The sequence below is a fragment of the Rhodovastum atsumiense genome (assembly GCF_937425535.1).
GTDB lineage: Bacteria > Pseudomonadota > Alphaproteobacteria > Acetobacterales > Acetobacteraceae > Rhodovastum > Rhodovastum atsumiense.
This window is the reverse complement of the sequence record NZ_OW485601.1, coordinates 1,508,686-1,621,245: the sequence shown is the minus strand read 5'-3', so window position 1 is coordinate 1,621,245 and position 112,560 is coordinate 1,508,686. Positions and strand designations below refer to the sequence as shown.

General features: G+C 70.7%; 105 protein-coding genes, 1 tRNA gene and 2 pseudogenes (2 of these 108 cut by a window edge). 57 read left to right on the top strand and 51 right to left on the bottom strand.

What is annotated here, in order from left to right; genetic code table 11:
* Nucleotides 1-144: the 3' portion of a hypothetical protein gene (locus NBY65_RS07215; RefSeq protein ID WP_150039914.1), read on the top strand. Its footprint begins 162 nt before the window's first position; only the last 144 of its 306 coding nucleotides appear in the window; its start codon lies beyond the left edge, outside the window; it ends in the stop codon at nt 142-144.
* A 37-nt stretch (nt 145-181) separates the two neighbouring features.
* Here NBY65_RS07215 and NBY65_RS07210 read toward each other — a convergent pair whose 3' ends face one another.
* The 6 genes from NBY65_RS07210 to NBY65_RS07185 all read right to left on the bottom strand — a co-directional run bounded on the left by NBY65_RS07210 (nt 182) and on the right by NBY65_RS07185 (nt 7,806).
* Nucleotides 182-562, bottom strand: coding sequence for a DUF2934 domain-containing protein (locus NBY65_RS07210; protein WP_162530460.1), 381 nt, complete (start codon nt 560-562; stop codon nt 182-184).
* 95 nt (nt 563-657) lie between these two features.
* Nucleotides 658-1,470: a phosphodiesterase gene (locus tag NBY65_RS07205; protein WP_150039916.1), complete on the bottom strand. Its 813-nt coding sequence runs from the start codon at nt 1,468-1,470 to the stop codon at nt 658-660.
* A 5-nt stretch (nt 1,471-1,475) separates the two neighbouring features.
* Nucleotides 1,476-2,729: a PQQ-dependent sugar dehydrogenase gene (locus tag NBY65_RS07200; protein WP_162530461.1), complete on the bottom strand. Its 1,254-nt coding sequence runs from the start codon at nt 2,727-2,729 to the stop codon at nt 1,476-1,478.
* A gap of 23 nt (nt 2,730-2,752) precedes the next feature.
* Complete coding sequence (locus NBY65_RS07195) at nt 2,753-6,544, bottom strand: chromosome segregation SMC family protein (protein ID WP_239002715.1); 3,792 nt, start codon at nt 6,542-6,544, stop codon at nt 2,753-2,755.
* 34 nt (nt 6,545-6,578) lie between these two features.
* On the bottom strand, nt 6,579-7,220 hold the full coding sequence (locus tag NBY65_RS07190; RefSeq protein ID WP_162530462.1) for a thioredoxin domain-containing protein: 642 nt from the start codon (nt 7,218-7,220) through the stop codon (nt 6,579-6,581).
* A gap of 79 nt (nt 7,221-7,299) precedes the next feature.
* A complete protein-coding gene (locus NBY65_RS07185; RefSeq protein ID WP_150039920.1) occupies nt 7,300-7,806 on the bottom strand; it encodes a DUF721 domain-containing protein in 507 nt (168 codons plus the stop codon).
* Here NBY65_RS07185 and NBY65_RS07180 point away from each other — a divergent pair.
* The 8 genes from NBY65_RS07180 to NBY65_RS07145 all read left to right on the top strand — a co-directional run bounded on the left by NBY65_RS07180 (nt 7,795) and on the right by NBY65_RS07145 (nt 15,060).
* The gene (locus tag NBY65_RS07180; RefSeq protein WP_408894921.1) at nt 7,795-8,862 is read left to right on the top strand and encodes an A/G-specific adenine glycosylase; all 1,068 of its coding nucleotides are present in this window, start codon (nt 7,795-7,797) and stop codon (nt 8,860-8,862) included. The two genes, NBY65_RS07185 and NBY65_RS07180, sit on opposite strands and share 12 nt — an antisense overlap.
* Nucleotides 8,863-9,171: 309 nt before the next feature.
* Nucleotides 9,172-10,221: a YeiH family protein gene (locus NBY65_RS07175; RefSeq protein ID WP_150039922.1), complete on the top strand. Its 1,050-nt coding sequence runs from the start codon at nt 9,172-9,174 to the stop codon at nt 10,219-10,221.
* A 7-nt stretch (nt 10,222-10,228) separates the two neighbouring features.
* Nucleotides 10,229-11,113, top strand: a complete 885-nt coding sequence (locus NBY65_RS07170; protein ID WP_150039923.1) for a LysR family transcriptional regulator — start codon at nt 10,229-10,231, stop codon at nt 11,111-11,113.
* Between the two features lie 130 nt (nt 11,114-11,243).
* Complete coding sequence (locus tag NBY65_RS07165) at nt 11,244-12,353, top strand: S-(hydroxymethyl)glutathione dehydrogenase/class III alcohol dehydrogenase (protein ID WP_150039924.1); 1,110 nt, start codon at nt 11,244-11,246, stop codon at nt 12,351-12,353.
* The gene (locus tag NBY65_RS07160; RefSeq protein WP_150039925.1) at nt 12,353-12,784 is read left to right on the top strand and encodes a GFA family protein; all 432 of its coding nucleotides are present in this window, start codon (nt 12,353-12,355) and stop codon (nt 12,782-12,784) included. The genes NBY65_RS07165 and NBY65_RS07160 overlap by 1 nt, the downstream gene beginning before the upstream one ends.
* Nucleotides 12,785-12,876: 92 nt before the next feature.
* A complete protein-coding gene (locus NBY65_RS07155; protein ID WP_150039926.1) occupies nt 12,877-13,083 on the top strand; it encodes a TOBE domain-containing protein in 207 nt (68 codons plus the stop codon).
* Between the two features lie 214 nt (nt 13,084-13,297).
* On the top strand, nt 13,298-14,269 hold the full coding sequence (gene glk / locus NBY65_RS07150; RefSeq protein ID WP_150039927.1) for a glucokinase: 972 nt from the start codon (nt 13,298-13,300) through the stop codon (nt 14,267-14,269).
* Nucleotides 14,270-14,451: 182 nt separating this feature from the next.
* Nucleotides 14,452-15,060: a DUF4142 domain-containing protein gene (locus NBY65_RS07145; protein WP_162530463.1), complete on the top strand. Its 609-nt coding sequence runs from the start codon at nt 14,452-14,454 to the stop codon at nt 15,058-15,060.
* A gap of 44 nt (nt 15,061-15,104) precedes the next feature.
* On the opposite strand, the gene NBY65_RS07140 is transcribed toward NBY65_RS07145, so the two are convergent.
* The 3 genes from NBY65_RS07140 to NBY65_RS07130 form a co-directional block, all read right to left on the bottom strand.
* Nucleotides 15,105-16,124 carry a site-specific DNA-methyltransferase gene (locus tag NBY65_RS07140; RefSeq protein WP_150040038.1) on the bottom strand — a complete coding sequence of 340 codons (1,020 nt, stop codon included), beginning with the start codon at nt 16,122-16,124 and terminating at the stop codon, nt 15,105-15,107.
* A 166-nt stretch (nt 16,125-16,290) separates the two neighbouring features.
* Nucleotides 16,291-16,932, bottom strand: a complete 642-nt coding sequence (locus NBY65_RS07135) for a ribonuclease HII (RefSeq protein ID WP_150039929.1) — start codon at nt 16,930-16,932, stop codon at nt 16,291-16,293.
* A gap of 32 nt (nt 16,933-16,964) precedes the next feature.
* Entirely contained in the window at nt 16,965-17,987 is a 1,023-nt protein-coding gene (locus NBY65_RS07130) for a Hint domain-containing protein (RefSeq protein ID WP_162530464.1), read from the bottom strand.
* Nucleotides 17,988-18,412: 425 nt separating this feature from the next.
* Between NBY65_RS07130 and NBY65_RS07125 the strand changes: the two genes are divergently transcribed.
* Nucleotides 18,413-19,945, top strand: a complete 1,533-nt coding sequence (locus NBY65_RS07125; RefSeq protein WP_239002716.1) for an acyl--CoA ligase — start codon at nt 18,413-18,415, stop codon at nt 19,943-19,945.
* Complete coding sequence (locus NBY65_RS07120; protein WP_150039931.1) at nt 19,942-20,922, top strand: 2-dehydropantoate 2-reductase; 981 nt, start codon at nt 19,942-19,944, stop codon at nt 20,920-20,922. Before NBY65_RS07125 ends, NBY65_RS07120 begins: the two co-directional genes overlap by 4 nt.
* Here NBY65_RS07120 and NBY65_RS07115 read toward each other — a convergent pair.
* The 3 genes from NBY65_RS07115 to NBY65_RS34055 all read right to left on the bottom strand — a co-directional run bounded on the left by NBY65_RS07115 (nt 20,910) and on the right by NBY65_RS34055 (nt 24,042).
* The gene (locus tag NBY65_RS07115) at nt 20,910-22,574 is read right to left on the bottom strand and encodes an isovaleryl-CoA dehydrogenase (protein ID WP_150039932.1); all 1,665 of its coding nucleotides are present in this window, start codon (nt 22,572-22,574) and stop codon (nt 20,910-20,912) included. The two genes, NBY65_RS07120 and NBY65_RS07115, sit on opposite strands and share 13 nt — an antisense overlap.
* A 104-nt stretch (nt 22,575-22,678) precedes the next feature.
* Nucleotides 22,679-23,599 carry a PA0069 family radical SAM protein gene (locus tag NBY65_RS07110; RefSeq protein ID WP_408904186.1) on the bottom strand — a complete coding sequence of 307 codons (921 nt, stop codon included), beginning with the start codon at nt 23,597-23,599 and terminating at the stop codon, nt 22,679-22,681.
* Complete coding sequence (locus NBY65_RS34055) at nt 23,554-24,042, bottom strand: hypothetical protein (RefSeq protein ID WP_408894928.1); 489 nt, start codon at nt 24,040-24,042, stop codon at nt 23,554-23,556. Before NBY65_RS34055 ends, NBY65_RS07110 begins: the two co-directional genes overlap by 46 nt.
* 200 nt (nt 24,043-24,242) lie before the next feature.
* Here NBY65_RS34055 and NBY65_RS07105 point away from each other — a divergent pair, with 200 nt between their 5' ends.
* From NBY65_RS07105 to NBY65_RS07090, 4 genes are read left to right on the top strand one after another with little or no spacing between them, the layout of a single operon-like run.
* Nucleotides 24,243-25,565, top strand: coding sequence for a chloride channel protein (locus NBY65_RS07105; protein WP_150039933.1), 1,323 nt, complete (start codon nt 24,243-24,245; stop codon nt 25,563-25,565).
* A 32-nt stretch (nt 25,566-25,597) separates the two neighbouring features.
* Entirely contained in the window at nt 25,598-26,848 is a 1,251-nt protein-coding gene (locus NBY65_RS07100; RefSeq protein WP_150039934.1) for a GTPase family protein, read from the top strand.
* Nucleotides 26,835-28,373 (top strand): GTPase family protein, encoded by a 1,539-nt coding sequence (locus NBY65_RS07095; RefSeq protein ID WP_162530465.1) that lies wholly within the window; start codon nt 26,835-26,837, stop codon nt 28,371-28,373. The genes NBY65_RS07100 and NBY65_RS07095 overlap by 14 nt, the downstream gene beginning before the upstream one ends.
* 57 nt (nt 28,374-28,430) lie before the next feature.
* The gene (locus NBY65_RS07090; RefSeq protein ID WP_150039936.1) at nt 28,431-29,150 is read left to right on the top strand and encodes a DJ-1/PfpI family protein; all 720 of its coding nucleotides are present in this window, start codon (nt 28,431-28,433) and stop codon (nt 29,148-29,150) included.
* A gap of 22 nt (nt 29,151-29,172) precedes the next feature.
* Here NBY65_RS07090 and NBY65_RS07085 read toward each other — a convergent pair whose 3' ends face one another.
* Together NBY65_RS07085 and NBY65_RS07080 are read right to left on the bottom strand one after the other, a co-directional pair.
* On the bottom strand, nt 29,173-30,978 hold the full coding sequence (locus NBY65_RS07085) for a lytic transglycosylase domain-containing protein (protein ID WP_162530466.1): 1,806 nt from the start codon (nt 30,976-30,978) through the stop codon (nt 29,173-29,175).
* Nucleotides 30,979-31,187: 209 nt separating this feature from the next.
* Nucleotides 31,188-32,042 carry a uracil-DNA glycosylase gene (locus NBY65_RS07080; RefSeq protein ID WP_150039938.1) on the bottom strand — a complete coding sequence of 285 codons (855 nt, stop codon included), beginning with the start codon at nt 32,040-32,042 and terminating at the stop codon, nt 31,188-31,190.
* 101 nt (nt 32,043-32,143) lie between these two features.
* On the opposite strand from NBY65_RS07080, the gene NBY65_RS07075 reads away from it, so the two are divergent.
* The 6 genes from NBY65_RS07075 (at nt 32,144) to NBY65_RS07050 (ending at nt 38,937) form a co-directional block, all read left to right on the top strand.
* Nucleotides 32,144-33,775 (top strand): electron transfer flavoprotein-ubiquinone oxidoreductase, encoded by a 1,632-nt coding sequence (locus tag NBY65_RS07075; RefSeq protein WP_150039939.1) that lies wholly within the window; start codon nt 32,144-32,146, stop codon nt 33,773-33,775.
* A gap of 176 nt (nt 33,776-33,951) precedes the next feature.
* Nucleotides 33,952-35,694, top strand: a complete 1,743-nt coding sequence (locus tag NBY65_RS07070; RefSeq protein WP_150039940.1) for a tetratricopeptide repeat protein — start codon at nt 33,952-33,954, stop codon at nt 35,692-35,694.
* 7 nt (nt 35,695-35,701) lie between these two features.
* On the top strand, nt 35,702-36,547 hold the full coding sequence (locus tag NBY65_RS07065; protein WP_150039941.1) for a 4-(cytidine 5'-diphospho)-2-C-methyl-D-erythritol kinase: 846 nt from the start codon (nt 35,702-35,704) through the stop codon (nt 36,545-36,547).
* Nucleotides 36,548-36,581: 34 nt separating this feature from the next.
* Nucleotides 36,582-36,656, top strand: a tRNA-Gln gene (locus NBY65_RS07060).
* Between the two features lie 64 nt (nt 36,657-36,720).
* Nucleotides 36,721-37,800, top strand: coding sequence for an NAD(P)H-dependent flavin oxidoreductase (locus NBY65_RS07055; protein ID WP_150039942.1), 1,080 nt, complete (start codon nt 36,721-36,723; stop codon nt 37,798-37,800).
* Nucleotides 37,801-38,025: 225 nt separating this feature from the next.
* Entirely contained in the window at nt 38,026-38,937 is a 912-nt protein-coding gene (locus NBY65_RS07050; protein WP_150039943.1) for a PGAP1-like alpha/beta domain-containing protein, read from the top strand.
* 75 nt (nt 38,938-39,012) lie between these two features.
* Here NBY65_RS07050 and NBY65_RS07045 read toward each other — a convergent pair whose 3' ends face one another.
* Nucleotides 39,013-40,008 carry an MBL fold metallo-hydrolase gene (locus NBY65_RS07045; protein WP_150039944.1) on the bottom strand — a complete coding sequence of 332 codons (996 nt, stop codon included), beginning with the start codon at nt 40,006-40,008 and terminating at the stop codon, nt 39,013-39,015.
* 189 nt (nt 40,009-40,197) lie between these two features.
* On the opposite strand from NBY65_RS07045, the gene NBY65_RS07040 reads away from it, so the two are divergent.
* The 7 genes from NBY65_RS07040 to NBY65_RS07010 all read left to right on the top strand — a co-directional run bounded on the left by NBY65_RS07040 (nt 40,198) and on the right by NBY65_RS07010 (nt 48,443).
* Nucleotides 40,198-41,220 carry a 2-hydroxyacid dehydrogenase gene (locus NBY65_RS07040; protein ID WP_150039945.1) on the top strand — a complete coding sequence of 341 codons (1,023 nt, stop codon included), beginning with the start codon at nt 40,198-40,200 and terminating at the stop codon, nt 41,218-41,220.
* 293 nt (nt 41,221-41,513) lie between these two features.
* Nucleotides 41,514-42,929 (top strand): MBOAT family O-acyltransferase, encoded by a 1,416-nt coding sequence (locus NBY65_RS07035; RefSeq protein WP_150039946.1) that lies wholly within the window; start codon nt 41,514-41,516, stop codon nt 42,927-42,929.
* Between the two features lie 3 nt (nt 42,930-42,932).
* On the top strand, nt 42,933-44,222 hold the full coding sequence (locus NBY65_RS07030; RefSeq protein ID WP_150039947.1) for an alginate O-acetyltransferase AlgX-related protein: 1,290 nt from the start codon (nt 42,933-42,935) through the stop codon (nt 44,220-44,222).
* Between the two features lie 95 nt (nt 44,223-44,317).
* Nucleotides 44,318-45,190, top strand: coding sequence for a DMT family transporter (locus NBY65_RS07025; RefSeq protein WP_162530467.1), 873 nt, complete (start codon nt 44,318-44,320; stop codon nt 45,188-45,190).
* The gene (gene chrA / locus NBY65_RS07020; RefSeq protein WP_150039949.1) at nt 45,183-46,376 is read left to right on the top strand and encodes a chromate efflux transporter; all 1,194 of its coding nucleotides are present in this window, start codon (nt 45,183-45,185) and stop codon (nt 46,374-46,376) included. The genes NBY65_RS07025 and chrA overlap by 8 nt, the downstream gene beginning before the upstream one ends.
* Before the next feature lie 127 nt (nt 46,377-46,503).
* Nucleotides 46,504-47,661: an amidohydrolase gene (locus NBY65_RS07015; protein ID WP_150039950.1), complete on the top strand. Its 1,158-nt coding sequence runs from the start codon at nt 46,504-46,506 to the stop codon at nt 47,659-47,661.
* Nucleotides 47,658-48,443 carry a S49 family peptidase gene (locus NBY65_RS07010; protein WP_239002717.1) on the top strand — a complete coding sequence of 262 codons (786 nt, stop codon included), beginning with the start codon at nt 47,658-47,660 and terminating at the stop codon, nt 48,441-48,443. The genes NBY65_RS07015 and NBY65_RS07010 overlap by 4 nt, the downstream gene beginning before the upstream one ends.
* A gap of 128 nt (nt 48,444-48,571) precedes the next feature.
* On the opposite strand, the gene NBY65_RS07005 is transcribed toward NBY65_RS07010, so the two are convergent.
* The 6 genes from NBY65_RS07005 to NBY65_RS06980 form a co-directional block, all read right to left on the bottom strand.
* Complete coding sequence (locus NBY65_RS07005) at nt 48,572-49,198, bottom strand: ankyrin repeat domain-containing protein (RefSeq protein WP_150039951.1); 627 nt, start codon at nt 49,196-49,198, stop codon at nt 48,572-48,574.
* A gap of 14 nt (nt 49,199-49,212) precedes the next feature.
* Nucleotides 49,213-49,662, bottom strand: coding sequence for a TspO/MBR family protein (locus NBY65_RS07000; protein ID WP_275266271.1), 450 nt, complete (start codon nt 49,660-49,662; stop codon nt 49,213-49,215).
* 103 nt (nt 49,663-49,765) lie between these two features.
* Entirely contained in the window at nt 49,766-51,850 is a 2,085-nt protein-coding gene (locus NBY65_RS06995) for a hypothetical protein (protein ID WP_150040041.1), read from the bottom strand.
* A 33-nt stretch (nt 51,851-51,883) separates the two neighbouring features.
* Complete coding sequence (locus tag NBY65_RS06990) at nt 51,884-54,565, bottom strand: DUF4159 domain-containing protein (protein ID WP_150039953.1); 2,682 nt, start codon at nt 54,563-54,565, stop codon at nt 51,884-51,886.
* Nucleotides 54,562-55,488, bottom strand: coding sequence for a DUF58 domain-containing protein (locus tag NBY65_RS06985; protein ID WP_150039954.1), 927 nt, complete (start codon nt 55,486-55,488; stop codon nt 54,562-54,564). Before NBY65_RS06985 ends, NBY65_RS06990 begins: the two co-directional genes overlap by 4 nt.
* On the bottom strand, nt 55,485-56,504 hold the full coding sequence (locus tag NBY65_RS06980; RefSeq protein WP_150039955.1) for an AAA family ATPase: 1,020 nt from the start codon (nt 56,502-56,504) through the stop codon (nt 55,485-55,487). The genes NBY65_RS06985 and NBY65_RS06980 overlap by 4 nt, the downstream gene beginning before the upstream one ends.
* 250 nt (nt 56,505-56,754) lie before the next feature.
* Here NBY65_RS06980 and NBY65_RS06975 point away from each other — a divergent pair, with 250 nt between their 5' ends.
* The 4 genes from NBY65_RS06975 to NBY65_RS06960 are packed head-to-tail and all read left to right on the top strand — an operon-like array spanning nt 56,755 to nt 59,328.
* Nucleotides 56,755-57,276, top strand: a complete 522-nt coding sequence (locus NBY65_RS06975; protein ID WP_338110400.1) for a DUF1285 domain-containing protein — start codon at nt 56,755-56,757, stop codon at nt 57,274-57,276.
* 9 nt (nt 57,277-57,285) lie between these two features.
* The gene (locus NBY65_RS06970) at nt 57,286-57,924 is read left to right on the top strand and encodes a CoA pyrophosphatase (protein ID WP_239002718.1); all 639 of its coding nucleotides are present in this window, start codon (nt 57,286-57,288) and stop codon (nt 57,922-57,924) included.
* A complete protein-coding gene (locus NBY65_RS06965; protein WP_150039956.1) occupies nt 57,925-58,158 on the top strand; it encodes a DUF6111 family protein in 234 nt (77 codons plus the stop codon).
* A complete protein-coding gene (locus NBY65_RS06960; RefSeq protein ID WP_150039957.1) occupies nt 58,159-59,328 on the top strand; it encodes a CCA tRNA nucleotidyltransferase in 1,170 nt (389 codons plus the stop codon). It abuts the gene before it with no gap.
* 12 nt (nt 59,329-59,340) lie between these two features.
* On the opposite strand, the gene NBY65_RS06955 is transcribed toward NBY65_RS06960, so the two are convergent.
* The gene (locus NBY65_RS06955) at nt 59,341-60,321 is read right to left on the bottom strand and encodes a glycosyltransferase family 9 protein (protein WP_162530468.1); all 981 of its coding nucleotides are present in this window, start codon (nt 60,319-60,321) and stop codon (nt 59,341-59,343) included.
* A gap of 93 nt (nt 60,322-60,414) precedes the next feature.
* Here NBY65_RS06955 and NBY65_RS06950 point away from each other — a divergent pair, with 93 nt between their 5' ends.
* On the top strand, nt 60,415-62,190 hold the full coding sequence (locus NBY65_RS06950; RefSeq protein WP_150039959.1) for an ABC transporter ATP-binding protein: 1,776 nt from the start codon (nt 60,415-60,417) through the stop codon (nt 62,188-62,190).
* Nucleotides 62,191-62,268: 78 nt separating this feature from the next.
* Here the strand turns inward: NBY65_RS06950 and NBY65_RS06945 are convergent, their stop codons facing one another.
* Entirely contained in the window at nt 62,269-62,754 is a 486-nt protein-coding gene (locus NBY65_RS06945; protein ID WP_150039960.1) for a hypothetical protein, read from the bottom strand.
* A gap of 353 nt (nt 62,755-63,107) precedes the next feature.
* On the opposite strand from NBY65_RS06945, the gene NBY65_RS06940 reads away from it, so the two are divergent.
* Together NBY65_RS06940 and NBY65_RS06935 are read left to right on the top strand one after the other, a co-directional pair.
* Nucleotides 63,108-64,280 (top strand): HlyD family secretion protein, encoded by a 1,173-nt coding sequence (locus NBY65_RS06940; protein ID WP_150039961.1) that lies wholly within the window; start codon nt 63,108-63,110, stop codon nt 64,278-64,280.
* A gap of 16 nt (nt 64,281-64,296) precedes the next feature.
* On the top strand, nt 64,297-65,856 hold the full coding sequence (locus NBY65_RS06935; RefSeq protein WP_150039962.1) for a DHA2 family efflux MFS transporter permease subunit: 1,560 nt from the start codon (nt 64,297-64,299) through the stop codon (nt 65,854-65,856).
* A 13-nt stretch (nt 65,857-65,869) separates the two neighbouring features.
* On the opposite strand, the gene NBY65_RS06930 is transcribed toward NBY65_RS06935, so the two are convergent.
* Nucleotides 65,870-67,060 carry an MFS transporter gene (locus NBY65_RS06930; protein WP_150039963.1) on the bottom strand — a complete coding sequence of 397 codons (1,191 nt, stop codon included), beginning with the start codon at nt 67,058-67,060 and terminating at the stop codon, nt 65,870-65,872.
* A gap of 92 nt (nt 67,061-67,152) precedes the next feature.
* Here NBY65_RS06930 and NBY65_RS06925 point away from each other — a divergent pair, with 92 nt between their 5' ends.
* The gene (locus NBY65_RS06925; RefSeq protein WP_150039964.1) at nt 67,153-67,794 is read left to right on the top strand and encodes a phosphohydrolase; all 642 of its coding nucleotides are present in this window, start codon (nt 67,153-67,155) and stop codon (nt 67,792-67,794) included.
* A 216-nt stretch (nt 67,795-68,010) separates the two neighbouring features.
* Here the strand turns inward: NBY65_RS06925 and serB are convergent, their stop codons facing one another.
* Nucleotides 68,011-68,886 carry a phosphoserine phosphatase SerB gene (serB, locus tag NBY65_RS06920; protein ID WP_150039965.1) on the bottom strand — a complete coding sequence of 292 codons (876 nt, stop codon included), beginning with the start codon at nt 68,884-68,886 and terminating at the stop codon, nt 68,011-68,013.
* A gap of 55 nt (nt 68,887-68,941) precedes the next feature.
* On the opposite strand from serB, the gene miaA reads away from it, so the two are divergent.
* From miaA to ilvC, 4 genes are all read left to right on the top strand, one after another.
* On the top strand, nt 68,942-69,901 hold the full coding sequence (gene miaA / locus NBY65_RS06915; protein ID WP_150039966.1) for a tRNA (adenosine(37)-N6)-dimethylallyltransferase MiaA: 960 nt from the start codon (nt 68,942-68,944) through the stop codon (nt 69,899-69,901).
* 33 nt (nt 69,902-69,934) lie between these two features.
* Complete coding sequence (locus NBY65_RS06910) at nt 69,935-71,758, top strand: acetolactate synthase 3 large subunit (protein ID WP_150039967.1); 1,824 nt, start codon at nt 69,935-69,937, stop codon at nt 71,756-71,758.
* A gap of 100 nt (nt 71,759-71,858) precedes the next feature.
* Nucleotides 71,859-72,392 carry an acetolactate synthase small subunit gene (gene ilvN, locus NBY65_RS06905; RefSeq protein ID WP_150039968.1) on the top strand — a complete coding sequence of 178 codons (534 nt, stop codon included), beginning with the start codon at nt 71,859-71,861 and terminating at the stop codon, nt 72,390-72,392.
* A gap of 50 nt (nt 72,393-72,442) precedes the next feature.
* Nucleotides 72,443-73,462, top strand: a complete 1,020-nt coding sequence (gene ilvC / locus NBY65_RS06900; RefSeq protein ID WP_150039969.1) for a ketol-acid reductoisomerase — start codon at nt 72,443-72,445, stop codon at nt 73,460-73,462.
* A gap of 117 nt (nt 73,463-73,579) precedes the next feature.
* Here the strand turns inward: ilvC and NBY65_RS06895 are convergent, their stop codons facing one another.
* Nucleotides 73,580-74,578 (bottom strand): NAD(P)-dependent oxidoreductase, encoded by a 999-nt coding sequence (locus tag NBY65_RS06895; protein WP_162530469.1) that lies wholly within the window; start codon nt 74,576-74,578, stop codon nt 73,580-73,582.
* A gap of 253 nt (nt 74,579-74,831) precedes the next feature.
* Here NBY65_RS06895 and NBY65_RS06890 point away from each other — a divergent pair, with 253 nt between their 5' ends.
* A complete protein-coding gene (locus NBY65_RS06890; protein WP_150039971.1) occupies nt 74,832-76,406 on the top strand; it encodes a 2-isopropylmalate synthase in 1,575 nt (524 codons plus the stop codon).
* Between the two features lie 84 nt (nt 76,407-76,490).
* On the opposite strand, the gene NBY65_RS06885 is transcribed toward NBY65_RS06890, so the two are convergent.
* Nucleotides 76,491-76,706, bottom strand: a complete 216-nt coding sequence (locus tag NBY65_RS06885) for a hypothetical protein (RefSeq protein ID WP_150039972.1) — start codon at nt 76,704-76,706, stop codon at nt 76,491-76,493.
* A 185-nt stretch (nt 76,707-76,891) separates the two neighbouring features.
* Between NBY65_RS06885 and NBY65_RS06880 the strand changes: the two genes are divergently transcribed.
* The 5 genes from NBY65_RS06880 to rodA all read left to right on the top strand — a co-directional run bounded on the left by NBY65_RS06880 (nt 76,892) and on the right by rodA (nt 82,659).
* Nucleotides 76,892-77,935, top strand: a complete 1,044-nt coding sequence (locus NBY65_RS06880) for a rod shape-determining protein (protein ID WP_150039973.1) — start codon at nt 76,892-76,894, stop codon at nt 77,933-77,935.
* A gap of 184 nt (nt 77,936-78,119) precedes the next feature.
* Complete coding sequence (gene mreC, locus NBY65_RS06875; RefSeq protein ID WP_150039974.1) at nt 78,120-78,983, top strand: rod shape-determining protein MreC; 864 nt, start codon at nt 78,120-78,122, stop codon at nt 78,981-78,983.
* Nucleotides 78,984-78,987: 4 nt separating this feature from the next.
* Entirely contained in the window at nt 78,988-79,533 is a 546-nt protein-coding gene (locus NBY65_RS06870; RefSeq protein ID WP_150039975.1) for a rod shape-determining protein MreD, read from the top strand.
* Nucleotides 79,534-79,636: 103 nt separating this feature from the next.
* The gene (mrdA, locus tag NBY65_RS06865) at nt 79,637-81,511 is read left to right on the top strand and encodes a penicillin-binding protein 2 (RefSeq protein ID WP_150039976.1); all 1,875 of its coding nucleotides are present in this window, start codon (nt 79,637-79,639) and stop codon (nt 81,509-81,511) included.
* Nucleotides 81,508-82,659, top strand: coding sequence for a rod shape-determining protein RodA (gene rodA / locus NBY65_RS06860; RefSeq protein WP_150039977.1), 1,152 nt, complete (start codon nt 81,508-81,510; stop codon nt 82,657-82,659). The genes mrdA and rodA overlap by 4 nt, the downstream gene beginning before the upstream one ends.
* Before the next feature lie 27 nt (nt 82,660-82,686).
* Here the strand turns inward: rodA and NBY65_RS06855 are convergent, their stop codons facing one another.
* On the bottom strand, nt 82,687-83,391 hold the full coding sequence (locus tag NBY65_RS06855) for a ribonuclease activity regulator RraA (RefSeq protein ID WP_150039978.1): 705 nt from the start codon (nt 83,389-83,391) through the stop codon (nt 82,687-82,689).
* Nucleotides 83,392-83,574: 183 nt separating this feature from the next.
* On the opposite strand from NBY65_RS06855, the gene NBY65_RS06850 reads away from it, so the two are divergent.
* Nucleotides 83,575-84,150 carry a DUF4337 domain-containing protein gene (locus NBY65_RS06850; RefSeq protein ID WP_162530470.1) on the top strand — a complete coding sequence of 192 codons (576 nt, stop codon included), beginning with the start codon at nt 83,575-83,577 and terminating at the stop codon, nt 84,148-84,150.
* 52 nt (nt 84,151-84,202) lie between these two features.
* Here the strand turns inward: NBY65_RS06850 and NBY65_RS06845 are convergent, their stop codons facing one another.
* Nucleotides 84,203-84,916 (bottom strand): helix-turn-helix domain-containing protein, encoded by a 714-nt coding sequence (locus NBY65_RS06845; RefSeq protein ID WP_150039980.1) that lies wholly within the window; start codon nt 84,914-84,916, stop codon nt 84,203-84,205.
* Between the two features lie 390 nt (nt 84,917-85,306).
* Nucleotides 85,307-87,400, bottom strand: a complete 2,094-nt coding sequence (locus NBY65_RS06840) for a 3-hydroxyacyl-CoA dehydrogenase NAD-binding domain-containing protein (protein WP_150039981.1) — start codon at nt 87,398-87,400, stop codon at nt 85,307-85,309.
* Between the two features lie 173 nt (nt 87,401-87,573).
* Here NBY65_RS06840 and NBY65_RS06835 point away from each other — a divergent pair, with 173 nt between their 5' ends.
* Nucleotides 87,574-87,780, top strand: coding sequence for a hypothetical protein (locus NBY65_RS06835; RefSeq protein WP_203330415.1), 207 nt, complete (start codon nt 87,574-87,576; stop codon nt 87,778-87,780).
* Nucleotides 87,758-87,949: a polyphosphate kinase 2 family protein gene (locus NBY65_RS34050; RefSeq protein WP_408904185.1), complete on the top strand. Its 192-nt coding sequence runs from the start codon at nt 87,758-87,760 to the stop codon at nt 87,947-87,949. Before NBY65_RS06835 ends, NBY65_RS34050 begins: the two co-directional genes overlap by 23 nt.
* Before the next feature lie 271 nt (nt 87,950-88,220).
* Here NBY65_RS34050 and NBY65_RS06830 read toward each other — a convergent pair whose 3' ends face one another.
* The 6 genes and pseudogenes from NBY65_RS06830 to NBY65_RS06810 form a co-directional block, all read right to left on the bottom strand.
* A complete protein-coding gene (locus NBY65_RS06830; protein WP_150039982.1) occupies nt 88,221-89,447 on the bottom strand; it encodes an Ig-like domain-containing protein in 1,227 nt (408 codons plus the stop codon).
* 177 nt (nt 89,448-89,624) lie between these two features.
* The gene (locus NBY65_RS06825) at nt 89,625-90,383 is read right to left on the bottom strand and encodes a ShlB/FhaC/HecB family hemolysin secretion/activation protein (RefSeq protein ID WP_150039983.1); all 759 of its coding nucleotides are present in this window, start codon (nt 90,381-90,383) and stop codon (nt 89,625-89,627) included.
* A gap of 511 nt (nt 90,384-90,894) precedes the next feature.
* Nucleotides 90,895-91,107 (bottom strand): annotated as a pseudogene (locus NBY65_RS34045) (POTRA domain-containing protein); the annotation flags it as partial.
* 240 nt (nt 91,108-91,347) lie between these two features.
* Complete coding sequence (locus NBY65_RS06820) at nt 91,348-92,121, bottom strand: DUF928 domain-containing protein (RefSeq protein WP_150039984.1); 774 nt, start codon at nt 92,119-92,121, stop codon at nt 91,348-91,350.
* A gap of 5 nt (nt 92,122-92,126) precedes the next feature.
* A pseudogene (locus NBY65_RS06815) lies at nt 92,127-92,998 on the bottom strand (CHAT domain-containing protein).
* Nucleotides 92,999-93,461: 463 nt separating this feature from the next.
* A complete protein-coding gene (locus NBY65_RS06810; RefSeq protein ID WP_239002726.1) occupies nt 93,462-93,650 on the bottom strand; it encodes a hypothetical protein in 189 nt (62 codons plus the stop codon).
* Between NBY65_RS06810 and NBY65_RS06805 the strand changes: the two genes are divergently transcribed.
* Nucleotides 93,638-94,369: a CHASE2 domain-containing protein gene (locus NBY65_RS06805; protein ID WP_250265758.1), complete on the top strand. Its 732-nt coding sequence runs from the start codon at nt 93,638-93,640 to the stop codon at nt 94,367-94,369. The two genes, NBY65_RS06810 and NBY65_RS06805, sit on opposite strands and share 13 nt — an antisense overlap.
* A 163-nt stretch (nt 94,370-94,532) precedes the next feature.
* Nucleotides 94,533-94,706 carry a hypothetical protein gene (locus NBY65_RS06800; protein ID WP_162530472.1) on the top strand — a complete coding sequence of 58 codons (174 nt, stop codon included), beginning with the start codon at nt 94,533-94,535 and terminating at the stop codon, nt 94,704-94,706.
* Nucleotides 94,707-94,994: 288 nt separating this feature from the next.
* On the opposite strand, the gene NBY65_RS06795 is transcribed toward NBY65_RS06800, so the two are convergent.
* The 3 genes from NBY65_RS06795 to NBY65_RS06785 all read right to left on the bottom strand — a co-directional run bounded on the left by NBY65_RS06795 (nt 94,995) and on the right by NBY65_RS06785 (nt 99,148).
* Nucleotides 94,995-96,893 carry a hypothetical protein gene (locus NBY65_RS06795; protein WP_150039988.1) on the bottom strand — a complete coding sequence of 633 codons (1,899 nt, stop codon included), beginning with the start codon at nt 96,891-96,893 and terminating at the stop codon, nt 94,995-94,997.
* Nucleotides 96,894-96,973: 80 nt separating this feature from the next.
* The gene (locus tag NBY65_RS06790; protein WP_239002719.1) at nt 96,974-97,924 is read right to left on the bottom strand and encodes a mitochondrial fission ELM1 family protein; all 951 of its coding nucleotides are present in this window, start codon (nt 97,922-97,924) and stop codon (nt 96,974-96,976) included.
* Between the two features lie 51 nt (nt 97,925-97,975).
* Nucleotides 97,976-99,148 carry a mandelate racemase/muconate lactonizing enzyme family protein gene (locus tag NBY65_RS06785; RefSeq protein WP_150039989.1) on the bottom strand — a complete coding sequence of 391 codons (1,173 nt, stop codon included), beginning with the start codon at nt 99,146-99,148 and terminating at the stop codon, nt 97,976-97,978.
* A 416-nt stretch (nt 99,149-99,564) separates the two neighbouring features.
* On the opposite strand from NBY65_RS06785, the gene NBY65_RS06780 reads away from it, so the two are divergent.
* Nucleotides 99,565-100,689, top strand: coding sequence for a DEAD/DEAH box helicase (locus tag NBY65_RS06780; RefSeq protein ID WP_150039990.1), 1,125 nt, complete (start codon nt 99,565-99,567; stop codon nt 100,687-100,689).
* An 86-nt stretch (nt 100,690-100,775) separates the two neighbouring features.
* Here the strand turns inward: NBY65_RS06780 and NBY65_RS06775 are convergent, their stop codons facing one another.
* A complete protein-coding gene (locus NBY65_RS06775) occupies nt 100,776-101,027 on the bottom strand; it encodes a DUF1150 family protein (RefSeq protein WP_150039991.1) in 252 nt (83 codons plus the stop codon).
* Between the two features lie 69 nt (nt 101,028-101,096).
* The gene (locus NBY65_RS06770) at nt 101,097-101,549 is read right to left on the bottom strand and encodes an Hsp20 family protein (RefSeq protein WP_150039992.1); all 453 of its coding nucleotides are present in this window, start codon (nt 101,547-101,549) and stop codon (nt 101,097-101,099) included.
* 140 nt (nt 101,550-101,689) lie between these two features.
* Between NBY65_RS06770 and def the strand changes: the two genes are divergently transcribed.
* Genes def through truA form a run of 3 tightly spaced genes read left to right on the top strand, consistent with a single transcriptional unit; the run spans nt 101,690 to nt 103,964 of the window.
* Nucleotides 101,690-102,253, top strand: a complete 564-nt coding sequence (def, locus tag NBY65_RS06765; RefSeq protein ID WP_150039993.1) for a peptide deformylase — start codon at nt 101,690-101,692, stop codon at nt 102,251-102,253.
* Between the two features lie 2 nt (nt 102,254-102,255).
* Nucleotides 102,256-103,161 carry a methionyl-tRNA formyltransferase gene (gene fmt, locus NBY65_RS06760; protein WP_150039994.1) on the top strand — a complete coding sequence of 302 codons (906 nt, stop codon included), beginning with the start codon at nt 102,256-102,258 and terminating at the stop codon, nt 103,159-103,161.
* Nucleotides 103,161-103,964, top strand: coding sequence for a tRNA pseudouridine(38-40) synthase TruA (gene truA / locus NBY65_RS06755; RefSeq protein WP_150039995.1), 804 nt, complete (start codon nt 103,161-103,163; stop codon nt 103,962-103,964). Before fmt ends, truA begins: the two co-directional genes overlap by 1 nt.
* A 9-nt stretch (nt 103,965-103,973) precedes the next feature.
* On the opposite strand, the gene NBY65_RS06750 is transcribed toward truA, so the two are convergent.
* From NBY65_RS06750 to rpmH, 10 genes are all read right to left on the bottom strand, one after another.
* A complete protein-coding gene (locus NBY65_RS06750) occupies nt 103,974-104,549 on the bottom strand; it encodes a hypothetical protein (RefSeq protein WP_150039996.1) in 576 nt (191 codons plus the stop codon).
* Nucleotides 104,549-105,130, bottom strand: a complete 582-nt coding sequence (locus NBY65_RS06745; protein ID WP_150039997.1) for a hypothetical protein — start codon at nt 105,128-105,130, stop codon at nt 104,549-104,551. The genes NBY65_RS06750 and NBY65_RS06745 overlap by 1 nt, the downstream gene beginning before the upstream one ends.
* On the bottom strand, nt 105,127-106,260 hold the full coding sequence (dapE, locus tag NBY65_RS06740; protein WP_150039998.1) for a succinyl-diaminopimelate desuccinylase: 1,134 nt from the start codon (nt 106,258-106,260) through the stop codon (nt 105,127-105,129). Before dapE ends, NBY65_RS06745 begins: the two co-directional genes overlap by 4 nt.
* Nucleotides 106,257-107,105, bottom strand: a complete 849-nt coding sequence (dapD, locus tag NBY65_RS06735; RefSeq protein WP_150039999.1) for a 2,3,4,5-tetrahydropyridine-2,6-dicarboxylate N-succinyltransferase — start codon at nt 107,103-107,105, stop codon at nt 106,257-106,259. The genes dapE and dapD overlap by 4 nt, the downstream gene beginning before the upstream one ends.
* Before the next feature lie 174 nt (nt 107,106-107,279).
* The gene (gene argB / locus NBY65_RS06730) at nt 107,280-108,197 is read right to left on the bottom strand and encodes an acetylglutamate kinase (protein WP_150040000.1); all 918 of its coding nucleotides are present in this window, start codon (nt 108,195-108,197) and stop codon (nt 107,280-107,282) included.
* A 52-nt stretch (nt 108,198-108,249) separates the two neighbouring features.
* Complete coding sequence (gene yihA, locus NBY65_RS06725; RefSeq protein WP_239002720.1) at nt 108,250-108,870, bottom strand: ribosome biogenesis GTP-binding protein YihA/YsxC; 621 nt, start codon at nt 108,868-108,870, stop codon at nt 108,250-108,252.
* Nucleotides 108,871-108,975: 105 nt separating this feature from the next.
* Nucleotides 108,976-110,700 carry a membrane protein insertase YidC gene (gene yidC / locus NBY65_RS06720; protein ID WP_150040001.1) on the bottom strand — a complete coding sequence of 575 codons (1,725 nt, stop codon included), beginning with the start codon at nt 110,698-110,700 and terminating at the stop codon, nt 108,976-108,978.
* Entirely contained in the window at nt 110,700-110,954 is a 255-nt protein-coding gene (gene yidD, locus NBY65_RS06715; RefSeq protein WP_150040002.1) for a membrane protein insertion efficiency factor YidD, read from the bottom strand. The genes yidC and yidD overlap by 1 nt, the downstream gene beginning before the upstream one ends.
* Nucleotides 110,951-111,307: a ribonuclease P protein component gene (gene rnpA, locus NBY65_RS06710; RefSeq protein WP_150040003.1), complete on the bottom strand. Its 357-nt coding sequence runs from the start codon at nt 111,305-111,307 to the stop codon at nt 110,951-110,953. The genes yidD and rnpA overlap by 4 nt, the downstream gene beginning before the upstream one ends.
* Before the next feature lie 21 nt (nt 111,308-111,328).
* On the bottom strand, nt 111,329-111,463 hold the full coding sequence (gene rpmH / locus NBY65_RS06705; RefSeq protein WP_150040004.1) for a 50S ribosomal protein L34: 135 nt from the start codon (nt 111,461-111,463) through the stop codon (nt 111,329-111,331).
* Between the two features lie 196 nt (nt 111,464-111,659).
* Here rpmH and NBY65_RS06700 point away from each other — a divergent pair, with 196 nt between their 5' ends.
* Nucleotides 111,660-112,457, top strand: coding sequence for a TVP38/TMEM64 family protein (locus tag NBY65_RS06700; RefSeq protein ID WP_150040005.1), 798 nt, complete (start codon nt 111,660-111,662; stop codon nt 112,455-112,457).
* A 15-nt stretch (nt 112,458-112,472) separates the two neighbouring features.
* Nucleotides 112,473-112,560 carry the start of a methyltransferase domain-containing protein gene (locus tag NBY65_RS06695; protein WP_150040006.1) on the top strand. It continues 686 nt past the right edge of the window, so only the first 88 of its 774 coding nucleotides appear in the window; its start codon is at nt 112,473-112,475; its stop codon lies off the right edge, out of view.

Below are 112,560 nucleotides of genomic sequence, written 5' to 3'. Positions count from 1 at the left end.
AGGCCCCAGGGCGGCGTGATCACGCCGCCGGCGCATGTCGATCCTGACATCGCCCGGCAGCCGCCGCCCGACACCAGGTTTCCGCTGCCTGTGATTCCGCCTCCGGGCACGCCCGGTGGCGATCAGAGCGTCAGGCCGAAATAGGCCGGCGAGACGCGGGCCGACGAGAGTCGGCCACGGGTCAGGTCTTCTTTTTCGCCGTCGGCTTGCCGGCGGTCTTGGTCGGGGCCTTGCTGGTCTTGGCGGCCGCGGCCTTCACCGGAGGCGTCGCTTTCGCGGGGGGCGGCGCCACGGGCTCGGCGACGGACGCAGTGGCCGCCGGGGCCGGAGCGGATGTGCGCGCCGCAGGCGAAGTCGCCGGTGGCGTTGCCTCGGCCGGTTTCGTCGCGGCGGGTGCGGGCGTTGCGGTCACCGGCGTCGGGACATGCCCGTTATGGACGGGTTCCGCCTCGACCTGCTGGCGGGCGGCGTACCAGAATTCATGGTCGCGTCCGTCCGGACGGCCGGCTTCTTCCCACAGGCGATAAGCGAGATCGCGGGTGCGCTGTTCCAGATCAGCCATCATCGCTCCTCGATGCATGTTGAGACTCGCGCGCCATGATGGGGCAGGCGGGGGGGTAATGCGAGGGTCTCATGCATGCGGGCGTGCCCGTGAGGTCAAATTGGGTCCGGAATGAAGGGAAACGGGCCGGGATAGCGTTCAACGAAGGCGGTATGCGACACGATGCCGCCGCCGGCGATCTGCACGTGGAGCTGGAAGGCCGGCGGCTCGAGTCGCCACGCGGAGGGTTTGTCGTCGAACAGATCGAGCTCGACGATATGCGCGACCCCCGGACCCACCGAGGCGATGGCCTGCGCGACATTGCCGGTGATGACGCGATGATGGTGGCCGCAGATGATGCGCTGCACCTGCCGGTGCCGCGCCACCACCGCCGCGAAGGCGGCCGGGTCGCGCAGGATGATCCGGTCCATGTGGCCGACGCCGCAGGCGAAGGGGGGGTGGTGCATGCCGATCATGGTCGGCCGGTCCGGCGCCGCCGCCAGGGTCGCCTCCAGCCAGGCGAGGCGTTCGGCGCAAAGCTCGCCTTCGGTGCGGCCGGGGATCAGCGTGTCGAGCATCACCAGCCGGACCGGCAGGTCCTCCACCACATACTGGACGAAACGGGGATGGCTGGTCACGCCGGGCAGGTGCGCGAGTTCGCTGCGCAGGACCTCGCGATCGTCGTGATTGCCGGGCACCACATACACTGGCATGTCGATCAGCCGTGCCAGCATCCCGGCGAAGTTGCGGTATTCGGCGGCCAGCCCGTTCGCGGTCAGGTCGCCGGTGATCACCACCGCATCCGGCCGCGGCCGGAAATCGCGCACGGCGAGCAGCGCCCGCTCGGTGAGCATGTTGGTCTCGCAGATCCGCATGGCCGGCAGGCCGGGGGGGCGGACATGCAGGTCGGTCAGCTGAGCCAGGATCATGCGGGCTATTCTGCCAGCTTCGGTGCGATACGCCAAAGAGTGCCGTTGGCGTCCTCGCTGACCAGCAGGGCGCCGTCGCGCGCCACCGCCACCCCCGCCGGGCGGGCCCAGACGCGCCCCGCCGCCGTCGTGAACCCGGTCACGAAATCCTGGAAGGCGCCGGTGGCCCGGCCGTCGCGGAATTGCAGGCGGATCACCTTGTAGCCGCTGGGGTGGCTGCGGTTCCACGAGCCGTGCAGCGCCACGAAGGCATCCCCGCGGAACTCCGGTGGGAAGGCGGCGGGGCCGGACGTCCCATCGTAGAAGGCGATGCCGAGCGGCGCGCCGTGCGCCGGCAGCAGCACGTCCGGCACCAGCGTCCGCTCCGCCAGCTCAGGACGGCGTCCGGCCAGGCGCGGGTCGGGATGCGCGCCGATGTAGAACCAGGGCCAGCCATAGAACCCACGTTCGCGCAATGAGGTCGCGTAATCGGGGGGCAGGTCGTCGCCGAGCCCGTCGCGTTCGTTGGTGACGCACCACACCGCCCCGGTCCCCGGCTGCACCGCCAGTCCCGAGCAATTGCGCAACCCGGTCGCGAACGGCCGGAAACCGCCGCCATCGGGGGCGAACTGCAGAACGGCGGCGCGGCCCGCCTCGTCGCCCCAGGCGGCGCCGATGCCGCGCGCCGTTTCCCAGGCGGCGAGTCCGCCCCGCGGCGCGGGGCCCATGTGCTGGGCGACGTTGGTCTCCGAGCCGATCGCGACGAACAGCCGCGACCCGTCCGCTGCCACGGCGAGATCGCGCGTCCAGTGCCCGCCTTCCGGCAGGCGGGACAGCACCGTCTCGGCCGGCCCGCGCGCGCGGCGGTCGCCGGCGCGGTAGGGATAGCGCAGCACCCGGCCGGTTTCGGCCACGTAGACGAAGCGGGGATCGGCCGGCGGCCAGAAGGCGATGCCGAAAGGCAGGGTCAGGTCGGCGGCGAAGGTGTCCGGCGGCGGGGCCGCGGGGGCTCCGTCCCGGGCCGGGAACACCAGCACTTTTCCCCCGCCGCTTTCGGCGAGGAAAATGTCGCCGTTGGGGGCGCGGCGGATCACGCGGGGCGTCGACAGTCCGGAGGCCCAGAGCGAGGCGGTGAACCCGGCCGGGACCTGCGGCAACGCCCCGGCCGGCGGTGCCACGACGCGGGAGGCGTTGCTGGTGGATCGCGTCGCGTAGGGCGGCGGCAGCTCGGCGGGATCGATGCGCTGCCACTGTGCCTGGGCGGTGGCCGGCAGCAGCAACAGCAGCGCAAGCGCCCCTCGTGCTACTCCGCCGCCATCCGGGGGGGATCGACCATTTCGCTGGCGCGTTGCAGATCGACCGAGAGCACCCGCGAGACGCCGCGTTCCTGCATGGTCACGCCGTACAGGCGATCCATGCGGGCCATTGTCACATGGTGGTGTGTCACCACCAGGAACCGCGTGCCGGTTTCCCGGACCATGTCTTCCAGCAGGGTGCAAAACCGCTCCACGTTCGCTTCGTCCAGGGGCGCATCGACCTCATCGAGCACGCAGACGGGCGCGGGGTTGCACCGGAACACCGCAAAAATCAGCGACAATGCGGTCAGGGCCTGTTCGCCGCCCGAGAGCAGCGACAGCGTGGCGAGTTTCTTGCCGGGGGGTTGCGCGTAGATTTCCAGCCCCGCCTCCAGCGGGTCGTCCGAGCCGACCAGCGCGAGGTGGGCGCGCCCGCCCCCGAACATGCGGGTGAACAGCGCCTGGAAATGCTGGTCCACCTCGGCGAACACCTGGCTCAGCCGCTCGCGGCCTTCGCGGTTGAGATGGCCGATCGAGCCGCGCAGCTTGGCGATGGCGGTGGTGAGTTCCTCGCGCTCGCGGGCGATGGTGTCGATCTGCTTGCCGATCTCCTCGGCCTCGACCTCGGCGCGCAGGTTGACCGGCCCCATTTCCTCTCGCTCGCGCTGCAGGCGTTCGAGCTTGCGGCGGGCCTTGTCCTCGGTGTCCGGGCCGATCTCGGCGGGCGGGTCGGGCAAAGTGGGGTTGTCGCCGAGGCGTTCGAGGATGCGTTCGGCGACCACGCCCCAGGCCTGGTCGGCCGCGGTGGCGTCGCCCTCGGCGCGGACGACGTGTTCGCGCGCGGCGGCCAGCGCCGCTTCGGCGGCGCGGGCGTGGCGGTCGGCCGCGCTTGCTTCCTGCTCGGCCCGGTGCAGCACGTCGGCGGCCTGGCGGTGGGTGGCCTGGGCGGCTTCCAGCGCCTGCAGGGCGGCGGCGCGGCGCACGGCGATCTCGGCCGGCGCGGCCTGCAGGGCGGCGTGTTCGGCGCGGACTTCGTTGGCGCGGGCGGTCAGGTCGATCAGCCGCCCTTCGGCATCCTGCGCCCGCATCGTCCAGTCGCCACGTTCCGCCTCCAGGGTGCGGCGGCGATGGGCCCGCCCGCCGGCGGCACGGCCGAGCGCGTCGCGGGCCTCGCGGGTCTCGCTCTCGCGGGCGCGTGCCGTGGCCAGGGCGTCACGCGCCTGGTCCATGGCGGTGCGGGCGGCGGCGGGGTCGTCGAGCCCGGCCATGGCGGCGCGGGCGTCGCGCAGCCCGGCTTCGGCCTCCGCCGCCTCGGCGGCGAGCCGGGCGTCCTGGCTGTCGAGGGCGGCGCGGCGTGCCTCGGCGTTGGCGGCGCGGGTGGCCAGCGCGCTGGCGGCGGCGCGGGCGCGTTCGAGGCGCTGCTCGGTGTCGCGGCGGGCGGTGCGGGCCTGCTGCTCGGCGGCGTTTGCGCTCCGTTCCGCGGCTTCGGCGGCGGCGCGAGACTCGCGTTCGAGTCGCTCGGCCGATTCGCGGGCGGCGCGTTCGGCGGCCTCGGCCTCGGCGCGGGCGCCGCGCTCGCGGCTTTCCGCCTCGGCCTGGGCGGCACGTTCGATACTGTCCGCCTCGGCGCGGGCGGCGCGTTCGGCGGCCTCGGCCTCGGTGCGGGCAGCGCGGGCGGCCTCGGCCTGTTCGGTGGCGGCGGCGAGGCGGGTGCGCAACTCGGCGAGGCGGTTGCGCTGCTGCAGGCGGATCGCGGCCGGGGTCGGGGTGCCGGCCTGGATGACGTAGCCGTCCCAGCGCCACACCGCGCCGGCGCGCGAGACCAGCACCTGTCCCGGCAGCAGCCGTGGCTGCGCCGCGCCGCCATCCTCCACCAGCCCGATCTGCGACAGGGCGCGGGCGAGCGCCGCCGGCGCCTGCACCAGCCCGGCCAGCGAGGGCACGCCATCGGGCAGGGGGGGCATCGGGTCGAGCGGCGGCAATTCGCGCCAGTGCCGCGCCGCGTCGGTGTTGGCGGCCGAGTCCAGCTCCTCGCCGAGCGCCGCGCCGAGGGCGGCTTCCAGACCGGCCGGCACGGTGAGCTGGTCGACCATGCGCGGCCAGCGCTCGCCGTCGCGGGCGGACAGCACCTCGGCCAGGGCCTGTGCCTCGGCGGCGAGTTTCGCCCGTGCCGATTCGGCGGTGGTGGCGGCCTCGCGCGCGGCGGCCAGCGCCGCCTGGGCCTCGGTGCGCAGGCGCAATGCCCGCTCGCGTGAGTCGGCCCGCAGCTTCGCCGCGTCTTCCTGGGCGGCGCGGCGCAGTTTCGCCGCGGTCTCGGTCCCGGTGGCGCGCAGGCGCTGTGCTTCCTCGGCGGCGGCGGCGCGGCTGCGGGCGGCTTCCTGCAAGGCAGCGGCACGGGCCTGCTCGGCCTGTTCCAGGGTGGCACGTGCGTCGGCCAGCGCGGCTTCCGCGGCCTCGCGCTCGGCCTCGGTCGCCTGCAGCGCGGCGGGATCGACCAGTTGGGCAGTGACCTCGGCGCGCTCGGCGGCCAGCCGCGACTGTTGCTCGGTCAGCCGGCGCATGCGCGTCTCGGCGGCGGCCAGCGCCTCGGACAGCGCGCGGTGGCGGGCGGCGAGGTCGGCGGCGTGCTCGGTCGCCCGCGTGGCGGCGGCATCGGCGGCACGGGCGGCCTCCGCCGCTTCCGCCGCCGCGGCCTCGGCGCGGTCCATGTGCGCCGGATGGGCCGCGTCCTCGGCCTCGATCCGTGCCAGTTCGGCGGCAAGGCGATCGAGCGCGGCGGCGGCGTCCTGCTTCACCTGGCCGGCATGGGCGAGGTCGCGCGTCACCTGTTCCAGCCGGGCGGTGGCGGCCTGCAAGGCTTCCTGGGCGCGCGCCTCCTCGGCGGCGATCTGCTCGCCGGCGAGCCGGTGGCGTTCCAGCGCGGTGCGGGCCTCGCCCTCGGTCTCGCGCAGCGGCGGCAGGGCGGCGGCGGCGGCGGTGGCGGCTTCGGTGGCGGTGGTGGCTTCGGTGGTGGCCTCGGCCACGGCGGTTCCGGCCGCGTGCAACGCCCGCTGCGCGGCGGCGCGGGCGGTTTCCACTTTGGCGCGCTGGATCGCCAGCAACTCGGCCTCGGCGGTGCGGATCAGGCCGGAAATCGCGCGGTAGCGGTTGGCCTGGCGCGCCTGCCGCTTCAGCCCGTCGAGCTGGCCTTCCAACTGGCCCCTGAGGTCCTCGGCGCGGGCGAGGTTGGCCTCGGCGGCGCGCAGCTTCAGCTCGGCCTCGTGGCGACGGGCGTGCAGGCCGGTGATGCCGGCGGCTTCTTCCAGGATCGCCCGCCGGTCGTCGGGGCGGGCATTGACGATGGTGCCGACGCGGCCCTGGCTGATCATGCCGGAGGAGCGCGCGCCGGTGGCGAGGTCGGCGAACAGGGTCTGCACGTCGCGCGCCCGTGCCTCGCGGCCGTTGACGCGGTAGAGGCTGCCGGCGCCGCGCTCGATGCGGCGGGAGATCTCCAGCTCGGGCGCTTCGTGGAAGGGCGGCGGCGCGGCCCCCTGCGTCTCGGTCAGCTGCAGCGTGACCTCGGCGATGTTGCGCGAGGGGCGGTGGGCGGTGCCGGCGAAGATGACGTCGTCCATTTCGCCGCCGCGCAGCGAGCGGGCGGAGTTCTCGCCCATCGCCCAGCGCAGGGCCTCCACCACGTTGGACTTGCCGCAGCCGTTCGGGCCGACGATGCCGGTCAGGCCCGGCAGCAGGTCGACCACGACCGGTTCGGCAAAGCTCTTGAATCCCGCGATGCGCAGGCGGCTGAAGCTGACGGGCAACGTCTGTCCCCCGGATGCGGTCGGGCCGCCGGCGTCAGCCGGCGGCGGCGACGTACTTCGCGAAGGCGTCGTAGCCGAGCGCGCCCGATTCGACGCGGTCCTTCGCCTTCGGTCCCTTGAATGCGAAGCTCGGCGTGGCCTCGATGCCATAGCTCTTCGAGGCTTCCTCGCGCCGGGTGAGAATCCACGTGCGCAATTCGGTGTCGGCGATCGCCCGGTTGAACGCCTCGCGCGGCATGCCGGCGAGGGCGGCCATGCGCGCCAGTTCCTCGGTGGTGTTGACCCCGCGGGCGAAGGCCCAGCGGTCCTGGGTGGCGAGCAGCGTGGTGACGAACGGCTCGTAGCGCTCCGGCGGCAGCGAGCGGGCGATGGCGGTGGCCATCAGCGCCACCTGGTCGAGCGGGAAATCCCAGTAGACCAGGCGCAGGCGGCCGGCCTCGATCAGCTCGCGATGCACCCGCGGCATGGTGTCGCGCGAGAAGGCGGCGCAGTGCGAGCAGGTGAGCGAGTAGAATTCAATCACCGTTACCGGCGCATCGGCGCGGCCGACCGCCCGCTCGGCGAAGCGGGGATCGTCGGATGGCGTCGCGGCGGCGGCCCGGCGCAGCGGCGCGCCGGCACCGAACGCGGCAAGACCTGCTCCCAGCCCTAGTATGACACGACGCGAATGCGGCATTTTAACCTCAATATCTGGGGGTTGTGTTGGCACATTGGCCGGGTGAAGTCGAGCCCGCCCTCCCGCGTGGCCGGGTGGATCACCGCTTGCGGCCGGACAGCACGACCCGGCCGAGCGATTCAATGGCATCCCGCAATGGCCCCGGTGGAAGCGACTCGACCGCCTGCCGGGCGGCCTCGACGGCCTGGGGTGGTGGCGGCGGGGCGGGCCTCGCCGCCGGTGGCGGATCCTGCACGAAGCGCAACTGGGTGACGGCGACCTTGCCGAGATGGCCGTTGATACGTTCCTTCACCGTTTCGGACAGGTGCTGCAGTTCCATCGCCACCGGACCGGTGCAGGCGATGGTGAGCGTGCCCGAGGCGGTGAGTTTCCGTGGCATGGTTTCGGCGGCCAGGCGCGGGCCGATGATCATCTCCCAGTCGGCCACCAGTTGCGCGGTGGCCGGGGCGCGGCGGCGGAAGCTCGGTTTCAGCAGCGCCGGCACCAGCGCCCCGATCGGGCGGGGGCCGTAGACGAACCGCGCGGGCTCGGGGCGGGGCGCAGGCGCGTCACCCCGCTGCTTGTCCTTTCCCTGATCCGCCCCCATACCCACTCCGTGATCCCCGCCGCCGCCCTGCTCGCCTGGTACGATCGCCACCGCCGCCGCCTGCCCTGGCGCAGCCTGCCGGGCGAGCGGCCCGACCCGTACCGGGTCTGGCTGAGCGAAATCATGCTGCAGCAGACAACCGTGGTGGCGGTCGTACCCTACTACGAAACTTTCCTGGCGCGATTCCCCACTGTGGCGGCGCTGGCGGCGGCGCCGGAAGAAGAGGTGATGCGCGCCTGGGCAGGACTTGGCTACTACGCGCGCGCCCGTAACCTGCATGCCTGCGCCAAGGTCGTGGCGGCGCGCGGGGACTTCCCGCGCGATGTCGACGCGCTGCGCGCCCTGCCGGGCATCGGGCCCTATACCGCCGCGGCGGTGGCGGCGATCGCCTTCGACGTGCCGGCCGTGCCGGTGGACGGCAATGTCGAGCGGGTGGTCGCCCGGCTGTTCGCGATCACCGACCCGTTGCCCGGATCCAAGCCCGCCATCGCCGCCGGCGCGGCCCGGCTGGGGACGGATCCTGACGCGCAGGCCCGGCCCTCGGATTTCGCCCAGGCCCTGTTCGACCTCGGCGCTACCATTTGCACACCGACGACTCCCGCCTGCGCCCTGTGCCCTTGGCGGGCGGGCTGCGCCGGGCAACGCGCGGGGATCGCCGCGGAGCTGCCGCGCAAGGCGCCGAAAGCGGCGCGCCCGCTGCGGCACGGCGCGCATTTCTGGCTCACCGACGGAACCCGCGTGCTGCTGCGCCGCCGTCCCCCCCGCGGCCTGCTCGGCGGCATGGCCGAACTGCCCGGCACCCCCTGGCGCGCCGAAACCTGGGCCGCCGCCGAGGCCCTGGCGCATGCCCCCATGACCGCGTCCTGGCGGCCGGCCGGGGAAGTGCGACATGGGTTTACCCATTTCGAATTGCGCATCGCCCTGTTCGCCGCCCGGGTCGACCACATCCAGGCGGAGGGGTTCCTGCATCCCCTCGCGGAGATTGACGCAGCCGGGCTGCCCTCGGTGATGCGCAAATGCGCCGCCGCGGTGCATCCGGGGAAAGGAAAGCGCTGATAAGACAAGGGCTTCGCCCTTGACCCACCAAGGGCCGGCCCCTTGGTCCGCTTCGCGGCCCAAGCCCATTCGCGCTGCGCGGCACAGTAAGCTCGTGGCGGATTGCGCTGCGCTTATCCGCCCTACACGTTTTGCGTCGCACAGCAAACGTAGGGCGGATAAGCGCAGCGCAATCCGCCATCGCAACGTTCCACAAGATAGCCGCCGATCCCGATTCATAAACAACTCTGATCGAACACATCGAAAGCATGCGTTGGTTTTCTGGATGACGCCGGCGGATCATGCGCGCCTCGCCTCCAGGAGCCCCCGATGCCCGAACCCACCACCATCGCCGCCGCCGCCCTGCCCGAACGGGCTTCCCTGCTGCACCGGGCGTCCGGTCCTGTTCCCGGCCTGCTGCTGACCGTCACCATCGCCGCCGCCGCCTATGCCCTGCGGACCATTCCCGGCGTGAACAGCTTCAGCCCGATGATCATCGCCATCCTGCTGGGCATCGCGCTGCACAACACCATCGGCACGCCGGCGCGCGCCCGCGCGGGCGTGGTGTTCAGCATGCGGCGGCTGCTGCGGCTGGCGATCATCCTGCTCGGCCTGCAACTGACCACGCAGCAGGTGATCGCCGTCGGCGGCCCCGGCATGCTGATCATCGTGCTCACGCTGCTGGCCACCTTCCTGGCCACCAAGGCACTCGGACGGCTGTTCGGCGTGGACCGGCGGTTGGCCGAGCTGATCGCCGCGGGCACCTCGATCTGCGGCGCCTCGGCGGTGATCGCCACCAATTCGGTGACGCGCGCCCCCGACGAGGACGTGGCCTATGCCGTCGCCTGCGTGACCGTGTTCGGGTCGCTGTCGATGTTCCTCTATCCCGCGTTGCCCGGGCTGCTGCATCTGGATGCCCATCTTTTCGGGCTGTGGAGCGGCGCCTCCATCCATGAGATCGCCCAGGTCGTGGCCGCCAGCTTCCAGGCCGGGCAGGAAGCCGGTGAATTCGGCACCATCGCCAAGCTGAGCCGGGTGATGCTGCTGGCGCCGCTGGTGCTCGGGCTCGGGATGGTCGCGGCCCGGCATGCGGCGGCGCATGCGCACGGGCGGGTGCAGGCCCGCGCGCCCATGCCCTGGTTCGTGTTTGGCTTCATCGCGCTGATCGGGGTGAACAGCCTGGGCGTGGTGCCGGGGGCGGCAAAGGACCTGCTGGTGCCGGGCACCACCTTCCTGCTGACCGTGGCCCTGGCCGCAATGGGGCTGGAGACCGACCTGCGCAAGCTGCGCGCCCGCGGGCTGCGGCCGCTGGCCCTGGGGGCGGCCTCCTGGCTGTTCATCTCGGGCTTCAGCCTGGCGCTGATCGAACTGGTGTATTGATCGGGCGATGACCCTCGACCAGCTGCGCGTCTTCGTCGCCGTCGCCGAACGCCTGCACGTGACGCAGGCGGCGGCGACGCTGAACATGACGCAGTCGGCCGCAAGTGCGGCCATCGCGGCGCTGGAAGGCAGCCTCGGGCTCAGGCTGTTCGACCGGGTCGGCCGCGGCATCGCCCTGACCGAGGCAGGCCGGCTGCTGTTGCCGGAAGCGAAGGCGGTGCTGACGCGGCTGGGGCAGGCGGTGCAGGCGCTGGACGAGCTGCAGGGGTTGCGGCGCGGCCATCTGGCGCTGCACGCGAGCCAGACCATCGCCGGCTACTGGCTGCCGCCGCTGATGCATCATTTCCAGCAGACCTGGCCGCAGGTGACCCTGTCGCTGGGGATCGGCAACACCGCGCAGGTGGCCCGCGCGGTGCTGGACGGGGAGGCCGATCTCGGTTTCGTCGAGGGCGACGTGGACGACCCGCTGCTGGTGCGCATTCCGGTGGCGAGCGACCGGCTGGTGCTGGTGGTCGGCGCGCGGCATCCCTGGGCCGGCCGCACGCACCTGGCGCCCGCCGATCTCACCGGGACGCGCTGGGTGCTGCGCGAGCGCGGCTCCGGCACCCGGCAAGTGTTCGAGGACGCGCTGGAACGGCAGGGCGTGCCGGCGGCGCAACTGGATGTGGCGATGGAACTGCCTTCGAACGAGGCGGTGCGCGCCGCCGTGGAGGCGGGGGCGGGGGCGACGGTGATCTCGCGGCTGGTGGCGGCGGCGCGGCTGGCCACCGGGGCGCTGGTGGAACTGCCCTTCGCCTGTCCCGAACGCCGGTTCATGCTGCTGCGCCACGGCGACCGGCATCGCTCGCGCGCGGAAGCTGCGCTGCTGGAGCTGATCCGGGCTACCGGCTGAGAGCGGTCCACACCGGCGACACGGCTTGTGACCCGGGGGGCTGGCCTTGCGGTTGATCCCCCGCGCTGTTCCCCGCCACCATGCCCTTGCCCGCGCGACCAACGCGCCGGCAAGGACAGGGAGGGAATCCATGCAGACCCGTGCCGCCGTCGCCCGCGCCGCCGGAGCACCGCTCAGCCTCGAAACCGTCGATCTCGAGGGCCCGCGCGAGGGCGAGGTGCTGGTGGAGATCAAGGCCACCGGCATCTGCCATACCGATGAGTTCACCCTCTCCGGCGCCGATCCGGAAGGCATCTTTCCCTCCATCCTCGGCCATGAGGGGGCCGGGGTGGTGGTCGATGTCGGCCGCAACGTCACCAGCCTGAAGAAGGGCGACCACGTCATTCCCCTGTACACGCCGGAATGCCGGCAGTGCGAATACTGCCTCTCGCGCAAGACCAATCTGTGCATCACCCTGCGGGCGACCCAGGGCCGGGGCGTGATGCCCGACGGCAGCAGCCGCTTCTCCTGCGACGGCGCGCCAATCTATCATTACATGGGCACCTCGACCTTCTCGAACTTCACCGTGCTGCCGGAGATCGCGCTGGCGAAGATCCGGCCCGACGCGCCGTTCGACAAGGTCTGCTACATCGGCTGCGGCGTCACCACCGGCATCGGCGCGGTGATCAACACGGCGAAGGTGGAGGCCGGGGCGCGCGCGGTGGTGTTCGGCCTCGGCGGCATCGGGCTGAACGTCATCCAGGGCCTGCGCATGGTGGGCGCCGAGCAGATCGTCGGCGTCGACATCAATCCCGGACGCCGCGAAATGGCCGAGAAATTCGGCATGACCGACTTCGTCAATCCGAAGGAGGTCGAAGGCGACCTGGTGCCCTATCTCGTCAACCTGACCAAGGGGGGCGCGGATTACAGCTTCGAATGCGTCGGCAATCCCACGCTGATGCGCCAGGCGCTGGAATGCGCGCATCGCGGCTGGGGGAAAAGCGTCATCATCGGCGTCGCCGGTGCCGGCCAGGAGATCTCCACCCGCCCGTTCCAGTTGGTGACCGGCCGCGTGTGGATGGGGACCGCCTTCGGTGGTGCGCGCGGGCGCACCGACGTGCCGCGCATCGTCGACTGGTACATGGACGGCCGCATCAACATCGACGACCTCATCACCCATGTGCTGCCCTTCGAGCGGATCAATGACGGGTTCGAGCTGATGCGCCGCGGCGAGAGCATCCGCACGGTGGTGACCTACTGATGGGCGGCCCCACGAGCCATCACGCCCATTGCCTGTGCGGGGCGGTGCGCTTCCATGCGCTCGGCCCGCCCAACTGGGTGTCCACCTGCCATTGCGATTCCTGCCGGCGCGCCACCGGCGGTACCATGGTGACCTTCGCCGGCTTTCCCGCGGAAAAGGTGGTGTTCGAGACGGAACCACCTTCGGCCTACGAGTCTTCGCCGGGGGTGCGCCGCTTCTTCTGTGCGCGCTGCGGCTCCTCGATCGCCTATCAGGTCGAGGGCCGTGACGAACTGGATCTGCACGTCACCATCTTCGACGATCCCGCCGCCTTCGTGCCGCTGCGTCATACCCATATCGGCGAGGTGTTGCCCTGGGTGAACCTGACCGATGACCTGCCCCGCTTTCCGCGCGGCAGCGGCGACAGCCCGCCGCTCGACGATGGCGGGTGACCCCGCCTGCGTTGTCGGTGGGGTCTCCCTGGGGTAGCGTATCGGTGCCGGGGCGCGACGATGTCCCGGCGACACCGAACAGGATTGCACCGATGAAGCTGAGTGCTCGCAATCAGATCCCCGGTAAGGTCGTATCGGTCGTGAAGGGCCAGACCACCGCCCATGTCGGCATCGATATCGGCCATGGCGTGACCGTGACCGCCTCGGTCACCAACGAGGCGATCGAGGACCTGGGCCTGAAGGTCGGCGACGCCGCCTTCGCCGTGATCAAGGCGTCCGACGTGCTGGTCGGGAAATAATCCAGGATTCCCAAGGTTCTCCCGGCAGCGGGAGCGCCTTGGGCGGGATCGTCCCGTCACGACGGGGCCATGCGGTCCGGTCGCAGGACCGTGACCTGCGGAGCCTCACGGAGTTTCGCCCACGCCCATCGATGCACATCTGCAGACCGGGCCACCGCCCGGCCGGGTGCGTACCCGATCCGGCGGCGGGCGGGGCCCGTCAGGGAGGCTGCACATGGATCACACCACCACGGCTGCGCTGCTGGCCGATATCGGCGGCACCAATGCCCGCTTCGCCCTGTGGACCGAACGCGGCGTCGGTCCGGTCACCACGCTGGCGGTGGCCGACCATGCCTCGCCGGTCGCGGCGGCGCGGGCATTCCTTGCCTCGACGGGTGGCGGGCGGCGGGCGGTGCGCGCGGCGATCGCGGCGGCGGGCCCGGTGCAGGCACAGCGCGTGGCAATGACCAATGCCGCCTGGGCGGTGGACGGGCCGCAACTGCGCGAGGCGCTCGACCTCGAATCCGTCGTCATCGTCAATGATTTCGAGGCGCTCGGCTGGGCCATCCCCGGGCTGGGGCCGCAGGACCTGCGCCCGATCGGGGGTGGGGCGGTGGGCCAGCCCGGGCCGGCGGCGATCATGGGGCCGGGCACCGGCTTCGGCCTGGCCGCCTGGATCGGGCTGGATGCGGGCGAGACCGTGCTGGTGACGGAAGGCGGCCATGCCACCTTGCCCGCCGAGAACCGTCGTGACGAGGCGTTGATCGGGGTGTTGCGTGACCGGGGCGGGCATGTCTCGGTCGAACGGGTGCTGTCCGGGCCGGGGATGGCGCAGTTGTATCAGGCGGTGGCCGCGGTGGACGGGTTCGACGCGCCGGAGCGGGACGCCGCCGGGATCGTGTCTCATGCGCTCGCGCGCGACTGCGAGGCGAGCCTGCGGACCCTGGAGGCGTTCTGTGGCTTCCTGGGGGCGGTGGCGGGCAACGTCGCGCTGACGCTCGGGGCCCGGGGCGGGGTCGCGATCGCCGGCGGCATGGCGAAGCGCTTCGCCGATTTCCTGGCTGCTTCGTCGTTCCGGGAACGCTTCGAGGCGAAGGGGCGGTTGGCGGGGTACCTCGCGCAGATCCCGACCGCGGTGGTGATCCATCCGGATCCGGCTTTCATCGGGCTGGCACGGCTGGCGAGCGGCACCGCGCGGCGGGCCTGACCCGGCGGCGGGCTCACGTTCCGGCTACAACCGCATCTAATCGCGTTGGCCGGGCTTAGGACCCCAGACTCGCAACCCACGTCCAAACAAAGGGGAAACGTATGAGGGGTTCTCGTCTTCTGCTTCTGGCCGCCGTGGCGCTTCCATTCGCGCCCGCTGCCTTCGCCCAGCCGATCAACGAGGTGGCGCCGCAGGCCCCGGCCGCTTATCCGACCGGCATTCGCAGCCATCAGCCCGGATTGCCCTCTTCGGTCGGAATCGAGGCACCGCCTCCAGCCGGAACCGCGGTGCCGGTCTCGGAGACCCAGAGCACGGCCAATACAGGTCCGCTGGGCGGCAATACCACCATCGCGCAGGTCGACATCGACTTTCTTACCAAGGCTGCGCATTCGGGGCTCGCCGAGGTGGCCGCCGGATCGCTGGCTTCCGGCAAGGCGTCGCAGGAGCCGGTCAAGGACTTCGCCCGGCAGATGGTGAATGACCACACGCTGATGAATCAGCAGCTTGCCCAGATTGCGCAGGTCAAAGGGGTGCCGGTGCCGCAGGCGCCGGATGCCGCTGGCGCCGCCGAACTGGACAAGCTGCGCGCCGCCTCCGGCCAGGCCTTCGATGACGCGTATGTCCAGAACCAGATCACGGCGCACCAGAAGGCCGTCGTCTTGTTCCGCCAGCAGGGCGAGCAGGGCAGCGACCCGGTGCTCAGGGCGCTGGCGCGGCGGAACGTGCCCTCGCTCGAACGCCATCTCGCCATGGCCGAGGCGCTGCCCGGAGGCAAGAACGCGGTCGAATAGGAGCCCCCGCACTCCGCCGCCGGCGGGGCGCGGCCTCGGCCGGGTCAGTCCGGCGGCGCGATCAACCCGGCGCGCAACGTGTCGATCGCCGCCAGCGTCCCGTCGCGGTCGATATGCCAGAAGGTCCAGCCGTTGCAGGATGGGGCGTTCTGCACCGCCGCCCCGACCTGGTGGATCGAGCCGTGGTGCGTGCCGCTGCGCAGCGTGCCGTCGGCGACCACCACCGCCTGCACCCGCCGCATGCGGTCGGTCAGCACGGTGCCCGCCGGCAGCAACCCTCGTTCCACCAGCGCCCCGAACGGCACCCGCTTGGCCTCGCGCCGGGTGGGGGTGGCGGTGACTGCCTCGGGCGGGGCCGGACGCACCCGCCGGACCCGGCCGAGCGCCGCCTCGACATAGGCCGGGTGGCGCTCGATGCCGATGAAGTGGCGGGCGAGTCGTTTCGCCACCGCCGCCGAGGTCCCCGTCCCCAGGAACGGGTCCAGCACGACATCGCCCGGCTGGGTGCAGGCCAGCAGCACGCGGTGCAGCAATGCCTCGGGCTTCTGGGTCGGGTGCAGCTTCAGCCCGTGCTCGTTGCGCAGGCGCTCCGAGCCGGTGCAGAGCGGGAAATACCAGTCGCTGCGCATCTGCACGTCGTCGTTCAGGGCTTTCATCGCCTGATAGTTGAACCGGTGCCGGGACTCACGCCCGCGCGCCGCCCAGATCAGCGTTTCGTGCGCGTTGGTGAAGCGGCGCCCCCGGAAATTCGGCATCGGATTGGCCTTGCGCCAGACCACGTCGTTCAGGATCCAGAACCCCAGCTCCTGCAGGATGGCGCCGATGCGGAAAATGTTGTGGTAGGTGCCGATCACCCACAATGTGCCGTCCTTGCGCAGTACCCTCCGGCATTCCCCCAGCCATTCGCGGGTGAAGGCGTCATAGGCGGCGAAGTCCGTGAAACGATCCCATTCCTCGTCCACACCGTCCACCACGCTGTCGTCCGGGCGTCGCAATTCACCGCGCAGCTGCAGGTTGTAGGGCGGATCGGCGAACACGCAATCGACCGAAGCCGCGGGCAGCATGCGGAGCACGCGCGCGGCATCCCCCAGGATCACCTGGTCCAGCGGCAGTTCCTTGACGATCTCCTCGGGCAGTTTCGGCTCCGCTGTGCAAGGGCGGGGGATGGTGGCCGAGCACGTATCGCCCGGGCAACCGGAATCGCGTTGAAACGTGCCGCCCGTGATCGCGTCAATCCGCCGTTTCCACCAGGATGAGGTCAAGACTGAGCTGGCGCACCGTTCCGAAGCCGGTGCGGTGGTGTCGCGTCGGCCCCAGCGCATGCAACGCCGCCCGGTGCGCGGCCGTGCCGTAGCCGGCATTGCGATGCCAATCGTAACCAGGATAGCGCTGCCCGAGTCGCGCCATCACCCGGTCACGGAGTACCTTTGCAACGATCGAGGCGGCGGCGATGGACAGGCAGCGCCCGTCACCACCGATCACGCAACGGACCGGGCAGGGCAGCGGTGGCGCCTGGTTGCCGTCGACCAGGGCCAGGTCGGGCAGGGTGGGCAGCCGTCCCACCGCCCGCCGCATCGCCAGCAATGCCGCCTGCAGGATGTTGAGGCGCGCGATCTCGGTGACCGACGCGGCGCCGACGCCGATCTCCAGCGTCCCGGCGGCCTTTGCCGCCAGCAGCGCGGCGAAGGCCGCCTCGCGCTGGGCCGGGCTGAGTTTCTTGGAATCGTCCAGAAGGGCCGCGAGCGCGCGCGGCGGCCGTCGTGGCATCACCACCGCGGCGGCCATGACCGGCCCGGCGAGCGGGCCGCGGCCGACCTCGTCGATACCGGCGACGCGGCCACCGGCGGCCGATTCCATCCTGAAATCCGGCATGGCGGCAGGCTACCAGCCCGGCCGCCGTGATCCTAGGCGCTGCGCGTGACGGGCGCCGCCGGCGGAGCGGTGCCGGCCCAGGCCGATTGCGACCCGGCCACGTACAGATCGACCCAGGTCATGCCCGCCAGCACCCGTCCCGGCAGCCGGGCATGGCCATCGGTCCAGCGCCAGGACCGGCCCTCCGCCTGCTCGTGGGGATGGAATCCTTCCGAGAGGACCGGGTCGTCGGGGGGGATCTCGCGTTCTCCCTGCGGCCCGCGCAGTGCGATCCGCTCCAGCATCACGCCGAGTCGCCGCCGGTCCTGGGAGACGGCATCGATTTCCGCCGGCACCCCCGCGCGCGAGACGATCCGCAGATCAGTCACCCCGGCCGGCAGCGCGAACCGGTGCATCGGCCCGGCCACGAGAACCGGGGAGAGCGGCCAGCCATCGGCGCGCAGATGCAGCCCCGGGTCGCGGGTGATCGCATGGCCCAGGGTGTGGGCGCGTTGCAGCAGCCGCCGTCGCAGCGCCTGGACCATTGCCTCGGGTGGTGTCGTCGCGCCGGGGTGCCAGGCCAGATGCGGATGCAGCACCATGACCGTTCCGCCGTTCTCGAATCCCGCGCGCCTGTCCTCGTGCAGGCTCTCGGCCGGCAGGCCTTCGGCAAGCAACAGGTCCGGGCTGTCCAGTGCGATATGCACGTACTCGATAGGATCGGGGGAAGCCACGCTTGCCAGCGTGGCCCCGTTCACCAGTTGCCACACCCCGACGGTGATGTTGCCCGCCCCGATCGTCAGGGAGGGCGAGACCAGCAGATCACGGCGCGGCAGGAAATTGCCGGCGGCACCGCGCCGGATGCGGACGGGATGGATCAGCTCGGGGCGCGGGTGGCGGCGTGGTTCCAGGCGCCGGCGCCCGACCCACAGGATGGGTCGGATCCGTCCCGATGCCGTTACCACCCCGGTGCCCGGCTCCAGGGTTTCCACCGGCTGCTCGCCCTTGTCGGTCTGGATGCGGGTGCCCCGCACGAAGCCCGGCACGTCGCCGTTCACGCTCAGGATGTCGGGCATCGCCCCGTCCTCGCCATTGCGCCTGTCCCGCATCATGACGGATGAATGTTGGGTGTCGTTGCGCTCAGGGATAGTGAAACCCTGGTGAGCCTGACGGAATTCCAGGGTCACACATTGTCGATGGGACATTTATCCATTCGTGATCAAAGTCACTGGACAGAACCATCCATCACGGAACTGAGACCGTGCGGGAGCAATACGCGTGCAAGTGGTGGCCGGATCACGATGCGCCCGTGTAATCCTGGCATTCGTTTGACTGGCCATGAGGGTCAGCCATGCAGTCTGGCCGGGCCATGTTCGTTCTGCCCTTTGGACGTTCGGAGCGGGGCCGTTGCGGTCGGGGCTGCTTTCGCGTTCAGTTTCGTGGGCCGTGCCCGCGGCAGCATCCGCCCGGGCCTGACAGCCGCCGAAGGGGAGACGAGGACGTGACGATCAGCCAAGCCGAAACGATGTCCGGCCTGCTGGCCCGAGGCGCCGGGGATGCCCCGGCCATCGGCGCCCCCGGGCGGACGGCGCTGACCCATGGCGAGTTGCGCGGGCTGGCCGCCCGCACGGTGGCGGCGCTGAACGGCATGGGCATCGGCCGTAACGACCGCGTGGCGATCGTGCTGCCGAACGGCCCGGAAATGGCCACCGGCTTCGTCACCATTGCCTGCGGCGCCACCACCGCGCCGCTCAATCCCGCCTATCGCGCCGACGAATTCGACTTCTACCTGTCCGATCTGAAGGCGAAGGCGCTGGTGGTGCTGCAGGGCATGGACAGCCCGGCGCGCGGCGTGGCGGCGCAGCACGGGATTCCGGTGATCGAACTGGTGCCGGATGCGGCCGCCGCCGGCGCCTTCACCCTGCAGCCGCAGCGCCCGCTTGCCGGCACGCCCGCGGCGCCCGGCGAGGCGCAGGCCGAGGACGTGGCGTTGGTGCTGCACACCTCCGGCACCACCTCGCGGCCGAAGATCGTGCCGCTCAGTCATCGCAACCTCAGCGCTTCGGCCTACAACATCGGAACCTCGCTGGCGCTGACGCCGGAGGACACCTGCCTCAACATCATGCCGCTGTTCCATATCCACGGCCTGATCGCGGCGGTGCTGTCCTCGCTGGCCGCGGGCGGCAGCGTGGTCTGCTCGCCCGGTTTCAACGCCTTCAAGTTCTTCGGCTGGCTCGAAGCGGCGCGGCCGAGCTGGTACACCGCCGTGCCCACCATGCACCAGGCGCTGCTGCCGCTGGCCGCGCGCAACAAGGACGTGATCGCCGCGGGCCGGCTGCGCTTCGTGCGCTCCTCCTCGGCTTCGCTGCCGCCGCAGGTGATGGCGGCGCTGGAGGAAGCGTTCGGCGTGCCGGTGATCGAGGCCTACGGCATGACCGAGGCCGCCCACCAGATGGCAAGCAACCCGTTGCCGCCACGGCCGCATTATCCCGGCTCGGTCGGGCTCGCCGCGGGGCCGGAGATCGCCATCATGGACGAGGCGGGGGCGCTGCTGCCGGCGGGCGAAATCGGCGAGGTGGTGATCCGCGGCCGCAACGTCACCGCCGGCTACGAGGCCAATCCCGAAGCCAATGCCAAGGCCTTCACCCATGGCTGGTTCCGCACCGGCGACCAGGGCGTGCTGGACGCGCAGGGCTATCTGCGGCTGACCGGGCGGCTCAAGGAGATCATCAACCGCGGCGGCGAGAAGATCTCGCCGCTGGAGGTCGATGCGGTGCTGATGGACCATCCGGCGGTGCAGCAGGTGGTGACCTTCGGCATGCCGCATCCGAAGCTGGGCGAGGAGGTCGCCGCGGCGGTGGTGCTGCGCGAGGGGCACAAGCTCGATGAGCACACGCTGCGCGATTTCGCCGCAGCCCGGCTGGCGCCTTTCAAGGTGCCGCGCAAGGTGGTCTTCCTGCAGGAGATCCCGAAAGGGGCCACCGGCAAGCTGCAGCGCATCGGCCTGGCCGAAAAGCTCGGCCTGTCGGCATGAGGATCGGCATCTTCGGCGCGGGCGCGATCGGCGGGTTCCTCGGGGCCCGGCTTGCCGCCGCCGGGGCCGACGTTACCTTCGTCGCGCGCGGCCCGCATCTGGCGGCGATGCAGGCGCGCGGCGTGACCCTGCGCAGCGGCGGGGAAACGATCACGGTGCATCCGCGCTGCACCGCCGATGCCGGCGAGGCCGGCGTGCAGGACGCGGTGATCGTGACGCTGAAGGCGCATTCGCTGCCGGCGGCGGCACCGCAGATCGCGCGGATGCTGGGGCCGCAGAGCGCGCTGGTCACCGGCATCAACGGCGTGCCCTACTGGTATTTTCATGGCCTGGAAGGACCCTGGCGCGACCGGCGGGTCGAGAGCGTCGATCCTGGCGGCCGGCTGTGGGACCTGCTGCCGCCCTCCCAGGTGATCGGCTGCGTGGTCTATCCCGCCGCCGAGGTGGTCGAGCCCGGAGTCATAGAGCATGTCTACGGGGATCGTTTCAGCCTCGGCGAGCCCGACGGCAGCCGCAGCCCGCGCGTCGAGGCGATCTCGAAGCTGCTGATCGCGGCGGGGCTGAAGGCGCCGGTGCGCCCGCGCATCCGCGACGAGATCTGGGTGAAGCTGTGGGGCAATCTGTGCTTCAACCCGGTCTCGGCGCTGACCGGCGCGACGCTCGACCGCATCACCGGCCGGCCCGATTTGCGCGCGCTGTGCCGGACGATGATGCTGGAGGCGCAGGCGGTGGCCGAAAGCCTCGGCGTGCGCTTCGCCATTTCGGTGGACAAGCGCATCGACGGCGCGGCCGAGGTGGGCGAGCACAAGACCTCCATGCTGCAGGACCTGGAGCGCGGGCGGCCGATGGAGATCGACGCGCTGCTCGGCGCCGTGGTGGAACTCGGCGGCGTCACCGGCCATCCCATGCCGATCTGCGAGACGGTGCTGGCCCTGCTGCGCGAGCGGGCCAGGCTGGCCGGCTGCTATGAGGGATAGGTGCCGTCGATGATGCGGGCCAGTACCGGCTCGATCGCCACCCCGGGCGGCAGCGTGCCGTAGCTGCGTCCGCTCTCGCCGCCGAGCCGCGTCGCGCAGAACGCCTCGGCGACGAAGGCGGGGGCATGACGCACCAGCAGCGCACCCTGCAGCACCAGGGCCAGCCGCTCGGCGACCAGCCGCGCCTGTGCCTCGTTGGCATGGGAGAGCGAGGCTTCCAGACCGGCCATGGTCGCATCCAGGATGGCGTTGCCGCCCTTCGCCGCGGCGATCTCCGAGCGGAAGGCGGCCCGTGCCAGCGGCTCGCGCGCCAGGGTGCGCAGCACGTCCAGCGCGATCACGTTGCCCGCTCCTTCCCAGATGCCGTTCAGCGGCGCTTCCCGATACAGCCGGGGCAGCATGCTGTCCTCGATGTAGCCGGCGCCACCGAGGCATTCCATGCATTTGGCGACGAAGCTGGGCGCGCGCTTGCACAGCCAGTATTTGCCGACCGCCACCGCCAGCCGGGCGAACACCCGTTCGGGTCCCTCGGCGGCATCGAAGGCGCGGGCGACGCGCATCACCAGCACCACGGCCGCCTCGTAGTCCAGCGCGAGGTCGGCCAGCACGCCGCGCATGACGGCATGGTCGACGAGCCGCTTCTGGAACGCCCGGCGATGGCGGGCATGATGCGCCGCCTGGGCCAGCGCCATGCGCATGAGGCCGAGCGTGGATGCCATGGTGTCGAGGCGGGTGTGGTGGACCATGTCGATGATGGTCTCGATACCGTGCCCCTCCGGCCCGACCATGCTCGCCCAGGCGCCGTGGTACTCGATCTCGGCGCTGGCATTGGCGCGGTTGCCGAGCTTGTCCTTCAGTCGCATCAGGTGGATGGCGTTGCGCCCGCCGTCCGGGGTGATGCGCGGCACCAGGAAGCAGGACAGGCCCTCCGCTGTTTGCGCCAGCGTGAGGAAGGCGTCGCTCATCGGCGCCGAGCAGAACCATTTGTGCCCGGTGAGTTCATACGTCATGCCCGGTCCGCCGGCGCCGAGCGGGCGCGCCGCGGTGGTGTTGGCGCGCACGTCCGAGCCGCCCTGCTTCTCCGTCATCGCCATGCCGAGCGTGACCCCGGCCTTGTCGGCGATGCGCCGCAGCGTCGGGTCGTAGCGTCCCTGCACGATCCGCGGCACCCAGGTGGCGGCGAGGTCGGGCTGGCGCCGCAGCGCCGGGACGGCGGCATAGGTCATGCTGATCGGGCACATGGTGCCGGCCTCGGCCTGGGTGGCGAGCGCAAGCATCGCCGCGTGCGCCACGTGCCCGCCCGGCCGTCCCGTATCCCAGGCGATGGCGTGGATGCGGTGGCGCATCGCCAGCTCCATCAGCGCGTGGTAGGCGGGGTGGTAGCGCACCTCGTCGATGCGCCGCCCGTAGCGGTCGAAGGCGGTCAGCTCCGGCGGATGGCGGTTCGCCGCCTCGCCGAGTTCCATCACCTCGTCCGATCCCATGTCCTGCCCGAGCGCGGCCAGCGGGGCCTCGACCCAGGTGCCGCCTTCGCGCAGCGCCGCCTCGCGCAGCGCCGGATCACCGAGGAACAGGTTGAGCCCGCCGAATTCCGGCGGCTGGTTGGTCACTTCGTGACTGGCGAAGCGGGCCTGTGGCGCATGCGCGCTCATGCTTGGACCTCCCGGGGGGCGCGCCCGGGGGCGGGTCGCGCGGCGGTACTCTAACCGGGATCTTGGGCGGCGAGGCCGCGGCAGACTCGCGGCAACTTTCAAGATCAGAAGAGCGACAACTGTGATCCGGCACGGCCCGCCTGTGCTTCCCCGGGCGGCACGAAGCGCGTGCAGTCCAGCTCGGGGCCGGTTTGCAGCCGCAGGCGGCGCACCGCGTGGCTGAACCGGCGTGCCAGCAGGTCGGCATAGGCGCCGGTTCCGCTGAAGCGATGGCCGAAGCGGGCATCGTTCAGCGCCCCGCCACGGGTCTCGCGGACCAGATCCAGCACCCGCGTGGCCCGATCGGGGACATGCGTGGCCAGCCAGTGCCGGAAGATCTCGCCGAGCTCGTGCGGCAGGCGCAGCAGGGTGTAGCCGGCCTGCCGGGCGCCGGCCGCGGCGGCTGCTTCCAGGATGGCTTCCAGCTCGGCGTCGTTCAGCCCGGGGATCATCGGCGCGGCCAGCACCGCGACCGGGACGCCCGCGCGCGCGAGGTCCGCGATCGCCTGCAATCGTCGCTGCGGCGTGGCCGCGCGTGGTTCCAGCCGGCGGGCGAGGCGGGCGTCCAGGGTGGTGACGGACAGGAAGACCTGCACCAGGCCGCGGCGCGCCAGCGGCACCAGGATATCGAGGTCACGCAGCACGCCGGCACTTTTGGTGACGATGCTGACCGGATGGCTGGTGCGCTCCAGCACCTGCAGCACTGCCCGGGTGAGTTTCAGGGTGCGCTCGACCGGCTGGTAGGGATCGGTGGCGGAGCCGAGCGCGAGCGGGCGCGCCACGTAGCCGGGCTTGCGCAGGTCCTTCTCCAGCAAGGCCGCGATGTCCGGCTTGAACAGCAGCTTCGTCTCGAAATCGAGTCCGGGCAACCAGCCGAGGCAGGCATGCGAGGGGCGGGCATAGCAATAAACGCAACCATGCTCGCACCCCCGATAGGGGTTCACCGCGCGGTCGAAGCCAATATCGGGCGAGCGGTTCCAGGCGATCGCGCTGCGGCTGCTGTCGCGGATGAGGGCGGTGCCTCGGCGAGCTCCGCCAGGGTCTGCCAGCCATCGTCGAAGGGGGCGATGGAGTGGCGTTCGAAGCGATTGGGCGGGTTGACCGTGGTGCCACGCCCACGGCACGGTTTCGCTGTTTCGGTCGTGGTCACCGGGCGCGTCACGACGGCCGGTGCCAGGGAGCAGTCGCAGGCCTGTTCCGCCGCATCCGGCGGCGGGTCCGGCGTGCCGGCGCGCTCCAGGGCGGCGAGTTCGGCGGGATCGATCTCCCGCGCCAGGTCGGCCGGGGCCTTGGGGATGGGGCAGGGCGATGCGGCGCGTTTGGATAACCGGGAGGGCGGGCGTGTGACGGTACGCCGGATGGGTCCCGTGCCTGGTCCCGCCGTAGCGTTGCCCGTCGCGGGGCCAGCGGGACCAATGGCAGATGACATGCGTCTGTTCCCTTTTCGTTCCAGAGCTACCGTGCGTCCGCAGGCGCCTCCTGTCAAGAACGGAGAACGAACATGACGGCCGTGCACGGGGTGCGTGACGTGGACCTGGAGTCGGGGATCCAAGGGCCTTTGGCCCTTGGTGGAGGTCCAGGAGGCAAAGCCTCCTGGTGGGGCCCGGGGCAACGCCCCGGGATGGCGTGATGAGGTTCACCGGTTCCCGTCATTTGCGTCGCCTGCCCTTGTTGTCGCCGCTTCAATGGAAGCGCCGACTGGTGCTCTGGTGTGGTGGTGTGCTGGTGGCGTTGGTCGCGATTGGTTTCGCGCATGCGGCGGATGCGGCGCAGGCGTTGTTCGCGGTCGTCACCGCCTGGAATCCCTGGATCGTTTTCGGGCTCGCGCCGGGAGGGCTGGCGCTGTCGCTCTGGCTGACGCGACGGGTGTTTCCCGGGGCCCAGGGCAGCGGCATTCCGCAGGCCATCGCGGCGCTGCACATGACCGATCCGAAGGCGGTCGATGCCGTGCTGTCGCTGCGGGTGGCCCTGGGCAAGGTGGTGCTGACGGTACTCGGCCTCGGGGTCGGTGCTTCGATCGGCCGCGAGGGACCGACGGTGCAGGTCGGCGCGGCGATCATGAACGCGGTCGGCCGGATCACGCCGATGCCGCGACTGGAGATGCAGCGGGCGCTGGTGCTGGCCGGGGGCGCCGCGGGCGTGGCGGCGGCGTTCAACACGCCGCTGGCCGGCATCGTCTTTGCCATCGAGGAGCTCAGCCATTCCTTCGAGCAGCGCACCTCGGGGGTGGTGCTGACGGCGGTGATCCTGGCCGGCATCACCACCGTGGCGCTGTCCGGCAACTACACTTATTTCGGCCATAGCGCGGTTGTCCTGGATGTCGGGCGGGACTGGCTCGCGGTGCTGCCGTGCGCGGTGGTGGGCGGGCTTGCCGGGGGGCTGTTCAGCCAGGTGCTGATCAGTGCCTCGCGCGGCCTGCCGGGGCGGATCGGGCGGTGGGTGGCGCGGCATCCGCTGCTGGTGGCGGTGCTGTGCGGGGTGGTGCTGGCGGGGCTCGGCGTGCTGTCGGGCGGGGCGACCTATGGCACCGGCTATGCGCAGGCCCGCGGCCTGGTGGAAGGCCATGCCGATCTGCCGGCGGGGTTTGCGGTGATGAAGCTGCTGGCGACGGTGGTGTCGTATCTCTCCGGCATTCCGGGCGGCATCTTCGCGCCGTCGCTGGCGGTGGGGGCGGGGCTGGGCTCCTGGCTGCACGCGGTGTTGCCCGGCTTCCCGCCTGGCGCGCTCGTGTTGCTGGGCATGGTCGCCTATTTCTCGGGTGTGGTGCAGGCGCCGATCACCGCCACCGTGATCGTGATGGAGATGACCGACAACCAGCAGATGACCATCCCGCTGCTGGCCACCGCCATGCTGGCCTTCGGCGTATCCCGCCTGGTGTGCCGCCGCTCGTTCTATTCGGCGCTGGCCCGGCGTTTCCTCGATGCGGTGGAGCGTCCGCGTCCGGCGGATTGACCCGGCGCCGCCTCTTGCCTATCCGGAAGCGCATGTCGGGCACTTGGCAGCGTTTCCGCGGCTGGACGCACGACCTCGGGCGCTGGAGCCGTGAGCGCTCCGACCGGTTGTGGCGTGCGCTGGAAGCGGCGATGTTCGACCGTGGCGATGCCGCCGCGCGCGAGGCGGCGGCGCAGGAGGCCGCGGCCGAGGCGCCGGTGGTCTGGCTGCTCGGCCGGGCCCAGGCCGGCAAGAGCTCCATTGCCTCGGCGCTGACCGGGGTGCCGATCGCCATCGGCGAAGGGTTCCGTCCGGTCACCCGCACCGCCGCGGTGTATGATTTCCCCGCCGATGCGCCGCGCATCCGTTTTCTCGACACCCGTGGGCTCGGCGAGGCCGGCTACGATCCGGAGGAGGACATCGCCTGGTGCCGGGCGCGCAGCCATCTGGTGCTGGCGGTGCTGCGCGCGCAGGATCAGGCGCCGGCACCCTTGCCGGACCTGCTGGCGCGCATCCGCCGCGAGCAGCCGGACACGCCGTTGGTGATCGCCCAGACCGCGCTGCATGACGGCTATGGCCCCGATGACCGCCATGTCGTGCCGTATCCCTTCACCGGCACCGAGGCGGATGACGACAATCCGGCTTTGCCGCTGGCGCTGCGCCGGATGCTGGCGCGGCAGCGGAGCCTGTTCGTGGATCTGCCCGGTGAGGCGCCGCGCTTCGTGCCGATCGACTTCACCCGGTCCGAGGACGGCCTGTTGCCGTCGGATTACGGCTTCGACGCGCTGGCCACGGCGCTGATCGCGGTGGCGGATGCGCGGCTGGCCGCCCGGCTGGCCGAGGTGCGGGCCGGCGCCGAAGGGTCGCTCGATCGCCTGATCCTCTGGCATGCCGGCGCCGCCGCGGCGGCCGATGCGGTACCGGTGGCCGGGCTGGCCGCGGTGGCAGCGGTGCAGGCGCGGATGCTGCAGGCGCTGGCGGTGCGCTTCGGCGTGACCTGGACGCGCGAGCGGCTGCTGGCCTTCGCCGGCACGGTCGGCACGGTGATGCTGCTGCGCCAGGGCGTTCTGATGGGGTTGCGCGAGGTGGTCAAGCTGGTGCCGCCGGTGGCGCCGTGGGTCATTCCCGCGGCCAGCCTCGCCGCCTTCGCACTGACCTATGCGCTGGGCCGCGCCGCCTGTGTCTACCTGCGCGATCTCGCGGCCGGTCGCCCCGCCTCCGAGGACGCGATCCGCGCTGCCTTCCAGATGGCGTTGCAGGAAGGCTGGACCCGGAGCGGAGGGGCCGCCCGTGACAGAAGCTGAGAGCGGAAAATTCAGGACCAGGCTCCGTCTGGTCTGGCGCGGCCTGGTCGCGAACTGGCGCGAAGTGGCGGTGGCGTTCTGCCTGGTGGTGCCGCAGGTGGTGCTGCTGGTGCTGGGCCTGCTGTGGCTGTTCTCGCACGGTGTGATGCTGGTCTGGCTGGGCTTCGCCGCTGCCTGCGCCGGGGTGGCGGCCTTGCTGCTGCGGCGGCTGCGCGCCGGTGACGTTTTGCCGGCGCCACCGCCGCCGCATCCCGACAGCGCCTGGGGCCCGCGCGAGCGTGCCGCCTGGGAGAAGGTGCAGGATTTCATCACCCGCACCCCGGCTTTTTCGGAGGATACCGATGCCGCCCGCGCCAGCGTGACCGCGCTGGTCGAGGAAATCGCCCGCCATTACGGCCCGGACGCCGCCGAGCCGCTGGCGCGCTTCACCGTGCCGGAGGCGCTGCTGCTGGCCGAGCGCACCGCGAGGCGCCTGCGCGTCGCCTTGCTGCAGGCGGTGCCGTTCAGCCATGCCGTCACGGTCAGTACCGCGCTGTGGTGGTATCGCCGGCGCGGGCTGATCGACCTCGCGGCGAAGGCGTACGACGTCTATCGCGTGTTCCGCCCGGTGGTGAACCCGCTCTCGGCCGTGTTCGGCGAGCTGCGCGAGCACGTCACCCAGGACGTGATGGCCTTCGGGGCAGAGCGCCTGCGCCGGACGATCACGCGGCTGGTGTTGGAGGAGACCGGCCGGGGCGCGATCGATCTCTACAGCGGCCGGCTGCGCATCGACGAGGCGAAGTTCGAGGCCGCGCGCGCCGGCACTGAAACAACCGCGCCGCCGCCCGGCCCGCCCCGCATCCTGTTGGCCGGGCAGGTCAATGCCGGCAAGTCGAGCCTCGCCAATGCGCTGGCCGGTGAATTGCGGGCGGTCGCCACCCCGGTGCCGGGGCCGGAGGCGGCGCTGGTGCTGGACGTGGCGGCCGCCGGCCGGCCGACGCTGCGCCTGGTCGATGCGCCGGGTCTGCGCGGCGAGCCCGGCGAGGCGGAGGCACTCGCGTCCCTGGCCGCGCAGGCCGACCTGGTGCTGTGGGTCTCTGCCGCCAACAGCGCCGCCCGGCACATCGACACCCAGGCGCTGGCGGCCCTGCGCGCGACGCTGGCGCAGGACCGCGCGCTCGATCCGCCGCCGTTGCTGCTGGCGGTGCCGCATATCGACCGCCTGCCACCCTTCGCCGAATGGGCGCCGCCCTACGACATCGCCCGGCCCGCCACGCCGAAGGCGCGGCGCATCCACGACGCGGTGGCCGCGATCGGCGCGGATCTCGCCATTGCCGAGGCCGATATCGTTCCGGTCTGCCTCGACGCCCGCAAGGGACTCTACAACGTGGATCTCGTCTGGGCCCTGATCGCCGCACGGCTCGAACAGGCACAGACCCGCCAGTTGCAGCGCGCCTTCGCCGAATCCCGCCAGGGCCTCGACCTCGCGCAGGTGCTCCGCCAGGCCACCACCGCCGGCCGCGCCTTGTTCAGCGCCCTGCGCTGATGGCGGATCCAATCACAATTCCTCAGTTCCGTCCGTCATCTCTGCGGAGAGCGTCCCATGCCGGATATCCATATCGGCCTGCTTCTCTTCCCCGATCTCACCCAGCTCGATCTCACCGGCCCCTATGAGGTGTTCCGCAAAACCCCAGGCATCGTCACGCATCTCCTGGCGCCCGGCCTCGAGCCCGTGCGTGCGGAATCCGGGTTGCGCCTGCTGCCGGACACCACCTTCGCCGACTGCCCGCCCCTCGACGTGATCTGCGTGCCCGGCGGCCCCGGCGTGAACGCGGCCATGGAAGACGAGGAATTGCTGCGCTTCCTGCGCGCGCAGGCCACCGGGGCCCGCTACGTCACCTCGGTTTGCACTGGCGCGCTGGTGCTCGGCGCGGCCGGGTTGTTGCAGGGACGGCGCGCCACCACGCACTGGACGGTGCACGACCTGCTCGCCGCCTTCGGCGCGATCCCGGTGCAGGAACGCGTGGTGCGGGACGGCAATCTCGTCACCGGCGGTGGCGTCACCGCGGGGATCGACTTCGCGCTGACACTCGTCGCCGAACTGCTCGGGGCCTCCGTCGCGCAGAGCGTGCAACTGGGACTCGAGTATGCTCCGGCGCCCCCGTTCCAGGCGGGAACGCCGCAGACGGCACCTGCGGAGATCCTGCAGGCGGTGCGGGCGCGCGGGGCGGCGATGCGGGCGCGGCGCGAGGAAATCATTAAACGCGTCACAGAAAGGCCAGGGCTCCGCCCTGGACCCGCAAGGGGCCACAAGGCCCCTTGACCCCATTCGCGCTGCGCGGCGTTCAGTTCAGGCGGGCAACCGCGTCGTGGCGCAGCTCCAACGGGTGATAGCGCGGCCAGGCTCCGGCCGCGAGCTCATCGAGGCTGGGCGTGGGCAGGTGCAGCCTTGCCGCGAAGATCCAGGTGTAGGTCAGTACCCGCGGCACATAGGCCCGCGTCTCGTCGATCGGGATCGATTCGATGAACAACAACGGATCGCCGTTGTCGCGGATCGCGGGGGCCCAACGCATCACCGATCCGGGGCCGGCATTGTAGCCCGCGAGCAGGCGGATCAGATCGCCATCCACCAGCCCGGTATCAGCCAGCCACACAATATAGCGCTGCCCCAGTTCCAGGTTCATCGCCGGATCACGCAGCCGGCCACGCAAGATGGCGTCGTCGGGGCGGCCGGTGATGAAACTCGCCGTCTCCGGCATGATCTGCATCAACCCGAGCGCCCCCGCACCCGAGGTCAGCGCCTGGTCGAAATTCGATTCGGTGCGAGTGATGCCGTAGATCAGCGCCGGATCGACGATGAAGCCGCCGCTCGGCCGCAGCCGCGGCACGGTGAAACGCAGATCATCGCGGGAGCGTCCGTCGGCGACCTGCACCAGATCAGCCAGTTGGGCCGTCAGGGCCAGCAGCCGCGCCCGTTGCGCCACCAGCATGACGGCACGTCCAAGCGCGGGCGTGGTTTCGGCCAGGGGCCATAATTGCCGCAGCTCCGCCTCGGCCCGGTCCCGCTCGCCGATCTGCAGCAGGGCAAGGGCGCGCAACCCCTCGGGGGTTGCCATCACCGCATCCAGGTCGGCCTCGCCGAGCGTCTCGCGCGTCTGCCGCCCGCCCGGGGCGAAGCCGATATCGAGGCCCAGCGTGCGCCGGGCCAGCATGCCGTAGAAGGTGCGCTGCTCCTCGGCGGCCCGCATCATCCAGGGCACGTAGTTCCTGGGCTCGCGCAGCCGCAGCCGCGCCCGCGCTGCCCAGAAGGCGTTGGCGGCCCGCAGGGTGGGGGAACTCAGCTCTGCCCGCCATCCCGCCGCGAAGGCGGCGGCGGCACGATCCGGTTGGTCGAGGCGCCACGCCGCGAGCCCCGCCATCTTGCCGGCGAGGGCGGCGACGCGGCACGTTGATCCGGCGCCCCGGCAGGCCTCGAGGCCGGCGGCGCCGAGGGCATAGGCTTCCTCGTCGCGGTTGAGCGTGAACAGGATCTGCGCCGCCTCGCCCCGCAACAGCGAGCCATAGTCCGGCGCGAGCCCGCGCCGGCGTTGCAGCAGCCGCTCCACCGCGGCCGCCCCGCCATTGCGCGCGGCGTCGTAGACGGATCGATCCAGGGCGGCATTGCGCACCGGGCGCGTGCCGGGGTCATTGGCCTCCTCGGGCACCGGAATGGACGAGCCCGGCGAGCGGATATCAGCCGACAGCATGACCGTGTTCGGCGCCGGCGGCGCGGCGGCGCCGCGCGGCAGGCGGGACAGCATCAGCGTGTGGATCGCCGGGGCGTCGGTCAGGTCCGACCATTTCTCCAGCCACGCCTTCAGTTCGGCGGCTCCCGGCCGGGTGTAGGGGCCGAGATGGCGATCGGCCAGGATGTAGCCGCGCATCGCCGCGCCGAGCGCGATCCCGGCCACCGAGAGATCGGGGTCGAGCAGCGCCATTTCCTTTTCCGCGGCGCGCAGATCGCCGGCACGTTGCAGGGCGAAGATCCGCCGCAGCCGGGCTGCCTCGCTCGGTGGCAACGGTTGCGGCAGGGACTGGCTGCCATCCCGTCGCGACGAGGCGCGCGGTACCGCGAGCGCGGTGTCATCCACGCCCGAGAAGGCAGGTTGCACCTGCGCTTTTGCCGAGGTGGCCCCTGCCAGGATGGCAGCTCCGGCGAGTAACGCCTTGGCCGTGGGAAACGATGATAATATCCGAACGGTCCCTCGCATGAGGGCGCCGGTACACAGGATAGTTACGAGACGCAACCCTGTGGGGTGAGACAATTCTCCCGCAATGAGACAATTTTCTTTGTCTCAACGGGTTAGCTGTCACATGGTGTTCACGATTCAGATATTTTCCGGATGATCATGTCGTCATCCATGGTGCGCTTCAACAACAACATATCATTCCAGGCCTCCCGCTTCGCGCCCGGCGTGCGCAGCAGATATGCGGGATGCAGCATGGGCAGAGTCGGGACCGGCGCGGGCAGGTCGGGGATGGTGACGTCCAGCCAGCGCCCGCGCATGCGGCGGATGCCGGTGTTGCTGCCGGTCACCGCCCGCGTGGCCAGCGCCCCCAGCAGCACCAGCCGCCGCGGCCGCACCAGGGCGATGTGGCGTAGCAGGAACGGCAGGCAGACCAGGACCTCGTTGTCGGTCGGGTTGCGGTTGCCGGGGGGGCGCCAGGGAATGAGGTTGGTGATCACGTAGCCGCTGCGGTCGAGCCCGATGCTCGCGAGCATCCGGTCGAGGAACTGGCCCGACGCCCCGACGAACGGCTTGCCGATCCGGTCCTCGTCCGCTCCCGGGCCTTCGCCCACCAGCATCAGGCCGGAGTCCGGGTTGCCGTCGGCGAACACCAGGTTGGTCGCGGTTGCCGACAGGGGGCAGCCGTCGAACCGCTCCAGGGCGGCCCGCAGCTCTTCCAGCGTGCGCGCCGCGGCGGCGATTTCCTGGGCCCGTGCCGCCGGGGCAGGGGCGGCGCCAGGCAGCAGGGCCTGCGTCTGCGCGGGGTGGGGCGGCGGGCGGAGCGCGGCGGCGAGCTGGGACGGGGCTGAGGCCGCCGGCCGCGCCCTCGTTGCCGCCGGGGCAGCGACGGGCCGGGCGGCAACCGCCATGCGGTCTACCGGCGTCTCCACGAGCGCCTCGTCGGCGCCCCATTCCAGCTGCAAGCGCAGCGCCGCCAATGCGTCCATGTGCGCACTCATCGCCAAAGCGCGGCTTTCGCGCAACCGAATCCCCCTCCATAAGAACGCGAAAGCCCCCACGCGGGGCCAAGGCGAAAAAAGGGTGCAGAATGTCCGATAAGCCAGCTCGGGAAGCCATGGAATTCGACGTCGTCGTCGTGGGGGCGGGACCTGCCGGCCTCGCGGCGGCCATCCGCCTGCGCCAGCTCGCGCCGGAACGCAGCGTCTGCGTGGTCGAGAAGGGCAGCGAGGTGGGCGCGCATATCCTCTCCGGGGCGGTGATCGAGCCGCGGGCGCTCGCGGAGCTGCTGCCTGACTGGCAGGAGCGCGGCGCCCCGCTGACCACCCCGGCCGGGGAGGACCGGTTTCTCTATCTGACGCAAGGCCGCGCCTGGCGGCTGCCGACGCCGCCGCAGATGCACAACCACGGCAATTACATCGTCAGCCTCGGCAACGTGGTGCGCTGGCTCGGCCAGCAGGCCGAGGCACTGGGTGTCGAGATCTATCCCGGCTTCGCCGCCGCCGAATTGCTGGAGGAGGATGGCCGCGTCGTCGGCATTGCCACCGGCGACATGGGCATCAACCGTGACGGCGAGCCCGGCCCGAACTACCAGCGCGGCATGGAACTGCGCGCCCGTTGCACCATCTTCGCCGAAGGCTGCCGGGGCAGCCTGACCAAGCGGCTGATGAAGCATTACGACCTGCGCGCCGGCCGCGACCCGCAGACCTATGGCATCGGCATCAAGGAATTGTGGGAGGTGCCGAAGGAAGCGCACCGGCCCGGGCTGATCGTGCACACCACCGGCTGGCCGATCCCCTCCGATACCTATGGCGGATCGTTCCTGTATCATTTCGGCGAGAACCTGGTCGCCTATGGCGTGGTGGTGGGGCTCGACTACCCCAACCCCTGGCTTTCCCCCTTCGAGGAGATGCAGCGGCTCAAGACCCATCCGGCGATGCGCCCGCATTTCGAGGGCGGGCGGCGGATTTCCTACGGCGCGCGCGCGCTGACCGAGGGTGGCGTGCAGGCGCTGCCGAAGCTGACCTTCCCCGGCGGCTGCCTGATCGGCGACACCGCTGGATTCCTGAACGTGCCCAAGATCAAGGGCACCCACACGGCGATGAAATCCGGCATGCTCGCCGCCGAGGCGGTCGCCGAGATGCTGGCGGGCGAGGGGGTCGAACCCGCGTCCTACGAGGCGAAGCTGCGGGAAAGCTGGCTGTGGGATGAATTGCAGCGCGTGCGCAACGTCCGTCCTGCCTTCGCCAAATGGGGATTCTGGGGTGGGCTCGCGAATGCCGCCATCGACACCTACCTGTTCCGCGGCAAGGCGCCCTGGACCCTGCACCACGCCACGCCCGACCACGCCAGCCTGCGCCCGGCCGCCACGGCGCCGCGCATCGAGTATCCGAAGCCCGACGGCAAGCTGACCTTCGATCGGCTCTCCTCGGTGTTCATCAGCAACACCAACCATGAGGAGAACCAGCCGGCCCACCTGAAGCTGCACGACCCGGAGCGGGCGATCGCGGTGAACTGGGCCGAGTATCGCAGCCCGGAAACCCGCTACTGCCCGGCCGGGGTCTACGAGATCGTCGGCGCCGATCAGGACGCGCCCCGGCTGCAGATCAACTTCGCCAACTGCGTGCACTGCAAGACCTGCGACATCAAGGACCCCACCCAGAACATCTGCTGGCACACGCCGGAAGGGGGCGGCGGGCCGAACTACCCGGGCGGCATGTAAGGCGGCTTCCGGGCGGCGGGATGGGGCGGGATGGAGCGGCGAGCGATCCTGTAACCCGAACGTAACCAAATCCGGGCGAGAGTGCCGATGGCCAGGCCGTGATTTCCGGATCCCCGGGATCACAACCTTGCAGGGTTGTCATGGCGAAGCCGCGGCCGGGCTGGTAGGGTGAGACCATGCAGAACGGTCGTTCTCTCCTTCTCGCGCTGTCGCTGCTCTCGGCCTGCGCGGCATCCAACGCGGCCCAGCAGGCGCAACCGCAGCAGGCCGGCCCCGGCCTGCAGATGCGGGTTGCCGCCAGGGCGAAGGCGCTGCCCATCACCGGGGCGCCCGGGGCATTCCTGACCGGGCGGTTCGCCGCCATGCAGGGCGACCTCGATTTCGCCGCTGACGAATTCCTGCGGGCCCTCGCCGATGACCCGGGCAATGCCGAGCTGCGCCAGCAGGCCTTCCTGGCCTGCCTGATGGCCGGCCGTCCGGAAACGGTCCGGCTGGCCCAGGGCCAGCCCAACAACCAGAGCGCCCTGATGCTGCTCGGCAATGCCGAGGCCGCCCGCGGCAACTGGGAAGGCGCCGAGACGCGCTTCGCCGCGCTGCCTCGCCAGGGGCTGACGCAGGTGCTGCAGCCGCTGCTGGTGTCCTGGGCGCAGTTCGGCGCGGGCCGCACCGACGCGGCGCTGGCGACGCTGCATCCCTATATCGAGGGCCAGCGCTATCGCGCGGTCTACGCCCTGCACGGCGCCCTGATCGCCGATCTCGCCAACCGCCCGGCCGAGGCGGCCCGGCTCTATCGCCTCGCCGAGACGGAATACGGCCCCCCCACGCTGCAGCTCGCCCGCATGATCGCGAGCTGGCAGGCGCGGCAGGGCCATCCCGCCGATGCCGGCCAGACGCTGAAGGCGGCCGTGGACCTCGCGCCGGAGGCAGCCATCACCCTGCCGGCGCTGCAGGCGAACGTCTCCACCCGGCTGGTCCGCCGCGCCACCGACGGGCTCGCCGAAAGCTACCTGGTGCTGGCGAGCGCGCTGCGCCAGCAGGACGCGACCGACCTGGCCATGGTGCTGGTGCGCCTCGCGCTGGATCTGCGGCCGGATTTCACCGCCGCCCGGCTGCTCGCGGCCGACATCCTGGACGCGACCAAGCATCCGCAGACCGGGCTGGCGGTGCTCGCCCCTGTCCGCGCCGACGACCCGCTCAACGGCATCGTGCGGCTGCGCCGGGCCGCGCTGACCGAACAGACCGGACGCACTGAAGAAGCGCTGCGCCTGCTCGAGCAGATGGCGCGCGACTATCCCGACCGGCCGGACCCTTATGCGGTGCAAGGCGACATCCTGCGCATGAAGCACCGCTACGCCGATGCCGTGACCGCCTATGACAACGCGGTGGCCCGCGTGCCGGAGCCGACCCGGGCCAACTGGCCGCTGTTCTACGACCGCGGCATCGCGCTGGAGCGGTCCCATCAATGGGAGCGGGCCGAGGCCGATTTCCTGCGGGCCCTGCAGCTCGCCCCCGACCAGCCCTACGTGCTCAACTACCTGGGCTATTCCTGGGCCGAGCAGGGCCGCAACCTGCAGAAGGCGCGCACCATGATCGAGCGCGCGGTCGAGCAGCGGCCCAATGACGGCGCCATCATCGACAGCCTCGGCTGGGCCACGCTGCGCCAGGGCGACATCGCCGGCGCGGTGAAGGCGCTGGAGCGCGCCGCGGAGCTGCAGCCCGAGGACGCGACCATCAACGGGCATCTCGGCGACGCCTACTGGGCCGCCAACCGCCGGCAGGAGGCGGTCTACCAGTGGCGCCGCGCGCTCAACCTCAAGCCGGAGCCGGAAGACGTGCCGAAGCTGGAAGCCAAGCTGCGCGAGGGCGAGCAGGTGATCGGCGTCGCCACCCCGGCCTCGACCGACAACGCCACGCCCTGAGGCACCCATGCCCTCCAGCGAGACCGCGCCGGCCAAGGTCAACCTGTTCCTGCACGTCGTCGGGCGCCGCCCCGACGGCTACCATCTGCTCGACAGCCTCGCCGTGTTCCCGCATGTCGGCGACGTGCTGCACGCCGATCCAGCGGAGGAGCTGAGCCTCGCGCTCGCCGGCCCATTCGGCGGCGCGCTGGTCGCCGAGGCGGATAACCTGGTGCTTCGTGCCGCCCGGGCGCTCGCCGCGGCGGCCGGGATCGCGCCGCGGGCAAGGCTGGTGCTGGAGAAGAACCTGCCGGTCGCCTCCGGCATCGGTGGCGGCTCGGCCGACGCCGCGGCGGCGCTGCGCCTGCTCGGCCGGCTTTGGGACGTGGCGGTGCCGGATGCCGATCTGCACGCGATCGCGCTTGGGCTCGGTGCCGACGTGCCGGTCTGTCTGGCCTCCCGTGCGGCCCGCATGGGCGGAGTGGGGGAGGCGCTGGCGGAGGCGCCGGCGCTGCCTGGCTTCGGCATGGTGCTGGTCAACCCCGGCGTTGCCGTGGCCACCCCGGCGGTGTTCCGCGCCCGCAGCGGTCCGTTCTCGGCGCCGGCGGCGCTGCCCGCTGGCTGGGCGGACGCGGCTGCACTGGCGCGCGATCTTGCCGCCCTGTCCAATGACCTCGAACCGCCGGCGGTCGCCTTGCAGCCGGTGATCGGCACGGTGCTGGACGCGTTGCGCGCCGCCCCGGGCTGCCTGCTCGCGCGCATGAGCGGGTCGGGCGCGACCTGCTTCGGCCTGTTCGCGGATCCACCGGCGGCCGAGGCAGCGGCGTCGCTGCTGCGGCGTCCGGGGTGGTGGTGTTGGGGTGGGGCTTGCTGAAAGGTCCCTTCCCCCGCTAAGTCAGCGCCGCGCATGGGGCGTAGCCAAGCGGTAAGGCAGCGGATTTTGATTCCGCCATTCGGAGGTTCGATCCCTCCCGCCCCAGCCAACCTCCCCGCCGGACGGCGTGATCCGCGAAACTGACGGACCGCACCAGGGGGAGGAGACACGCCATGAACAAGATGAACCCGGCCCTGGCCCGCGCGGAGGCTTTCGCCGGGCGCTTCGGCCTGCAACGGCCCATCCTGCTCGCGCCGATGGCGGGGGCCTGCCCGCCCGCGCTGTCCATCGCCGTGGCCGAGGCAGGCGGCCTGGGCGCCTGTGGCGCCCTGCTCATGCAGCCGCCCGCCATCCTCGCCTGGGCGCGCGATGTGCGCGCCGGCACGCGCGGGCCGTTCCAGATCAATCTCTGGGTGCCTGACCCGCCGGCGCGGCGCGATCCGGCGCAGGAGGCACGGCTACGGGATTTCCTCGCGGAATGGGGGCCGCCGGTGCCGCCCGAGGCGGGCGCGGCGACGCCGCCGGATTTCGCCGCGCAATGCGAGGCGTTGCTCGAAGCCACGCCGCCGGCGGTTTCCTCGGTCATGGGGCTGTTTCCCCCGGCCTTCGTCGCCCGGCTCAAGGCCGCCGGCATCGCCTGGTTCGCCAATGTCTCGACCGTGGCGGAGGCGCGCGCCGCCGAGGCGGCGGGGGCGGATGTCGTGGTGGCCCAGGGCATGGAGGCGGGCGGGCACCGCGGATGCTTCGACGCGGCCACGGCCGAGCGGGACATGGTCGGGCTGTTTGCCCTGATCCCGGCGGTGGTCGATGCGGTGCGCATCCCCGTCGTCGCCACCGGGGGCATCGCCGATGCGCGCGGCGTGGCGGCGGCGCTGCTGCTCGGGGCCTCGGCGGTGCAGGTCGGCACCGGCTTCCTGCGGTGCCCGGAAGCGCAACTGCCGGCTGCCTGGGCCGACGCGCTCGGGCGGGCCGCGCCGGAAGGCACCGTGGTCAGCCGCGTCTTCAGCGGCCGGGCCGGGCGCAGCCTCGCCACGTCCTATGTCAGGGCCGCGACCTCCGCGCAGGCGCCGTCCCCCGCGCCCTATCCGGTGCAACGCGGCCTGACCGCGGCGATGCGCGAGGCCGCGACCCGGGCCGGCGATGTGGAGCGGATGCAGGCATGGGCCGGGCAGGCCGCCGCGCTGGCGCGGGCGGAACCGGCGGCGGTCGTCCTGCGATCGCTCTGGGACGGGGCGGGCGCGCTGCTCGGGTGAGTGGGCGGCCCCGGCGCGATGGGGCAGGAGGCTGTTGGTGCGCTCGCAAACCGGCGTGGCCGACGAACGTTATGCGGGCATGCGGAAGACGGCAGGGCGGGATGCGTGCGACACGCAAAGGTCGAGACCGGTGGTGGCACCGCGGCCGTGTGCCGAACGGGATGGGGGCGGCGGAGGTGATGACATCGGTTCGGTAACAGCAACGACCGGGCGGATGGCCCCGGCATGAAGACCAGCTTCCTGTTGCGACGGCATATCCGTCTGCTCGGGGCCTTCCAGCATTGGGCGGATATCTGGGTCCGCTCGGACTGGCGTGTGCAGTTGCATTATCGCACCGGCACCGCCCGGGTGCTCGATCCCGCGCATGGGATCGTGAGCGTCGGCGACGAAGCCGAGTGCCTCGCCCTGGCGGCATCCCTGGCCCCGCCGGCCGGGCGGGCGAAGGCGGCCATCCTGCTGCATGGGCTGGGTCACCATCCCGGCGGGATGGAGCGCCTGACCGGCGCGCTCGGACGGGCCGGCTGGGCGGTGGCGAATGTCGGCTATCCAAGCCTGCGCCGTCCGGTCGAGGATCATGCCGCCGCGGCAAGCCGGATCGCCCGTGCCATGGTCGAGGATGGCGCCGAGTCCGTCTCCATGGTCGGCCACAGCCTGGGCGGCCTGGTCGCCCGCAGCGCCATGGCGCGCGCCGCGGTGGAGGGGTGGCGGCCGGGACGGCTGGTCCTGATCGGATCCCCCGCCCGTGGCTCGGCGATCGCCGACATCCTGAAGAGCCTCACGGCGTATCAGATGATCACCGGGTCCTGTGGCCAGGCGGTCACTCCGGCCGGGGCGGCGAGCGTTCCCGTCCCCGCCTGCGCGGGTATCCTGGTCATTGCCGGCGGCAATGGCGGACGGGGCTTCAACCCGCTGCTGCAGGGCGACAACGACGGCGTCGTGTCGGTCGCCGAGACGCGCCTGCCTGACGGCACGGAGTATCAGGGCGTGACCGTGGCCTCGCTGCACAATTTCCTCGCCGGCCACCCGGCGGCCGTGACGGCCACCTTGCGCTTCCTGGAGACGGGGGGGATTCCCGTCCAGGAGATCCGGAGGGTCCGGGTCCGGTCATCCTGGCTGCCCCGCCGGTCGCACTCCTGAAGACCGTCCGGCGGATGTGCCACGCCAGCGCAGGCATGCGGCGATGCCGGTTCCGCGCGGCATCGCCGCATGCGGTCAGATCTGGCTGACGGCGTCCAGGTTCATCGGCGCCGGCACGTAGTGATAACCGTCGCCCCGCTTCGCGATATGGCCGATGCCGGGCCAGGCGAAATGGTAGGCCAGGATCGGAATGCGGTTCGCCGCGAACATGTCCATCATGCGCACCCGGCTTTCCGCCGATTGCACCGGGTCGGTGTCATAGGCGAACTGCGTCCGTGGGCGCTCCAGCAACAGCACCGGATGGTGGGCGAGGTCGCCGATATAGCAGAGCTGGCCGTTGCCCGAGTTGATCATGAACACGCTGTGGCTGACGGTGTGGCCCGGCGCGGACAGGGCGGTGATGCCGGGCAGGATTTCCTGGCCGTCCTTGTAGAAATGCAGGCTGTCGCGGACCGGAAGCAGGTTCTTGCGGGCCTGGCCGATGAAGCGCGGGCGCGCCGGATAGTTCGACGGCACCTTGGTTTCGTCGGTCCAGTACTCGAAATCGGGCTGGCCGATATAGTACTGGGCATTCGGAAAGTGACGGCTGCCGTCATCGGCGATCAGGCCGCCGCAATGGTCGATATGGGCATGGCTCATGACCACGGCGTCCACCGCGGCGGGATCGATCCCGGCCTGGCGCAGCGAGGCGGGGAGCCTGCCTGTCGTGGTCCCGAACAGGGTGTCGCTGCCCATCCCGGTGTCGAACAGGACGACGCGGTCGCCGAAATTCACCACCAGTACATTCTGCTCCAGCACCGCATTGCTCGCGGGCAGGAAGTTGTCGCGCAGGCTGCGGTCGATCTGCTCGTCGGTGATGTTGCGGAAAGCGGTCTTCGGGTCGCCGAGTGGTAACTGGCCGTCGGTGACGACGGTGCATTCGGCGTCGCCGAGTTTGAAGCGATAGAAATACGGCGCCTGGGCCTGGCCGAGCGGCATTTTGGCCTGTGCGCCGGTCGGCAGGGCCAGTGCTGCGGCACCGGCGCATGCCAGGAGTCCGCGCCGGCCGAGATGTGCCTGCGTGATCGTCATGTTTCCCTCCCTGAACTTTGTTCTGTGCACGATCACTGCCGGTGCCCGGCGGCGATCGCGCGGGCAGGATAGGCAACTTCATCCCCCTGGCGCAACCGATCGGCCACCGCCCTTGCTCTCGTCCCGGCGCACGCCATCTGCCGTGCATGACGAGGCCCGGAGCCGGGCATCGGACGGGAGAAGATCGCCATGCGCGTGGTGGTGTTCAGCACCAAGGGCTATGACCGTCGCACGCTCGAGGACCGCAACGGTGCCTTCGGTCACGAGCTCGTCTTCCAGGAGCCGCGGCTGACCCTGGCGACGGTGCCGCTCGCGACGGGATTTCCCGTCGTTTGCGGTTTCGTCAACGATGTCTTCGACGAGGCGGTGATGGAACATCTGGCCGCGGGCGGCACGCGACTGATCGCGCTGCGCGCCGCCGGCTTCAACAATGTCGATCTCCGTGCCGCCGCCCGTTTCGGCATTGCGGTGGTGCGCGTGCCCGCCTATTCGCCGCATGCCGTCGCCGAGTTCACGGTCGGGCTGATCCTGTCGCTGGTCCGCGGCATCCATCGCGCCCATGCCCGCACCCGGGCCAATAATTTCACGCTCGACGGCTTGCTGGGGTTCGACCTGCACGGCCGCACGGTCGGGGTGGTCGGCACCGGCCGCATCGGCGCGCTGGTGGCGCGCGCGCTCGCGCTGGGTTTCGGGTGCCACGTGCTGGCCCACGATGTCCGGCCCGATCCGGACCTGCTGGCGGCGGGCATCCGGTACGCCGACCTGCCCAACCTGATTGCGGCAAGCGACGTGATCACGCTGCATTGCCCGTTGACGCCGGCGACGCGTCATCTGGTGCGCCGCGAGACGATCGCGACCATGCGGCCCGGCGCCCTGCTGGTGAATACCAGCCGCGGCGCGCTGATCGATGCCGAGGATGTGGTGGAGGCGTTGAAGGACGGTCGCCTCGGCGGGCTGGCGATCGACGTCTACGAGCAGGAGGCGGACCTGTTCTTCGAGGATCTCTCCAACGAGATCGTGCGCGACGACACGCTGCAGCGGCTGCTGATGTTTCCCAATGTTCTGGTGACGTCGCACCAGGCCTTCTTCACGCAGGAAGCGCTGGTCGCGATCGCCGATACCACGCTCGGCAGCATCGCGTCCTTCGCCCGCGGCGAGCCACTCGCGCATGCGGTGACCGAGGCGGTGATCGCGAAGGCTCCCGCCGCCTGATCAGGCACGCCCCTTCCTGATCGGGACAGGAAGGGGAGAAGGCGGGGACTGACGGCCACTCGCATGCGACCGGACTGTCGTTGCGTTCACTTGTCCGTCAGTCATGATCCTGACATGTGGGATGAATTCCCACAATAACACTGATGCTTTGTTTTCATTGATGGTGGCGACATCCATGGGGATGCGCGGCAATGTTTGTCGGGCTTGACGGAATGCGCGCTTAAATCCTTTAAACGGATGCCAATTCTGGTCGGCGTCGTCGACCGTCAGGCAGGCCAAGGAAACAGCCGCACTTGCTTTTCTCCGAACCGCTGTTCCTGTTCGTTTTTCTGCCCAGCTTCTATGCGGTTTATTTGCTGTTGAATCGCCGGCAGGGCGGGCGGATCGGCTTTGTGCTGCTCGCGAGCTTCGCGTTTTATGCCTGGAGCGACCCGTTTTTCCCCTTCCTGGTGCTGGCTTCCGCCGGACTCGATCATCTGCTCGCGCGCGCGATCGCGCGGCGTGGCGGCGGGCGCCTGCTGCTCACGGTCGGCGTGCTGCAGAATCTCGGCATCCTCGTCTGGTTCAAATACGCCAATTTCCTGGTCGACAATCTCGATCAGGTGCTGACCGCGACGGGCCTGCCGCTGGTCGAGATCGCGCGGGTGGCGCTGCCGGTTGGTGTTTCCTTCGTCGTGTTCGAGAAGATCACGTATCTGGTCGACGTGCATCGCGGCCTGACGCCCCCGGCCGGCAGCTTCGTCCGTTATCTTTTCTACGTGTTCTTCTTCCCCAAGCTGCTGGCTGGCCCGATCATCAAGTACCACGACATCGCCGGCCAGATCGATGCGCTGCCGCGGCCGGGCTGGGACGATTTCGCCGCCGGCTTCCTGCGCTTCATGCTCGGCGTGGCCAAGAAGACGCTGATCGCCGACACGCTGGCGCGTGGGGCCGACATGATGTTCGGCGAGCCCGGCGCGGCCCCCGGCTTCAGCAATGCCTGGTGGGGCGTGCTGTTCTTCACGTTCCAGATCTATTTCGATTTCTCGGCCTATTCCGACATGGCGATCGGGCTGGCCCGCATGCTTGGCGTGCGGCTCGCCGAGAATTTCAACATGCCCTACATCGCCGCCAGCATGACCGAGTTCTGGCATCGCTGGCACATCTCGCTGACGAGCTGGATCCGCGAGTACCTCTACATCCCGCTCGGTGGCAACCGGGTGACGCCGTCGCGCCGCTACGCCAATCTGTGGATCTGCTTCCTGGCCTCGGGGCTGTGGCACGGGGCGGCGTGGAACTTCGTCGCCTGGGGTGCCTATAACGGCGCTTTCCTGGTGCTGGACCGGCTGTTCCTGCTGCGCCTGCTCGGGCGCCTGCCGCCGGTGGTGGCGAACCTGATCACCTTCGGCATCGTCATGGTCGGCTGGGTGCTGTTCCGCGCGACCTCGCTGGCACAGGCCGGCGACATCCTCGCGGCGATGGCGAATCCCTGGGCGGCCGAGACCCGGCTCGGGATCATGCCGACCGGCGATGTGCTGGCGGCGACGCTGGCGGCCGCGCTGATCTGCGCCGCCCCGCGCCTGCCCGGCTTCGCGCGGCTGCGGGACCTTGCCGTCACCGCGCCGCGCCTGGGCCTTGCCGTGCAGACCGGCCTGGCCGTGCTGTTCATCTGCGCGGTCGGCAAGGCGGTGGCCGATCCCTTCACGCCGTTCCTGTATTTCCGGTTCTGAACCATGCGCCGTCTCGCGTCCCGATTGCCGGTCCTGCTCGGCGCCGCGGTGCTGGTGCTGCCGTGGCTCTACCTGACATGGAACACCACGGTCGGGGAACTCGTGCCCAGGCTGCGCTTCCGCACCAAGAACACCATCGCCGGGGTGCTGCAGGAAGCCGCGCCGCAGCTCAGCATGCAGGATATCCTGAGCTACCGTTTCCAGCGCCAGATTTCCGAGGCGGTGGGCCGGCTCTCGCCGGTCTATGCGACGGCGATCCGGCTGAAGGGGCAGCTTTATTACCAGGTGCTGGATACCTCGCCGCATCCGGCCGTGGTGATCGGCCGCGATCGGCAACTGCTGCAACCGATCTATCTGCGCGAGTACTGCGCGCGCGACCTGGCCCGCTTCGCGCCGATGGCCGAGAACTGGGCCATCCGCCTGCGCCAGATGCAGGATTTCTTCACCGGCCGCGGGCAGGCGTTTCTCTACGTGATCACGCCGTCCAAGGTCGCGCTGTATCCGCAGGTCATTCCGCGCTCGTACAGTTGCCCCTCGGGGGCCGAGGACCGCGTCGGCAAGATGCGGCTGTGGCGGGCGGCCCTTGAGCGCCACGGCGTGCGCTTTCTCGACGGCGTGGCGGTCGTCACCGCGGCACGCGACGCCGGCGCGCCCGCGTTGTTTCCCCGTGGCGGCATTCACTGGAACTGGCTCGGCGCGGCGCTGGTGGCGCAGGCGCTGACCGAGGCGGTGAACCGGAGCGAAGGGGCTGCGTTCCTGACCCCGTTCCGCTGGGATGTGCGCATGTCCGACCGTCCACGTGATTCCGATCGCGATGTCCTCGACATTCTCAATCTGGCCTGGCCGGACGATCGTTATCCCGTGCCCGAGCTGACCTATCACGCCGATCCGCCGGCCCTCTGCCGGCCTGCCCGCATCGCCGAGATCGGCGGCAGCTTCCTGTTCAGGATGAACGAGGTGCTCGCGCGCGTCGCCTGTCCGCCGGTGATCGACATGTGGTTCTACTGGAAGAACAAACATCTTCGCTATCCGCCGGTGGATGGTCGCACCCAGGCGGTGGATCCGCAGAAACGGCGCGAACTGCTCGATGCGGCGGAGCTGGTGATCTTCGAAGAGAACGAAACCCTTGCGGCCGCTTCCGAACACGGGCCGGAGTTGCTCGCGGCGATCGAGGCGTTGCGCCGGGACGCGGTGGCGTCGTCGGCCGGGCGGGTGCCCGGGGCCGACGCGACGCTGTCGCGGGCGCCGGATGGCGGGGCAGGCGGGCAGGGGGCGGCGATGTCGCTGCCCTGACCCGCGTGGGAACGTCGTGATTGCGGGCCGCGCCCCCGTGGCGACCCTTGGGGGAAATGCTACAAGCCCCGCCGAGAAGACGAGGGGCGAGCGGTTTGCGCGGCAGCACGACGGTAGGGATCGGGCTCGGAGTTCTCGCCTACGGGGCCTTCAACGTTCACGACGCCACCATGAAGTGGCTGGTCGCGGAGCTGCCGGTCTGGCAGGTCATCTTCCTGCGCAGTGCCACGATCTGCGTCACCCTGGTCGCGGTCGGTGGACGCGACCTGCTGGTGCGGGCCGCCACGTCGCCGATGCGGGCGGCGATGATCGGGCGGGGGGCGCTGCTGCTGGGAGCCTGGCTGCTGTTCTTCACCGCCTCGCGCAGCTTGCCGCTGGCGCAGTTGCTGACGCTCTATTTCGCCGCGCCGATCCTGACCACGCTGATGGCGCCGCCGCTGCTGGGCGAGCGGCTCACACGGGCCCGGCTGATCTCGGTCCTGATCGGTTTCGCGGGCGTGCTGGTGGCCTGCGATCCGCTGGGCATGCGGCTGTCCTGGCCGGCGCTGATGGTGCTGGGGGCGGCCTGCCTGTGGGGCTATGGCGTGATCCTGATGCGGCGGATCGCGCGGCGCGAATCCTCGGTGCTGCAGATGCTGGGGCAGAACGGGTTCTTCATGGTGGTGACCGGCATCGGCGCGGCCTTCACCTGGCAGACGCCGCAGGCCAGCCAGCTCCTGTTGATGCTGGTCTGTGCCGCGTTGGGTGGGCTCGGGCAGTTCTGCATCTTCGAGGCGGCGCGCCATGCGCCGGCCACGGTGATGGCGACGGTGGAGTATTCGTCGCTGCTCTGGGCCTTCGTGCTCGGCTACGCGATCTGGGGCGACGTGCCGACGCAGGCAGTGTGGTTGGGCGCCGCGCTGATCCTGGCGGCGGGGTTGCTGCTGGTGCTGGCGGAACGCCGTGGCGTGCCACCGCCGCATGACTGAGGCCGTCCCGCGCGGCTCTGTCCTCGAGGTGTTTCGTGCCTTCCTGCGCCTGGGCTGCACCAGCTTCGGCGGTCCGGTCGCGCATCTGGGCTATTTCCGCGCCGAGCTGGTGGAGCGGCGGGGCTGGCTGGACGAGGCGGGCTATGCCGATATCGTGGCGCTCTGTCAGTTCCTCCCCGGGCCGGCCAGCAGCCAGACCGCTGTCACGATCGGGGTGGTGCGCGCGGGGCTGGCGGGGGGGCTGGCGGCCTGGCTCGGTTTCACGCTGCCCTCGGCGGTGCTGATGCTGGCCTTCGCCCAGGGCGTGTCGCTGGCCGGCGAGGTTGCCCATGCCATTTGGCTGCACGGCCTCAAGCTGGTCGCGGTGGCGGTGGTGGCGCAGGCGGTCTGGAACATGGGGCGGACGCTGTGCCCCGACCGGCTGCGTGTCAGCATGGCGGTGGTGGCGGCCGTCGTGGTGCTGATGATCCCTTCGGCGATCGGGCAGGTCGGTGCGATCGTCACCGGCGGCGTGCTGGGCTGGCAGTTGTTGCCCGGACCGGTGGCCCCGGTGCAGGGGCATCTGGCGATTGGCGTGCCGCGGGGGCTGGCGGTCGCGGCCCTGGCCGGCTTCGTTGTCCTGCTGGTTGGCCTGCCGTTGCTGGCCGGGGCGACCGGCGTGCACGCGGTGGCGCTGTTCGACCGGTTCTATCGGGCGGGGGCGCTGGTCTTCGGTGGCGGGCATGTGGTGCTGCCGTTGTTGCAGCAATCCGTGGTGCCGCCGGGCTGGATCTCGAACGACGGCTTCCTGGCGGGCTATGGCGCGGCGCAGGCGATGCCGGGGCCGTTGTTCAGTTTCGCCGCCTATCTGGGGGCGGCGATGCGACCCTCGCCGGCCGGGATCGCCGGGGGGCTGTTCTGCCTGGTCGCGATCTATCTGCCCTCGATGCTGTTGTTGCTGGGGACGCTGCCGTTCTGGGACGGGTTGCGCCGGCGCGCGGGGGTGCAGGCGGCGTTGCGCGGAGTGAATGCGACCGTGGTCGGACTGTTGCTGGCCGCGCTCTATACCCCGGTCTGGACCTCCGCGGTGGCTGCCCCGATGGATTTCGGCCTGACGCTGCTGGCGTTCCTTGCGCTGGTGTTCTGGCAGGTGCCGCCCTGGCTGGTGGTCGTACTGGGCGGTTTGGCTGCTGCCGCGCTAGGCTGATCCCCGCAAGAATGGGATCCAAGGGCCTTGTGGCCCGTCACGCGTAAGCGTGCCTGCGCACGACGTGGAGGTCCAGGAGGCAAAGCCTCCTGGCGAACGGGCCGCCGCGCGGCCCGATGGGGCCGAGATGAGTCATAAAGATCTGCACGCCGAAATGGTGACCTGGCGCCGTCATTTGCATGCGCATCCTGAGACGGGTTTCGAGGAGCATGGGACTGCCGCTTTCGTCGCTGGGCTGTTGCGTGATTTCGGCCTGGAGGTGGTCACCGGCGTTGGTGGCACCGGTGTGGTCGGCACGCTGCGCAACGGCAGGGGGAGACGAACGATTGCCTTGCGGGCCGACATGGATGCGCTACTGATCCAGGAGCATGGCGATCGCCCGCATCGCAGTTGCATCCCCGGCCGGATGCATGCCTGCGGCCATGACGGCCACACCGCCGCCCTGCTCGGCGTGGCGGCGTCACTGGCGGCGGCGCCAGATTTCGACGGCACCGTGCATGTCCTGTTCCAGCCTGCCGAGGAGCATGGAAGGGGCATGCTGGCGATGCTGGCGGATGGGTTGCTGGCGCGTTTCCCGATGGACGAGGCGTACGGCTTCCACAATCTGCCGGGTGCCCCGCTCGGCTGGTTCGGTACGCGGTGCGGGTCGGTCATGGCGGCGGAGGACAATTTCGAGATCACGGTGACCGGTCGTGGCGGTCATGCCGCCCGCCCGCACATGGTGGTGGACCCGATCCTGGCGGGCAGCGCGGTGGTGCTGGCCTTGCAGCAGGTGGTTTCGCGCCGGCTGGATCCGGTTGATCCGGCAGTGGTCTCGGTCACCGAGTTCCTCACCGACGGCACACGCAACGTGATTCCCACCACGGTGCGCATCCGCGGCGATTGTCGCAGCTTCCGCCCGGAGGTGTCCGCGGCGATCGAGGCGGAGCTGCGGCGCATCGCCGAGGCCACTGCGCTGGCACATGGCGCCACGGCGCAATTGTCCTACAGCCGGGAGTTCGTCCCCACCGTGAACGCGCCTGGCCCCACCGCGGCGGCGCTACGCGCGGCGCGGGAGACGTTTAAGGCCGGGGCGGTGGACGGCGAGGCCGCCCCGATCATGGGCTCGGAGGATTTCGCGCAATTGCTTGCGCATGTGCCCGGCAATTTCGCCTTCATCGGCAACGGCACCGACAGCGCACCGTTGCACAATCCGGAGTACGACTTCGCCGATGCTGCCTTGCCGGGCATCGTTGCCTATTTCCGGGCGTTGGTGCGCGACCGTCTGCACGGGGGAGAAGCGTGAGGCTGTTGTTCTGGCGTGGCCGGCGCATTCCGGTGATCCGGTTGCACGGTGCGATCGCGGCGCGGGTGGGCACGCTCAACATCGCTGCCTGCGGGCGGCTGGTGGATGCGGCGTTCCGCGCGGCCGGCGCGGGCGGCACGGTGGTGCTGGACATCGACAGCCCCGGCGGTTCGCCGGTGCAGTCGGACCTGATCGCCGCGCGCATCCGCAGGCGGGCCGGGGAGACGCAGGCGCGGGTAGTGGCGGTGATCGAGGAGACCGCGGCGTCCGGCGGTTACTGGCTGGCCTGCGCCGCCGATGAGATCGTCGCCAACCCGATGAGCGTGGTTGGCTCGATCGGGGTGCGCGGCGGCGGCTTTGGCTTCGACCAGGCGATCGCACGGCTGGGGGTGCAACGGCGGCTCTACACCGCCGGGCAGAACAAGGCGCGGCTCGATCCCTTCAGCCCGGAACGGGCCGAGGACGTCGCTTTCGTCAACGAGCTGATCGGCGAGTTGCACGAGCGCTTCAAGGCGTGGGTGCGCACGCGGCGGGGCGGGCGGCTCAAGGCCGGGGACGAGGTGCTGTTCGACGGCAGCTTCTGGCTCGGCGAGCGCGGGGTGGCGCTGGGGCTGGTGGACCGGCTCGGCGATCTTGACAGCGTGGTCAAAGAGGTCGGCGGCGAAAAGGCGCGGGCGCAGGTGTTCCGCCCACGCCAGCGCGGGATGCTTGGCCGACTGCCGCGGCTGGTGGCAGAGGCGCTGCTGGATGCGGCGGAGGCGCGGGCGACGCCGCGGTTCTGACGCGGATCCGCCCGGATCAGTGAGGTCGGGCTGACGCAGTCCGCCAGCGCAAGCCGGTTGCCTGACGGAACGTTGCGATGGCGGATGGCGCTGCGCTTATCCGCCCTACGAGGGTACTATCACCCGGATCAGCGCGTGACGCCGCCGAAGCCCAGGAAGCCGGCGGCGGGGACGGGCGTGCCGGGGGTGTCGGCATATTGCACGCGCGGCGGCGGCTTCGGCGCTGCGGTCGCCACCGGGACCGGCCGTGCGGCGGCATGGCGCTGCTCGGGGCGGGGGGCGGCGTGGCGCGGTTCGGCATGGGCCGATTTCGCCTCCGGCGGTGGCGCGGAGCCGCCGCCCGCGCCGCGCAGCGAGAGAAGCAGGAAGGTGATGTCGTTGCGGCCAAGATCGACCGACAGCTCAAGCGGCGTCAGCCCGAGCACGTTGCGGGCATGCGGATCGGCACCGCGGGCGACGGCATCGCGGGCCGAGGCGATGTCGCCGCGGTTCACCGCGTCGAACAGCGCCTCGTTCGGGGCCATGTCCAGCGCCGGCCGCTCGGCCGGGGCGGGATCGGCATTGACGGTGCGGGCCCCGGGCAGGGCCGGCGGCGGCAGCCGCTTCGAGCCCTGGCTCGATTGGGGCGTGTTCACCACCGGCCCGGTCAGCACGCCGTTGGTGGTGCCCGGAGCGCTCATCTGCGCCCAGGCCGGTGCGGCCAGCAGGCCGGCACCGAGCAGGATCGCAGGTGAGAGGGCGAAGGGATGTCGCATGCGCGGGTCCTGGATCAGCCGGGGTTCAGAATGAAGAATCCCACATTCAGATAGGCGGCATAGCAGCCCCAGACCAAATAAGGAACAATCAACGCGCCGGCGAGCGGGCGCACGCGCCAGAAAATGCGCAGCGTCCACACAATCGATGCCAACAGTGGCAGGATTGCCACCAATCCGAGCCCCGGGCTGTGCAGGCCGAAGAAGGCCGGCGACCAGAGGAAGTTGAAGAAGAGCTGGGTGAACCACGGCACCAGGGCACGGCTGATGCCGCTGTCCCGCCATACCAGCCAGGCGGCGATGCCGATCAGCACGTATTGCGACGACCAGACTACCGGGAACACCCAGTTGGGCGGGGTGCCTGGGGCCTTGCCGAGGGAATCGTACCAGGTGCTCAGGTTGGGATCGGTCATCGCCCCGGCGATGCCGCCCACCACGAAACACAGGCCAATGAATCCCGCGAGCACCAGCGCCGACGCCCAGGAGGCGGCCGGAGCAGGGGGAATACGGCGATGGGGGGGTGCAAAGTCAAAGAAGACACGTACTCCTGTCCAATGGCCCGCGCCGTGGTTACGACCCTTCGCGTCGCCATGCCAACACGGCGAGGCCGAGTATCAGCGGCAGGGCAAGCCAGGGCGGCAGCAGCGGCGTGGCGGCGATGCCGGTAACGAGGTGGTCGCGGCGTCGTTGCAGGCCGATCCATGAACTGCCGGCGGAATCGCGGCCGGGATCGGTGCGTCGAAGCTCAGGTGCCCCCAGAGGATCGAGCCAGTGTACACTGCCGCCACTGGCCCGCACCAGAGGCGCGAGCACGCCGGCGGTGGCGCGCAGGTCGGCGATTTCCGGCGGATTGGCGGCGCCGGCCGCGGCATAGGCGGTGTGCACCCCGTCGCTGGCCTGCCAGACCCCCGGCGTGGTCGCCGGTAGCTGGCCCACCGCCCGGCCCGGCCGTGCCGGTGTCAGAGCGAGCGTCTGCGTCCGCCCGTCCGGGTCGGTCACGGTCACGTCCCCGGGGGGACCGGCATCGGTGCTGCGCCGCTCGATCGCCAGCCGGCCATGCTCGGCGCGCGCGGTCAGCGTGTTCTCCTCCAGTTCCGGCTCTTTCATCAGCCAGTGGGCGATGCGCCGCAGCAGCTCGGCCTGCGGGCCGCCGCCCTGGTGGCCGCGCGACCACAGCCAGATCTGGTCGGAGAGCAGCATCGCCACCCGTCCCTCGTCGACATGGTCGAGCAGCAGCAGCGGCTCGCCGCCCGGGCCGCTCATCAGCGCATCGCCCTGGGCGTCGGACGGGGCGATGCGGCGGTACCACGCCCCCCACTCGGGCGGGCCCTGGGGGCGGTTGCCGGGCAGGCCCTCGGTGACCGGGTGGCGGGTGCCGAGCGGGGTGACCAGGGGGCGGAACGCCTCTTCCACCACTGCCCCGGCGGCGAGCGGGCGCGCCGGCAGGATGCTGCCGAGCGGGCTCGCGGCAAGGCTGGAAAAGCCGCTGAACTCCGGCCCCACCGACAGCAACAGCGCGCCGCCGCCGCGCACGTAGTCGGCGATGTTGCGCAGATAGAGCGGCGGCAGCAGGCCGCGGTTCTGGAAGCGGTCGAGGATGATCAGGTCGAAGTCGCGGATCTTCACCTGGAACAGCTCGCGCACCGGGAAGGCGATCAGCGCCAGCTCGTTCAGCGGCGTCAGGTCGTCCTTCTCCGGCGGGCGCAGGATGGTGAAATGCACCAGATCCACCGCGGGATCGGCCTTGAGCAGCCGCCGCCAGGTACGCTCCCCCGGATGCGGCTCGCCGGAGACCAGCAGCACGCGCAGGCGGTCGCGCACGCCGTTGATCTGGACCACGGCGCGGTTGTTGATGCCGGACACCTCGCCCGGCAGCGGATCGGCGGTCAGCTCGATCACGGTGGGGCCGGCCCGGGTGATCGGCACGTCGATGGCGTGCTCCGCCCCGAGCGGGACGCTCTCGATACGGGCCGGCTCGCCGTCGCGGCGGATGGCCAGCCGGGCCGCCCGGCCGCCGGCCTGGCCCGCGCGCGGCAGGCCGAGATCCTCGATCGCCAGCCGCAGCGTGACCGTGTGGCCGACGATGCCGTAGCCCGGTGCCTCGATGATGCGGATGCGGCGGTCGGTTTCCTCGCCGCGGGCCGGGACCAGCACGTGCAGCGGCGTGCCGCCGAAGGGGTTGCCGGCGGGAAGGTCGTGGACCTGGCCGTCGGTGACGGCGATCACCCCGGCCAGCCGGGCGCGCGGGATGTCGGCCAGCGCGGTCTCGATCGCGGTGAACAGGCGGGTGCCTTCGGTGCCGGCCTCGGGCACGACGATGCTGCGCAGTTCCAGGCCGGAGTCGCGGCGGGCCTGCTCCTCCAGCCGCAGCCGCGCGGCTTCCGCCAGCCTTGCCCGCTCGCCGATGCCCATGCTGGCGCTCTGGTCGAGCACCAGCAGGCCGATATCGGGCAGGTTCTCGCGGGTCTCCTCGACCAGCCGGGGACCGGAGAGCCAGAGCAACAGGACGGCGAAGGCGAAGAAGCGCCAGACCACGCCCGGGGCCCGGCGCCAGAGCGCGAGGCCGAGCGCGCCGGCGGCGAAGGCGGCCAGCGTCCAGAACAGCCAGGCCGGGATGGCCGGGTCGAAGCGCAGCGCGGCGATCGCCTGTTCCATCTGCATGGGCCGGCCCTTTCTACTGCGGCGCCGTCACTGGCCCAGCCGCTCCAGCAGCGCCGGAACGTGCACCTGGTCGCCCTTGTAGTTGCCGGTGAGCGCGTACATCACGAGGTTGACGCCGAAGCGGTAGGCGAGGGTGCGTTGCCGCGCTCCGCCGGGGATCACGGCGTACGGATTGCGCCCTTCCGCATCGATCGCCCAGGCGGAGGCCCAGTCATTGGCGCCGATGATGACGGGGCTGACGCTGTCATTGGCGCGGTCCTGGTCGCGCTGCACCCAGACCGGGGCGCCGGTGTAGCGGCCCGGGAAGTCCTGCAGCAGGTAGAAGGCGCGCGCCAGCACGTGCGCCGTGGTCAGCGGCGCCAGCGGTGGCACCGCCAGCGCCTGCCCGAGCTGCGCCAGCGCCACCCCGGCCCCCGGGGCGAAGCCTTCGCCGCTGCCCTCGCCGCCGCGGGTATCGATCACGATGATGCCGCCATGCGCCATGTAGGCGTTCAGGGCCGCCAGCGCGGGTCCCCCCGGCAGCGGCGCGTCGGCGGCGATCGGCCAGTAGAGCAGGGGGTAGAAGCTCAGGTCGTCCTCGCCCGGGGTCACCGCGGCCGGCTCGCCGAGGGCCGCGGCGGTGCGCCGGTTGACGTATTCCGACAACCCGGCGAGGCCGGCCTGCGACACCGCGTCGACCTGCGCGTCGCCGGTGACGACATAGGCGAGCCGGGTGGTCAGGGCCGGGTTGGGCGAGGCCGGTGCCTCGGCGCGGGCCGGCACCACCGCGAGCAGCATCAGGGCGGTGGTGGCCGCCCGCAGCAGGCCGCGCAGGCGCAGGGAAATCAGCAGGTCGATCGCCAGCAGCGCCAGCGCCGCCGCCAGCAGCCAGGGCGCCAGGGCCCGTTCCGGCGCGGCGCCGGCGATCGGCGCTTCCCGCGCGCCGTCGATGGCGGGCGCGGCTTCCGGCAAGGCCAGCCGGTTGGCCAGGTTCAGCGCGCGCCGGCCATTCTCCGGCCCATAGAGCCCGGGCGGATGGCGGGGCGAGGCCACGGCGTCGGCAAGCTCGCGCGCGGTCAGGGCGGCGGCGGCCGGCGGCGGCGGAGCCAACTGGCCGAACCCGTCCAGCGTCTCGGCCGGGGCGAGCGGCGGGCCACCGGCCTCGTCGCCGGTGGCGACCCCGGCGGACAGCGCGACCAGCCGGCGCAGCATGTCGACGAACAGGCCGGAGAGCGGCAGGTCCGACCAGTCGGCATTGGCGGTGACATGGAACAGCACGATGCGCCCGGCGCCGCGCGGGGTCTGCGTCACCAGCGGCGTGCCATCGGCCAGCCGCGCCCAGCTTGCTTCGGTCAGGTGCGCACCCGGCTCGGCCAGCACCTGGCGGCGGACATGCACTTCCTCGGGCACGGCGAGGCCGGCGAAGGGCGAGGCGGCGGCGAACGGCGCGAGCCCGGCCGGCTGGCTCCAGGACATCGTCCCGCCGAGCTGGCGGTCGCCGGCCAGCAGGCGCACCGGCAACAGCCCATCCGGATGCTCGGCCAGGCGCGGGCCGGCGAAACGCACCAGCAGGCCGCCTTTTTCCACCCATTGTTCCAGTGCTGCGGCGTCCGGCTCGTCGGCGGCCACGTAGTCGGCGAGCACCAGCACCGAGATCTGGCGCGAGAGCAGGGTGGCGAGGTCGCCCTGGCGCAGTTCGGTGTACGGGGCCAGGGCCCGCTGCACGTAATAGGTCGGGCCGGTCAGCGGGGCCGTGGCGGCGGTGGCGTCGCCGGCGAGCAGGCCGACCGGGCGGCGGCGCCAGCGCTCGTCCAGCAGCACCACCCCGCCGGCCGAGGCCGGGCCTTCCAGCACCAGCCGGCCCAGGCGGTTGCGCAGCTCGGGCGGCAGGGTGATCGGGGCCTCCGCCTCGGCCTGGTTCTCCGCGAAGCCGGCGACGGCGCGGGCGAGGGTGCGGCCGTCGCCGGATTGCGCCAGGACGGCGACTTCGGCGGGCAGCGGGCGCGGCACCTGGGCGATGCGGGCGACCAGCCGGTCGGCCTCGGCGCGCGGCAACAGCAACAACCGCGCCGGCGCGACCGGGTCGCGCAGGTCCTCGACCGGACCGATGGCCGCCAGCGCCGTGGCGAAATCGTCCCAGCCGGCACCGCCGGTGGTGCCGTCGGCGATATAGAGCACGGCGCCGCCGCCGGCGGCCTTGCCGGTCCAGGCGCGCAGCGCCGCCGCCGCGGCGGCGCGGTCGACCGGCCAGGGCTTGGGCCGCAGCGCCGCCAGCCGGGGACGCGCCTCGGCCACCGGCATCAGCGGCGTGGCGGCCGGGGCGGTGCCGGTTTCGGACGCGGCGGTGCCGAGCAGGGCCACCTTGCGATCGGCCCGCTCGGCCCGGTCCAGCGCCGCGCCGGCGGCGGCCATCCGGCGCGCCCAGTCGGGGGCGGCCGCCCAGCCGTCATCGACCACCAGCAGCAGCGGCCCGTCGCCGGGCAGCGTGGTGCCGGCATCCAGGATCGGGCGGGCGAGGCCCAGGATCACCAGCCCGGCCGCGAGCATGCGCAGCGCCAGCAGCCACCAGGGCGTGCGCGCCGGGGTCTCGGCGGTGGCGGACAGGCCGAGCAGCAGGCGCACCGCGGGGAACACCTCCCGTCGCGGGGCCGGTGGGGTGACGCGCAGCAGCCACCACAGCAGCGGCAGCGCGGCCAGGGCCAGCAGGACCCAGGGGGCGGCGAAAATCAACGTCCACCCGCCGCGCGCGTGCCCGTCTGCGGTGTCAGCGCCGTGTACAGCGCCAGCAGGGCCGATTCCGGAGGATGGTCGGTGCGATGCACCGAGAAGCCGAAGCCGGCCGCGGCGCAGATCGCGGCCAGGCCCTCCTGCTGCTCGGCGAGTCGCCGGATATAGGCGTCGCGCACGCCCTCGACCCGCGGGATCAGGGTTTCCTGTGCCGGTTGCATGCCCTGGAAACGCACGCGCCCGGCATAGGGCAGCAAGGCTTCGGCGGGGTCGAGCACCTGCAGCACGTGGCCGCTCACCGGCACCGCGGCAAGGCGTCCCACTGCTGCCTGGATCTCGGCCAGCGGGCGCAGCAGGTCGCCGATCAGCACCACGCGGGCATGGCGCGGCAGCCTCGCCTCCGGCGGCAGGCCCTCGCCGTCGGGCAGCCGCTCGAGTTCGGCGGCCAGCCGTTCCAGCCCGACGCGGCCGCTGGCGGTGCGGGCGTCCGGGGCGAGCAGCCGCACCCGCTCGCCGCCGCGCAGCAGCAACGCCGCCAGCGCCAGCGTCAGCAGTCCGGCGCGTTCGTGCTTGGAGGTGCTCGCCTGACGGGAATGCCAGCGCATGGTGGCGCTGCCGTCGCACCAGAGCACCACGGTCTGCGCCGCCTCCCATTCGGTCTCGCGGACGAAGTAGCGGGTATGGGCGGCGCCGTCGGAGCGGGCGGACTGGCGCCAGTCGATGCGGCTGGCCGGGTCGCCGGCGAGAAAGGGGCGGTATTGCCAGAAACTGTCGCCCTGGCCGACGCGGCGGCGGCCGTGCACGCCCTGGGCGACGGTGGCGGCGACGCGCTCGGCGGCGACCAGCAGCGGCGGCAGGCGGGCGCCCAGCGCCTCGGCACGTCGCGCGGAGCCCGCCGGGGATCCGGCGCCGCTTGCCTCGCTCACCCGAGTCGCTCCATCAGCCGCCGGATCACCTCCTCCAGGGTCACGCCATCGGCGCGGGCGGAGAAATTCAGCGCCATGCGGTGGCGCAGCACCGGGGGCGAGAGCGCGGCCACGTCCTCCACGCTCGGCGCGAGCCGGCCATCGAGCAGCGCGCGGGCGCGGCAGGCCAGCATCAGCGCCTGGGCGGCGCGCGGGCCGGGGCCCCAGGCGACATGGCGGCGGATCGCCTCGTCGTCGGTGGTCTCGGGGCGGCCGGCGCGGACCAGGGTGAGGATGGCGTCCACCACGCTCTCGCCCACCGGCACGCGGCGGATCAGCGCCTGCGCCGCGATCAGTTCCTCCGGGGTGAGCGCCTGGGTCGGCGCTTCTTCGGCGGCTCCGGTGGTGGCGAGCAGCATGGCGCGCTCATCCACCCGTTCGGGATAGGACACCTGGATTTCCAGCAGGAACCGGTCGAGCTGGGCCTCGGGCAGGGGATAGGTGCCTTCCTGCTCGATCGGGTTCTGGGTGGCGAGCACGTGGAACGGACGGGGCAGCCGGTGCTCCACGCCGCCCACCGCCACGCGCTGCTCCTGCATCGCCTGCAGCAGCGCCGACTGGGTGCGCGGGCTGGCGCGATTGATCTCGTCGGCCATCAGCAACTGGCAGAACACCGGGCCGGGGACGAAGCGGAAGCTGCGATGGCCGGTGGCGTCCTCGTCCAGCACCTCGCTGCCCAGGATGTCGGCGGGCATCAGGTCCGGGGTGAACTGCACCCGCTTGGAGGCCATGCCGAGCACGGTGGCCAGGGTTTCCACCAGCCGGCTCTTACCCAGGCCCGGCACGCCCACCAGCAACACGTGTCCGCCTGAGAGCAAAGTGATCAGCGTCTGGTCGATCACTTCCTGCTGGCCATAGATGGCGCGGCCGATTTCCGCCCGCACCGCGGCGATCCGTGCCCCGAGCGCCTCGACCTCGGCCAGGATGTCGGATGAAGCCGTGGAAACCGGGATGCTGGCGGGAGAAGCAGGGGGCATGGGGCACTCCTCGGCAGGGCGTCGCCATCCTAGATCGGTGCTCGCGGCGAATCTGCCACTTTCACCTCTGGGGGGAGCATCCCTATATCGGCAGATAAGTTCGGTCGGCCTGAGTCGAGGCGGAGACGGTCAAGTGAACAACGCCGCACGGAATATCGCAGTGAACAGGCACCGGGCCGGGTACGCGGCCGAATCGCAGATTGGCAGTCCTCCCCGCCACCATGAATTACGACAGGACTCACAACATCCCGTGGAGTGCGGCAATCTGCCGTTTCTGATCCGTCGCGACGGCACCTGGCTGTATCGCGGCAGCCCGATCGTGCGGAAGGAGATGGTCTGCCTGTTCGCCTCCGTGCTGCGGCGCGAGGAGGACGGCAGCTTCTGGCTGGAAACCCCGGCCGAGCGTGGCCGCATCGAGGTCGAGGACGCGCCCTTCGTGGCCGTCGAGCTCGATTGGACCGGCTGCGGGCGTGACCAGGTACTCACCCTGCGCACCAATGTCGATGAACTGATCACGATCGGCCCCGAACACCCGATCCGCATTTCCCATGACCTGCTGACCTGCGAGCCGACCCCTTATGTCATGGTCCGGCGCGGCGCCGGGCGGCTGGCGATCGAGGCGCGAATCTGCCGCGCGGTCTATTACGAGCTGGTGGCGCTGGCCGAGCCGTGGGAGGTGCACGGGCGCAAGATGCTGGGCGTCTGGAGCTGCAACTGCTTCTACCCGCTCGGCGAGATGCCGCATTGCGAGGATTGCGACTGCGAGGACTGACCCTGGACCGTGGATCCGCTGACCCTGCGTAAGGCCCTGGCCGAGAGAATCGGCCGGGCGCCCCCCCCGCCGATCCGCCCGGCCTCGGCGATCGCGGCCCCGGTGGGCTCCGACGATGCGGCCGACCTGATCGACGGCCCCCCGGTGCCGGCGGCGGTGCTGGTGCCCCTGGTCCTGGGACCGGTTCCCGGCGTGCTGCTGACCAAGCGCACGGCGCATCTGGCGCAGCACGCGGGGCAGGTGAGTTTCCCGGGGGGACGGATCGACCCGGGCGACGCCAGCCCGGAAGCGGCGGCGCTGCGGGAGGCCCAGGAAGAGATCGGGCTCGACCCGTCGCAGGTGGAGCTCGCCGGAAGGCTGGGTGAATACGTGACTGGCACCGGCTATGCGATCACCCCGGTGCTGGGATTGCTGCCGGTCGGGCAGGGGCTGGAGTCGCTGGCCTTGCTGCCCTCGCCCGCCGAGGTGGACGCCGTGTTCGAGCTGCCGATGACGGTGCTGCTGGACCCGGACGCGCCGCAACGACGGCGCGTGCATTTCCGCGGCCGCTGGCGGGAATTCTGGGTCTGGCCGCATCCCGAGCATTACATCTGGGGAGCGACCGCGGGTATCCTGGTGCAGCTCGCGACCCTGCTGCGCGGATCCTGAATGCTGCGCCTTGCCGAGATCGGCCTGTTCCTGGTGCCCTTCGCCCTGTACGCGGCATGGCGGTTGCTGGGCGCGCGTGCGAGCGCCGCGCTGGTCTGGGGCACCGTGCTGGCGGTGGGGCTGCTGGCCGGCGTCACCGTATGGTACGGGCTGGAGCGCAGCCTGCCGGCCGGCGTGCAATACGTGCCGGCCGAGATCCACGACGGCACCATCGTCCAGGGGCACGGCCGGTAGATGCCGGCCGAACCGGCCCTGCGCATCGCCTCGCCGCCCTTCCTGGCCGATCCGGCGTTGCGTGCCGTGCTGGCCGCGCTGCCCGGGGCCCGCCTGGTCGGCGGCTGCGTGCGCGATGCCCTGGCGGGTCGGCCGGTTGCCGATATCGACCTCGCCACGCCGTGGCCGCCCGGGCAGGTCATGGCGGCGCTGGCCGCGTCCGGGCTGAAGGCGGTGCCCACCGGCATCGCCCACGGCACTGTCACCGCGGTGGCGGACCATCGCGGCTTCGAGGTCACCACGCTGCGCCGCGACGTCGAGACCGACGGCCGCCACGCCGTGGTTGCCTATACCGATGACTGGCGCGAGGACGCCGCCCGCCGCGACTTCACCTTCAACGCCATGTCGATGACCCCGGACGGCGCCGTGTTCGACTATTTCGGTGGCATCGGCGACCTGCGCGCCGGGGTGGTGCGCTTCGTCGGCGATGCCGCCACCCGGCTTGCCGAGGACTACCTGCGGGTGCTGCGGTTCTTCCGCTTCCATGCCCGCTACGGCACCGGCCAGCCCGATCCGGCGGCGCTGGCGGCGATCACCGCCGCAGTCCCTGGCATGGCCCGGCTATCCGCCGAGCGGGTATGGACGGAGCTGAAGCGCATCCTTGCCGCCCCCGACCCGTGCGGCGCAGTCGCGCTGATGCAGCGAACCGGTGTGCTGGGGGCGGTGCTGCCGGAAGGCGCCGTTCCCGCCCGGCTGGCGCGGCTGGTGGCGGCGGGCGCGCCCGATGACCCGATCCTGCGGCTGGCGGCGTTGCTGGAAGGCGATGCCGCCGCGCTCGCCGCGCGGCTGCGGCTTGCCACCGGCGAACGCGACCGGCTGGTCGCGCTGCAGGGCGGGGACGTGCCCGGCGATGCGGCCGGGGACCCGGAGTTGCGCCGGGCCCTCGCCGAGACCCCCGCCGAGGTGCTGGTCGGCCGCGCCTGGCTTGCCGGCCGCGCCGCGTCGCTGCGCAGCAGGCTGGCGGCGATGCCCCGCCCGGTGTTTCCGCTGCAGGGGCGCGACCTGCGCGCACTGGGGCTGGAACCGGGGCCTGACCTCGGCCGCGTGCTGCGCGCGCTGCGGGCCTGGTGGCTGCAGGGCGGCTGCGTCGCGTCGCGCGAGGCGTGCCTCGCCGAGCTGGCCCGCCGCTGACGGGTTGCCGGTTCAGCCGGCCAGTTTCTCCACGGCTTCGAGCACGGCCGTGACCGGGATGTCGCCGGTGGCCTGTCCACCCCAGTCCTGTCCGCGCAGCACGACCAGCCGGGGCGTCCACGGTGCGAACTTGGCCGGGTCGGTCGGTCCGAACAGGGAGACCAGCGGGATGCGCGCGGCCGAGAGCATGTGGCCGCCACCGCAATCGGCCGCTACCCCGGCGACGCAGCGCCGGGCCAGGGCGATCGTCAGGTCTGGTCCCGTGGTCGCGCCGGACGCGGTCGCATCCTGCAACGGGAAACGTGCCCCCGGCAGGGCAGCGGCCAGCCCGGCCCGCCAGTCCGCCTCGTCGGGGCCAAGGATCATCGCCGGGGTGAAGCCACGCCCTTGCAGGGCCCGCGCCAGTTCCACGTGATGCGTCACCGGCCACGCCTTGTGACGTCCACCGGCGCCGACGACCAGCGCGACATGGCGTTCCCCCGCCGGCAGCAGCCGTGCCGCGAGCTCCGCCGTGGCCGGGGCCTGCGGCAGGTCGCCGTCGGGGTCGGCGGGGCGGCCGGAGGCCAGGGCCACCAGCCGCAGCAGCCGCGCCACCAGTTGCGGCGGGGCCCGCCGGAACCAGGGACGGCGATCGGAGAGCAGGAACCCGGCGGCCGGCGAGATGAACCGCCGCGCCCCCACCCGCCGCAGCGCGAGGCTGGTGCCCAGCTTCGACTGGGTGTCGATCAGCACGTCCGGCGGCCCGGCCCTGGTGGTGCGCAGAACCGCTGCCAGCTCCGGGCCGATGCCCGTCCGTTCCAGCACGCGGTCGACCAGCCCGGTGGTCAGGCCACGCAGCGGGCCGGCAAACGCGCTGGCGCCGCGCCCGGCCACCCAGGTGAGATGGCCGTCCGGCCAGGCATTCCGCAGGGCCCGCAGGAACGGCAGCTTGGTCAGGGCATCGCCGACCAGATCGAGATCGACATAGACGACCACGTGAATCTGATTTGACATCAGGGAAGGTCCCCTCACTGAGGGGCGGATATACGGCGGCGGGCGCCGGGAGCAACTGGTAACGGTACGGTGTGGCTGATACATGGCCGGGCCATGGACGTTTCCCCCCGCGCCGCGCCGCCGGCATCCGACGACCGCACCTGGCCGCTGTTGCGCCGGCTCTGGCGGGAACATATCCGCCAGTATCGCGCCAGGATCGGCGTGGTGCTGCTGCTGACCCTGGTGATGGCCGGGACCCAGGCGCTCTATCCGGAAGTCATCAAGTCCGCCGTCAGCATGTTCGAGCGCCGCGACGGCCGCATCCTGTACCAGGTGCCGATCCTGGTCGCCTGCATCACCGCCGTCCGCGCCGTCGCCTGGTACGCGCAGAGCGTGCTGATGACCCAGGTGGTGCTGCTGGTGATCCGCGGCCTGCAGGAGCGGATGTTCCAGCACCTGTCCCGCGCCGACCTGGCCCGGGTGGAGCGCGAGGCGCCGGCGGCGCTGGCGTCGCGTTTCACCACCGATGCCGCCGCCATCCGCGAGGCGCTGGGCCGGGCCATCAACGGCCTTGCCGACGCGGTCACGGTGGTCGGGCTGGTCGGCTGGATGATCTATGCCGACTGGCTGCTGAGCGCCATCGCCCTGGTGGCGCTGCCGGTGGCGGCGGTGCCGGTGCAGCGCATCGGCCGGCGCATCCGCCGCACCTCCGGCGGCATGCAGGAGCGCACGGGGGAAACCGCGACGCTGCTCAACGAGAGCTTCGCCCAGGCGCGCGTCGTGCGCGCCTACCGGCTGGAGGAGCAGGAGACGGCCCGGGCGGCGCATGCCTTCGACCGGCTCTACCGGGCGCTGATGAGCATGACCCGCTCGCGCTCGCGCATCGACCCGCTGCTGGAGATGCTGGGCGGGCTGGCGGTGGCGGCGGTGCTCGGTTTCGCCGGCTGGCGCGCTGCTGCCGGCGGTGGCACTACCCTCGGCGGCTTCGCCGGCTTTGTCGCCGCCCTGCTGATCGCCTCGCGACCGATGCGCGCGCTCGGCAACCTCAATGCCGCGCTGCAGGAAGGGCTGGCGGGGTTGGCGCGGGTGTTCGCCGTGATCGACGAGCCGCCCGGCATCGCCGACCGCCCCGGCGCGCCGCCGCTGCCGCGCGGCAACGGCCGGCTGGAATTCGACGACGTCTGCTTCTTCTACCCGGACGGGCGGGCCGGGCTGCACGGGCTGTCCTTCGTCGCCGAGCCGGGGCTGACGGTGGCGCTGGTCGGGCCGTCCGGCGCCGGCAAGTCCACCGCGTTGGCGCTGATCCCCCGCCTGCACGATGTCAGTCGTGGCGCGGTGCGGCTGGACGGGGCGGATCTACGCGAGGTCTCGCTCGCCTCGCTGCGTGACGCGATCGGCTATGTCGCCCAGGACACGCTGCTGTTCGACGCCAGTGTCGGCGCCAATATCCGCATGGGCCGTCCCGGGGCGAGCGATGCCGAGGTGGTGGCGGCCGCCCATGCCGCCGCGGCGGATGATTTCATCGCGGCCCTGCCGCAGGGCTACGACACGCCGGTCGGGCCGGGGGGCGGGCGGCTTTCGGGCGGGCAGCGCCAGCGTATCGCCCTCGCGCGCGCGCTGCTGCGCAACCCGCGCGTGCTGCTGCTCGACGAGGCCACCAGCGCGCTCGATTCCGAAAGCGAGTCACGGGTGGCCGAAGCCCTGGCGCGGCTGCGCCGGGGCCGCACCACCATCGTGGTGGCGCACCGGCTGTCCACCGTGCGCGACGCCGATCTCGTGGTGGTGCTCGCCGAGGGCCGCGCGGTCGAGCAGGGCACGCATGCCACGTTGATGGAGCGCGACGGCCTGTACGCGAGGTTGGTGCGCACACAGGCCCTGGCATTGGCGTAGCCGCTTCCGTCTGCGGTCGCGCCACGGATGCTGCCGCTCGCGGATCGTGGCTCGCGGTAGGTCGGGGACAGGCCGGGTCTACTGCGTGAGGGTGATGTTGACCCCGCTCGGAGCCAGCGTGAGGCGCAGGCCCTGGCTGGTGGCGATATTGTCGATCGTGACGCCGTTCTGGTTGCGCAGGGTGCCCACCGAGCCACCGCCCGCGGCCGTCGCGCCGGCAGTTACGGCAACGTAATTGCCGTTGAAATCGGCAAGGTTGCGGAGATTGCGCACCGAGCCGGTGCCGGTAGCGCGCGATGCGCCGACATCAACGACGGACAGCCCACGCATGCTGAAGGGATATTGCTGGCCACGATAGGTCAGCGTGCCGCTGCCCCACTGAAAACCGACGCCGAGCGCAACCGCGCCGCCTGTAAAGCTGACCGTCCCTTCGGTCGATGTCTGGCCCGTGGCTGACGGTGCACCGGTCGCCGTTGTCTCCTGGGAGCCGCAGCCGACCAACAGGCCGACGCTCAACATCGCGACACAGAGAGCCGTGCGAGGGAGCAGGCTATTTCGGGCCATGCGCGTCAACCTTTCCAATGATGGTCGATGTCTGGGTGCCGATTTTCTTTCTCATTCGAAGAAATAAGCGACGATCTTCAATTCAAATTCGCGAAATATTTTCGGGGGCGGAGCATGAAGGTCCGGCGCTGCGAAGTTCGCCGGCCAGCCAGGCGAGCAGGCCCGACAGGTCGCCGCTACTGGCCAGGCAACCCATTGATGAATAGGGGCCGGCGCTCTTGTGATCACTTTTTGCACGTATCTTGAACCTAATTCCAACCGGATTCGCGTACGTCGCGTTGCCGGGTCATCCACCCCGAACACCGGGGCGGGATGCGGGTGCCTGGCCCGCCGGGTCCGGTGAAAGGCTGCCGATGCCTTACGGCGACGACCCTCATCGTGGCGAGCGGCCCGGGCCGCGCGACGACGTGCAGTCGCGATCCGGTGACGCCACCGGCCCGCGCCAGCAGAACCGGGAGGATGGTCGGGACCGGCGCGACGGCGAGGCGGCGCCGCGATCCCCGCGGATGTGGATCATCCTCGGGCTGGTCGCCCTGGTCGCGGCGATCGGCGGCGGCTGGCACTGGTACGCCACCAGGGACCAGGAGAGCACGGACGACGCCTATACCGACGGGCGGGCCGTGGTGGTGGCGGCCAAGGTGGCCGGCTACGTCACCGAGCTGAACGTCACCGACAACCAGCCTGTGCGCGCGGGCCAGGTGCTGCTGCGCATCGACCCGCGCGATTATCTCGCCGCGCGCGACCAGGCACAGGGGCGGCTCGACTCCGCCCGGGCACAGCGCGACAACGCCCGGGTGGCGCTGGAACTGGCCCGCATCGTCTATCCGGCGCGGCTGGCCTCGGCGCAGGCGCAACGGACGGCGGCGCAGGCGGTGCTGACCCGTGCCCGCGCCGATCTGCGCCGCCAGCAGGGACTGCCGCGGGCGGCGACCACGCAGACGGCGCTCGACGAGAGCACCGCCGGCGCCGCCCAGGCCGAGGCCCAGCTCGCCCAGGCCGAGGCGGCGGTCCGGCAGGCCGAGCCGGTGGCGCAGAACATCGCCCAGGCCGAGGCGCAGTTGCGCGAACTGGAAGGGCAGGTGGCGCAGGCCGAGGCGCAACTGCGCCAGGCCGAGGTGAACCTCTCCTATTGCACCCTGGTGGCGCCGCAGGACGGCACCGTGACCAAGCGCAATGTCGAGCGGGGCAATTTCGTCAATGCCGGTGCTTCCTTGATGTCCCTGGTCTCGCCCGAGCTCTGGGTGACCGCCAATTTCAAGGAAAGCCAGCTCGACCGCATGCGCCCGGGACAAAAGGTGCGCATTTCCGTCGATGCCTATCCCGGGCTCGATCTGCGCGGGCACGTCGATTCCCTCCAGATGGGCAGCGGCGGGCGCTTCTCGGCCTTCCCGCCGGAGAACGCGACCGGGAATTTCGTGAAGATCGTGCAGCGCGTGCCGGTGAAGATCGTCATCGACGCGGGAGTGGATCCCAACCGGCCGCTGCCGCTCGGGTTGTCGGTGGTGCCGACGGTGGCGCTCAGGTGAGCGGCGCGGCGGGCTGATGTCCGGGCACGACTGGCAGCCGCGCCACAACAAATGGGCGGTGGCACTCTCGGTCACGCTGGTGGCGTTCATGGAGATCCTGGACACCACCATCGTCAACGTCGCCCTGCCGCACATCGCCGGGTCGATGTCGGTGTCCAACGACGAGGCGACCTGGACGCTGACCTCCTATCTGGTGGCGAACGGCATCGTGCTGCCGATCTCGGGCTGGCTCAGCCGGGTGTTCGGCCGCAAGCGCTACTTCCTGATCTGCATCGCCAGCTTCTCCGCCTGCAGCTTTCTCTGCGGCATCGCCGACAGCCTGTGGCAGTTGATCCTGGCGCGCATGCTGCAGGGCTTCTTCGGCGGCGGGCTGCAGCCGAACCAGCAATCCATCATCCTCGACACCTTCCCCCCGGCCGAGCGCAGCCGCGCCTTCGCCATCACCGCCATGGCGACGATCGTGGCCCCGGTGCTGGGTCCCACGCTCGGCGGGCTGATCACCGACAATGCCTCCTGGCGCTGGATCTTCTTCATCAACCTGCCGGTCGGGCTGCTGACCTTCTTCCTGGTCGTGGCGCTGGTGGAGGATCCACCCTGGGCCAACGAGGGCGAGACACGCATCGACGCCATCGGGGTGGGGCTGATCGCGCTCGGGCTCGGCTGCCTGCAGATCACGCTCGACCGCGGCGAGGACGAGGACTGGCTGGGCTCGCCCTTCATCCGGGTGTCCGCCCTGCTCACCGTGATCGGATTGGTCGGGGCGGTGGCCTGGCTGCTGTGGACGCGCCGGCCGGTGGTCGACCTGCGCGTGCTGAAGGACCGCAATTTCGCGGTCGGCTCGGCGCTGATCTCCGCCATGGCGATGCTGCTCTATTCGAGCGGGGTGGTGATCCCGCAATTCGCCCAGACCGTGCTCGGCTACACCGCCACGCTTGCCGGCTACGTCCTTTCGCCCGGGGCGATCCTGGTGGCGATCACCATCCCGGTGGTCGGCAAGCTGCTGCTGCCGCGGGTGCAGACGCGCTTCGTCGTGCTGTTCGGCTTCATCTGCCTCGCGGTGGCGATGTTCCATTCCAGTCGGCTGTCGCCGCAGATCGATTCCGGCTCGCTGACCTTCATGCGCATGGCGCAGACTTTCGGGCTCGCCTTCCTGTTCGTGCCGATCAGTGCCATCGCCTATGCCACGCTGCCCAGGGAGAAGAACGCCGACGCCGCGGCGCTCTACACCATGTTCCGCAATGTTTCCGGTTCGATCGGCATCGCCGTCGCGACCGCGCTGGTCACCGAGCGCACGCAGGTGCGGATGGCGCATCTCGCGGCCAACCTGACGCCGTATGACCAGTCCTACGTGGATGCGGTGCGACAGCGGGCGGAGGCGCTGATCGGGCTCGGCCGGGCGCCGGTCGAGGCGACGCAGGCGGCGACCGGGATGGTGTACCGGGCACTGCTGCAACAGGCGCAGGTGCTGGCCTATTCCGACGTGTTCCTGTTCTGCGCCGTGCTGGCCGGCTGCGCGGCGCCGCTGGCTTTGCTGTTCTCGGCGCAGCGCGCCGCGGGCGGCGGTGGCGGGCACTGAGGCCGGCAGGTCCTTATCGGCCGGGCGGCCCGCCCAGGCCGCGGGTGAAGGGCAGGGCGGCGGCGCAGAGCAGGGCCATCAGCCAGAATCCCTGTGCTCCGACGGCCGCGTAGAGCGGGCCGGAGGCGAGCGTCAGCAGGGTGGTGGCAAGGCCGACCGCGAGGGTGGCGTAGAGCGTCAGCGCCGTGGCGACGAGGTGCGGCGGGACGATGTCGGCGATCACCCGCAGGCTGGCCAGGTGCTGCAGCGCGAAGGTCAGCCCATGCAGCGGCTGCACCAGCGCCATCGCCGGCACCGCGGCGGTGCCGGCCATCACCCCCCAGCGCAGCAGCCCCGCCAGTGCCGTCAGCGCCGAGGCGCCGCCCGGTCCCAGCCGGGCCAGCAGTGGCCGCCCGACCAGCAGGAACACCAGCACTTCCGCGGCCACTGATTCCGACCACAGCAGGCCGGCCGTGCCGGGCTCCATCCCGGCGGCGCGCCAGCGGATCATGGCGAAGCCGTCATGCAGGGCGTGGCTGCCCTGCACCAGCGCGGCGACGATCAGCATCCGGCGGAACCGGGGCGTGCGCAGCAGCGCCCCGGGCCCGGTCCGGTGCTCTGGCTGCGGGCCGGCGGCCGGGACCGCCGCCACGCGGCGGCTTTGCGGCACCCAGGCCGCCAGCCCCGTCGCCACCGCCAGCAGGCAGGCGTTGAGCCAGACGACCACGCCGATCCCCACCTGCCCGACCAACTGGCCCGAGCCGGTGGCGCCGAGGATGAAAGCGGCCGAGCCGGCCCCCCGGACCCAGCCATAGTCGAAGCGCCGGCGCGGGCGGCCCGCATGGGCGGCGTCCTCGGCGCTCCCGAGCGCGAGCGTGTCCGAGAGCGGCCCGATCGGTGCCAGCACCGCCGCGTGCAGCATGCCGACCGCGAGCAGCAGGGGCAGGCCCTGCGCCGGATGGTAGCCCAGCGCCACCAGGGCGGCGGCGGCCAGGAAGCCGACCAGCATCGCCTTTGGCGCGGCCAACAGGTCGGCGATGCGCCCGGCGAGCGGTCCCACCAGCAGGCGGGTGGCATTGGCCGCCGCGAGCACGAGCCCGACCTCGGCGGGGTGCAGGCCCTTCTCGATCAGCAGGGGCGGCACGAAGGGCGATTGCACCCCGTAGGCCGCGTACAGCACGGCATAGAGCAGCAGGAAGCGCGGCAGGGCAGGGTGGATGGCCATGCGGCGTGCAACCGTGAGGGTGGGGCGCGGGTTCGTTCCCGGCGAAGCTCTGCCGGGTTCATCTTGGCTTCGCGACGGTCCAGTATCGTGGGATGCCGCCGTCGCCGCGTCCATCCGCTCCGCCCTCCCGTGCCTGGATCCGCCTGCCGAGCGGGCGCCGGCTCGACCTGATTGCCCCGACCCCGTTCGACTGGACCGACGAGGACCTGGCGATCGGCCTGGCGCGCACCTTTCGCTGGGGCGGGCACTCGGTCTGGCCGGGGGCGCCGCTGTCGGTGGCGCAGCATTCGCTGGCGGTGCTGGAGATGCGGCGGGCGCGGGGGCGGCTGTCGCCGCGCGAGCAGTTGCGCGAGCTGCTGCACGATGCGGACGAAGGGTTGATCAACTTCGACTGCATTTCGCCGTTGAAGCCGTTCCTCGGGCCGGCCTTTGCCGAGTTGCAGGCGCGGCTCTGGGCGGTGATCGTTCAGCGCTATGGGTTGCCGGCCTGGACGGTGCCGGCGAAGCGGGCGCACAAGCGCGCCGACATCGCCGCCGCGGCGGCCGAGGCGGTCTACGTGGCCGGCTGGACCGAGGCGGAAGTCCGGGAGACGCTGGGGATCCGGGCCGTGGTCCGGCCCGAGGATCCGCTTGTCGCGCGGTACGCGGGCACGCCCTGGCAGCCCTGGTCGCCCGAGGTGGCGGCAGCGCGCTTCCTGGCCGAACTGACCCGGTTGGTCCTGGCGGCACGTTGAGTGATGTCATGATGTAGGGCGGACGCAGGTCCGCCAACGCAAGGGGAGCGGCGTGCGGGAGCCATGCAATGGCGGATGGCGCTGCGCTTATCCGCCCTACAATTACTGCTGAAAAACGGGATCCAAGGGCTTTGCCCGTCGTGCGAAGGCGCGCATGCGCACGACGTGGAGGTGCAGGAGGCGAAGCCTCCTGCCGGGTCCGGGGCAGCGCCCCGGTCAGCCGCCGACGATTTCCTCCAGCCGGTAGCCTTGCGCGAACAGCAATGCCCGCAGGTTGCCATGGTCCACGCGGGCGCGGGCCTCGGCGGCGACGATCGGCTTGGCGTGGAAGGCGACGCCGAGCCCGGCTTCGCGCAGCATCGGCAGGTCGTTGGCGCCGTCGCCGACGGCCAGGGTCGCCGATAATTTCAGGCCGCGCGCGGCGGCAAGTTCATGCAGGGCCTCCAGCTTGGCGTCGCGCCCGAGGATCGGTTCGCCCACTTCCCCGGTCAGGGCGCTGCCGTCATCGAGCAGGACATTGGAGCGGTGCGAGTCGAACCCCACCGCCGCGGCGACGCGGCTGGTGAAGAAGGTGAACCCGCCGGAGACCAGGGCCGTGGTGGCGTTGTGGGCGCGCATCGTTGCCACCAGTTCGCGCGCGCCCGGCATCAATTTGGTCTCATCCCAGGTATGCTGCAGCGCCTCCAGCTTCAGGCCCTTCAGCATCCCCACCCGTTCGCGCAGGGCGGTGGGGAAGTCGAGTTCCCCGTTCATGGCGCGCCGGGTGATCGCGGCGATCCTGTCCTTCAGCCCAGCGAAGGCGGCCAGCTCGTCGAGGGTTTCGGTGGTGACGATGGTGCTGTCCATGTCCGCCACCAGCAGCCCCTTGCGCCGGCCGCGCGCCTTGGTGGGGATGGCGTCCACCGGGGCGCCTTCCAGGGCTGCGGCCAGCGTGGCCGGATCGGGGGCGGTGGCGCAGGGAATGTCCGCGGCCTCACCGGGCGAGAGCACCACCGGCGGGCCGCCCTGGATGGCATCGCGCACGCGCGCGATGATGGCTTCGGTCAGCGATGTGGCCGTGCGGTCGACGACGAGGGTGAGGATGTGGCTCATAGGAGGGCGCTCATGACGGGCGCGGTATGCTGGCTTGCGCGCGTCGCGGCAAGCCATGGCTGATCAACCCTTCGCCCTGATCGTCGCAGGTCCCACCTGCAGCGGCAAGTCGGCGCTGGCGCTCGACCTCGCCGGGCGGCTGGACGGCACGGTCATCAACGCCGATGCCATGCAGTGCTACCGCGAGCTGCGCGTCATCACCGCCCGCCCGACGCCGGAGGAAGAGGCGCGGGTGCCGCACCGGCTGTACGGGGTGCGTCCGGCGGCCGAGCCCGGCCATGCCGCGTGGTGGCGCGGGGCGGCGCTGGCCGAGATGGAGGCGGCGCGGGCGCAGGGGCGCCTGCCGATCCTGTGCGGCGGCACCGGCCTGTACTTCTGGTCCCTGGTGCATGGCATCGCCGAGATCCCGCCGGTGCCGGAGGCGGCGCGGACGGAAGCGCGGCTCCGTCTGGCCGAACACGGGCCGGAGGCGCTGCACGCGGCGCTGGCCGCGGTGGATCCGGCGACCGCGGCCAGGCTGCATCCCTCCGACAGCCAGCGCCTCGCCCGTGCCTGGGAAGTCTGGCGCGGCACCGGGCAGGGGCTTGCCGCCTGGCAGGCGCGGCCGGGCGAGAAGGCACCCTGGCGCTTCGCCGTGCTGCTGCTTGATCCGCCGCGGACGGACTTGCGGGCGGCGATCGCGCAGCGCTTCGGCGCCATGCTGGCAGCGGGCGCGCTTGCGGAAGTGCAGGCGCTGGCGGCGCTTGGGCTCGATCCGGCGCTGCCGGCGATGCGGGCGCACGGGGTGCCGGAGCTGCTCGCGCATCTGCGCGGCGAGATCCCGCTGGAAGAGGCGGCGCGGCGGGCGGAACTGGTGACCGGCCAGTACACCAAGCGGCAGGCGACCTGGTTCCGCCACCGGGCGCTGGTCGATCCGGCGTGCTTGCATACGATCCATGCGCGGGTCGCAAGTCTAGCGCAATTTTCGGAAAGAGAATCCGAGCAGATCATGTCGTTTATTCGCCGCGCGGGTTGACGCCTCGCAATAACCGTCCTAAGGGTGCGCGCCATGACCGACACAAACCCCACCCAGATCTCCACCGCCGCCCCCGACACCGCCCCAGGCGCCGAGGTTCTCCTGCGTGCGCTCAAGGATCAGGGTGTAGAGGTCGTATTCGGTTACCCCGGCGGATCGGTCCTGCCGATCTACGATGCGCTGTTCCAGCAGAACGCCATCCGCCACATCCTGGTGCGCCATGAACAGGCGGCCGTGCACGCCGCCGAGGGCTATGCCCGCTCCACCGGCAAGGTGGGCGTGGTGCTGGTGACCAGCGGCCCGGGCGCCACCAATGCGGTGACCGGACTGGTGGATGCGCTGCTGGACAGCGTTCCCATCGTCTGCCTCACCGGCCAGGTGCCGACGCACCTGATCGGCAACGACGCCTTCCAGGAAGCCGACACCACCGGCATCACCCGCCCCGCCACCAAGCACAATTATCTGGTCAAGCGTCCGGGCGACCTCGCCCGCACCGTCCACGAGGCGTTCTACGTCGCCCGCAGCGGCCGGCCCGGCCCGGTGGTGATCGACCTGCCGAAGGACATCCTGATCGGCAAGGCCCCGTACCAGGGCCCGCCCGAGACGCCGCACCGCTCCTACCGGCCGCAGACCGAGCCGGACCAGGCCCAGATCGCCCGCGCCGTGGCGATGCTGAAGGCAGCCAAGCGGCCGGTGATCTACACCGGCGGCGGCGTGATCAATGCCGGCCCGGGCGCCGCCGAGGCGCTGGCGCAGTTCGTGCGCAAGACCGGCTTCCCCTGCACCAGCACGCTGATGGGACTCGGCGCCTTCCCGGCCTCCGATCCGCAGTTCCTGGGCATGCTGGGCATGCACGGCACCTATGAAGCCAACCTCACCATGCATGGCTGCGATGTCATGCTGGCGATCGGCGCGCGCTTCGACGACCGGGTGACCGGGCGGCTGAACGCCTTCAGCCCGCATTCGAAGAAGATCCACATCGACATCGACCCGTCCTCGATCAACAAGAACGTTCCCGTCGAGGTCTCCATCGTTGCCGACGCCGGCCGCGCTTTGGCCGCGTTGCTTGCGGCCTGGGACGCCGACACGACGGAGTCCGACCGCGCCGCGATCACCGGCTGGTGGCGGCAGATCGATGCGTGGCGGGGCCTCGATTGCCTGCGCTTCAACCAGTCCAACGAGCGCGGCGCCATCATCAAGCCGCAATACGCGGTGCAGCGCCTGTATGAACTGACCCGCGAAGCCTCGATGCGGTCCGGGCGCGAGACCTACATCACCACCGAGGTCGGCCAGCACCAGATGTGGGCCGCCCAGTTCTTCAAGTTCGACCGGCCGAACCGCTGGATGACCAGCGGCGGCCTGGGCACCATGGGCTACGGCCTGCCCGCCGCCATGGGCGTGCAGATCGCCCATCCCCAGGACCTGGTGATCGATATCGCCGGCGAGGCCAGCATCCTGATGAACATCCAGGAGCTCGGCACGCTGGCGCAGTACCGGCTGCCGGTGAAGCTGTTCATCCTGAACAACGAGTACATGGGCATGGTGCGGCAGTGGCAGGAACTGCTGCACGGCAGCCGCTACTCGGAGAGCTACTCGGCCGCGCTGCCCGATTTCGTGAAGCTCGCCGAGGCCTACGGCATGGTCGGGCTGCGCGCCCGGTCGGCCGACGAACTGGACGACGTGATCCGCACCATGATCGCCTCGGACCGGCCGGTGATCGCCGATATCGCCGTCGACCAGAAGGAAAACTGCTACCCGATGATCCCCTCGGGCGCGGCCCATAACGAAATGATCCTGGGCAGCGAGCACGCGGGCAGCGTCGCGGGCGTGACCGACGAGGGCAAGGTCCTCGTCTGATCGATCCCGGCCGGACCGCCTTCCTGCCCCGCGCATCCCGCATCGTCGCGCCGCCCCGGGTTTCCCCCGGGGCGCCGGCGGGCACAGCAACGAGACCACCATGCCTCAGGACAACACGAATTCGTTCCGGTCAGCGACCATTTCCGTGCTCGTGGACAACGAGCCGGGCATCCTGGCCCGCGTGGTCGGCCTGTTCTCGGGCCGCGGCTACAACATCGACAGCCTGACCGTGGCGCCGGTCGAGGCCGACGGCAACCGCAGCCGCATCAACATCGTCACCTCCGGCACCGAGATGGTGATCGAGCAGATCAAGGCGCAGCTCGACCGCCTGGTGCCGGTGCACCGGGTGGCGGATCTGTCCCAGGACGGTCCGCATCTCGCCCGCGAGATGATGATGATCAAGGTGATCTGCCCCCATAAGGAAAACGGCGGCTACGAGCGCGCCGAGGCGCTGCGGCTGGCCGACGCCTTCCGCGCCCGGGTGGTGGATGCCTCCACCGAAAGCTTCGTCTTCGAGATGACCGGTGATACCGCGAAGCTGGATGCCTTCATCGAGCTGATGCGCCCGCTGGGGCTTGCCGAGATCTCCCGAACCGGCGTAGCCGCCATCGCACGCGGCACGCGGGTGATCTGAACCCGCCTCCGCCCGGCCGCATCGACTTCCCAACTGAAGGAACGAGCCCCATGCGCGTCTATTACGACCGCGACGCCGACGTGAACCTGATCAAGGCCAAGAAGGTCGCGATCATCGGCTACGGCAGCCAGGGCCATGCCCATGCCAACAACCTCAAGGACTCCGGCGTCGCCGAGGTGGTCGTGGGCCTGCGCGCGGGGTCCTCGGGCGTGGCCAAGGCCGAGGCCGCCGGCCTGAAGGTCATGGACCCGGCCGAGGCCGCCAAGTGGGCCGACGTGGTCATGGTGCTGACCCCCGATGAAGGGCAGGGCGACCTCTATCGCGACAAGCTGGCCCCGAACCTGCGCCAGGGCGCGGCGCTGGCCTTCGCCCACGGGTTGAACATCCACTTCAACCTGATCGAGGCGCGGCCTGACCTCGACGTGTTCATGATCGCGCCGAAGGGCCCTGGCCACACCGTGCGCAGCGAATACCAGCGCGGCGGCGGCGTGCCCTGCCTGGTGGCGGTGGCGCAGAACCCCTCGGGCAACGCGCTGGAGATCGCCCTCTCCTACGCCTCGGCGATCGGCGGCGGCCGCGCCGGCATCATCGAGACCACCTTCAAGGAAGAATGCGAAACCGACCTGTTCGGCGAGCAGGCAGTGCTCTGCGGCGGCCTGGTCGAACTGATCCGCGCCGGCTTCGAGACCCTGGTCGAAGCAGGCTACGCGCCGGAAATGGCGTATTTCGAGTGCCTGCACGAAGTGAAGCTGATCGTCGACCTCATCTACGAGGGCGGCATCGCCAACATGAACTACTCGGTGTCCAACACCGCCGAATACGGTGAATACGTCACCGGGCCGCGCATCATCACCGCCGAGACCAAGGCCGAGATGAAGCGCGTGCTGACCGATATCCAGACCGGCCGCTTCACCCGCGACTGGATGCTGGAGAACAAGGTGAACCAGGCCAACTTCAAGGCCATGCGCCGCCGCAACGCCGAACACCCGATCGAGCAGGTCGGCGAGAAGCTGCGCGGGATGATGCCCTGGATCGCCAAGAACAAGCTGGTGGACAAGAGCCGGAACTAAAAAGAAGAAAAAAGAAAGGTCCAGGGCTCTGCCCTGGACCCGGCGTCGTGCGCAGGCACGCATTCGCGTGACGGCCACAAGGCCCCTGCACCCCAGTCTCGCTGCGCGGCGGGGGGGTTAGCCTACGCCTTCGGGGTGGCCCAGGACTTCGGGGTTCACCGTGTAGCCTGGGTCGAGGCGGCCATCGATGAAATCGAGCAGGTTCATCACCGCCCGGTGCGACATCTTGGCATAGCACTCGAGCGGGGCGGCGGCGTTGTGCGGGCTCAGCACCACGTTCGGCAGCTTCAGCAACGGATTGTCGGCCATCGGCGGCTCGCGCACCAGCACGTCGATGCCGGCGGCTTCGATGATGCCGCCCGCGAGCGCCCCGGCCAGCGCCGCTTCGTCCACCAGCCCGCCGCGCGCGGTGTTGATCAGCCAGGCGGTGGCCTTCATGCGCTCGAGGAAATCGGCGTTGACCATGCCCCGCGTGGTGCAGTCCAGCGGCGCGTGCAGGGTGACGATGTCGGCCTCCGGCAGCGCCGCCCACAGATCCGGGGCGGGGATGTAGCCGTCGGCGGCGATCCGGGGGGTGGGGAAGGCGGGGTCGGTGACCATCACCTGCATGCCGAAGGCGGCACAGAGCCGGGCCACCCGGGTGCCGATCCGGCCATAGCCCACCACCAGCACCCGCTTGCCCGCCAGTTCGTGCATCCGCCGCCCGGTCTGGATCATCCAGGTCCCGGCTCGCACGGAATTGTCGTACTCGACGGCCCGGCGGGCGAGCATCAGCATCAGCATCAGCGTGTGCTCGGCCACCGAAAGGTCATTGGCGCCGTTGGCGACGCTGACCAGCACGCCGCGCTTGCTGCAGGCCGGGATGTCGATGGCGTCGAAGCCGACCCCGAAGCGGCTGATCACCCGCAGCCGCTGGGCGGTGGCCAGCAGGTCCTCGTGGACCCGTTCCAGCCCCACCATGATGCCGAAGGCGTCGCGGATATGCGCGGCCAGTTCCTTCTGCAGGGGAGGGCCGCGGAATTCATGGGTCAGGACGGTCACCGAGACGTCCTCGCGCGCCTCCAGCAGGGCCATCGCCTCGGGATGCAAGGCGCGGCAAAACACCAGCTTGTGCATGGACGAAGATCCCCTCACGTCATCGGCGGATGCTTGCATCATCCGGGCGCCGCCGCTACGGTGATCCCATGTTTCACCCCGCAGGCATCGTTGGCCGTTCCGCTCGCGCATCCGCGCGCGGCCTGCTGCGTCTGCCGCTCGGCCTGCTCCTCCTTCGACTTAGCCGCCCCTGGGCGTGACGTCCGGCCGCGTGCCGGTCACAGCTCAGGGGAACCCCTGAGGCTAGGTTCGATCATTCTCGAGGAGCACCGACATGTCCTTTACCCATCCCAATTTCGGCACGCTGGACGACAGCCGGATCATCATCTTCGACACCACGCTGCGTGACGGCGAGCAGTCGCCGGGCTTCTCCATGAACCTGCAGGAGAAGCTGCGCATGGCCGAGGCGCTGGCCGAACTGGGCGTGGACGTGATCGAGGCCGGCTTCCCGATCGCCTCCCCCGGTGACTTCGAAAGCGTCCAGTCGATCGCCAAGGCCATCAAGGGGCCGGTGATCTGCGGCCTGGCCCGCTCGGGCCGCGCCGACATCACCCGGGCCGGCGAGGCGATAGCGCCGGCCGAGCGCAAGCGCATCCACACCTTCATCAGCACCAGCCCGCTGCACATGAAGTACAAGCTGCGGATGGAGCCGGAGGCGGTGCTGCAGGCGATCCACGACAGCGTCACCCTGGCCCGGCAGTACACCGACGATGTGGAGTGGTCGGCCGAGGACGGCAGCCGCACCGAGCCGGATTTCCTGTGCCGCGCCACCGAGACCGCCATCCGGGCCGGGGCCACCACCATCAACATCCCGGACACGGTCGGCTACGCCCTGCCCGAGGACATGGCGCGCATCTTCAGCATGCTGCGCGAGCGCGTGCCCGGCGCCGACCGGGTGATCTTCTCCGCCCACAACCACAATGACCTGGGGCTGGCGGTCGCCAACACGGTGGCCTCGATCCGTGCCGGGGCGCGGCAGGTCGAGTGCACCATCAACGGCATCGGCGAGCGGGCCGGCAATGCGGCGCTGGAAGAGATCGTGATGGCGCTGCGCACCCGCCATGACGCGGTGCTGGCCCGGCCGCAGGTGGCGAGCGAGAAGATCCTGAAGACCTCGCGCCTGCTGTCGGCCATCACCGGCTTCGACGTCCAGCCCAACAAGGCGATCGTCGGTCGCAATGCGTTCGCCCACGAAAGCGGCATCCACCAGGATGGCATGCTGAAGAACGCCGCCACCTACGAGATCATGACCCCGGAGAGTGTCGGCTGGACCAAGTCCAACCTGGTCATGGGCAAGCATTCCGGCCGTGCCGCCTTCCGCGACAAGCTGCGGTCCCTGGGCTATGGCGAGATCGGCGACAACCAGTTGAACGACGCTTTCCGCCGGTTCAAGGAGCTGGCCGACCGCAAGAAGGTGGTCTACGACGACGACATTGCCGCCCTGGTCGAGGACGAGGTGATGCGCGAGCACGACCGCATCCGCTTCGTTTCGCTGGATGTGCGCACCGGCAGCAAGGCCAAGCCCAGCGCCGAGCTGGAGCTGGAAATCGACGGTGTGGTGCACAGTGGCAAGGAGACCGGCGACGGACCGGTGGACGCCACCTTCAACGCGATTCGTTCCTTGTTCGCGCATGATGCCACGCTGCGCCTGTTCTCGGTCGGTGCCATCACCGAGGGCACTGACGCGCAGGCGCGGGTCACGGTGCGTCTGGAGGAAGAAGGCAAGATGGTGGACGGCCAGGGTGCCGACACCGACACCATCGTCGCCGCCGCCCGGGCCTATGTGCATGCGCTCAACAAGCTGCTGGTCAAGCGCACGCGGACTGAGCCCGAAGCCCTGAGCGCCTGAGTTTTGGGGTCCAGGGGCCTGATGGCCCCTGGTGGAGGTCCAGGAGGCGAAGCCTCCTGGCGAGGGCGGGGCAGCGCCCCGCGCTTACGGTGCCGTCAGCGCCCCGCCCAGTGCTCCGACCCCGCCGCCGATCAATGCCCCGGTCCCGGCATTGTGTCCTGTTAGCGCCGCCGCCCCGGCCCCCGCGCCCGCGCCGAGTGCCCCGCCGGTAACGCCCCGCGTCAGTGGGCTGCTGCCGCAGCCGGCGAGTGCGAGCCCGAACCCTGCCAGCAGGGTGGCCGTGAGGAATGCTTTCGTCATGGCTGCCTTTCCTTCAGCGGTGTCGTCATTTTCCCCGAAACGCACGGAAACGGGCAAAGTCGTGTCATGGCCACGGCCAGGGCATGGCGGTTTGCTCGCAAACGCGCGAGCATGACCCTTGCCCCCGAGGGATTGCGCCGCTAAGCCCTTCGCCTTCCACGCCCCCTGAGAAGGTTCTTCCCGAGATGTTCTCCCGGTTGCTCGGCTTCATGTCAGCCGACATGGCCATCGACCTCGGCACCGCGAACACGCTGGTGTACGTCAAGGGGCGCGGCATTGTGCTGAACGAGCCCAGCGTGGTGGCGATCGCCGATGTCCGCGGCAAGAAGCAGGTGCTCGCGGTCGGCGAGGAGGCCAAGCAGATGCTCGGCCGCACCCCCGGCAACATCCAGGCCATCCGGCCGCTGCGGGACGGCGTCATCGCCGATTTCGAGGTGGCCGAGGAGATGATCAAGCACTTCATCAACAAGGTGCATAATCGTCGCGGCTTCGCGTCCCCGCTGATCATCGTCTGCGTCCCCTCCGGGTCCACTGCGGTGGAACGCCGCGCCATCCAGGAAAGTGCGGAGAGCGCCGGCGCGCGCCGGGTGTTCCTGATCGAGGAGCCGATGGCGGCGGCGATCGGGGCCGGGCTGCCGGTCACCGAGCCCTCGGGCAGCATGATCGTGGACATCGGCGGCGGCACCACGGAAGTGGCGGTGATCTCGCTTGGCGGCATCGTCTATTCCCGCAGCGTGCGGGTCGGTGGCGACAAGATGGACGAGGCGATCATCAACTACATCCGCCGCAACCATAACCTGCTGATCGGCGAGAGCACCGCCGAGCGGATCAAGATCGACATCGGCGCCGCCTCCCTGCCGTACGAGGACGAGGAAGGCCCGTACCGCGAGGTGCGCGGCCGCGACCTGATGAACGGCGTGCCGCGCGAGGTGGTGGTCAGCCAGCATGCGATCGCCGAGAGCATGGCCGAGCCGGTCAACCAGATCGTCGAGGCGGTGAAGGTGGCGCTGGAGAACACCCCGCCCGAGCTGGCCGCCGACATCGTCGACAAGGGCATCGTGCTGACCGGTGGCGGCGCCCTGCTCAACCGGCTGGACCAGGTGCTGCGCGACTCTACCGGCCTGCCGGTGATGGTGGCCGAGAACCCGCTGCAATGCGTCGCCCTCGGCACCGGCCGCGCGCTCGAGGAAACCAAGCGCCTGCGCAACGTCCTGACGTCGATGTACTGATCGCACCGCCCGTCGCACGCATCCGGGCGGCGATGCCGCTCTCTCCGGGGAGAGGCCGGCCGCCGGTGGTGCCTGCACGGGAATGGTTGACAGTCTCCACTGGTCCTTCATGCATGGGTGGCATCCGGTGTGGCTCCTGCCCTAGTTTGGGGCCGGTCACCGTGGAAGCTGGCAGGATGCAGCCTTGATCCGGCTCTCGATCCCCGTGCGGCAGGCGCTTTCGAAGCTGACCCTGCCGGTGCTGATCGCGGCGGCGTTCGGCCTGATGCTGCTGGGCAAAGCGGATACCGTGATGGCCGAGCGCCTGCGCACGATGCTGGCCGACGCGCTGGTGCCGATCTGGGGCGTGCTGGCCGAGCCGGTCAGCCGCGTGCGTGACGCCGCCGAGGACGCACGGCACCTGCTGACCCTGGTGCGCGATAACGCCCGGTTGCGCGAGGAAAACGAACAACTGCGCAAATGGCAGGCGATCGCGCTGGCCCTGGACGCCGAGAACGCGACGCTGAAGGCCAACCTGCACTGGATCCCCGATCCCGCGCCCAGTTTCGTCACCGCGCGCGTGGTGGCCGATGCTGGGGGGGTCTATGCCCGTGCGGTGCTGCTCTCGACCGGGCCGAAACATGGCATCACCAAGGGGCAAATCGCCCTGGATGACCGCGGCCTGGTCGGACGCGTCACCGAGGCCGGCACCCGCAGCGTCCGCGTACTGCTGATCACCGACATGAACAGCCGCGTCCCCGTGACCCTGGAAAGCAGCCGCAGCCGCGCCATGCTGGCCGGCACCAACGGCCCACGGCCCCGCCTGATGTACTGGCCCGAGAACACCCCCCCGGTGGAGGGCGAGCGCGTGGTCACCAGCGCCGAGGCCGGCGCCTTCCCCGCCGGCCTGCCGGTGGGCATCGTCCGCCTCAGCGCCCAGGGCGTGCCCGAAGTCGAGCCCGCGGCCCGGCTCGAGCGGCTGGAGATCGTGCGCCTGTTCGACTACGATCTGCATGGGGTACTGCCGCCCGAAGTGGTCGCCCCCCGCGCGGCCGAGCGAAAGCGCTGAAGCGATGGACCGCGAGCCTGGCATCCGCCCGCGCCAGAGTCTCGGCCGACGGCTCGACGTGGTGGCCCGCCGCAGCTTCCCGGTGGCGACAACCGCACTGCTGCTGCTGCTGACCGCAGGGCCACTCGAATTGCCCGCCCAGGCCCAGTTGCAATGCGCCATGGTGCTCGGCTGCGTGTTCTTCTGGTCGCTGTTCCGCCCCGCCTCGATGCCCCCTGCTTCGGTGTTCGCACTGGGATTGCTTGCCGACCTGCTTGGCTTCGCGCCGGTCGGTGTTTCCGTGCTGACCTTGCTGATCACCCATGGCATCGCCTTCCATTCCCGCCGGGTGCTGGCACGTCAGGGATTCCTGCTGGTGTGGATGGCCTTCCTGGGCATCGCCGCCGGTGCGGCTGCCTTGCAATGGGGACTTATCTCGCTGCTGACCTTCCGCCTGCTGCCGGTGGGGCCGGCCATCTTCCAGGCCATCCTGTCGGCCGGGCTGTACCCGCCCCTGGCGGTGCTGCTGACCCGGTCCCACGTTACCCTTGCGGAACCGGCGCGAGCGTGAACGTTTCCTTCCAAGGAAGGAAGGCCAGGGCGCTGCCCTGGACCTGCCAAGGGCCACAAGGCCCTTGGATCCCATTCTCGCTGCGCGGCACAACGAGGCGATCATGAGGCGCGAGGCACAGCGGACGGGAGTGTTTACCCGACGGGCCCTGCTGGTGGCGACGGGGCAGGTGGGGGTGCTGGGGCTGCTGGGGGCCAAGCTGTACCAGGTCCAGGTCGTCGAGGGCGCCCGCTACGCCACGCTCGCCGAAAGCAACCGGATCAGCGCACGCCTGGTGGCGGCCCCACGGGGACGGGTGCTGGACCGTTTCGGCGTCGTTGCGGCTGGCAACGAGCTGAACTGGCGGGCCTTGCTGGTGGCGGAGCAGACCGAGGACGTCTCCGCCACGCTCGACAATTTCTCCCGCATCGTGCCGCTGGCCGATCACGAACGGGCCCGCATCGAACGCGAGATGCGCCGGCACCGCCGCTTCGTGCCGATCTCGGTGCGCGAGTTCCTCTCCTGGGAAGAAATGGCGCGCATCGAGGTGAATGCGCCCGACCTGCCCGGCATCCTGGTCGATGTCGGCACCACGCGGATGTATCCGTTCGGCCCGACGCTTGCGCATGTCATCGGCTATGTCGCCCCGCCCAACGAGAACGATGTCGCCGATGATCCGATGCTGTCGCTGCCGGGCCTGCGCATCGGCCGCGCCGGCATCGAGAAATGGCACGACAAGCCCCTGCGCGGGCGGGCCGGGGCGGTGCAGCTCGAGGTCAACGCAGTCGGCCGGGTGATCCGCGAACTCGACCGGCAGGAAGGCGTGAAGGGCCAGGATATCGGCCTGAGCATCGATACCGAACTGCAGAAGGCGGTGCTGGAACGGCTCGGCGACGAGAGCGCCAGCGCCGTGGTGATGGATTGCCGCACCGGCGAGGTGCTGGCGATGGCGACCAATCCCTCGTTCGATCCGACCCTGTTCAATTCGGGCGTGTCGCAGGCGCAATGGGCGGAATGGACGCGCAATCGCCGGGCGCCGCTGATCAACAAGGCGGTCGCCGGCCTCTATGCGCCGGGCTCCACCTTCAAGATGGTGGTGGCGCTGGCGGGGCTGGAAGCGAAGGTGATCTCCCCCACCGACCGCATCAATTGCCCCGGGCACCTGGATCTCGGCGACACCCGCTTCCACTGCTGGCGCAAGGGCGGCCATGGGCTGCTCGACGTGCGCAGCGCGATCAAGCATTCCTGCGACGTCTTCTTCTACGAAGTGGCGCGGCGCGTCGGCATCGACCGCATCGCCGCGATGGCGAATCGTTTCGGCCTGGGCGTGAAGCTGCCGATCGAACTGCCGGGCGCGCGCCAGGGCCTGGTGCCGACCCGCGCCTGGCGCATCGGCCAGGGCCATCCGTGGAATCTCGGCGACACCATCGTGCATGGCATCGGCCAGGGGTTCCTGCAGCTGACGCCGCTGTCGCTCGCGGTGATGACCTCGCGCATCGCCACCGGCCGGGCGGTGCAGCCGCACCTGACCCGCAGCATCGGCGGCGTGCTGCAGGCCGGCGCGCGGCCCGAGGACTGGCCGCTGCTCGGCATCGCCGACCGTGACCTTGGGATCGTGCGCGACGGCATGTGGCAGGTGGTCAATGACGGCGGTGGCACCGCGACGGTGGCGCGGCTCGCGATCCCGGGCGTGCAGCTCGCCGGCAAGACCGGCTCGACGCAGGTGCGCCGGGTCTCACGCGAACAGCGCGAGAAGGGCTTCAAGTCGGAGACGCTCGCCTGGGAATTCCGGCCGCATGCGCTGTTCGTGGCCTATGCCCCGTATGACGCGCCGCGCTACGCGATGGCGATCGTGGTCGAGCACGGCAATGCCGGGGCCGCGGCGGCGGCGCCGGTGGCGCGCGACATCATGACCGTGGCGCTGACGCGCGACCCGCTGGGACGGCGCGATCCGTCGCAGCGCATGGCCGACATGCCCCCGAAGGAGCCGGGGCGGTGAGCGTGTTCGAGCGGCGGCTGATCCGCGAGACCTCGTTCGGACTGACCGGCAAGCTGTGGCGCATTCCCTGGCTCTATGTGCTGCTGCTCTGCACGCTCGCCGGGGTCGGCTATGTCGCGCTCTATTCGGCCGCGGGCGGATCGTCCGAGCCCTATGCCGCGAAGCACATCCTGCGCTTCGCCTTCGGGCTGGGGCTGATGCTGTCGATCGCGCTGGTGGATATCCGCTTCATCGCCCGGCTGTCCTGGCTCGCCTATGCCGGCGGCGTCCTGCTGCTGGTGCTGGTGCTGCACATGGGCCATGTCGGCAAGGGGGCGCAGCGCTGGATCGAGATCGGCGGGATGCAGTGGCAGCCCTCGGAACTGATGAAGATCGCGCTGGTGATGGCGCTGGCTTCCTGGTTCCACAAGGCATCCTGGGAACGGATGGGCAATCCGCTGTTCCTGATCCCGCCGGCGATCGCGCTGGCGGTGCCGGTGGTGCTGATCCTCAAGGAACCGAATCTCGGCACCGCGGTGATCACCGCCGTGGTCGGAGGGACGGTGTTCCTGGGGGCGGGGCTGCGCTGGTGGAAAGTGGGGCTGGGCGTGGCCGGCGTCGCGGCGGCCGCGCCGATCGCCTACAACCACCTGCACGACTACCAGCGCGCCCGCATCACCACCTTCCTCAATCCCGAGAACGATCCGCTCGGCGCCGGCTACAACATCATCCAGAGCAAGATCGCGCTCGGCTCGGGGGGGATGTGGGGAAAGGGCTACCTGCAGGGCACGCAGGGCCACCTGAACTTCCTGCCGGAGAAGCAGACCGACTTCATCTTCACCATGATCGCCGAGGAATTCGGGCTGGTGGGCGGGGTCGCGGTGCTGGTGCTGCTCGGGCTGATCATCCTGGGCGGGATGGCGATGGCGCTGCGTTGCCGCCACCAGTACGGGCGATTGGTGGCACTTGGCATCAGCATGAATTTCTTCATGTACGTGTTCGTGAACATCGCCATGGTGATGGGCGCGATCCCGGTGGGCGGGGTGCCGCTGCCGCTGGTCTCGCATGGCGGTTCGGCAATGATCACGGTGATGGCGGGATTCGGGCTGCTGCTGTCGGTGCACGTGCACCGCGACGTCGAATTCGGCGAGGGGCGGGACGAGGTGTAGCGTGCTGCCCGTCCCTCGCCATCCGCCTTATTGCGCTTTTGCCCAGGCGTCGTAGCGGGCGCGCGTCTCCGCATTCGGCGGATAGAGCCCCGGCAGCGGGACACCTTTTTCGACCTCGGACATGATCCAGCCTTCCAGCCGTTCCTGCTCGACCGCGGCCGCCACCACCTGATCGAGCAGCGCCTGCGGGATCACCACCGCGCCGTCCTGGTCCACTACCACCACGTCGTCGGGAAACACGGCGACCCCGCCACAGCCGATCGGTTGCTGCCAGTCGACGAAGGTCAGGCCGGCGACGGAAGGCGGGGCGGCGGCGCCGCGGCACCAGACCGGCAACCCTGTCCCGAGCACGCCCGCGACGTCGCGCACCACGCCGTCGGTGACCAGTGCTGCGATGCCGCGCTTGGCCATGCGCGCGCACAGGATGTCGCCGAAGATGCCGGCATCGGTGATGCCCATGGCATCCACCACGGCGATGCAGCCTGGCGGCATGGCCTCGATCGCGCCGCGGGTGGATTTCGGCGAGGACCATGATTCCGGCGTGGCCAGGTCTTCCCGCGCCGGGACGAAGCGCAGCGTGAAGGCGCGCCCGACCAGCCGGGGCTGGCCGGGCCGCAGCGGAGCCGGGCCGCGCATCCACACGTTGCGCAGCCCCTTCTTCAGCAGCACGGTGGTGAGGGTGGCGGTGGAGACACCGGCGAGCGCCGCTTCGGTCCTGGCATCCAGCGTCATGGCGGTTTCCTTCTGGGGCGAGTCACGTCAGCTTCGCCCAACCGACCGGAGCTGTCGAATGCGCATGGCGATGGGCACCCTGTCTGCGACGATGCCGGACTGGTCGCCTCGTTGCTTTCGCCCGATGCCGCGATTGCGCTACATCGCGCCGGCGGTCAGCGGAAACGGCGCGAAGGAGGAATGATGGACTCGACGGAATTGGCGAAGGACGGCATCGAGCATGCCCATGGCGGCGGGCATGCCCATGGCGACAGCGGCGCCCGCCGCGTGGCCGTGCTGATCGCGGTGCTCGCGGCCATGCTGGCGATCGCCGAGATGGGCGAGAAGGGCTCGCAGAATGCCTATCTGACGCATCACATCCAGGCCGCCGACAACTGGGCGTTCTTCCAGGCCAAGAACATCCGCGCCACGGTCCAGCGCGCGGCCGCCGAGGTCATGGACAGCCTGCCCAATGCCGATGACACCGTGCACAAGCGGGCCGAGGCGGCGCGCACGGAGGCGGCGCGGCTGCGGGATGATCCGGTGGCCGGTGACGGCAGCAAGCAGATCGCCGAGAAGGCAAAGGCCGAGGAGCATCAGCGCGAGGTTGCCTTCCACCGCTACCATCTGTTCGAGCTGGTGGTCGGGGCGCTGCAGATCGCGATCGTGCTGGCCTCGGTCTCGGTGGTCACGCGGGTGATGCCGCTGGCCTGGAGCGCCGGCGCCATCGGCGGCGTGGCCGGGCTGTTCGGCCTCGCGGTCGCCGCCGGGCTGGTTTAGCGGACCCGTCCTGTCCGTGGCTGCGGCGGAACGGCCCGCCGCAGCCACGGCATCAGGATTCGCATTCGGCGATGTCGGCGAGGCGCTCGCGGTCGAGCAGCTTCACCACGTTCGCCCCGGCCAGCTCGATCAGGTCCTCGCGCCGGAACATGCTGAAGGTGCGGCTGGTGGTCTCGATGGTCATGCCGAGATAGTCGGCGATGTCGAGGCGGCTCATCGGCAGGCGGATCATGTCGTCCTTGCCGGCCCGCCAGATCAGGAAGGTCGCCAGCCGCTCGCGTGAGGTCTTGCGGCCGAGCAGCAGGATATGCTGCTGCGCCGCGAGCAGTTCCGAGGACATGCATTCCAGCAGGGCCGGTTCCAGATCCGGGCAGCGGGCGAGGATGTCGCCGGAGGATGCCAGGCGAAACTGCTGCACCAGGACATCGTCCACGGCCTCGGCATCGGTGGCGTAGGAAGTGCCGGCGGAAAAGCCGATATAGGCGCCCGGATCGGCGAAGCCGGTGATCTGGCGCCGCCCGTCCGGCAGCAGCTTGAACAGCCGCACCATCCCGGACAGCAGGCGGAAGCCCAGCCTTGCCGGGGCGCCGTCATGGAACACGCATTCGCCGGCGGTGAAGCGCCGCTCGCAGCAGGTGTTTCCGGGGCGCGCCGCGGCGGGTGATGGTCCTGACAGGCCGGGATCCAGGAAGTCCAGCAATCCCGTCAGGGCCGTCGATTCCCTGGGACGAAGACCGTCAGCCTGGATCGCAGCAACGCCGTGCATGTCGGTGTTCCTTGCGGGCCTCCCCGCGCTTTGCGCTCCCTTAGCCGGAAGCGGGATCGTTGTGCCAGGAAAAATTCACGAATACGTGACAGTAAGGTCCGTTTCGGGTTTCGCGAGCATTGGATGCGGGATATTTAAACATTTGGATACATTGTCATGCCGAAAGGCATGCCGGGGGCGCAGGGCAATTTCGTCTTGCCCGATGCTGCAATATGTTCGGGAAAGATTTTTCCGGCCGGGATCATGGCAGGGAGATCCAGGCCGGAAGGTCGTGCTGCGGCGCAACAGCATCTGTCATCGCGAAGGCAGCATTAACTGGCCGGCGGAGCGCGTCAACCACACCGCCGGGCGATCTGGTCCCGCGCCTCCGTCAACCGCAGCAACGCCGCCTCACACGTTCAGGTCGGCGAACCTCTTGCCGGCAGCCACCATCTCGCGCAGCAGTGGTGCCGGTTCCCAGCCGATCCCGTCACGGTCGTGCATCGACTCGATGCGGCGCAGCATCTCGGGCAGGCCGATGCCGTCGGCCTCGTGCATCGGCCCGCCACGCCAGGCGGGATAGCCATAGCCATGCACCAGCACGACATCGATGTCCGAGGGGCGCTGGGCGATCCCCTCGGCGAGGATGCGGGCGGCCTCGTTCACCATGGCCGCGTGCACCCGGCTGATGATCTCGTCCGCCGCCACCGGATGGCGGGTGAGGCCGCGTTCGGCCGAGGCGCGCTCGACCAGCCCGGTCACCACCGGGTCGATCTCGCGCCGGCCATTGGCATGCAGGTAGAAACCGGCGCCGGTCTTCTGGCCGAACCGGCCAAGCTCGCAGATCCAGTCGGCGATGGGAACGCAGCGCGCCCGCGGGTCGCGCTTGGGCGCCAGCCGCTTGCGGGTTGCCCAGCCGATGTCGAGCCCGGCCAGGTCGGCCACCGCGTAGGGGCCCATGGCGAAGCCGTGGGCCTCCAGCGCCGCGTCCACGTCCTGCGGATAGGCGCCTTCCTCCAGCAGGTAGTCGCATTGCTGCCGCCAGCGCGCGAGGAGGCGGTTGCCGATGAAGCCCTCGCACACGCCGGCGATCACCGGGACCTTGCCGAGCCGGCGCGCCAGCGCCACGCCCGTGGCCAGGGCTTCCGGGACGGTGCGCCCGCCGCGCACGATCTCCAGCAGCTTCATGACATGCGCCGGGTTGAAGAAGTGCAGGCCCAGCACGCGTTCCGGCGCGTCCACCACGCCGGCCAGCACGTTGATGTCCAGGTAGGACGTGTTGGAGGCGAGCACGCAGTCACGCCGCACGATCGCCGACAGCCGGCGGAACACCTCGATCTTGGTCGGCAGGTCCTCGACCACCGCCTCCACCACCAGCGCGGCGTCGGCCAGCGCGTCGAGCCCGGTGGCGAAGTGGATCCGGTCCATCCGCGCTTCCAGCGCCTCCTCGCTCAGCCGCCCGCCCTTGGTCTGGCGCTCGTAGGTCAGGCTGATCCGGCTCTCGGCGGCGCGGGCCGCCTCGGCCGAGACCTCGACCAGGGTCACGTCCAGCCCGGCATCGGCGAAGCAGATGGCGATGCCCGTGCCCATGGCGCCGCCGCCGACCACGCCACAGCGCTGCACCGGCCAGCTTCGCACGTCCTGTCCGTCGCGTGCCGGCAGGCGGGCCGCCTGGCGTTCGGCATGGAACAGGTAGCGCAGCGCCCGCGACTGCGGCCCGGTGCGCAACTCCAGCGAGGTGACGCGCTCGCGTTCCAGCGCCACGTCGATGGGCAGGTCGAGCGCCCAGCCCACGGCCTCGGCGGCGCGGACCGGGGCGGTGGCGCCACGGCTGCGCTTGCACACCGCCGTCGCCGCCGCCGCGAAGGCCGCCCGTGCCTCCGACGAGGTGATGTCCGGCACCGCCCGGTCGCGTGCCCGCGGCAACTGCCCGCTCGCGACGAGCGCCCGGGCGCGTTCCATCGCCACCCGCCGGACATCGGTCGCGATCTCGTCCACCAGGCCGAGCCGGAGCGCCTCGTCGGCCGGCACGTGCCGGCCCGAGGTGATCAGGTCGAGCGCCACCCCCGCCCCGGCGAGTCGCGGCGTGCGCTGGGTGCCGCCCGCGCCGGGGATCAGCCCGACCCGGGTTTCCGGCAGGCCGACATAGGCGTCCGGGGCCATGATGCGGGCATGGCAGGCCAGGGCGAGTTCGAACCCGCCGCCGAGCGCCGTGCCATGGATTGCCGCCACGAAGGGCTTGGGCGAGGCCTCGATGGCGGCGTTGATCGTGCCGGTGAAGACCTCGGGGGGCGGGGAATCGAACTCGCGGATGTCGGCGCCGGCGATGAAGGTCCGGCCGGCGCAGGCGATCACGGCGGCGCGCAGCACCGGGTCGGCCACCACTTCCTGCACGGCCGCCAGCAGGGCGCGGCGGAGCGGGTCGGACAGCGCGTTGACCGGCGGGTTATCGATCACGATCACGGCCGCATCGCCGTGCCGCTCGATGGTGACCAGAGGCTTCATGACGGCGCCAGTCCCTGTTGCAGATTTATTATCTGCCATCTTAGCCCAGCCCTTGCCGGCGCGCGCGACGGAAACGCTTGCCAACCAGGGAGAGAGGCGGCGGGGGTGGCAAAAGGCGCACTTTGGATGCAACAATTCCCGGCCCCGGTTTCCCGCTCGTGCAGGAGGTGGCCATGGCCAACCCGCGGAAATCCCCCGAGCAACCGTCCCGGCGCACACTGGACGTGCCGGCGGAGGCGCCGGCCGGCGAGGGGCCGGCGCTGCGCATGAGCCGCAAGGATTACGAGGCCGCCCTGCGCCCGCTTCACGTCGAACTGGTGAAGCTGCAGCGCTGGGTGGTCCACAGGGGGGCGGGCGATCATTCTCTTCGAGGGCTGTGACGGCGCCGGCAAGGGCGGTGCCATCAAGGCGCTCACCGAGCGTGTCTCGCCGCGGGTGTTCCGGGGGATCGCCGAGATCGAGCCGGGCATGCTCCAGTCCGGCGTGAGCCTGGTCAAAGACTGGCTCGAGATCAGCCAGGAAGAGCAGGAACGACGATTGCAGGCATAGATCGACGACGGGCGCAAGTTATGGAAGCTCTCGCCGATGGACCTGGAGGCGTTCCATTAGTGATGCGACTATTCGCGCGCCCGGCTGAACATCATCAGTCATCTGCTCCGTCAGATCCTCTGCGAGGACCTGCCGCAGGATCGGGTGACGTTGCCGAAGCGGCAGAAGCGGGGGGAATATGCCGAGCTGGATTATCCCTGCCATTACGTGCCCGAGGCGTTCTGATCGCCACGGCCGGCGACGGTTGCCTCTCCGCCCGTGCGATCCTGGCCTATGTGATCCCGTCGGGGGCCACGGGCAGGACGTAGGGATCGGCCCCGGCATAGTTCACGCCGTAGCCGAGATCGGCGAGGCTGCCGACCGTGATGCGGCTGAGTTCGAGACCACCGGTGGCCCAGCCGGTCAGCAGTTCGCTGCCGAAGGTGGTTTCCGCCCAATGCCCGCCGGCGGTGCCGATGCCGCCATTGGTTTCCAGCGGGACGGAGGCCAGGGCCGGGTCGTGGGCCAGGAGCCGGTATTGTGCGAGGGCATGTGCGCCCGTGTAGGCGTTGCCGGACACCATGCCGAAATCGGACCACAGCGTTCCCAGTCCGAGCACGTGGCCCATCTCGTGCAGGATGACCTTGGGCAACTGGCCGGTGGCGTAGAAATTGGCGACATCCGCGGCATCGAATTCCATGGTGCCATGATACGGCAGCCCGTGGCGGCCGTTGCGGAACGCGTCGGGAGTGGCCTTGCCGATGAGGCCCCCGTCACCGTCCATTGTCATGACGCGGGCATCGATCCGCAGGTCATCGATGCAGCCCCATCGGGACTGCGCCACATCCGGCAGATCCCTGGTGATGACCTGGGACCATCGGGCGGCGGCTGCCTCGAAGGCGGGCCGGTAGATCGGGTTGCCGGAATAGACAAGCGTGATGGAGAAGCCGTGGTCTGCTGCCGGCCGGGGGGCGGTGCGAAAGCACAGCCTGTCCTGCGGGAGGCCGGCGAACGGATTGCCGGACAGGTCGCTGATGACTCCGCCCGCCATGCTGACGCGGTACCCGGTGCCGGCGGGCAGGTCCGTGGCCGGATTGATCGTGACCTTGTTGCCCGAGATGGTGACCTGCGTGGCGTCGGTCACCGGGATGGTCCGCAAGGGGGTGCCCTTGGCACCGCGGATGATGATGTTGCCTCGTCCGGCCTGGACCGCTTCGCTGAAGGTCAGGACGATGTTGGCGCCGGGGGCGACCGTGTGGGCGCCGTTCGCGGGGGAGCTGGCAACCAGCACCGGCCGGCTGGTGTCCTTCGCGCGGGATTGCGGCGGGTGGTTCCCGGGCCAATCCGATGACGGGCCGGAGCGCGGGGTGCCATGCCGCCCGGGCGACAGCGGCGGGAAGGCCCCGCCGGCTTGTGGTGTTCCGAAAGCATCGATGAAATTCGGTCCGGCTTCCAAGGAAACAAATTGATGAGCAAAGGCGTCAGGAGTTGAAATATCATCTAGAAAAATTCCTGTCATTTTGCTGTCCTTATTAATTTATAATCAATGATAAGCGACCATATAATTTGTAAAATAAAAGGCAAGTGAATTATATTGCGTGGAGTGCAAATGATAATTATCAAAATTCGACGTGCTTTTACCTGATCCGGCTTGGTCAGGTTACGCTGCCGGACGGGATGGGTCCTGTTCCGGCGGTCAGAACGGCAGGGCGGTAATGCGGAAGTAGATGCCGTCGTCCTGCAGGTCGTGATCCGGCGGATTGAGGCTGGTCATCGCGTGGCCGTAATAGACCTGCACGGACAGCCGGTCGGGGATGTCCCAGCGCAGGCCGGCGCCGATGCTCCAGATGCTGCGGGGACGTGACGTGGGATAGCGCGTGTTCCAGCCGCCACCGTAGTCGATGAAGGGTGCGAACTGCAGCGGGCCGCGCCAGTCCCATGCGGCGACACCCGGCACCGACAGGTCGAGGATGGGAATCCGCCCTTCGACGGAGAGAAGGTCCCCGTTGTCGCGCACCAGCGCGTTCTGCCGGTAGCCTCGCACCGTGGTGCCGCCGCCGATCGCCAGTTGCTCGAACGGCAGCAGCGGTGCGTTGGTGAGCTGCACGGCGCCGCGACCGATCACCTGCCAGGTGCCGAGCACGCTGTGCACGTACTGCGCCTGTCCGAGCCACGTCGTGAAGTCCGCGTTCGGCGGTTGCGTGGGATTGGTCGCGCCCAGGATGGGGAGGCCACGGCTGAGCGTGGAGCGCAGCGCGATCACCTGGTCGGTGCGCCGGTCGATCCAGTCCAGCGACAGCCGCAGGATGCTGGCGCTGGCGTGGCCATCGACATATCCCGGTGAAAACGAGAACGGCTCGCCGAGCAGCGAGGTATCGTTGCTGCGGCGGTCGAGGCCCAGGGTGAACGTCAGCGCGCGCGACGCTGCGATAGAGCGGAACGCTGACGGCGACACCGACGGTCTGGGTGGTGCTGTCGATGTTAAGGTCCTGGAATGGCTCGGAGACCACGCCGGCCCCGTTGTAGTCCCACCGGACGGAGAAGGTGGTGCCGCCTTCGGTCAGGGGCAGGGCCCAGGCCACGCTGCCTTCGTTCATGCCGCCGGTGCGGCCGTAATACAGGTCCAGCGCATCGCCCCATCCCGTCAGGCTGCGCAGCGTGGCGTTGAGCTGGCCATGCAGGCTGCCGACATTCGGCGGCGTGTCGTTGGAGACGCTGGCCCCCAGCGAGAGCAACGGGCGTTCGGTCACCTCGGCCACCAGCCGGGCCTCGCCGGGGGCCAGGCCGGGCACCAGTTCGACGTTCATGCGCTGGATCACTGGATCCTGCAGCAAAAACTGGACATGCGCTTCCAGGTTATGGATGTTGAGGGGCGGGGTGATGTTGGCCAGCCGGTTGCGCACGTAGCGGGGCGAGAGCCATCTTGTGCCGGTGACCTCGATGTCGGTGACCCGTCCCTCGATCACGCGGTAGGTCACGACGCCGTCCCGGATTTCCTGGTCCGGCAGGACGGCGCCCGAATTGATGTAGCCGCGCTCGACATAGGCCATCGTCAGCCGGGTGCGCAGTTCCTCGAGGCCGGCCGCGTCGATGGCATGGCCGACGAACGGCGTGGTCAGGTCGGTGATGACGGAGTCCGGCAGCACCGTGTTGTCGGTGACCTCCACCCGGCGGAGCATGAAGCCTGGCCCCATCGGGCGCGTCGGCCCGGGGGCGGCGGGCGGCACCACCGGCAGCACGAAGGCGGGGCGGCGTGGCTGCGGCGCGTCGGCGGCCCGGGGCATGCCTGCCGGGGCGCCCAGCAAGATCGCGAGACAGGCCGGCAGGACCCGTGTCCGGCAGGCCAGGGGACGCGCCGTCACCGTGGCATGGATCCCGGGTATGGCCGGCGCTACGGCAATGGCGGGCGAAGCTGCCGCTCATGGCTGGGGATTTTGCCGGTCGAAGGCGGCCGCCTCGTGCAATCCGACCTGGTCGAGCAGGAACGCGCGCTGCAGCCGCAGTTGGCGGTCGCCGGGAGCGAGGGCGATGTCGCGGCAGAGTGCGTCGACCGCATCGTACCATATCCCGGCCAGCGCATAGGCGGCAGCATCCGGCCGGTTCGCCGTGATCGTGCTCTCGCCTGGCGCCGAACCGACCTGCCTGATCATGCCGCTCGCGACGATGTTGCGTGATGGCGCCTGCGGCGACAGCACGATGGTGACGGTCCACTGGTAATCGACCTCGCGCGTCAGCCGCGCCCTGGTGGCCGCGAGGGGGAAGCCATGGATGCCCGCTTGCAGCGGTCCCGGCAGCGGTGTCTTCAGGATGGTCCTGTTGGTGGCGTCGTCGATGACCAGGGTGATCTCGACCTGGGCCGTGACCGGCCGCGAACTGAACCAGTAGAGCGTTGGCTGCGGCTGCAGGGTCAGGCCAACCTGCCGGGGGGCCAGCACGTCGATCCGCATCTGCCCGGCCTCCTGTCCGCGCGTGCCGCCGCTGACCCGGCTCTCCGGGGCGCCGCGGTCGTGGCGCGGGACGTAGCGGATGGTGCGCGGGGACTCGTTTCCCGATCCGGCCTTGGCGGAGGCGGGGGGAGTGTCCTGTTTCGGCTGCGCCGCGGCCGGGGGGACGACGCACATGGCAAGCAGGCCGAGCCAGAGCCGTCTGCGGGCCTGCAGTGGGGCGGCCGGATCTTGTGCAGGCCGTTCCATGGATCCTACAGCCAGTTGCCGATGACGAGGAACGGAGACCAGTAGCCGGGATGGCGGAAGCGCGGCTCGCGGATCAGTTCCATCTGGACCGTCTGCAGCGCCTGTGCCTTGTTCATGCCCGGTGCGTGCAATTGCTCGTAGAATCGGGTGATCAGCCGGGAAGTGGCTTCGTCGTTGATGGACCACAGGCTGGCGACAGCACTGCGCGCTCCGGCCTTGATGGCGATGCCGGCAAGGCCGAGCGCCGCTCGGTCATCGCCTGCGGCGGTCTGGCAGGCGCTCAGCGTGAGCAACTCGAGCGGCTGGTCACGGAACGCGCCCTGCTTCACCGCGGCTTCCAGTTCATCGAGGGTGAGGCGCCCGTCATAGGTCAGGATGAAGGACCTGTCGGGATCGCTGCTGAATTCGCCGTGCGAGGCGATGTGGATGACCGAATAAGGCACCCTCTGCAGCGCCTGCTCGATGCGCAGGCTGCGGAACTGTTGTCGGTGAGCACGGTGTTGTCGCGGGCGATGTGGCTGAGCGAACGGATCTCGTCGGTGACGAAGGGTAGCGGCGGATAGTCCTGCACCGATTTCGACAGGCCCGACAGCAGGGCACGCAACTGCTGGCGCGCGATCGGTTTGGGATCGAACAGGGTCAGGCCGAGTTCGGTGGCGACGGCATAGCGTTCGGTCAGGAAATGCCGGCCGTCATGCAGGGCACCGAAGGGGATGCTGCGCAGCACGCCATCGGGCACGACGATCAGCGTCTCGACCTGCCGCGCGGCGAGCTCCGGTTCCAGCGGCCGCAGCACCAAATCGTAAAGGCGCTGTGATGACGGCAGGAATTCCCGCGTGCCCACCGTTTCCAGCTCGCGCCGCAACTGGCGCACCATCGCGCCGAGGCTGGCTTCGTCGATGCGGGTGATGACCTGAAGCTGCCGGCCATCGGTGAAGGCAAGCAGCAATTCGAGGCGGTCCCCCAGGATGATCGGATAGAGCGTCGCCGTCCGCCCCGGGGTGCCGGAGGCGCCGGTGCCGTGCGCCTGTAGCGGCGCGAGGCAGGGATCGCGGAAGTAGTCACGCACCTCCGCGGTCTTGAGCGCCTCCATCGTGGTGCGCGCTTCCAGCAGCAGCGGGGCCGTTTGCGGCTGGCCGTTGCGCCCGGCCGCTTCCTGCAGCAGCAGGTCGGTGAGTTCGAGGTAAAGCGGGCCGATGGTCTCGCGGAACGAGGAACGGCCATCGGCATAATCGACGGGAATGTCCGGGCGGACGGTCTGCAGCGCCACGACGGCCCGCCGGTTGGCGGCGACCGCGCAGCCATTCCCAGCGGTACAGCAGGTCCGTCGCCCCGACCTGCTACGCCTGGAAGATCGCCTGCGCGGCCAGCATCGCCGCTTCCGTGCGCCGGCCGGCGGTTGCGTACAGCTCGCCCAGGGACCCCAGGCTCAATGACGCGGCGCGGGCATCGTGGCGCTGTTCGGCCAGCCGTCCGGCCCGTTGCAGGGCGTCATGGGCGAGCCGCCCGCCAAAGGCTGTCCGACGCATCGGCGGCGGCGCTGCGGGGCGGCATTCCGGCGCCTGCTTCCATCCGGGCCTCTGACCGCAACGGGTTTTCCGATCTGGTGCTCGATCGTGGCGGCGTGGCGCGGCGCGGTTTGCTCTATCTCAGCGGCAAGGACGGATGGGGGGAAGCGTTCAGCCTGAAGCTCGCCCTGCTCTATCTGGCCGATGCGGGCCTGGAACCGGCAGCCGATGCACAAGGCTTCCTCCGCCTGGGCCGCGTGTCGCTGGGGCCGCTCGACGGCACGGTCGGCGGCTACGCCCGGCTTGATACGCGCGGCTACCAGATCCTGCGTGAATTCCGCCCGGCCACGCGATTGCGCGCCTTTCCCCTGCGCGACCTGCTGGAGGGCAAAGTGCTGGCGGCGGCGCTGCGGGGCCGGATCGCCGTGCTCGGCACCGCCGCCGACAGCGTCAAGGATCCCGTGGCCACGCCGATGAACGCGGTCAGCGAACACCTGTTGCCCGGCGTCACCCTGCACGGGCTGTTCGCGGCCCAACTGGTGGCGCACGGGCTCGAGGGCCTGGTACCCACGCGCCCGCTGCCGCGACCGGTGGAATCCCCGTTGATCGGCCTGCTCGTGCTGCTGGGCGCGGTGGCGGGCGTGGGGGTGCGCCAGCTTTGGCTGCTGGCCGTGGTCAGTGCCGGTGGCACCGTCCTGCTGTTCGTGACCGTCCATGCCGCCTTCCTGGCCGGGCTTTGACTGCCGGTGGTGCCGTTCGTCACTGGCTGGCTCGGCGCCACCCTGCTCAGCGCCGCCATCGTGAGCTACGCCGAGGCGGCGCAGCGCGCCGTGCTGATGCGGCTGTTCTCGGCGCATGTGTCCGCGCCGATCGCCGAGGAGCTGTGGCGCCGCCGCGCGCATCATGACCGCGGCAAAGCGGCTGACGAGGACCGGGGAAGGCACGCCGGCCTGCACGGTGCTCGTCAGCGGGACGACCCGGGCCTTGCTGGGCGATGCGTTCCGGTTGCGTGCGATCGGCCCGGTCTTCGCCAAAGGGAAGGCGCAGCCGGTGGTTTGCCATGTGCTCGAAGATTAAGAAAAGGCCAGGGCTTTGCCCTTGTTACAGGCGGCGGTGCTAAATTGCCCCTGTTCCGAAGGGAGCGCCCGGCGCTGGGTGGCCACCCAGCGCCGGGCGGCTGGCGACGGATTGTCTCGCCCTGAGCCGTTGCGGGCTGTGGTCCAGCGGGATCGCGTCCGGAAGGTGCCAGTTGCCCGCTGCCGTCTTTCGTCATTGCCCTGGCTCCACTGTTCCCGATCCGGCGCGAATTCAGCGCCGCGATCGGCGCGGCCGCAACAGGCGCGGCCGTGCGATGCGGCCAGCCGGTCAGAATCCAAACATGTGGTCGAGGCTGAAGCGGCCATTCTCGCGCATCAATCCATGATAGCCGAAAAGCCGGCAGCCGGCGTCGCGCACCAGCACGTAGCCTTGCGCGCCTGCTCGTGCCAGCAGCGCTTCCCCGAACAGCGCCTGCGGGAACACCAGCGCCGACCCCGAGCAGGGGATCGCGATCGCCTTTTCGGCGATCACCTGTCCGGCCGCGTCATGCAGCAGCAGTTTTGTGTCCGAACTGGCGTGCCATGCCGCGGAGGCCGGATAGATCAGCACCGCGAAGCCGGGCTGCGTGGCGTCGCCGAGGCGGAGGAACAGCCGCGTGGACAAGCCTGGGGGTGGCCCCGCGTAGGATTGCGGCTCGTCGCGATAGGTCATCGGCACGTTGAAGATATGCGCGCCGAAGCTGCTCTCGGCGGCGTGGCCGCTGCTGCGCTCTTCCGCGCGCACGAGGCCGTGCAGCCAGCCATCCGCCGTGCCGCCGGCGCGAAAATCGTAGACCAGCTCGGCATGTCCGCCTTCGGCCAGGGCCTGCGCCGGCAGGATGTCGTCGAGGTCCACCGCCAGGGCGTGGTCGCGCGGCAGGCAACCGAGGAAATGTCCGGCGACCGGCCTGCCCTGCGGGTCGAATACGTCGAGGCGCAGCGGCAATTCGGCCTGGGTCGTCGCCATCGGCGTGGGCAGGATCAGCGTGCGGAAGCGTGTCCGTGGCAGCACCGGCAGCGGCAGCAGGTAGCCGCGCCCGAGCGGGGCCGGCAGGCGCGGGATCTGCGGATCGGGCTGCAGGTCGGCCCGTTCGACGTTCACATGGGCGATGCGGGTACGACCCTCGCGCAAGACTTCGTAGCGGGGGCGGACCAGGTGCCGGCCGGTCCGCACTTCGATCTGTGCGGGCCAGGCCAGCCGGGGCAGCAACGTCGCCACGTCCAACGCGACAGAGGCGAAGGGCGGCACCGGTTCGGCCAGGGGCACCGGCTGTTCCGCCCCCATGCGATCGAGCGCGAGCGCAGCGGGCGGGATCGGCACGGCGTGGCTGTTCTGCACCCACAGGATCACGCGCTCGCCCGGGGCCGGCGCCGGCAGGCCGGCGTAGCGGTCGGCGGGCCAGGCATTGGCATCGTGGGTGCAGGACAGGCTGGCATCGTCGCCCTGCCCGAAGGTGTCGAGCGCGTATTTCACCACGTCGTGCCCGGTCACCCCGATCGCATGCAGGAAAAGCTGCCCGGTGAACTCGGGCAGGCCGAAGCGCGTGCGCACCGCCGCGCTGTCGATGACCAGGCCGGCGGGCCCCTCGGGCAGGGTTTCCTCCCAGGTGGCGAGCACGGTTCCGGCGGCGTCGTAGAGCCGCAGCCACAGCCGCACCGCGGTGGCGCCGTAGCCCGCCCAGTAATTGGCCGTGACCAGGCGCGTCGAGAGCCCGGCCTGCTCGCGGAAGAAGGCGAAGTTCGTGGCGAAATTGAGCGGGTCCAGATAGCGGCGGGGATTGGTCAGCAGCGAAGCCGGCAGCCGCGCCGCATCCAGCGTGACGATCCCGGCGCCAGGGGGCAGCAGGGGGCGCAGGCGCGCGACGATGCGTTCCGCCTCGAAGGCCGCGACCAGCACCTGCCGCACGCCGCTGTGCGGCAGCTCGGTCAGGGGGCGCGCCGTCAGCCCCGCGCGCACGCGGCCGATTGCCATGACGTCCTGCACGAACAGCCCGGCGATCGGCGGGGCGGCGGGATGCAGCGCCAGCAGCGGCTCGATGACGTCCTCGGGATCGACCACCGCCACCGGGCCGTCCCGCCGAAGGCGGTCGTACAGCGCGGCGATGGCCTCGGCCGCGAGCGGATGCGCGAGCGCCTTGTAGAGCACGTTGCCGCCCCGCCGCGCGTCGAAGGTCCGGATGTCCAGCATGCGCTGCTCCCCCTGTCCGGTTGTCGCGCTGACGGTGCCGGCAAGTGGCGGGGTCTGCCGGTCACAACAGCCGGAGCGGATCAGCCGGTGGCGGGCGTATAGCCGAAGCGGCGGCACATCTCGGCGGCCACCGCGGCGGTGTCGTCCAGCGGTTCGACCGGCCAGTGGGCGAAGGCGCCCTCGAACGGCCTGATCCGGCCATCGGCGAGCAACCCGCGCAGGAACAGGCCGATCCGGCGCGACCGCCCGGGCAGTTCCGCCACCATCACCGGTGCCGGCGTCGCCACCGCCTCCGACACCATCGAGACCGAATCACCGGTCACCACGATCGCATCCGCCAGCGCCAGCATGCCGAAATAGGGATTGTCGCCGGTCATGTCCCACACGAAGGCCCCGAGCGGCGCCAGCGTGTCCCGCAGGATGCGGAGTACGGCCGGGTCGGTCCGGCGCGAGGGCGTGACCGCCAGCCCGACCCGGTCGCCCTGCATCATCCGCGCGAGATCCTGCGCCAGCCGGCCGCCTACCTCGGCGTCCAGCCGGAAGCGGCCATTGGTGCCGCCCACCAGCACCGCGACCAGGGGGCGGGGCAGGTGGGCCAGACGTGACGCCCAGAGCGTGCCGGCCTCGGCCAGCCGCGCCGGGGTCACGCGATGCAGCGCCGTGCGCGTGACCAGGACGTTCGGCCCGGTCAGCTCGTCGTGGCGCGCCGCCACCACCAGGTCGAATTTCCGTGGCGACATGCGCGGGTTCTGCAAAATCACCGCGCGCATCCGCGGCGCCAGCGCCGCGACCACCGCCGCCGGCTTGCCGCCACAGCCGATGACCAGCTCCGCCAGGGGCGGCGCGATGCCCTCCGGCGCGATCGCCGCCAGCGGCCGCGGCCACCACGCCGCCGGCACGTGCCGCCACAGGCCACGCGGCCGCAGCGTGCGGAGCTCGGGCGTGAGCCCGGCGGCTTCCGCGAAGCCGAGCGCCTGGCTGCGCATGCCGGCATAGTCTTCGGTCAGGATCCAGGAGCGGGCGGGCAGCATCGGCCGGTTCTGTCCCTCCGCCCCTGGATGGTCAATCCGATGCGGTCGGGATCATTCGGCAAGCTCGCGCATCACCGCGTGAAGATCGCTCTTGCCCTCGAAGCCGATGCCCGGCAGCTCGGGCAGGGTGACCTGTCCCGCCTCCACCCGCACGCCGTCGGGGAAGCCGCCATAGGGCTGGAACAGGTCCGGGTAGTTCTCACTGCCGCCCAGGCCCAGCCCGGCGGCGATGGCCAGCGACATCTGATGGCCGCCATGCGGGATGCAGCGCCGCCACGACCAGCCGGCCTCGTGCAGCATCTTCAATGTGCGCAGGTATTCACTCAGGCCATAGCTCAGGGTGCAGTCGAACTGCAGCCAGTCGCGGTCGGGACGCAGTCCGCCATACCGGATCAGGTTGCGCGCGTCCTGGTGGCTGAACAGGTTTTCCCCTACCGCCATCGCCCCCGGATAGAATTCGGCCAGGGCCGTCTGCAGGCGATAGTCAAGCGGATCGCCGGGCTCCTCGTACCAGAACAGGTCGTAGCGCCGCAGCATCTTCGCGTAGGCGATGGCGGTTTCCAGGTCGAAGCGGCCATTGGCGTCCACCGCCAGCCGTGCATGGCCGTGGTGCCCCAACTCGGCCAGCACCGCCTCGATCCGCCGCTGGTCCTCGTCGATGGAGGCGCCGCCGATCTTCATCTTCACCACGGTGTAGCCGCGGTCGAGATAGGACCGCATTTCCGCCCGCAGCGCCGCCAGGTCCTTGCCCGGATGGTAGTAGCCGCCGGCGGCGTAGACGAAGACGCAGGGCTCGGCCACCACGCCGTGGTGCTCGGCCAGCAGCCGGAACAGCGGCTTGTCGGCGATCTTGGCGACCGCATCCCACACCGCCATGTCGAGCGTGCCCACCGCCACCGAGCGCTCGCCATGCCCGCCCGGCTTCTCGTTGGCCATCATCGCCGCCCAGACGCGATTGGGATCGAGGTTCCCGCCATCCGCATCCAGCAGGCTTTCCGGCGGGGCTTCCAGCAGGCGCGGGGCGAAACGCTCGCGGATCAATCCGCCCTGGCCGTAGCGACCATTGGAGTTGAAGCCGTAGCCGACCACGCGCCTGCCGTCGCGCACCACGTCGGTGACCACGGCGACAAGACTGGTCGTCATCTTCGAAAAATCGATATAGGCGTTGCGGATCGGCGAGGCGATCGGACGCGTCACCTCGCGGATGTCGACGATACGGACCATGGCTGTTTCCTCCGTCGCGGCGCCGCACTCTGGCGCGTGCGCCGGTCCCATGCCAGCGCGCGGCGCGCTACATTCCGGTACGTGAACGGAGGCGGGAAAACCGGGTGAAGGCCCTTCCAGGTTCCTCGCGCGCTGCGCAGCCGGGACTGCGTGCCGGTGCGCAACAACCGCTCCCGGAGCCCGTTTCCCTTGACGCCGCCGTCGCGGATACCCATACATGGGGTGCGCGCCCTGATGTGGTTTCGTGCGCTGCCCGCCCGTGCGTGTCCCTGGCAATATGCAGGGATCGGGCGCACCCCCAGGTAGCCCGCTTTTCCCAAACGAATGCGCCGGTCCGCGATCCTGCCGATCGTGATGACGCGTCCGCCGCGCGACCACCGCGTGGCGTGGCGACGCGTCGATGTGAAAGAGACCTGATGACCGACTTCTCCACCTTCGGCCTGTCCCCCGCCCTGCTCAAGGCGCTGGCGACCGAGGGTTATACGACCCCTACCCCGATCCAGGCGCAGGCGATCCCGCAGGTGCTGGCCGGGCACGACGTCCAGGGCATCGCCCAGACCGGCACCGGCAAGACCGCTGCCTTCGCGCTGCCCATCCTGCACCGCCTTGCCGCTTCGGGTGCCCGTCCGGCGCCGAAGACCTGCCGCGCCCTGATCCTCGCGCCCACGCGCGAGCTTGCCGGGCAGATCGCCGACAACGTGCGGGCCTATGCCCGCCACACCGGGCTGCGCGTGGCGCTGATGTTCGGCGGCGTGCCCAAGCTGCGCCAGGCCCGCGCCATCGCCGGCGGCGTCGACGTGCTGGTCGCCACCCCGGGCCGCCTGCTTGACCATGTCGGCGACCGCGCCCTGCGCCTCGATGCGGTCGAGGTGCTGGTGCTGGACGAGGCCGACCATATGCTCGACCTCGGCTTCATCGTGCCGATCCGGCGGATCGCCGCGATGCTCCCGACCGGGCGCCAGACCCTGCTGTTCACCGCCACCATGCCGCCCGAGATCGCCAAGCTGGCTTCCGGCCTGCTGCGCGACCCGGTCCGGGTGTCCGTCGCCCCGATTTCCACCCCGGCCGAGCGTATCGCCCAGCACGTGCTGTTCGTCGAGCAGACCGCCAAGCGGTCGGCGCTGCGCAACCTGCTGGCCCGGGCGGGGGAGGGGCGCACATTGGTGTTCACCCGTACCAAGCACGGCGCCGATCGCGTGGTGAAGGACCTCGACGCGCATGGCATCGAGGCAGTCGCCATCCATGGCAACAAGAGCCAGGGCCAGCGCGAGCGGGCGCTGGGCGCGTTCCGGGCGGGCGTCACCCGCGTGCTGGTGGCGACCGACATCGCCGCCCGCGGCATCGACGTGGACGGGGTGACCCACGTGGTCAATTTCGACCTGCCGAACGTTCCGGAAAGCTATGTGCACCGGATCGGCCGCACGGCGCGCGCCGGTGCGTCAGGCGTGGCGATCAGCCTGTGCGGGCCGGACGAGCGGCCCTACCTGCGCGATATCGAGAAGCTGATGCGCATCAAGGTGCCGGTGCTGCAGGCGGCATAACGGCGAGGCTTTGCCCCGCACCCGACCAGGAGGCTTCGCCTCCTGGACCTCCACCAAGGGCCTTTGGCCCTTGGAACCCATTCTTTTCAGTGCACCAGGGTCGCCAGCATCTCGTGCTGATGCACGGCGGCGATGGCGAGGTTGCGGTCGCCGGCCACGGCCATGGGCGTGCCGTCCGCGGCGTGGATGGCATAGGCGGTGCTGCCGTTCATCATCACCGGTTTGACGTAGGCGATCTGAGAGACGCCGAGCTTGGCGAGCTGGTCGGTGGTCAGATGGCGGATATCGATGGGCTCAGGCGAGGCAGCATTCAAATTTTCGGCCGAATCAATGGTCATTTTCTGTCTCCTGTGGGTTCGGCGCCCCCTTCTGCAGCAACGCCGCAACCCTTGATCGGGTTCGGGCCGTCAGTCCTCGCGTGGGCCCGTCACCACGGCACCGCCGCCATTTCCGGCCCGGCGGATCTGGATGGTCTTCACCCGGCTTTCCGGTTGCGGCCGTGCGAGGTCGATGTGCAGCAGGCCGTTGTCGAGCCAGGCACCGCGGACCTCGATGCCCTCGGCCATGACGAAGGCGCGCTGGAACTGCCGGGCGGCGATGCCGCGGTGCAGGAACACGCGCCCCTGGCTGTCGTCCGATTGGCGTCCGCGGATCACCAGCTGGTTGTCTTCCTGCGTGATCTGCAGGTCGTCCATGGTGAAGCCGGCGACGGCGAGGGTGATGCGCAGGCCGGTCGGGCTGATCTGCTCGATATTGTAGGGCGGGTACCCGTCGGACGAGGATTTCGACGCCCGTTCGAGCATCTGCTCGAGGTGATCGAACCCCAGGAACATCGGGGAAGTGAATACGCGCGTCGTCAAGTTCAGGCCTCCTCGTGAGAGCGAAGCAGTGGCCGGGCCCCGTTCGCGGCAACCCGTCGTGACGTATTTTGGCAGCGCTCCGCTGCGATGCAAGCCCCGTGGGCGTTGATCCGGCGGCTGGGCGACGCTACATCGGCGGCATGAGTGATCCCGTCACCGAAGCTTCACCTGCCCCTGTCCTGGATGAGATCGAGACCCTGCCCATCCTGGTCGCGCCGCATCCGGTGCTGAAGGCGCGCGCGCGCCCGGTGACGGAGGCCGACCATGGCGAGGTCCAGGCCCTGATCGCGCGCATGTTCGAGACGATGTACCGGGCGCCGGGCATCGGGCTGGCGGCGCCGCAGGTCGGGGTGGGGCTGCGCATGGCCATCATCGACCTGCAGCGCGACAACCGGCGCACCCCGATCGTGCTGATCAATCCCGAAGTGGTCGCCGAGAGCGACGCCCTGGCCACCCGGGAAGAAGGCTGCCTGTCGCTGCCCGGCCAGTATGCCCAGGTCACCCGCCCGGCGCTGGTGCGCGTCCGCTACACCGACGAGACCGGGGCGCGGCGGGAAATCGAGGGGCAGGACCTGCTGGGCGCCTGCCTGCAGCACGAGATCGACCATCTCGACGGCGTGCTGTTCGTCGACCACCTTTCCGTGCTCAGGCGCAACATCATCATGCGCCGGCTCGTCAAGGAGCAGCGGCAGAAGGCGAAGTAGCCGTGCGACTGGCTTTCATGGGCAGCCCGGATTTCGCCGTGCCGGCGCTGCGGGCGCTGCACGCGGCCGGGCACGAGATCGTGGCGGTCTATTGCCAGCCACCGCGCCCGGCCGGCCGCGGCCATGCCGTGCATCCCTGCCCGGTGCATGCGGCGGCGGAGGCGCTCGGGCTGCCTGTGCGCACGCCGGCGCGGCTGCGCAAGGACACCGCCGAGCATGCGGCGTTCGCGGCGCTCGGGCTGGATGCGGCGGTGGTGGCGGCCTATGGGCTGATCATCCCCGATCCCATGCTGGTGGCACCGCGCCGCGGTTGCATCAACATCCATGCCAGCCTGTTGCCGCGCTGGCGCGGCGCCGCCCCGATCCAGGCGGCGCTGCTCGCCGGCGACACCGAGACCGGGGTCACCATCATGCAGGTCGATTCCGGGCTCGACACCGGGCCGATGCTGCTGCGCGGGTCAGTGCCGATCACGCCCGCCACCACCACCCCCGAGTTGCACGACGCCCTGGCCGAGCTGGGGGCGCAACTGGTCCTGCGTGCGCTGGACGAGGCGCCGGAACCGGTGCCCCAGCCCGCCGAGGGCGCCACCTATGCCGCCAAGCTCACGCGCGAGGACGGGAAGCTCGACTGGACGCAGGACGTGGCGGTGCTGGAGCGGCGCGTGCGCGCGCTCAATCCCTGGCCGGGCACCTTCACCCTGCTGGACGGCGCCCCGCTGAAGGTGCTGGCGGCGCGGCCGGAAGCGGGGGCGGGGGAGCCCGGAACGGTGCTCGACGAGGCGTTGCTGGTCGCCTGCGGGTCCGGCGCGCTGCGGCTGCTGCGCGTGCAGGCGCCCGGTCGCGGCGCCATGGATGCGGCCGCCTTCCTGCGGGGACGCCGGATCGCGGCGGGCACCAGGCTGGGCTGATGCCTCGCTACGCGCTGCTGCTGGAGTACGACGGTACCGGGTTCGTCGGCTGGCAGATGCAGGCACAGGGCCTGTCGCTGCAGGCCGTGCTGGAACAGGCCGCCTCCCGGCTGGCCGGCGGCGCGCCGGTGCCGAGCGTGGTGGCCGGGCGCACCGATGCGGGCGTGCATGCCGAAGGGCAGGTGGCGCAGATCGACCTGCCCGCTGCCTTCCCGCCGGATCGGCTGCGGGATGCGCTGAATTTCCACATGAAGCCGCATCGGCTGGTGGTGCTGCGGGCGGCGCTGGCACCGGAGGGCTGGAACGCTCGTTTCTCGGCTGTCGGGCGGGGCTATCGCTACCGCATCCTCAACCGCCGGCCGCGGCCGGGGCTGCTGGAGGGGCGGGTCTGGCATGTCGAGCGCGACCTCGACGTGCCGGCGATGGCGGCGGCGGCGCGGCTGCTGCTCGGCCGGCACGATTTCTCCTCCTTCCGTGCCGCCGCCTGTCAGGCCAGGAGCCCGTTGCGCACGCTGGACCGGCTGGAAGTGACGCGGCAGGGCGAGCTGGTGGAGATCGTGGCGGAGGCGCGCAGCTTCCTGCATCACCAGGTGCGCAACATGACCGGCACGCTGAAGCTGGTGGGCGAGGGGCGCTGGCCGGTCGGACGGGTAGCCGAGGCACTGGCGGCGCGGGACCGCCGGGCCGCCGGCCCGACCGCCCCGCCCGAGGGGCTGGCGCTGACACGGGTGCGCTACGATCCGGATCCGTTCACGACGACGGTCGTTGATATTCCGGAACGGGAACCTGTCTGCGGATCCTGACGGGCGGGATCAGCGAATCGATTCGGTAAAGCCGAGCAGGAACAACCCGAGCGTGAAATCGGTGGCCACCAGCAGGGCCGCCGTGAAGCCGGGCACGGCGAGCGACAGGCGGGTGGCGTACCATTCCAGCCACAGCGCCCAGCCCATCGCCGCCAGCCACAGGGTCTGCGCCACCAGGGGCGGCACGTGCAGCAGCTCCGGCACGATGGCGCCGGTCAGGATCAGGTACTGGACGACGTTGCACCAGTTCCAGGCGGTGATGAAGATCGGCCAGCGATGGTCCCGCCCCAGGCTGGCGGCCATCACGTGCGAGAGCAGCGCGAAGCCGACCCAGCCGACCACGTAGCCCAGCAGGTCGAGCACCAGCGCCTGGCCGGGCTGGTCCGGCATCGGCACCCGCCCCTGCGCCCAGTCCAGCAGGTGCAGGCAGAGGAAGGCCGGCAGGCACAGCACCGCCGCCCAGAAGCTGCGGGCGGCGACGGTCATTTCGTCTTCCGGCGGGGCGGCGATCAACTGCAGGCCCTCGGCCCGTCCCCGCGCCAGCAGCAGGGCGCCGTGCAGCGCCGTGCCCCACGACCCGGCCATTACGCCGGGGGCAGGGCCTGCAGCCCCGCGATCACGCGTGGGCCGAGAAACAGCAGCGCCGCCCCCAGGTTCACCGCCAGCACCAGCAGCACCGCCCGTCCCCAGGACAGCCGCAGCCCGACCCGTGCCACGAAGGCATCGAGCACGAAGCCATAGATGGCGACCGCCAGCAGCCCCAGCCCTACCGCGCCGCGTTGCGTCAGGCCCATGGTGCCGAACAGGCCGATCAGCAGCAGCGACGTGCTGAGCGCGAGCAGCATCGCCCAGCGCGACCAGTTGAAGGCGGTGGCGTAGCGCAGCCATTCCGCCTCGCGCCGCCACAGCCGCGCCAGCAGGTGCGACAGCACGGGCGGGGTCAGCAGCGCCACCAGCGTGCCGAGCAGCCCGGCCAGGGCGTCGACGCCGGCCCCGGAGACCATGCCGAGCACGCCGCCCACCAGCGGAAAGGCAACCAGCGGGGCGAGGCTGTTGAGGAAGCACTGGCGGCTGTCGCCGAACTGCTCCATGCCGCCGGCCCGCAGCAGGGCCAGTTGCAGGATGCCGCGCATGACGCTGCGCCGTTGCGGCAGGGAGGCAGTCATGTCAGCACCGTGTCCAGCAGGTGACGATAGACACGGGCGAGCTGGCGCAGGTCCTCGACCGGCACGCGCTCGTCCACCTGGTGCATGGTGCTGCCGACCAGGCCGAACTCGGCGACCGGGCAGAGCCGGGAGATGAAGCGCGCATCCGAGGTGCCGCCGCCGGTGTCGAGCTGCGGCTCGAGGCCGGTGACGCCGTGGACCGCCGCCTGCAGCCGCTCCAGCAGCGGGCCGGGCGCGGTGAGGAAGCTTTCGCCGCTGACCGCCACCTCCAGCTCGAACTGCCCGGCATGTTGCGCCAGCACCGCCCGCAGCCAGGCGGTGAGCGTGGCGCCGCTGTGGCGGTCGTTGAAGCGGATGTTCAGCGCGGCGCGGGCGATGGCGGGAATGACGTTGGTGGCGGGGTTGCCGACGTCGATGCTGGTGACCTGCAGGCTGGAGGGCTCGAACCAGTCGCTGCCGGCATCCAGCGGCGCCGCGGTCAGCGCCGAGAGCACGTGCACCAGCCGGTGCACCGGATTGTCGGCCCGGTGCGGATAGGCGACGTGGCCCTGCCGGCCATGCACGGCGATGCGCGCGTTCAGGCTGCCGCGGCGGCCGATCTTGATCATCTCGCCCAGCCGGGCCGGGTTGGTGGGCTCGCCGACGACGCAGAAATCGGGCACCTGCCCGGCTTCCGCCATCCATTCCAGCACGCGCGCCGTGCCGTCGATCGCGACCCCTTCCTCGTCGCCGGTGATCAGCAGGCTGATCGAGCCGCGCGGCGGGCCATCCGCGAGATGCCCGGCGCAGGCGGCCACGAAGGCGGCGACCGCCCCCTTCATGTCGCAGGCGCCGCGGCCATAGAGCATGCCATCGCGCACGGTGCCGTCGAACGGCCCGGCGGACCAGCCGGCATCACCCGCCGGCACCACGTCGGTGTGTCCGGCGAAGCAGAGATGCGGGCCGGCGGTGCCGATGCGGGCGAACAGGTTCTCGATCTCGCCGAAGCGCAGGCGGGTGACGGTGAAGCCCAACCGTTCCAGCGTCTCGGCGAGCACGGCCTGGGCGCCCGCATCCGCCGGCGTCACCGAGGCGCAGCGGATCAGCGCCTGGGCGAGCGGCAGCGGGTCGTGCAGCGGGGCGGGGGTCAATCGCGCAGCAATTCGTTGATGGAGGTCTTCGCCCGCGTGCCTTCGTCCACGCGCTTGACGATGACGGCGCAGGCAAGCGAGGGGCCCGGCGAGCCGTCCGGCAGCGGCTTGCCCGGCAGGTTGCCCGGCACCACCACCGAATAGGCGGGCACGCGGCCGACGAACACCTCGCCGGTGTTGCGGTCGATGATCTTGGTGCTGGCGCTGATGAACACGCCCATCGCCAGCACCGAGCCGCGCTCGACGATGACGCCCTCGACCACCTCGGAGCGGGCGCCGATGAAGCAATCGTCCTCGATGATGGTGGGGGCGGCCTGCAGCGGCTCCAGCACGCCGCCGATGCCGACGCCGCCGGAGAGATGGCAGTTCTTGCCGATCTGCGCGCAACTGCCGACGGTGGCCCAGGTATCGATCATGGTGCCGCGATCGACATAGGCGCCGACATTGACGAAGCAGGGCATCAGCACGACGCCCGGGGCGATGTAGGCGCTGCGGCGCACCACCGCGCCCGGCACGGCCCGGAAGCCGCCCTGGCGGAAGCGGGCGGCATCCCAGCCGCTGAACTTCATCGGCACCTTGTCCCAGACCGGCGCGCCGCCGGCGCCGTGCACCAGCGCGCTGTCATTGATCCGGAACGACAGCAGCACCGCCTTCTTGAGCCATTCGTTGACGCGCCAGCCCCCCTCATTGTGCCCGGCGGGCGTGGCGACGCGCGCCTCGCCCCAGTCCAGCAGCGCCAGGGCCTGCTCGATCGCGCGGCGTGGCTCACCGGTGGTGGCGGGGGTGAGCGTCTCCCGGCGCTCCCAAAGCTGTTCGATGGTCTGGCGGAGCGGATGGTCGGACATGGCAGGTGCACTCTCGCTGGAACAGGCCACACGCATGCCGCGTGCCGGCCGACGGTTGCGGCGGACGATGCGCAGGCGCCCGGCAGGTGTCAATCGGATGCGGGCGCGCGCGGGGAGGGCGGTGCCGCGGCCGGTATCGTTTCCATCAGGCATCGATCCGGCCGGGATCCCGCTTCACGCCCGGATGATGGTACCGATGCCGCCTTCGGTGAACAATTCGAGCAGGCAGGCATGCGGGTGGCGGCCATCCAGGATCACCGCGCCCTTGGTGCCGGCCCGCACCGCCCCGGTGCAGCATTCCACCTTCGGGATCATGCCGCCGCTGATCATGCCGCTGGCGATGCCGGCCTCGACCTCGGCCACGGTCATTTCCGGGATCAGCTTCTTTTCGCCGTCCAGCACACCGGGCACGTCTGTCAGCATCAGCAGCCGGGTGGCGCCGAGCGCCCCGGCGATGGCGCCGGCCACGGTGTCGGCGTTGATGTTGTAGGTCTGCCCGTCCGCGCCGACGCCCACCGGCGCGATCACCGGGATCAGCCCTGCCCCGGTCAGGGCGTGGATCACCCGCACGTCGACGCGCTCGGGTTCGCCGACGAAGCCGAGGTCGAGCGCGCGCTCGATGTTGGAATCCGGGTCGCGCTTGGTGCGCCGCAGCTTGCGGGCGTGGATCAGGCCGCCATCCTTGCCGCAGATGCCCACCGCGAGCGCGCCGGCGGCGTTGATCAGCCCGGCCACCATCTTATTGACGGTGCCGGCGAGGACCATTTCGACCACCTCGACCATGGCCTCGTCGGTGACGCGCAGGCCGTCCACGAAGGTCGACTTGATGGCGAGTCGCTTCAGCATGGCGTTGATCTGCGGGCCGCCGCCATGCACCACCACCGGGTTCACGCCGACCTGCTTGAGCAGGGCGATGTCGCGGCCGAACATCTGGGCGAGGTGGTCCTCGCCCATGGCGTGGCCGCCGTATTTCACCACGATGGTCGCCCCGGCGTAGCGGCGCAGGTAGGGCAGGGCGTGTGCCAGGATCTCCGCCTGCTCCATGGCCGACTGCCGGGGGCCGTCGGCGGGGGGGGTGTCGTTTTCGGTCATGCTGCGGTCCCTCGCGCCTGTCCGCGGGTTGTGCGTTGCCCCGGTCCCGGGGTCAAGGAAGCGCCAGTTCGGCCAGGGCTGCGCGCAGTTCCGGGATGCCTGTCCCGGTCTCGGCGCTGGTGGCGTGCACCTCCATGTGCGCCGCCGGGTGCCGTCGCGCCAGCGCCGACACTTCCGCCAGCTTGCGCTCCAGGGCCGGCGGCTTGACGCTGTCGATCTTGGTGACCACCAGCTGGTAGGTCACGGCGGCGCGGTCGAGCAGGTCGATCACCGTGAGGTCGCTCTGCTTGATCTCGATGCGGGCGTCCAGCAGCAGGACGACGCGGCGCAGGGTCGGGCGGCCGCGCAGGAACTCGAACATCAGGCCCTGCCAGTCTTCCTTCACCTGCTGGGCCGCCTGGGCGTAGCCGTAGCCCGGCATGTCCACCAGCACGAGCCGGCTGCCGAGGTCGAAGAAATTGAGCTGCTGGGTGCGTCCGGGCTGGTTGGAGGCACGGGCCAGGGTGCGTCGTCCGGTCAGTGCATTGACCAGCGAGGACTTGCCGACATTGGACCGTCCGGCAAAGGCCACTTCCGGCAGGCCGGGTTCCGGGAGGTGGTCGAGTCGTTGTGCGCCGTGGAAAAAGCGGCATTCGCGTGCGAACAGCAGGCGGCCGGCTTCAAGGTCGTTCAAGGTGGGGCTCCAGGAAAAGGGCCCCGGGATCCAAGGGCCAATGGCCCTTGGTGGAGGTGCAGGAGGCAAAGCCTCCTGCCGGGGCCGGGGCAGCGCCCCGGGTGCTTAGGTACGTGCCAGCCGGGGTTTGTCGAGGGTGGTCTGACGCATGATCAGCCACTGTTGCCCGATGGTGAGCAGGTTGTTCCAGGTCCAGTAGATCACCAGACCGGCCGGGAAGTTGGCCAGCATGAAGGTGAAGATCACCGGCATCCACTGGAAGATCTTGGCCTGCACCGGGTCGGGCGGCGGCGGGTTCAGCTTCTGCTGGAAGTACATCGTCACGCCCATCAGCAGCGGCCAGACGCCCAGGTGCAGCAGGGAGATGGAATGGGCGGGATCGAAGGGAAGCAGCCCGAACAGGTTGAAGACGTTGGTCGGGTCGACGGCCGAGAGGTCGTGGATCCAGCCGAAGAACGGCGCGTGCCGCATTTCGATCGTGGTGAAGATCACCTTATACAGGGCGAAGAACACCGGGATCTGTACCAGGATCGGCAGGCAGCCGCTGGCCGGATTCACCTTCTCCGCCTTGTACAGCTTCATCATCTCGTTCTGAAGCTTGGGCGGGTCTTCCTTGTACTGCTCGCGCAGTTCCTGCATCTTCGGAGCAAGAAGCTTCATCTTGCTCATCGACCGGTAGGACTTGTTCGCCAGCGGGAAGAAGATGCCCTTGATGATCGTGGTGAAGACGATGATCGCCACGCCGAAATTGCCGAACAGCCAGTTCAGCCAGTCGATCGCGTAGAAGATCGGCTTGGTGAGGAACCAGAACCAGCCGAAATCGACGGCGTAGGAGAACAGCGGCACGCCCTGGCGTTCGTAGGCGGCGAGCGCGTGCACTTCCTTCGCCCCCACGAAGGCGCGTGAGGTGAGGGAGGCGTCGGCCCCCGGTGCGATGATCAGGGGATTGCTGGCCAGGAAGTCCACCTGGTAGCGGTCGCTGGTGCCTTCGGCGATATGGCGGAAGCTGGTGGTGCCGGGCAGTGACTGGTCGGGCACCAGGGCGGTCAGCCAGTATTTGTCGGTGATGCCGGCCCAGCCGCCGGTGCCGGTCGAGTCGAAGGACAGGCCGCCGCGCTTGTCACCGTCGCTCTTGACGGTGGAGTAGGTCTGTTCCTTCAGCGTGCCGTTCAGCACGCCGAGCAGGCCCTCGTGCAGGATGTAGTAGCCTTCGGTGTGCGGCGTGTAGTCGCGGCGGATGCGCGACCAGGGGTACAGCGTGACCGAAGCGGGGCCGGCGTTGCGCACGGTCTGCTGCACCGAGAACATGTAGTTCTCGTCCAGCGAGACCTTGATCTCGAAGGTCTGGCCCTCGCCGTTGTCCCAGGTCAGGGTGGCGGCCTTGCCCGGCGCCACTTCGCCCGCGCCCTGCCAGACGGTGTCGTTGCCGGGCAGCTTCACGGCGGTGCCGGCCGCGGCGGTCCAGCCGAACTGCAGGTAGTAGGGCTGGGGCTCGGAGCGGGGCTCCAGCAGGCGCACCAGCGGGCTGTTCTTGTCGATGGTCTGGCGGTAGTCGCGCAGCACGATGTCGTCGATGCGCGCGCCGAGCAGGCTGATGCTGCCGGCCACGCGGTCGCCGTTGATGCGCAGGCGCGGCACTTCCCTGGGCACTGCCGGGGCCGTCGCCTGGATGCCCACCCCCGCGGGCGCGCCGGCGGGCGGGGCCGGCTGGGACGTGGTCACCTGTGCCGATTTCGGCACCGGCTTGGGCGGTGGCGGTGTCAGGAACTGGAACACCATAAGGATCGCGACCGAGGCCGCGATCGCGAGGATAAGGCGTTTCTGGTCCATCAGGGGGCCTTCCGGCGTTCGTCTGGTTGGCGCGGCGGGGGCACGGGATCGAAGCCACCCGGGGTCCAGGGATTGCAGCGCAGTACGCGCCGGGCCGCCATCAGGCTGCCGCGTGCGGCGCCATGGCGGGCCAGGGCTTCCAGGGCGTAGTGGCTGCAGGAGGGTTCATAGCGGCAATGCGCGCCGATGAAGGGGCGCAGCGTCCACTGGTAGAGCACGACGCCGGCCGAAAGCACGCGGGCAGTGGCGCTCATGGCGCTGTCGCCCCGGTGACCCCGGCCTTGGCGAGCGCGCGGCGCAGGTCATCGACCAGCGCGTCGAAGCGGCGGCCGCGCGTGGAGTCACGGCCGATCAGCACCAGGTCAACGCCGCTGACAGGGTGCTCGCGCAGCAGCAGCCGGGCGGCTTCCTTCAGGCGCCGTCGCGTGCGGTTGCGCACGACGGCGTTGCCGACCTTCTTGGTCACGGTGAAGCCCAGGCGCGCCGGCCCGTCCTCGGGACGGGCCAGGGCCTGCAACACCAGCCCATGCACGGCGGCACGGCGGCCGCGCGCACTCACGCGCAGGAATTCCGCACGGCGCTTGAGGCGCTGCGGCGCCGGCGCCATGGCCCGAACCCCGGCTGCCGGTCAGGCCGACAGGCGCTTGCGGCCCTTGGCCCGGCGGTTGGCCAGGACCTTGCGGCCACCGACGGTCGCCATGCGGGCCCGGAAGCCGTGGCGGCGCTTGCGAACAAGCTTCGACGGTTGATACGTGCGCTTCACGACAACTCTCCGATAACGCTTGGGCCCGCCGGATGGCGGAACGAGGGATCGCGGGGCCCGTTGCCCGGGTCCCGTGCAGGCCGCGGCTTATAGGAGTGGGTTGGTGGGTGCGTCAACCTTCGGCGGTTGCGGAGGAGGACGTCTGTCATCGTGGTGGCATCGCAGCGCGCGCCGGTGCGGCGCACCATGCGGCGCCATGCCCCGGTTGCGCCGCGTCCACCTGCATCGACTCTGGCCCTTGCTGCTCCTGGCCCTGCTGCTGGGGGCCGCCGCCGTGGGCGTGCCGCTGTCCTGGGCGACGCTGGCCGCGCACCAGGCGGCGCTGCGGCACTTCGTCGAGGCCGCGCCGGTCGCGGCGGCGGCGGCCTACGTGGCCGGCTATGCCGCGGCGGTCGGCGTCTCGGTGCCGCTGGGGGCGTTGTTCACCGTGGTCGGGGGGCTGCTGTTCGGCACCGTGGCGGGCGGCGGGCTCGCCGTGCTCGGGGCCACGGCCGGCGCCTGCCTGTTGTTCCTGATCATCCGCGGCTCGCCGGCGCCAGGGCTGGCGGCGCGCGCGCTGCCGTTGCTGGCGCGGATCGGACCGGAACTGCGGCGCGACGCCTTCTCCTACCTGCTGGCCATGCGCCTGATGCCGGCGGTGCCGTTCTGGCTGGGCAACCTCGCCGCGCCCCTGCTCGGCGTGCGGCTCGGCACCTTCGCCGCGGCGACGCTGCTGGGCGTCACCCCCGCCACCTTCGTGTTCGCCGGCATCGGCGCCGGGCTGGGCAGCGTGCTGGAGGCGGGCGGGCGGCCGGACCTGTCGCTGATCTGGTCGCCGTCGGTCCTGGGGCCGTTGCTCGGGCTCGCGGCGCTGTCGCTGCTGCCGGTGGCATGGCGGCGCTGGCGCGACCGGGTTTCAGGCCGGATCGCGGTTCGCGCCGGCGACGCGGCCCCTGGTCCGGCGGCGGGAATGGTTGCCATGATCGGCGGAGAGCCGGCCGACCGGCCCGGCTGAGAAGGAGAGGCACCCATGGCGGCGGAGTGGGATCCGGCAATCTATCTTCGGTATGGCGACGAAAGGTTGCGCCCGGCGCTCGACCTGCTGGCGCGGGTGCCCC

Bases quoted from the DNA above. Each gene is read 5' to 3' on its own strand.
- NBY65_RS07210 (WP_162530460.1), bottom strand. From the start codon at position 562: ATGGCTGATCTGGAACAGCGCACCCGCGATCTCGCTTATCGCCTGTGG.
- NBY65_RS07205 (WP_150039916.1), bottom strand. From the start codon at position 1,470: ATGATCCTGGCTCAGCTGACCGACCTGCATGTCCGCCCCCCCGGCCTG.
- NBY65_RS07190 (WP_162530462.1), bottom strand. From the start codon at position 7,220: ATGCCGCATTCGCGTCGTGTCATACTAGGGCTGGGAGCAGGTCTTGCC.
- NBY65_RS07185 (WP_150039920.1), bottom strand. From the start codon at position 7,806: ATGGGGGCGGATCAGGGAAAGGACAAGCAGCGGGGTGACGCGCCTGCG.
- NBY65_RS07175 (WP_150039922.1), top strand. From the start codon at position 9,172: ATGCCCGAACCCACCACCATCGCCGCCGCCGCCCTGCCCGAACGGGCT.
- NBY65_RS07170 (WP_150039923.1), top strand. From the start codon at position 10,229: ATGACCCTCGACCAGCTGCGCGTCTTCGTCGCCGTCGCCGAACGCCTG.
- NBY65_RS07165 (WP_150039924.1), top strand. From the start codon at position 11,244: ATGCAGACCCGTGCCGCCGTCGCCCGCGCCGCCGGAGCACCGCTCAGC.
- NBY65_RS07160 (WP_150039925.1), top strand. From the start codon at position 12,353: ATGGGCGGCCCCACGAGCCATCACGCCCATTGCCTGTGCGGGGCGGTG.
- NBY65_RS07155 (WP_150039926.1), top strand. From the start codon at position 12,877: ATGAAGCTGAGTGCTCGCAATCAGATCCCCGGTAAGGTCGTATCGGTC.
- glk (WP_150039927.1), top strand. From the start codon at position 13,298: ATGGATCACACCACCACGGCTGCGCTGCTGGCCGATATCGGCGGCACC.
- NBY65_RS07140 (WP_150040038.1), bottom strand. From the start codon at position 16,124: ATGCTGCCCGCGGCTTCGGTCGATTGCGTGTTCGCCGATCCGCCCTAC.
- NBY65_RS07135 (WP_150039929.1), bottom strand. From the start codon at position 16,932: ATGCCGGATTTCAGGATGGAATCGGCCGCCGGTGGCCGCGTCGCCGGT.
- NBY65_RS07130 (WP_162530464.1), bottom strand. From the start codon at position 17,987: ATGCCCGACATCCTGAGCGTGAACGGCGACGTGCCGGGCTTCGTGCGG.
- NBY65_RS07120 (WP_150039931.1), top strand. From the start codon at position 19,942: ATGAGGATCGGCATCTTCGGCGCGGGCGCGATCGGCGGGTTCCTCGGG.
- NBY65_RS07115 (WP_150039932.1), bottom strand. From the start codon at position 22,574: ATGAGCGCGCATGCGCCACAGGCCCGCTTCGCCAGTCACGAAGTGACC.
- NBY65_RS34055 (WP_408894928.1), bottom strand. From the start codon at position 24,042: ATGTCATCTGCCATTGGTCCCGCTGGCCCCGCGACGGGCAACGCTACG.
- NBY65_RS07105 (WP_150039933.1), top strand. From the start codon at position 24,243: ATGAGGTTCACCGGTTCCCGTCATTTGCGTCGCCTGCCCTTGTTGTCG.
- NBY65_RS07100 (WP_150039934.1), top strand. From the start codon at position 25,598: ATGTCGGGCACTTGGCAGCGTTTCCGCGGCTGGACGCACGACCTCGGG.
- NBY65_RS07090 (WP_150039936.1), top strand. From the start codon at position 28,431: ATGCCGGATATCCATATCGGCCTGCTTCTCTTCCCCGATCTCACCCAG.
- NBY65_RS07080 (WP_150039938.1), bottom strand. From the start codon at position 32,042: ATGGACGCATTGGCGGCGCTGCGCTTGCAGCTGGAATGGGGCGCCGAC.
- NBY65_RS07075 (WP_150039939.1), top strand. From the start codon at position 32,144: ATGTCCGATAAGCCAGCTCGGGAAGCCATGGAATTCGACGTCGTCGTC.
- NBY65_RS07070 (WP_150039940.1), top strand. From the start codon at position 33,952: ATGCAGAACGGTCGTTCTCTCCTTCTCGCGCTGTCGCTGCTCTCGGCC.
- NBY65_RS07065 (WP_150039941.1), top strand. From the start codon at position 35,702: ATGCCCTCCAGCGAGACCGCGCCGGCCAAGGTCAACCTGTTCCTGCAC.
- NBY65_RS07055 (WP_150039942.1), top strand. From the start codon at position 36,721: ATGAACAAGATGAACCCGGCCCTGGCCCGCGCGGAGGCTTTCGCCGGG.
- NBY65_RS07050 (WP_150039943.1), top strand. From the start codon at position 38,026: ATGAAGACCAGCTTCCTGTTGCGACGGCATATCCGTCTGCTCGGGGCC.
- NBY65_RS07045 (WP_150039944.1), bottom strand. From the start codon at position 40,008: ATGACGATCACGCAGGCACATCTCGGCCGGCGCGGACTCCTGGCATGC.
- NBY65_RS07040 (WP_150039945.1), top strand. From the start codon at position 40,198: ATGCGCGTGGTGGTGTTCAGCACCAAGGGCTATGACCGTCGCACGCTC.
- NBY65_RS07030 (WP_150039947.1), top strand. From the start codon at position 42,933: ATGCGCCGTCTCGCGTCCCGATTGCCGGTCCTGCTCGGCGCCGCGGTG.
- chrA (WP_150039949.1), top strand. From the start codon at position 45,183: ATGACTGAGGCCGTCCCGCGCGGCTCTGTCCTCGAGGTGTTTCGTGCC.
- NBY65_RS07015 (WP_150039950.1), top strand. From the start codon at position 46,504: ATGAGTCATAAAGATCTGCACGCCGAAATGGTGACCTGGCGCCGTCAT.
- NBY65_RS07005 (WP_150039951.1), bottom strand. From the start codon at position 49,198: ATGCGACATCCCTTCGCCCTCTCACCTGCGATCCTGCTCGGTGCCGGC.
- NBY65_RS06995 (WP_150040041.1), bottom strand. From the start codon at position 51,850: ATGGAACAGGCGATCGCCGCGCTGCGCTTCGACCCGGCCATCCCGGCC.
- NBY65_RS06980 (WP_150039955.1), bottom strand. From the start codon at position 56,504: ATGCCCCCTGCTTCTCCCGCCAGCATCCCGGTTTCCACGGCTTCATCC.
- NBY65_RS06965 (WP_150039956.1), top strand. From the start codon at position 57,925: ATGCTGCGCCTTGCCGAGATCGGCCTGTTCCTGGTGCCCTTCGCCCTG.
- NBY65_RS06960 (WP_150039957.1), top strand. From the start codon at position 58,159: ATGCCGGCCGAACCGGCCCTGCGCATCGCCTCGCCGCCCTTCCTGGCC.
- NBY65_RS06955 (WP_162530468.1), bottom strand. From the start codon at position 60,321: ATGTCAAATCAGATTCACGTGGTCGTCTATGTCGATCTCGATCTGGTC.
- NBY65_RS06950 (WP_150039959.1), top strand. From the start codon at position 60,415: ATGGACGTTTCCCCCCGCGCCGCGCCGCCGGCATCCGACGACCGCACC.
- NBY65_RS06945 (WP_150039960.1), bottom strand. From the start codon at position 62,754: ATGGCCCGAAATAGCCTGCTCCCTCGCACGGCTCTCTGTGTCGCGATG.
- NBY65_RS06940 (WP_150039961.1), top strand. From the start codon at position 63,108: ATGCCTTACGGCGACGACCCTCATCGTGGCGAGCGGCCCGGGCCGCGC.
- NBY65_RS06935 (WP_150039962.1), top strand. From the start codon at position 64,297: ATGTCCGGGCACGACTGGCAGCCGCGCCACAACAAATGGGCGGTGGCA.
- NBY65_RS06930 (WP_150039963.1), bottom strand. From the start codon at position 67,060: ATGGCCATCCACCCTGCCCTGCCGCGCTTCCTGCTGCTCTATGCCGTG.
- NBY65_RS06925 (WP_150039964.1), top strand. From the start codon at position 67,153: ATGCCGCCGTCGCCGCGTCCATCCGCTCCGCCCTCCCGTGCCTGGATC.
- serB (WP_150039965.1), bottom strand. From the start codon at position 68,886: ATGAGCCACATCCTCACCCTCGTCGTCGACCGCACGGCCACATCGCTG.
- miaA (WP_150039966.1), top strand. From the start codon at position 68,942: ATGGCTGATCAACCCTTCGCCCTGATCGTCGCAGGTCCCACCTGCAGC.
- NBY65_RS06910 (WP_150039967.1), top strand. From the start codon at position 69,935: ATGACCGACACAAACCCCACCCAGATCTCCACCGCCGCCCCCGACACC.
- ilvN (WP_150039968.1), top strand. From the start codon at position 71,859: ATGCCTCAGGACAACACGAATTCGTTCCGGTCAGCGACCATTTCCGTG.
- ilvC (WP_150039969.1), top strand. From the start codon at position 72,443: ATGCGCGTCTATTACGACCGCGACGCCGACGTGAACCTGATCAAGGCC.
- NBY65_RS06895 (WP_162530469.1), bottom strand. From the start codon at position 74,578: ATGCACAAGCTGGTGTTTTGCCGCGCCTTGCATCCCGAGGCGATGGCC.
- NBY65_RS06890 (WP_150039971.1), top strand. From the start codon at position 74,832: ATGTCCTTTACCCATCCCAATTTCGGCACGCTGGACGACAGCCGGATC.
- NBY65_RS06885 (WP_150039972.1), bottom strand. From the start codon at position 76,706: ATGACGAAAGCATTCCTCACGGCCACCCTGCTGGCAGGGTTCGGGCTC.
- NBY65_RS06880 (WP_150039973.1), top strand. From the start codon at position 76,892: ATGTTCTCCCGGTTGCTCGGCTTCATGTCAGCCGACATGGCCATCGAC.
- NBY65_RS06870 (WP_150039975.1), top strand. From the start codon at position 78,988: ATGGACCGCGAGCCTGGCATCCGCCCGCGCCAGAGTCTCGGCCGACGG.
- mrdA (WP_150039976.1), top strand. From the start codon at position 79,637: ATGAGGCGCGAGGCACAGCGGACGGGAGTGTTTACCCGACGGGCCCTG.
- NBY65_RS06855 (WP_150039978.1), bottom strand. From the start codon at position 83,391: ATGACGCTGGATGCCAGGACCGAAGCGGCGCTCGCCGGTGTCTCCACC.
- NBY65_RS06850 (WP_162530470.1), top strand. From the start codon at position 83,575: ATGGACTCGACGGAATTGGCGAAGGACGGCATCGAGCATGCCCATGGC.
- NBY65_RS06845 (WP_150039980.1), bottom strand. From the start codon at position 84,916: ATGCACGGCGTTGCTGCGATCCAGGCTGACGGTCTTCGTCCCAGGGAA.
- NBY65_RS06840 (WP_150039981.1), bottom strand. From the start codon at position 87,400: ATGAAGCCTCTGGTCACCATCGAGCGGCACGGCGATGCGGCCGTGATC.
- NBY65_RS06835 (WP_203330415.1), top strand. From the start codon at position 87,574: ATGGCCAACCCGCGGAAATCCCCCGAGCAACCGTCCCGGCGCACACTG.
- NBY65_RS06830 (WP_150039982.1), bottom strand. From the start codon at position 89,447: ATGACAGGAATTTTTCTAGATGATATTTCAACTCCTGACGCCTTTGCT.
- NBY65_RS06820 (WP_150039984.1), bottom strand. From the start codon at position 92,121: ATGGAACGGCCTGCACAAGATCCGGCCGCCCCACTGCAGGCCCGCAGA.
- NBY65_RS06810 (WP_239002726.1), bottom strand. From the start codon at position 93,650: ATGCGTCGGACAGCCTTTGGCGGGCGGCTCGCCCATGACGCCCTGCAA.
- NBY65_RS06800 (WP_162530472.1), top strand. From the start codon at position 94,533: ATGACCGCGGCAAAGCGGCTGACGAGGACCGGGGAAGGCACGCCGGCC.
- NBY65_RS06795 (WP_150039988.1), bottom strand. From the start codon at position 96,893: ATGCTGGACATCCGGACCTTCGACGCGCGGCGGGGCGGCAACGTGCTC.
- NBY65_RS06790 (WP_239002719.1), bottom strand. From the start codon at position 97,924: ATGCTGCCCGCCCGCTCCTGGATCCTGACCGAAGACTATGCCGGCATG.
- NBY65_RS06785 (WP_150039989.1), bottom strand. From the start codon at position 99,148: ATGGTCCGTATCGTCGACATCCGCGAGGTGACGCGTCCGATCGCCTCG.
- NBY65_RS06780 (WP_150039990.1), top strand. From the start codon at position 99,565: ATGACCGACTTCTCCACCTTCGGCCTGTCCCCCGCCCTGCTCAAGGCG.
- NBY65_RS06775 (WP_150039991.1), bottom strand. From the start codon at position 101,027: ATGACCATTGATTCGGCCGAAAATTTGAATGCTGCCTCGCCTGAGCCC.
- def (WP_150039993.1), top strand. From the start codon at position 101,690: ATGAGTGATCCCGTCACCGAAGCTTCACCTGCCCCTGTCCTGGATGAG.
- truA (WP_150039995.1), top strand. From the start codon at position 103,161: ATGCCTCGCTACGCGCTGCTGCTGGAGTACGACGGTACCGGGTTCGTC.
- NBY65_RS06750 (WP_150039996.1), bottom strand. From the start codon at position 104,549: ATGGCCGGGTCGTGGGGCACGGCGCTGCACGGCGCCCTGCTGCTGGCG.
- NBY65_RS06745 (WP_150039997.1), bottom strand. From the start codon at position 105,130: ATGACTGCCTCCCTGCCGCAACGGCGCAGCGTCATGCGCGGCATCCTG.
- dapD (WP_150039999.1), bottom strand. From the start codon at position 107,105: ATGTCCGACCATCCGCTCCGCCAGACCATCGAACAGCTTTGGGAGCGC.
- argB (WP_150040000.1), bottom strand. From the start codon at position 108,197: ATGACCGAAAACGACACCCCCCCCGCCGACGGCCCCCGGCAGTCGGCC.
- yidC (WP_150040001.1), bottom strand. From the start codon at position 110,700: ATGGACCAGAAACGCCTTATCCTCGCGATCGCGGCCTCGGTCGCGATC.
- yidD (WP_150040002.1), bottom strand. From the start codon at position 110,954: ATGAGCGCCACTGCCCGCGTGCTTTCGGCCGGCGTCGTGCTCTACCAG.
- rnpA (WP_150040003.1), bottom strand. From the start codon at position 111,307: ATGGCGCCGGCGCCGCAGCGCCTCAAGCGCCGTGCGGAATTCCTGCGC.
- NBY65_RS06700 (WP_150040005.1), top strand. From the start codon at position 111,660: ATGCCCCGGTTGCGCCGCGTCCACCTGCATCGACTCTGGCCCTTGCTG.